The organism is Bacillus sp. ME78 (genome assembly GCF_903970865.1).
GTDB classification, from domain to species: Bacteria; Bacillota; Bacilli; order Bacillales; family Bacillaceae_G; genus Bacillus_A; species Bacillus_A cereus.
In genome coordinates this window covers 1-115,343 of record NZ_CAJCKK010000009.1, presented here as the reverse complement: position 1 = coordinate 115,343, position 115,343 = coordinate 1, and the positions used below count along the sequence as shown (strand labels likewise).

Genomic DNA, 115,343 nt, shown 5'->3' with positions numbered 1-115,343 from the left:
TTAATTCCCTGCTTTTTTATTTGGTTTATTGCCTGATGGTAAGAAGAACGATAACACCCAAGCAATCCCTGCGAGTATCGTTGCAATTAAGAAGGCATCGTTAATACCGTTAATTGCAGATAGCTTTGAAATTTGTCCATATAATAGTTGTGTGCTCATCGCGTCTCCTGCTTGAGCTGATCCAGCTAAGGCCGCTAAACTTTGCCCCATGCCGTGTATTTTATCAACTAAAATTGGGTTTGATGTTGTTAACATGTTGCCGTAATCTGCTACGTGAGCAGTCGTTTGTTGCGTCATAAGTGTGATTAAAATCGCTGTTCCGATTGAACCAGCTACTTGTCTTGACGTATTTTGCGTTGCTGTACCGTGAGAAATTAATTTCATCGGTAGCGCGTTCATACCAGCTGTCATAATTGGCATCATAATGAATGACATACCAATTGAACGTATAATATAATCCGTCATAATAACGCTATACGGTGTATCCATCGATAATTTTGTAAATTCATATGTCGCATACGTCGTAATTGCCAATCCAATTATCGCTAATGGACGAATGCCATATTTATCGAATAATTTACCCGCTACTGGTCCCATGATCCCCATAATTAATGATCCTGGAAGAAGTAGTAAACCAGATTCAATTGGCGTAAAGCCACGAATGTTTTGCAGATATACTGGAAGCAATAACATACCTCCGAATAATGCCATCGTAACGATTGCGTTAATTACTAAAGTAAAAGTAAATACTGGATATTTAAATACTTGTAAATCAAGCATTTTATTGTCCGTTGTTAACTCTCTCCAAATAAATAACGCTAAACCAATTACACCGATAACAAGTGAAATAATGACTTCTGCACTAGTCCAACTATTATTTCCAGCTTCACTAAATCCGTACAATAAGCTTCCTAGTCCAATACTTGAACTAACCACACCGAATATATCTAATTTCGTTTTAGACACTGGCTGAGCTAGTGTAAAGAATTTTAAAGATAGGAACGTAATAATTAAACCAATAATAAACATCGCATAGAACATTAAGTTCCAGCTATAGTTTTCAATCACCCAACCTGTTACAGTTGGTCCGATAGCTGGCGCTAAAATCATCGCTACACCTAGTAATCCCATCGCCGCTCCGCGTTTATGAGGCGGGAATAACGTCATAAAGATATTCATACCAACCGGCATTAAAATACCCGCACCAACTGCTTGAATTACGCGACCTGTCATCATCATTGTAAAGTTTCCTGAAGTAGCACAAATGATAGATCCTACCGTGAAGAATAACATTGCTGCTACGAATAATTTACGATACGTAAATCGTGAAACTAAAAAGGCACTAATCGGTACTAAAATACCATTTACAAGCATGAAGCCTGTAATTAACCATTGTGCTGTTGAAGTTGATACATTAAATTCATTCATTAACGGAGGTAATGCAACGTTAATGATTGTTTGGTTTAAAATAGAAACGAACATGCCGAGAATTAATACAGCTACAACTGCTTTTACGTTCACATTCTCTACAGGCATAGACATTTGTTTTTTCGGCACTTCTTTTTCTTGTTTTACTTCTTCTTGCTTTCCTGTTTCTAACTCAACTACATTAGAAATTTCCGATTCTTGCTTTCGTTCAATTTCTTTCTCTTCTGTTTCAACTTTACTTACTTCTATTTTACTTACGGCTGGGACTTGTTCTTCTCCCATTTTCGTTTTTTTCTTTCGTAAAAGACGATTTACAAGGAAGAAGACGATTATACAAAATAGTGCATATCCTGCAATTACAATTGAGGACATCTCATCTCCCCCTTACTTATGAATACGAACTGTCACATTCATGCCAGGAACAATATTTACTGATTTGCTATGATCTAAAGAAATTTTAACTGGTACTACTTGTGTTACTTTCGTATAGTTCGCTGTTGCGTTGCTTGATGGCAACATAGAGAATGTATTCGCTGTTGTTAAGCCAACTTGTTCTACTTTTCCTGTTAACGTTGTATCTGGGTATGCATCTACATACACATCTACATCTTGACCTTTTTGAACATCATCAACATCTGTTTCTTCAATGTTTGCTGTTACCCATAAATTGTTCATATCAAATGCATAAGCAATCGGGCTACCTGCTCCAACGAAAGCATTTGTTGTTGCGTTTGATTGTACAACTGTTGCATTTTGTGGAATTGTTACATCTACTGTTTGTTCTCCATTAGCTGCCGCTACAGTAACAGTACCTAATTTATCGTTCTCATTATAATTTTTTCCTACTTCAGCTTTCCAGTCAGTTAGTTTACCTGCTACTGGTGAAGCAACCGGAATTACCTTTCCATCAATCTTTGCATTGTCTGTTTTTAAGTAATTTTCCGTTTGATTGTAATAGTAATAACCGCCAATACCGCCGCCAACTAGTACAATTAATGTGATAATGTTGATAATTACCATTCTTCGAAACTGATTCATTGCATTCCTCTCCTTATATCGCATATAATTTTTTTCTAAACTATTTATGTCCTTATTGTTTAGATTGTTTAATTGTTAATTATATTAACCTTTTAACAAAAAAATCACACCATCTGCAGCGTAAATCGAAATTTATCTACCTGCGAGCGGTGCTGATTTCTGAAGGACTATCGTTTATAATTATAAATAATTATTTTGAATCTACAACCGACAATTTACGTATGAAATGTCGTTTAAACAACAATATAATACCAATATGTTGTTTAAGTACAGAAAATTAAACGAGGGGAAATAAAAATGTCTATTAAAAATACAAATGATCCACGTGTAAAACGGACGAGACAACTCATACAGGATGCTTTTGTCGCTTTAGTAGGCGAAAAAGGTTTTGAAAATGTTACTGTTCAACATATTGCAGAACGCGCTCCTGTAAACCGCGCTACATTTTATAGCCATTACCACGATAAATATGACTTACTAGACAAAAGCATTGAAGAAATGTTAGAAAAGCTAACTGAAGTAATTAAACCGAGAAATAGAAATAAAGAAGATTTCCAACTAACATTTGATTCGCCACATCCAAGTTTTTTGGCCTTGTTCGAACATATTGCAGAAAACACTAACTTCTATAACGTCATGCTTGGTGATAAAGCTGCCGGAAACTATACGTATAAGATGATGAAAGCAATTCAAACGCATTTAACATTAAGCCTCTCTATTTCACAACCTAACGATGAAAAACTAATGGTTCCACGCGATATTCTCATTAGTTATGTTACTGGTGCCCATCTAGGGATGATTATGTCATGGCTTAAAAGAGGAATGATATATACCCCGCATTTTATGGCGATGCAATTAACTCGTTTAATTATTTTAGGCGCTCATACTGCAGCGGGATTAGAACGGCCTTTTTAAAACATAAAAAAGCGAAGGAGAATCTCCTTCGCTTTTTCTATTAATTAAATGTAATGTTATGTACAGCCTCTTTATCAAGACGTTTAATAACTTCTACAATTAACTTCACTGCATTTTCATAATCATCACGATGTAACATTGCCGCATGAGAATGGATATAGCGCGTTGCAATTGTAATTGCCATAGAAGGAATACCATTTACAGCAATGTGAATCGCACCCGCATCCGTTCCTCCGCCCGCTACTGAATCATATTGATACGGGATTTGTAATTCATCAGCAACATCAACTACGAAATCACGTAAACCTGTATGTCCAATAACAGAAGCATCATATAAAATGATTTGTGGTCCATCGCCCATTTTACTTTGCGCTTCTTTTGACGTTACACCCGGTGTATCTCCAGCGATACCAACATCTACTGCGAACGCGATATCTGGTTTAATATAATTCGCAGATGTTTTTGCACCACGAAGACCAACTTCTTCTTGTACAGTTCCAACGCCGTATACAACGTTTGGATGCTTTTCATCTTTTAGTTGTTTTAATACGTCAATTGCAATTGCACAACCGATTCGGTTATCCCACGCTTTTGCAAGTAACATTTTTTCATTCTTCATCACTTGGAATTCAAAGTACGGTACAACTTGATCTCCTGGTCGTACGCCCCACTCCATCGCTTCTTCTTGGCTAGAAGCACCGATATCGATGAACATGTCTTTAATTTCAACTGGCTTTTTACGAGCTTCTGGAGGTAAAATGTGCGGTGGTTTTGAACCAATTACACCTGTTACATCTCCTTTACGCGTTACAATCGTCACGCGCTGTGCAAGCATAACTTGTGACCACCAGCCACCAACCGTTTGGAAGCGAAGGAAACCTTTGTCATCGATTTGTGTAATCATAAATCCAACTTCATCTAAATGACCTGCAACCATAATTTTCGGACCGTTTTCTTCCCCTACTTTTTTCGCAACTAAACTCCCTAAATTATCAGTAGAAAGTTCGTCCGCAAACGGCTCGATATATTTCTTCATTACTTCACGTGGTTCACGTTCGTTACCAGCAATACCACGTGCATCCGTTAATTCTTTTAGCATTGTCAATGTCGCGTCTAATTTTGTCATTGCCAACACCCTCCTTTTTCTTCAGTCAATTCATTATACAATAATTAAATTGAAATATTCAAAAATTAAATTAGTATCCTTGTGTTTGACGCTGATGATTTACCTCATTTTTATCTAAATATGCTTTTTCAATCTCTTCTTGCTCAAATTCAAGTGCTTGTCCAAGTCGAAGATAGCTCGTAAATAATTCAATATAGTTTGTAATAGATGGTTGATCTGTAAAACGAATTACTTTCGCATATGTGTCTAAGAAAATTTCCACTTGTGTTTTATTCGTTTGTGCACATTTATAGAATAAGAAGTTTTTATCAATACCTAAATCAATTCCGATTGATAAAATAAAATGCAAACCATCTACGTATTCTTCTAATATTACTTCACGTTCCGAAGCTGGTTTGTTGCTCCAATATTTAAAACAACGTGTTTCATTTGCAAGTTCACCAATTTCTACAAGAAGAGCTAACATTTTTTCTTTTAACAATTTTTTCGGTTGTAAGTCATGTTCTTTTGCAATACGGTCATCTAATTCTTTTTGTAATTTAAATAGTTGTAGTAAGTCCATTCTATTGTCCTCCTCCAACATCGCATTTTACGCAACAATGTTGTTTCATCTCAAAGTTCATTATTATGTTTCAGTTCTTATGAATAAGTCAGCTATCTACCTCTTTATAAAATAGCTTGTCCTTAATTTGCAAATACGTTTCAGTCATCACTCTTAAATTGTTCATCTGATGAAAGTTCCATATCATCTTTCCATTATAGCAGTGTCGTTTCGGCTAGGAAAGATACTCTTCTTTCCAAACGTGCATAATTAAAAAAAGCCAGGAGGATTCTCCTGACTTCATATGTATATTCTTCTATATCACTATAGTTTTTATGTTGATTTTGTCATATCGATAACAACACATCCGTTAATCTTTAGAACTTCAAACTTCTCTCTGAACACAAACAAAAAAACCTTAGAAGAAAATTCTTCTAAGGTTTCAACTAATTAATTAGTTAATGTTGTTTTTTGCAACTGTTGCTAATTCAGCGAAAGCTTTTTCGTCATGAACAGCTAAGTCAGCAAGCATCTTGCGGTTAACTTCGATGCCAGCATTTTTAAGACCGTGCATTAAGCGGCTGTAAGAAAGACCATTCATACGAGCTGCTGCGTTGATACGTGTAATCCATAATTTACGGAAGTCACGTTTCTTTTGACGGCGGTCACGGAATGCATACATTAGAGATTTCATAACCTGTTGGTTAGCAACCTTGAATAATGTATTTTTTGAACCGTAGTAACCTTTTGCTAATTTAATTACTTTTTTACGACGTTGACGAGTAACTGTACCACCTTTTACTCTTGGCATAATATTACCTCCTAATTGTTCTATATATCAGCCGAACTTATTTTAAGTTGTCAAGCATTTGACGAATGCGTTTGAAGTCACCAGCGCTTACTACACCAGCTTTACGTAGTTTACGTTTAGCTTTTGTAGATTTGTTAGCGAATAAATGGCTTGTGTAAGCGTGAGAACGTTTCAGTTTACCTGATCCAGTCTTTTTGAAACGCTTTGCAGCGCCGCGATGAGTTTTTTGTTTAGGCATAGGTATTTCCTCCTCTATCTATTACTTATCGTTTTTCGGTGCTAAAACTAAGAACATACTGCGTCCTTCCATTTTAGGCTTAGATTCAACTGTACTAACTTCAGCACAAGCTTCTGAGAAGCGATCTAAAACACGTTGACCGATTTCTTTATGAGTAATGGCACGTCCTTTAAAGCGAATTGACGCTTTAACCTTGTCGCCTTTCTCTAAAAACTTGATAGCATTACGAAGTTTTGTGTTAAAGTCGTGTTCATCAATTGTTGGACTTAAACGAACTTCTTTCATGCTAATTACTTTTTGATTTTTGCGCTGCTCTTTTTCTTTCTTCTGTTGCTCAAAGCGGAATTTACCGTAGTCCATAATGCGGCATACTGGCGGTTTCGCATTTGGAGCAACTAATACTAAATCAAGATTAAGATTTGCAGCTAAGTCTAAAGCGTCATTACGAGACTTGATTCCAAGTTGATCGCCATTTGCGCCAACTAAACGTACTTCACGTGCACGAATTTGCTCGTTAATCATCATATCCTTGCTAATAGTAAGCCACCTCCAAGGTTTTCTCAGAACATATTTTGTAGTCATAGAACCCGACAAAAAAAGTGCGGGCATACGACACCCACACTTGTAAAATCTTAAGTAAGAAATACATTTACCTGCTAACTGCGAATGCGTCCATCAGGTGAGAAGCGGGTGCTTCTACTTGTTCCACAAAACAATATTCTATTATCCTTGATGAGTTTATCATAGGACATGACGTCTGTCAAGAAGACGCGATGTGTTTTACTAACAACAAGAAATATTGTAACAAACAACTAACATACTTGCAATACTTTTTTATGATAAGTGTTACATGGTTATTTTTTCTAGTTTTTCTCTTTTATATTACAAAGAAAAGCCGCGGTATACCGCGGCTTTTTCTTATCGTTTTCCTTCTACTTTAATCATGTCAACAAAAGCATCTAATGCGATTGTTTCTGATTTTTGTTCACCATATTTACGTACGTTTACGCCGTTTTCAGTTACTTCATTGTCACCTACTACAAGCATGTACGGAATTTTTTGCATTTGTGCTTCACGGATTTTGTAACCGATCTTCTCTTCACGAGTGTCTAATTCAACACGAATACCAGCACGACGCAATTCGTCTTGTACTTTCTTCGCATAGTCTAAATGTACTTGCGGAGAAACTGGAATTACTTGTACTTGAACTGGAGCTAACCAAGTTGGGAATGCACCTTTGTATTCTTCAATTAAGAAGGCTACGAAGCGTTCCATAGTTGATACAACACCACGGTGAATTACAACTGGACGATGTTGCTTACCGTCTTCGCCAACATAAGTTAATTCAAAGCGTTCTGGAAGTAAGAAGTCTAATTGTACAGTTGAAAGTGTTTCGTCTTTTCCAAGAGCAGTACGAACTTGAACATCAAGTTTTGGACCGTAGAATGCTGCTTCACCTTCAGCTTCATAGTAATCAAGACCCATTTCATCCATAGCTTCTTTTAACATACCTTGTGCTTTTTCCCACATCTCATCATCCGCATAATACTTTTTAGTATCTGCTGGATCACGATAAGATAGACGGAATGAGTAGTTCTCTAAACCGAAATCTTTGTACACTTCTAGAGTTAAGTTTACAACACGTTTTAACTCTTCTTTAATTTGATCTGGACGAACGAAAATGTGCGCATCGTTTAAAGTCATTCCGCGTACACGTTGTAACCCAGATAACGCACCTGACATTTCATAACGGTGCATTGTTCCAAGTTCCGCAATACGGATTGGTAATTCACGGTAGCTGTGAATATCATTTTTATAAACCATCATATGGTGAGGACAGTTCATTGGACGAAGAACTAATTCTTCATTATCCATTTCCATTGATGGGAACATGCCATCACGGTAGTGATTCCAGTGACCAGAAGTTTCATATAACTCTCTACTTCCTAATACTGGAGTGTATACGTGATCATAGCCTAAGCTTGCTTCTTTATCAACGATGTAACGCTCGATAATACGACGAATTGTTGCACCCTTTGGTAACCAAAGTGGTAAACCTTGTCCTACTTTTTGGCTATTAGTAAATAGTTTTAATTCTTTACCTAATTTACGGTGATCGCGCTCTTTCGCTTCTTCAAGCATACGTAAGTGCTCATCTAATTCTGCTTTCTTAACGAATGCAGTACCGTAAATACGTTGTAACATTTTATTATTGCTATCGCCGCGCCAGTAAGCACCTGCAACGCTTAATAATTTAAACACTTTAATTTTCCCTGTAGATGGAAGGTGAACACCACGGCAAAGGTCGAAGAATTCGCCTTGCTCATAGATTGAAATAACTGCATCCTCTGGAAGATCGTTAATTAAATCTAATTTTAACTCATCACCAATTTCTTCAAAGCGACGAAGTGCTTCTGCACGTGGCACTTCATGACGAACGATTTCTAAGTTTTCGTTCACGATTTTTTGCATTTCTTTTTCGATTTTCTTGAAGTCTTCAACTGTAATTGCTTCTTCCATATCGATATCGTAATAGAAGCCATTTTCAATTACTGGACCAATGCCAAGCTCAAGCTTAACATCTTTATATAAACGTTTTAACGCTTGTGCTAAAAGGTGGGCTGTTGAATGGCGTAAAATATATAAGCCATCTTCAGAATCTAATGTAATAATAGAAACTGCACCATCTTCTTCGATTGGTGTAACAAGATCGATCATCTCATCGTTTAATTTTCCAGCTACAGCTTTTTTCTTTAAGCCTGGGCTAATAGAAGCTGCGATTTCTTCAGTTGTTACGCCTTTTGGAAACTCCTTCACAGCTCCATCAGGGAAAGTAATTTTAACTACATCTGCCATCACTGGTCACTCCTCTTTTTCTCAAAATAAAAAACACTCATCCCGTAAAAAGGGACGAGTGTTGAATTCGTGGTTCCACCCTTGTTCCAATTAACATAATTGTTAATTGCTCAAGTTCAACATAACGGTGTTGTCCGTTAGCAATTACTAGAAAAACCGTTCACTGCTAAAGTTTAGAGGTGGTAAGTAATAATCCCGTACTAGGAAGCTCACACCCTAAGGCTTCCCTCTCTGAAAATCGTAGAAAACTACTCATGTCCTCATCATGACATTTCGATATATTTCATTTATGTAGGTAATTATATGCTCAAAAACTTAGAAAATCAAGGGCGTTACCTTTATTTTTTAAATTTTTCACATTGCGCTCAAAATCATGTAATCCATGTAATTGGACCCGTTCTTGAAACACATTTCGCAAAGTAATAATCATATTATGGTCTTGTTCTTTCGTATATAAATAAATCTTTTTGGGCGAAATAGAAAGAAGCGGCGCAATTACTTTCGTATCAATATATACATCATTTTGCTTTAATAATTCCTCATCTATATATTGGACCAACTTCTCCTGTTTTAAACGTCTTCCTTTATCATCATAAAAGATAAAGCTTTCATCAAAAATAAGATGCACGCAGGACAAGCGTGATTTACGGCTACTTACTTGTTGCCGAAGCGTCTCAATGAACATTTGGTATTCTTGCTCCATCTTATATTCATCAATTGCCACTTCCGCAAGTTTAGCCACCATTTCCCTATATGTACGAAGACGAAAACGGATATATGATGAAAACGAGAATGAGAGCGGATCACAAAGCCAATTATTTAAAGAAGACTTAATATATGACTCAAATGCGTTACGCGTTAAATCCTGAGCTACCCCTTTTCTTCTTCCCTTTAAAATCTCATGTGCCATGTGCAATATTTGATGACACTCTTCTTGTTCTTCATAAAAAAACTTTTCTTTTAAGATCGTATAAATCCACTCATTTTGTTTCACATTCACAATAAAATACACCATTACCGGCAATAAGATCTTTTCAATATAATTTGATTCACGTACTGGTATGTGAATCACCACTTTTTGTTCCTGTAAATACACACTCGTTTCCTTATATAATACTTCCGCTCTTTTCAGCAATTGTCTATATACGTGCATAGCATCATTTTTTTCTTCGAAGCAAATTTCAATCACTTTTGTCCCCCCTTTTATCCCTGCTCTAAAGGACTGTATCTATACGTTACAAATCCTATAAGAGTCCGTCCCGCGTGAAGTTCACTCTTAGTAGAATTACATTTCCTATCGTTAGAAAATCCACTCAATATGGCTTGCTAATTTTATATATATTAAGGGAGGGAGAAAAAAATGATACAAGCTACTATGAATTTTTTTATTGTATACTTTACTTATTACTAAAGGGAAGTATCTGAATGTTTGAATATAAATTCGTAAAAGTCGAATTTCATTGGGGGCTCACTCGCTCAAAACTAGCTGAAGACTACCAAGAAATTATTCAAGAACATGCTAGAGATGACTGGAGGTTCGTACAGATTGTTGCCCCTACGATTGGCAGTTCTGGACAACCTGAATATTTCGATCTCATATTTGAAAAGAAAATATCACTATAATACAAAAGAGCAAGCTTCTCAGCTTGCTCTTTTACTTATGACGACGGTTTTTCCCACCAATTGGAATTGGTTTCGCTAAATATTTAATTCGTTCCATAATACGTGCTGCCTTCATTTCTTCAGCCTCACCACGTTGTGTATACGTTAAATGATGTTCCAATTGTTTAAAATCAAAATTAGACGTAAAGAACGTCGGTAAGTTTTCTAACATACGGAATTGCAAGATTGCACCAAGCACATCGTCACGCACAAAGCTCGACATCGCTTCTGCCCCGATATCATCTAACATTAAAACTTGTACGCGTTTAACCGCATCAATCTTTTCGCCAATCGAATTATCTTGAATCGAACTTTTAATTTCACGTAAAAATTCCGGGAAGTATACGAGCATCGAACTTATTTTCTTTCGAGCAAGCTCGTTCGCAATTGCTCCTAAAAGGTACGTTTTTCCTACACCAAATTTACCGTACAAATATAAACCTTGTGCTTTTTTACCTGGTTCATATGTACTTAAAAATTCATTCGCTGCGCCAATTGCATCGATACGTGCATTTAAGTCAGAAGGGTCTAAGTTTTCCATAGTTGCCTGTAAAATATCCGTTGGCATATATACACTTTGAACGAGTTTTTCATATTTCTTTCTCTCGTCATATGCTACTTTTCTAACGCAACGATCGTATTGAATATCAATCATCTTCCCTTGAATAACAAGCTTTGGCTCGTATCCTTGCAGCATATTTTTACATGCACCTAAATCCGGACAATCCACGCAACCTACACTTTGTCCAATATATTCATATAACTTCACAAGACTGCGCTCAATCATAGAAGTCGTTACTTCACCTTTATGTTCGTCTATAAATTCTTTTACACGCGGGTGCGCCATTACTTCTGCCTTTAATACTTCATATCTATTTTTAAAATTTTCATTTTCCATTAATTTTGTAAATGAATTTTGAATATGCTCCATTTTCTCACCTCAAAGAGCGTTCATTCTCTTCTATTAATCACGCTTATATTTTTTTAACACTTCTTCTAATCGTTTTCGTTCATCTTCTAGCGTACTTGCATCTTTTTCTACACTTACATCTTTCTTCGCCGTTTCTTTCTCTTGTTCTTTCGGCTCTTCTTCCTTAAGCCAATCTGGCACCATTTCTTTTCGTACCGTTTTCTTCGCCGTACGGCCTTTTTTCTTCGTCTCAGCCCACTCTTGATATTGACGGTTCTCTTCTTTCGCTAACGCCATCGCGTCCGCTACTGTACCGACCTTTTTACGTGCCCAATGCCCAGCAATCTTCTCGACATACGTTTTCGCAAGTTTCATATCTGAGCGTAGCATAACGTAATAAATAAGTACATTCACAACTCCTGGTGTCAATTTTTGATTAATCATGACATCTTCAACGATTTGCAAGTCCGCTTTCGTTGCCTCTGCACCACCAGAAATCTCTTTCAATAGTTGTTTTGGCGAGATTTCCTCTAGCTGCTTTATTAACATCTCCTCTTGTGATGAAGGCTCTTTCTCTTTCATCGTACGTGCAGCATGAGGCTGTACTCTTTCACTTAGTACCGGTAATGCTTGACCATTTTCAAATTGATACCAATCTCGCGCTCCTTTTCTAAGCCTTTCCATATCAATTGTTTGCATCTCTGTCACCGCACCAAGAACGATATTTTGCATCGATAACACATCTACACCATACACGTAAGCAAGTGTTATAACGCAGTCTCTTACTTGATCTGTAATCGCCTTTTTAGGAACAAGAGCGGACAATCCATCTACAAATAAAGAGAAATCAAAGAAATCATTCCAAACTTTCGGAGCGTCTCCCTTCTCGTTACTTGGCATAGTTGTCGTTTTTGGAATACGAAGGTCTTCTTGCGCATGCTCAAGCTGTCCTGGATTAAACGAACCAAACACATCATTGAAAGAGCGCGTAACATTTTCATAAGAAGCAAAATCAAATTCTTCTTCTAAGAAATATTGCTTTACTTGATTATATTTTGTCCGACTCAATCGATTGTATAAAAAGATACTTAAAACAATATCATCAAAAAACTGCTTCGGAGATAAAGGTGGTTGCAACTCATATATGAACATTCGAATATCTTTTTCTTTCTTAATATATACCTTCAAAAGCCCAATTGCCTCTAACTTTACTCGTTCCTCATATATTTCAGGAAGTTGCATTTGCATAGTCACCATAAGGGAATGATGTGTATTCTCTTTTCCAAATACACGATCTTGCTCTAGCTCCCCCCATAGTGTCATGTATAAGCTAAAAGCTCTACTACCTATTAACGGCTGATACAACATCGTCAATACTTTTCGGTCGTAATTATGCAGTAGCCCTTTCGCACTTACTTTATAACGATCAATCGGCAATAGCTCCATCCATGACTGTTTTTCCATTCTTGCTTTTCCTTTCTCTCATCCAATCTATCCTCTACTTCATTCCTTCTATCTTCATTATATAAATTCTTAGTGAAAAAGAGCTATTAGCTTTCGCTTCTAGCTCTCTTATCCTATTACTTACGGTATGTAAAGAGAATAAAATACAACTTCTACTCTCTTTCTTTTTGCAGTATATCTTTTAATTCTTCAATAAATACATTTAAATCTTTAAATTGACGATATACAGAAGCAAAACGTACATAAGCAACATCATCAATATCGCGAAGTTCTTCCATAACAATTTCACCAATCATATCACTTTTCACTTCTGATATACCTAAATTACGCAGTTCACGTTCCACGCTTTGTGTTACTTCTTCTAATTGTCTTAAAGATACTGGTCTTTTTTCACACGCTTTAATTAAACCGCGTAAAATCTTTTCTTTATTAAACTCTTCTCGTGTGCCTTCTTTTTTAACAACGATAAGAGGTGACTCTTCTACCCTTTCAAAGGTCGTAAAGCGACTTAAACAACTTTCACACTCTCTTCTTCTTCGAATAGAGCGCCCCTCGTCTACCGGACGCGAATCTAACACTCTTGTACCATTATGAGAACAGGATGGACAACGCAATTCATTCACTCCTTTACACTATACTCTTTATTTTTCTCTACTCAATTCACCTAAAATATATATACAATATTATATAACTCATTCTAACTCTCTTACCACTTTAAGTTTCAGCGCATCACTTTATCATCTCATACTTAAAAATAAGATGGTATATAGGGCACTACCTCATTTGCAAGAGTCCAATGTATTCAACTAACGAGTACGTTATATTTTTCCTTTTTTATAAACTAAAAAAGAGGTGCATTATACACCTCTTTACATTTTAAATCAATTATGTTCTTTTTTAAAGAGCTTTTGTTTCTCTCTGCTTAATTTCGAAGCTACCAGTGCCTCGAGGAAGCTCGATGCTCTCACGCGTTTTCGCGTTTAAACCTTCTGCAATATATTCTGCAGCAACATTTGGATCAATACGATCCCCACAAGTATAAACATCAATACTTGCGTAACCGTGCTCCGGAAAGCTATGAATTGTTAAATGTGATTCTGAGATAATTACTACTCCACTTACACCTTGTGGTGCAAATTTATGGAAAGCAACCTCACGCACTTCAGCACCAGCTCTTAGTGCTGCATCCACAAATAATTGTTCAATATACGGCATGTCATTAAGCTTGTCGAAATCGCAATCCCAAAGTTCAGCGATCACGTGACGACCCATCGTATCCATAGTATCCATTCTACAGTTCCCCCTTGTAAATTTATTCTAACTGTTCGAATTGAAAACTAATTTGCAATTTGGCTTGCTCCACTACCACGGGGGAAAGTTAGTCCAGAGAGGTCCTAACCCTTTAAGTAGTGACTACGTACCTCAGCTCTTAAGTTTACGAGTGTTAGTATACTTTGTTTATTTTCATTTTGCAACAACAGTTTTTTCGATTTTCTGTCATATTTTCCTCTTTACTTTTCCCTAAAAAAAATAAACGATTCACAAATGCAGTAATCACAACGTTTCGTGGTATGTCCACTTTTTAAAATATACTTATATAATTTTTTTCCTTTTCAGAAAAAAATAAAAAAAGAGGGCAAATATTGCCTTGCCCTCTCCTCCCTTATTCACTTAAATGTGTTGTACATTTTCTTGTTTCGCTAACTCTTCAACAACTAACGTTACAAGATCTACAACACGACGAGAGTAGCCCCACTCGTTATCATACCAAGCAAGTACTTTCACTTTACGATCACCCATTACCATTGTAGATAAACCATCGATAATAGCTGAATGTGTATTTGTATTAAAGTCGATAGATACTAAAGGCTCTTCGCTGAATTCTACAATACCTTTTAACGCACCGTTTGCAACAGTTTTGAATGCATCATTAATAGCTTCAACTGTCACATCGCGTTTTACATCTACTACTAAGTCAACAAGAGACACGTTTGGTGTTGGTACACGAAGTGCCATACCATGAAGTTTTCCGTTTAAGTGCGGAAGAACTTTTGCTAGCGCTTTCGCAGCACCTGTCGTTGTCGGAATGATTGATTGTCCGCAAGCACGTGCTCTTCTTAAATCTTTATGTGGGTTATCAATATTTTTTTGGTCATTTGTATAAGCGTGAACTGTCGTCATTAAACCGTTTTCAATTCCAAACTGCTCATCTAACACCTTCACAACAGGCGCTAAACAGTTTGTTGTACAAGATGCATTTGAAATAACAGTATGTTTTGTAATATCTAATTGGTCTTCGTTCACACCAACTACAATTGTTACATCTTCATTTTTACCAGGCGCTGTTAAAATAACTTTTTTCGCTCCAGCTTCAACGTGAAGAATTGCTTTTTCTTTTGAATTAAATTTACCAGTTGCTTCAATTACAACCTCAACACCTAAATCTGTCCAAGGCAATTCCTTTGGATCGCGGTTGTTTAAAAGGCGAATCATTTTTCCATCAACTAATAAGTGATCTTCAAATGCTTCTACTGTTCCGTCAAACTTGCCATGAACTGTATCATATTTAATTAAGTGTGCTAACGTTTCAGATGGATAGCTTGCATTGATTGCTACAATTTCGAATGCGCTTTCTTTTATTGCTTGACGAAATACCATTCTCCCAATACGTCCAAATCCATTAATTGCCACACGAGTCATAATATGTTATCCCCCTTGAATGCGTTATACTATTTATCTCCAATCCCAATAATAGTATAACACAAAAAGGAGATATGTCACTAAGCATTTTCATTAATTTCACAATTTTTTAGTCAATAATGTTCCACTTCTTTAAAATTACCTGCAATTGTGTTTTCGTTCCCATAATTGTGCCATCATTATTTATCACTTCATCTGCATTTTTCACTTTTTCTTCTAACGGCATTTGAGATTGAATACGAGCTGTTGCTTCTTCTTCTGAAAAGTTATTTCGTTTCATTAAACGTTCTAATTGCGTATGCGGCTTAACCGCTACAACTAAAATGCGGTCAACGAGACTTGTTAATTTGCTTTCAAATAAGAGAGGAATATCTAACACAACCGCTTGCATACCTTCTTTTATGTACATTTCCTTTTTCCTATTCATTTCCTCACGCACTGCAGGATGAACAATTTTATTTAACTGCAATCGTTTTTCTTCATTATAGAAAACGACACTTCCCAGTTTTGGACGATCTAGTTCTCCATCTTCTTGTAACACTTCCGTTCCAAATACTTCTACTATTTTGTTATATGCTGGTTTTCCTTGCTCTACAACTTCTCGTGCAATAATATCTGCATCAATAACCGGTATGCTTAGTTCACGAAACATTTGAGATACTGTACTTTTTCCACTTGCAATGCCTCCTGTTAATCCAATTACTACTGTCATAATAAGCCTCCTCATAATAAAAGGCGCGAAACTAATGTTCCACGCCCATACTTACATTTTCCAAATTCCAATAATGATGAGTAATACTCCAGGCAGGAATGTAAATTTTTGTAACCACTTCATATTCGATAAAACCGTTCCAAGTTTCATTCCAATAAATAAAAACAAAGAACTCATAATTGCAACTAATATCGCCATCATAGCGGGTGCATACCCTAATAAAGATGCACCAATTCCGGCACCAAATGAGTCTACAGAAAGAGCGATACCAAGAAGCAATGCCTCTCCTGCAGAAATGGTGCCTGATTTATCAAAATCTGCTACAGTCGGTTTCCGTAAAATTTGAATCACTAGCCCTAGCGAGGCAATCTCTAATTTCCAGACCTTCTCCTCTTGCTTCGGTTCTTCTTTTTTCTCACTTCGAAAAAATTGATACAATACCCAAATCCCTATTCCAATAAGAACAAGCCCACCGATACGCGTTGCGATAACAGGTGAAAATACTTTCGCGATCATATGTCCAATTCCCATTGAAACAAGCATAACAGCCGCTGAACACATTCCGATAATTATAATTGATCTTAGTGGAATTCTTACGCTTCTTAAACCATATGTTAGCCCTACACTACAGCTATCTAAGCTTAATGTAAAAGCTAATAAAATAAGAGATAAATAAAGGTACATCGGTAAGCTCCTCCCTTATACATAGCTCTGCTGTATGTATATGACAAATGCCTATCCGATGTTATCTCTTTTCTATATTCTTGGCTGACAAATTGGGCAGTAATGCGTTCCTCTTCCGCCAACAACTGTTTTTTCTAATATCGTACCGCAAGTTACACACGGTTCTCCTTTTTTTCCGTATACATTTAGGAGTTCTTGGAACGAACCAATTTGCCCTTGTGAGTTGATATACGTTCGAATTGTACTTCCGCCACGCTTCACTGCTTCTCCTAGCGTTGTAACGGTAGCCTCATAAATTCGCTCAATTTCTTCTTTTGTCAAAGACGACGCTTCTCGTTCCGGATGAATTTGAGAACGGAATAAAACTTCATCCACATATATATTTCCAAGCCCTACTAAAAGACGCTGGTCCAATAGCACAACTTTTATTTTACGATTTGTCTTTTGCAATCTTTCTTGTAAATACTGTGGTGTCAATTCAGCATCAAACGGCTCCGGACCTAAGTCAGCAAGAGGCATTTGGTTCATCTCTTCACCTTTCTTAAAGAGATGCATCGTACCAAACTTTCTCACATCTTTATAATGTAATTCAGTTCCATCTGTAAATAAGAAACGGACGTGCGTATGTTTATCAATCGGCTCATCCTCTTGATGTAGTAAAAACTTACCTTCCATACGCAAATGTGAAACAATAACATAATTTGTTACATATAGAAGCAAAAATTTTCCTCTTCGCTTTATATTTTCAATCTTCTCGCCTTTTAGCATTTCTTTAAAGATTTCTGCATCATCCGGTCGTTTCACTATTTTTGGATAAGTAACAATAACATCTTCAATCGTTTTTCCTGTTACAAGATTTTCAAGTGTCCGTCTGACGTTTTCAACCTCTGGTAATTCAGGCATTTCATCACTTCCTTATTTTGCGTCGTACCAAGTTGGACCGTAAGAATAATCAACTTTCAGCGGAACTGCGAGTTCAATTGCATGCTCCATTACTTCAGGTACAAGCTGCTCTAATTTTTCAATTTCTTCTTTTGGTGCTTCAAATATTAATTCATCGTGTACTTGCAGAAGAAGACGCGCTTGTAATCCTTCTTCTTCTAAACGATCTGCCATAATAATCATCGCTTTTTTAATAATATCTGCTGCAGTACCTTGGATTGGTGTATTCATCGCTGTACGCTCAGCGAAGCTACGTAAATTGAAATTACGACTCGTAATTTCTGGAATATAACGGCGACGATTTAATAATGTAGCCACATATCCTTTTTGTTTCGCATCTTTTACGATGTCCTCCATATATTCTTGTACACCAGGGAAACTTTCTAAATACTTTTCAATAAATTCCGCTGCTGCTTTTCTTGTAATCCCTAAGTTTTGTGAAAGACCATAATCACTAATACCATACACAATTCCGAAGTTAACAGCTTTCGCTTGTCGTCTCATATTTGAAGTGACTTCATCTTTTTCAACGCCAAATACATCCATAGCTGTTTTCGTGTGAATATCCATGTCATGCTGGAATGCTTCAACTAGCCCTTTATCATTTGCAATATGAGCTAATACACGCAGTTCGATTTGTGAATAGTCAGCCGCATACATAATCCAACCTTCTTCTGATGGAACAAATGCCTGACGAATCTTTCTTCCTTCTTCTAATCGAATCGGGATATTTTGCAAGTTCGGATCCGTTGAACTTAATCGACCTGTTTGCGTTAACACTTGATTAAAGCGAGTATGAATTTTAGATGAATCTTCATGCACAACTTTCAGTAAACCTTCAATATAAGTTGAATTTAGCTTCCCTAATTGACGATAATGTAAAATGTTTGGAATAATTTCATGGCGATCCATAAGCTTGTCTAATACATCAGCTGACGTAGAATAACCTGTTTTCGTCTTTTTAATAACCGGTAAGTTTAAGTTCTCAAACAGAATTACACCAAGCTGCTTCGGTGAATTAATATTAAATTCTGTTCCCGCAAGCTTATAAATTTCCTGTTCCATTTCCTTTAATCTACCTGCGAGTTCTTCTCCCATATTACGAAGACGCTCCGTATCAACTTTTACACCTTTTACTTCCATATCAGCTAATACACGCGCAAGTGGCAATTCTAACTCTGTAAACAGTTCATATTGCTCATTCTTCTTTAACTCTTCAACGAATGTTTGCTTTACATCATATAATACATGCACTTTACGAGCCACATGCTCCGCTACTACTTCTAACTCTGGAACAGCACGCTTCGCACCTTTTCCGTAAACTTCTTCATCTGATTTCACAGCATGCGTTTCTTTCATTTTCGCTACAGTACGGAAATCTTTATCTGTATCAGCCGGGTCAAGTAAATAAGCAGCGATTAATAGATCAAAGTCAATCCCTTGCATATCTATCCCATTCCATTTCAGTGCAACGATTGCTCGCTTCGCATCAAATGTATGCTTTCTCATTTCTCCATTTGCAAGCCATGCTTTAAATGCATCCGATGCAAGAGCAATATCCTTCTGAATAAAGTAGCAACCATTTTCATTTTGAATACCAAAGCCTTGAATGTCCGCCTTATGATAATTATCTTCTTGCACTTCTACGATAAGCGCACTATCTTGCTGAAGCATTTCTTCTGTAACTTCTTCCACAATATCAAATGTAATATCATCTAATTCAGCTGGAGCTGTTTCTTCTGGCGTAACGCCTAATTTATTTAAAAGAGATGTAAATCCTAAACTCTCGAACATTGGAATCACATCACTTGCTTCATATCCTTTATACGCCATATCATCCACATGAACTGTAATCGGTGCATCTGTAATAATAGTCGCAAGATCTTTACTCATAAGAGCTTGTTCTTTATTTTCTTCTAGTTTTTCTTTTAATTTCTTCCCGCTTACTTGATCTAGATTTTCATACACTTCTTCAACCGTTCCAAACTGTGTTAACAATTTAATCGCCGTTTTTTCACCAACTCCTGGTACACCCGGAATATTATCTGATTGGTCTCCCATTAAACCTTTCATATCGATAATTTGCTTTGGTGATAAGCTATATTTTTCAAATAAAGCTTCTTTCGTATATTCATCTACTTCCGTAATCCCTTTTCGCGGAATACATACAAGCGTGTTATCAGAAACAAGTTGAAGTAAATCTTTATCTCCTGAAATAACTTTTACACTTGCTCCTTGTTCACTCGCTTCTTTTGCTAGCGTTCCCATAATATCATCCGCTTCATAATTTTCTAATTCATAACGCGGTACGTTGAATGCATCCAGCATCTCACGAATAAACGGGAACTGCTCTGATAATTCAGGTGGAGTCTTTTGACGTCCTCCTTTATACTCACTATACGTTTTATGACGGAAGGTTGTTTTGCCTGCATCAAACGCCACTAACATATGAGTTGGCTTTTCTTCCTCTAATATTCTGATTAACATCATTGTAAAACCGTAAATTGCGTTCGTATGTATACCTTTGTCGTTATTTAAAAGCGGTAGTGCAAAGAAAGCACGATACGCGATATTATTACCATCTACTAATACGACCTTTTTTTCCAAAATTGAAACCTCCCCATACAAATTTGAAATGATTTTTTTCCCAGAAAAAAACCGTTCCTTTCCTCTCTCTATATTAACATGACTAATAGAGAGAAGAAAAATAACGGTTATTTTCTTTCATATATAAAACAGACTTATATTGGCATAAAGGGAAGTGACGAGAACAGCTTAACTATTCTCGTCCAAAATTACTCCTTGGATGAAGGGGTTTTCATGTATTATATTAACAGAGCTTTATTAATATTTAATTAAGCCATTGTTAATATATTGTAAACATCCTTCATCCTATTTTTCAGTTGCTGATTTTGGTAAAACAACTGTAAATGTTGTCCCTTCCCCAACTTCACTATCCACTGTAATTGTACCGTGATGCGCCTCTACTAAATGCTTTACAATTGATAATCCGAGGCCTGTACCACCAGTATTTCTACTTCTCGCTTTATCCACTCGGTAAAAGCGTTCAAAAATACGCGGAATTTCCTCTTTACTAATACCAATTCCAGTATCCGATACTTTTATATAAGCATTATACTTATCTTCCGCTAACTCTACTGAAACAACGCCTCCAGCCGGTGTATATACGATCGCGTTATTTATTAAATTAATAAAGATTTGTTTCAAACGACTTGGATCTCCAATAACAGAAGCACGTTTTAATACATTCACTTGTAAAGAGATTTCTTTTTCTCCTGCTTTATTATCAAGCACCATATGAATATCTTCAAGCAGCCCCTTCATGTCAACGGTTCCCATATTTAATTTAAATCCTTGTTGTTCGATCTTTGACAAATCTAATAAATCTTCAATTAATCCTTGCATGCGCTCACTTTCTTTTAAAATAATGTGCAAGAAATGTTCGCAGAATTTTTTATTATCCATCGCTCCGTCTAAGAGTGTTTCTGAAAAACCTTTAATAGAAGTAATCGGTGTCTTTAATTCATGAGAAACATTCGCTAAAAAGTCTTTTCTCATTTGTTCTAATTTCTTTAACTCTGTTATGTCATGGAATACGAGAACAATCCCTTTCCATTCATGGTTTGTCCCGATAATCGGCGCTCCATATACTTCGAAATGCTTCCGCTCAATTCCAAGTGGCAATAACATTTGTTTACGCACTTTCACTTCTGTCATAAAGATTTCTTCTACAAGCTCAATAATTTCTGTATGATGAAACGATTCATAATATAAGCGATCTAAATATTCTTCATCTGTTACGTGGAAAGTTTCCTTATAAGAGCGGTTTACAAGGTTTATATACCCGCGGCTATCAATTAAAATCATTCCGCTTCCCATATTTTCAATTAACGTATGCAGACGATCTTGCTGCATTTCTTGTTCAAGTGTCATCTCTTGTAAGTTACGAGCTAAAATATTAATCGCTTTACTCAGCATTCCTGTTTCATCCGAATGACTTTCGTATGCACGTGCTTTATAATTACCCTTTGCCAATTCAATTGCAACTTTTGTAACCGATTCAATCGGCCTAATATATTGCCCTGTAATTTTCATACCTAAAAATACAACTACGAGACAAGCAATAACAAATCCGATAATTAATAATCCCCACGTTTTTTGATGTACGTCTCTTAAAGGATCGATTGTACTTTTCACCAAAACGTATCCTTGTTTTCCTTCTACATCTTGAACGAACACCGCATGATAAAATTCATTCTTTCGATCTGTCTCTTTCGTAATCACTTTACTTCGTTGTTTTGCCACTTCCGAAGAAAGTTCTTTAATCGTTTCTGGACTAAATGCCAATTCTTGTCCTTTTCTATATTGAACTTTCTTTTTTTCATCCACAAATACGATAGAAGCTGGTATTTTTTCTTCTAACTTTTCAAATACGTATGGATTTTTTAAGACATTATCAAAACCTTGCTCTTCTGCTAACGCCGCAACATACTCTGTCTCTTTTACCATTCTCTCTTTAGCATGATCTATATAGTAGTTTTCAAACACAGTTTCTAGCAATAAACCTAGTCCAACTAAAATAAATACAATAAGAGAAACAAATGTAAAAAGAAGCCTGGAACGAAATTTATTCATTCCCTTTTGGCTCCTCTAATTTATATCCTAAACCACGTATCGTTTTAATGTACGTCGGTTTTTTCGTATTTTGTTCAATTTTATCGCGCAAATGGCTAATATGAACATCAACAATTCGCGTATCACCAGCAAAATCATAATTCCATACAGCACTTAATAATTGATCACGCGTCAACACGCGACTTTTATTTTTCGCAAGATACACAAGTAGTTCAAATTCTTTTGGTGTTAATTCAAGCTTTCTTCCTTGGAAATAAGCCTCATAAAACTCCGGTAAAATTTTAAGTTCTGCAATTGTGATGCTATCTTCATCTGGCGCTTCTGCAACTTGTTCTTCTTGTTGTAATTTCGTGCGGCGCAAAATCGCCTTCACACGAGCAACAACTTCCCTTGGACTAAATGGCTTCGTCATATAATCATCTGCCCCAAGTTCAAGGCCTAGCACCTTATCAAACTCATCATCTTTTGCCGTTAACATTAAAATCGGCGTCATAACGCGCTGCAATCGTAATTCTTTACACACTTCCATACCATCCATTTTCGGAAGCATTAAATCTAATATAATTAAATCTGGGCGTTCTGTTGTCGCTTTTTGAAGCGCTATTTCTCCATCCATCGCTGTTATAACTTCAAACCCAGCTTGTTGTAAATTAAATTCGATTAAAGTTAAGATAAATTCCTCATCATCAACTACTAAAATACGATTGTTCATTCTTTTCCTCCAAGTTATAGACTTGAAACCTTCTTCATCCTAGTATTTTCCCCGTTATTCTCATCATACTAGAAAACAAGGTCCCTCTCAATATAATTGTCTATTCATGGAGATCGTTTGTGTAGAATTGAGAAAATAGAAGTAATTACGATTCACCTGCAACTACACAGGATTTTGCCAAACTTTATAGATTACTCTCTCTTCTTTAAAGCTCACTTCCGTATGAACTATAAAATCTTGATTTTGTGCTAGGAAAAACGAAAGAGCATACGCAATTTTATAATCCGGTGTTTCATATCCATCAAATACTCTCCCGTGCATTTCATTCGCAACCCCGTCTGCCCACACTTCAGCTTCTCTTACCGTTTCAAAGATAACGGCTTCTCCTTTCCACCTCATCTTAAAGAATCACTCCTTCCATTGACTTAAATTATCAAATTATAATATAGTAAATATTATTAATCCGATAATCCGAATATAAAAATGGGTCTATTATGCGACTATTACTACCTATTTTAACTTTAGTAGTAACATGTTTCCTTACTTTTAACGTACCGAGCTGGGATACGATTAAAACGGGGTGCTCAGAATTTGCTGAAGGGTTCAAAGAAGGATTTTTCAACTAAAAATAGCGCTAGCATCCTTATTCAAGGTATGCTAGCGCTATTCATATTTTCATCTTTTAAAAATTATCTAATGCTTTTTCCATAATGGAAACAGATTTAAAAGGCGGCGTGACTGTTAATGAACCTTTTACAACAGTTTCTCCTTTTTCATCATGAGCAGATACAAGCATATCAATTGTATGTTCCTCCTCAGAAACAGCCACAACTTCAAAGTGGATTTGTAACGTTTCATAATGGTGAACATGCTTCACGAACGTAAGGTCCTTTCTAGTAATATGACTTCCTGGACCCGGTAAATATTTCGTAACTGCCGTTGTAATCATTCCCGTTAGCATAATGCTTGGTACAATCGGCTTTTCATACGGAGTTTGGGATGCGTAATCATGCTGAATATATAATGGATTGGCATCATTCGTTAACCCTAAGTACAATAACAAATCTTTATCCTCAATTTTTTCAGTGATAGATAATTTCTCTCCTACTGTAATTTCATCCATTTTACGACCAATTTGAACTTTTTTCTTTAACATGTTACAACCCCCTCCGATTTTTTCACCTTATTATCCTACTAAAAGCGATACCTTATCCGAAATTTACTATGATGAGGGCAATGTATAGTATAAATCTATAGTTTCATTATAGGATACTACAAATGATAGCGTTTTCATATTATTTCAAAAAAACAATTCGGTAAATAGTAGAAAAAGATTCGGAATCCCGAATCTTTTTTACTACTATTCAATTATTAAACAAGAACTTTCATTACGTTACGTACAGATTCTACAGAGCGATCTAACGCTTCTTTTTCATCTGCAAGAAGTTCTAATTCAATAATTTTTTCAATTCCGTTACCACCTAGAATTACTGGTACCCCTAAGTAAAGGTCACTATAACCATACTCACCTTCAAGGTACGCAATAGCTGGTAATACACGGCGTTGATCTTTTAAGATTGCTTCTGTCATTTCAACTAAAGAAGCTGCTGGTGCGTAATATGCACTACCGTTTCCTAATAAGCCTACAATCTCACCGCCACCTTTACGTGTACGTTCTACGATTGCTTCTAAACGCTCTTTCGGAATTAACGTTTCTAACGGAATACCGCCTGCATAAGAATAACGCACAAGAGGTACCATGTCGTCACCGTGTCCACCAAGAACAAATCCTGTAATGTCTTTCACAGAAAGATTTAATTCTTGTGCGATGAATGTACGGAAACGAGCTGTATCTAATACGCCCGATTGGCCAATTACACGCTCTTTCGGGAATCCTGCTTCTTTAAATACAGAATATGTCATTGCATCAACTGGATTTGTTAACACAACAATAATTGCATTTGGTGAATGTTTTGCAATGTCGCGCGTAATACTTTTCATAATTTTAGAGTTCGTTGCTACTAAGTCATCACGGCTCATACCAGGCTTACGTGCAATACCTGCTGTAATAACGACAACGTCAGAATCAGCAGTATCTGCGTAATCAGATGTTCCAATAATGTTAGCATCAAAACCTTGTACTGGGCTCGCTTCTAACATATCTAACGCTTTCCCTTTTGTTGGATTTTCCAGTTGTGGAATGTCCACTAATACAACATCTGCAAGTTCTTTTTGTGCTAATAAGAATGCCGTTGTTGCTCCTGTAAATCCTGCACCGATGACTGAAACTTTCTTGCGTTTGATTGTCATAATTTACCCCCCGCTTTAATTATGCGTTTTTGATTATCGCTACATCCATGTTTTTAATAAGCTCATTAGCAAACTCAGAACACTTCACTTCTGTTGCGCCTTCCATTAGGCGAGCGAAGTCATATGTTACTACTTTTGATGCAATTGTTTTCTCAACTGAATCTGTTACTAATTTCGCTGCTTCATTCCATCCTAAGTGTTCTAATAATAATACACCTGAAAGAAGAACTGAAGATGGGTTTACTTTATCTAAACCTGCATATTTTGGAGCTGTACCGTGTGTAGCTTCAAAGATAGCATGTCCAGTCACATAGTTAATGTTTGCACCAGGTGCAATACCAATTCCACCTACTTGTGCAGCAAGTGCATCAGAGATATAGTCACCATTTAAGTTCATTGTTGCAACAACATCGAACTCACGTGGACGAGTTAAAATTTGTTGTAAGAAGATGTCTGCAATAGAATCCTTTACGATGATTTTTCCAGCCACTTCAGCGTCTGCCATCGCTTTATTTGCTGCATCTTTACCATCTTTTTCAACAATGCGATCATATTCAGCCCAAGTAAATACTTTGTCGCCGAATTCTTGTTCCGCTACTTCGTAACCCCAGTTTTTGAAAGCACCTTCTGTAAATTTCATAATGTTTCCTTTATGAACTAATGTAACAGAAGAGCGTTTTTCATTAATTGCATATTGAATTGCAGCACGAACAAGACGCTTTGTCCCTTCTTCTGAGATTGGTTTAATACCAATACCAGATGTTTCTGGGAAGCGGATTTTATTAACACCCATTGCTTCTTTTAAGAAAGCAAGAACTTTTTCTGCTTCTGGAGATCCTTGTGCATATTCAATTCCAGCATAAATGTCTTCTGTATTTTCACGGAAAATAACCATATCAGTATCTTCCGGACGTTTTACAGGTGAAGGAACACCTTCAAAATAACGAACTGGACGTAGACATACATATAGATCTAATTCTTGACGAAGTGCTACGTTTAGAGAACGAATACCACCGCCAACTGGAGTTGTAAGTGGACCTTTAATTGCGATTAAATATTCGCGAATTAAATTTAAAGTTTCTTCTGGTAACCACTCGCCTGTTTGGTTGAATGCTTTTTCCCCTGCAAGCACTTCTTTCCAAACGATTTTCTTCTCACCATCATAAGCTTTTTCAACTGCTGCTTCTATTACGCGAGATGCAGCTGCCCAAATATCAGGACCAATTCCATCTCCTTCAATAAATGGAATAATCGGATTGTTTGGTACATTCATAACACCATTAGTTACAGTAATTTTTTCACCTGTCGTCAATGTGATAACCCCCATGTTTGAAATTTCATATGTATGAAACTGAGGGAATAACCCCTCAGTTCAAACCGTTAGTCAAATTAAAATATTCTAATCATTACATCTTTCCGAAAAAATCAGACTTTTGAAAGCGTATTTTCACTATCGAAATAGTGTTTTTCGCTTATCTTTGTGCGATTGGAACATACACTTGATGCGTTGGTCCATTATAATCAGCACGCGGACGGATTAAACGGTTGTTTTCATATTGTTCTAGAATATGAGCTAACCAGCCTGACATACGGCTAATTGCAAAAATAGGTGTAAATAAGTCATGGTCAATTCCTAAACAATGGTATACAGAAGCTGAATAGAAATCGACATTTGGTGGAAGACCTTTTTCTTTTGTTACAATGTCTTCAATTTTGATAGACATATTATACCATTTGTCTTCTCCTAAAAGCACGCATAATCTCTTAGACATTTCACGTAAGTGTTTTGCACGCGGATCACCTTGCTCATACACACGGTGGCCAAAGCCCATGATTTTTACTTTATTTTGAAGAGCATTATGAATATATGACTCTACATTTTCTTCTTCGCCAATTTCAGTTAACATCTTCATTACATTTTCATTTGCCCCACCGTGAAGAGGACCTTTTAATGCACCGATTGCTGCTGTAATACCAGAATATACATCTGACAGTGTAGCTACGCAAACACGTGCAGTAAATGTAGAAGCGTTTAACTCATGATCTGCATGAAGTACAAGTGCCTTATCAAAAGCTTCAATTTCAACTTCATTTGGCTCGCGATCATTTAACATGTACAAGAAGTTTGCAGCTAATGATAAATCTTTTCTTGGCTCAACAATATCTAAACCTTTACGGATTCTCGCGTAAGCAGCAACTAAAGTTCCCACTTGAGCCTGTAATTTAACCGCTTTCAAATAATTGGACTTTTCATCCATAATTTCAGCGCTCTCATCGTATAATGATAGCATGGAAATTGCAGTTCGTAAAACAGACATCGGATGTGCAATTTTTAAATCTACTTGTTTCAAATATGTTAAAATCTCACCTGGAACTTTATAGTATTCAGATACAATTTCATTAAATTCCGCTAGTTCTTTTTCATTAGGAAGCTTGCGGTGCCATAATAAGTACACTACTTCTTCAAACGTAGCATTCTCAGCTAAATCATCAATATTATACCCAACATAAGTTAATGTATCATCAATAATAGAGCTCACAGATGATGTTGTTGCTACTACCCCTTCTAAACCTCGAATAACAGTCATGACATTCTCTCCTTTTCCTGAAAATTCTCCCAACCTTGCTCCTTATATCTATTTGCTCCCCTTATGAATTATGAACGCCCGTTCACTCTTTAGGCAAGCAAAATGCACGATCATGCAAATTTGTTGCGATGTTCCCCTCTTATTGTCCATTGTTTACATGGAAAGCATGAGCGTGAATGTCTCCCCGAATCCTCACGCTCAAAACAACAAGTTAGTGAGGAAAATACATTCCGAAGAGTTTTATGATAAAAACAACATAAAACAATATCATTATAAAATTGTTTTATGTTGTTTTTATTTTATCTGGTGTAAAGTCTCTGCTGTTATGTAACTTTTCAAAGTTTCTAATCCTATTATAAACAATTATCTGACTTTTGTGAACAGAAAGAATTCAAAAATTTTATATTACTATAAAATTCCTTATTTAAACATCTGTATAATACTCATAACCGCATAGGCAATTCCAGCCCCAATTAACGGACCAACAGCAACCCCATTAAATAACGCAACCGCTATAATTGTCCCAAAAACAAGCGCAGTTGTAATATGAGGATCCGTTGTCAACAATTGTACGCCGCCTTTCGCTAACAAAGCGACCGCTACACCTGAAGCTAAAGCAATCCACGCATAATACGATTTCGCCGCTTCTCCAAGTTGTTTAAAACCTATTTCCCCCGTCGCAATCGGTACGAGCACCGCTATTGTAATGACCGTTACACCTAGGTTAATTCCTTTCGTTTGTAAATAAGGAAAGACCTTATCTCCTAAAAACGTAAACTTCAATAGAAATAACACACCAATAGCTACAGTAAGCGATTGGTTTTTAGCAATAAGTCCTATAATAAGTAGTATGAATAAAAATAACGTTGACTGACTAATCATGTTTGCACTTCCTTTCTGAAAATAATGAACTCATTTCCAAACAAAAATACCTTTAAACCTATCGTTATACATGCTATATCGATGCCTATTCAACATGAATCACTTCATTTTTTATGTATTTTAAAATGATAAATTGAGACTTTCACCATAAAAATTTAAGCATGTATACATTTTAAAAAACAGGCGTCTCTTCTTTCTTTTCTAATTAGAAACAGGTAAAATAAAAAGAAGAGAAAATGAAGTTTTTACCATATAGTAGAAGCATCAACACCAAGCTTTCACAGTCACTCACATACTGAAAAAGCAGGAAAAATCCATCATTCCACTATAACATAAAGTGAAACTTTAATCAGTGGGGCACACTCGTTATAAGTTGAACGAATTAGGATAATCCAAATTGGAATGGGAGGTATACATCTTTGAACCGAAACTTACTATATATGATATTGCGACTCATATTTGTCATTGTAGCAACGGTAGCTGGGTTCTATGTATTACTATACATGTCAGGGCTTATCTATCCTTTTATTATCGCTTTTGCATTTGCTTATTTGATTAATCCTGTCGTCAATTTCCTTAATCAAAAACTACAATTTCCTCGCGCACTAGCAGTACTCGTTAGCTTAATTCTCGTATTTGGAGCTATCGTTGGACTTGTTACATATCTTGTGACTGAAGCAATATCTGCCACAACATACTTACTACAACTTGTTACAGTAAAGTTTCCAGATATCGTTACATTCGCCCAGCAATTTGCACTTAATCATATTATGCCTCTCTACGATGATTTAATCTCTAAATTTAATCATCTTGGAGAACCACAGCGCTATACAATTACACAAAACATTCAAAACTTAGGAACAGAGGCAACAACACAAATGAAAGAACTTTTAACCGCCATTATAAGCGGGTTAACGAATTTCATTAGTGCACTGCCAACAACTTTAACTGTCCTTGTATTCATTTTATTAGCCACTTTCTTCATTAGTTACGATTGGCACCGTCTTGCTCAAAAAGCAAGAAAATTACTACCAAATCGTGTACATGGCTACGGAAAAACTATTTTTGTCGACTTAAAAAAAGCTTTATTCGGTTTTGTGAAAGCACAACTTACACTCGTATCTATGACAACCGTTATTGTACTGATCGGACTTTTAATATTACGCGTACCATACGCCATTACTATTGCGATTATTACAGGAGTTGTAGATTTACTACCATATTTAGGAACAGGCGCAGTCTTCGTTCCATGGGTTATATACGTATTTTTCACTGGCGATACCGCATTCGCCATTGGTCTTCTCATTTTATACATCGTCGTGATTGTCCAAAGACAAATTATGGAACCGAAAGTACTTTCATCTAACATCGGTCTCGATCCATTAGCAACACTCGTCGCTCTATTTGTCGGCTTTAAACTTTTTGGCTTTTTAGGATTAATCATCGGTCCAGTCACCTTAGTACTACTTAATACATTACACAAAGCTAATGTCTTCCATGACTTGTGGAAATATATTAAAGGTTCACCTTCAAAATAACAGTTTCTAATTCATACAAAAAATTAAGCTATAATCAGTGGGAAATTCCCACTGATTATTCCTTTTACCTATTTTTCACACTACTCACACGCAACAAGAGCATTACCCAGAAACAGGATAATCCTCTTGTTTTTTTGCATAAAAAAACACATATTCTAGTTAAAAATACATTTTTATTCTATTTTATCTATAATTATTACTTACATTTATTACTTTTTATGTAAATGAATAAATATACAAAACGGCATAAAATAAGGCTTCAACTAACAATCACCACCTTTTATATGAATTCTTTACACCAATCGCTCCTTTATATACAAAAGCAAAACTTTAATTTGACTGCATTTCACACCATCTTATTCATCCAAATTAATAGCACTAAAAAATCACACGTTTAATCGAAGCACAACAAGAGTTCAAACGAAAATTATATAGCAAATATAATAAGCGGACGTTTTGTTCATCCCCCCCACATCAAACACTTACGAGCATCCCAGCTTTGAGATAGAAATTCCACACCCCCAAATAACGCGGTAAAGCAAAGCTTCAATCAGAAAGTTCCTCCCCTCTTACAAGACAAAAAAATAGCACTTAGATCGTTATAATCTAAGCGCTACTTCTGAATGATAATAGTAGAGTTCTTTCTAAACTTCCATTCCATCCACTTCATAACAAGCGGCTTCAATAAAGCTCTCGTAATAGGGATTACGCAGATAAACCCTAGCACATCTGTCACATAACCAGGAAGCACTAAGAGAATACCTCCTACAAATACAAAAATACCATCTAATACTGCCTCACCTGGCATTTCCCCTCTATTCAACTTAGATTGAATCTCTCCAAGCACTTTAAATCCTTGTCTTTTCGCCAAATACACACCTACTACACCTGTAAATACAATCATAGCGAACGTAGACCATAAACCTATTACATGACTTGATCCGATTAAGACCGTAATCTCAATCGCCGGTATTAAAATAAACAAGAATAGTAACCACTTCATAGTTCTACACCTCTCTCACAACTCACTTTTAACACCCTCACAACGCCTATATGCATCATACGAAATATAATACCCTTTCATATTAAAACCCATAACAAACAGCTTTTAAAAGCAATTCTAGGCGTTTTAAGCTAATTCTATCTCGTTTTTGTGTAAAAAAAAAGAGAAGGACTCCGATCCTTCTCTCCGTATTACTTATAGCACTTCCGCATGTCCATTATAAACAATTCCGCGTGCTGCATCAACTGTTACTTCTTGGCCATTTTTTAAAGTTGCTGTTACGCCGTTTACACCAACGATAACAGGAATACCGATTGATACGCCCACAACAGCAGCATGGCTTGTTAAGCCACCTTCTTCTACAACTAAAGCAGCAGCTTTTTCGATTGCAGGAATCATATCTTTATCAGTGCTTGTTGTAACAAGAATATCACCTTCGTTTACGTTCGCTACAGCTTCAGCAGCTGTTTTTGCTACAACTACTTTACCTTTTGCAGCTTTACGACCGATTCCTTGTCCTTTAGCAACTTCTTCACCAACAACGTGGATTTTCATTAAGTTTGTTGTACCAGTTTCAGCAACTGGAACACCAGCAGTAATTACTACAGTATCTCCAAGGCCGATTAGACTTGCATCCATACCTGTTTGAATTGCTGTATCTAACATTTCGTCAGTTGAAGCTGCGCGCTTCTCAGCCATAAATGCTTGTACACCCCAAACAAGTGCAAGACGACGTCCTACTTGCTCGTCAGATGTTACAGCTACGATTGGAGATTTTGGACGGTATTTAGAGATCATTTTTGCAGTATGTCCACTTTCTGTTGGAGCTACGATTGCAGCTACATCAAGAGCAAGTGCTGTATGCGCAACAGATTGGCTAATTGCATCTGTAATTGTTGGAGTGAACTCTTTAATACGTTTTTTGAACATATCTTCGTATTGTAATGATTTTTCAACACGTACTGCAATGTTAGCCATCATTGTTACTGCTTCTACCGGATATTGACCAGCAGCTGTTTCACCTGAAAGCATGATTGCATCTGTACCATCGAAGATTGCGTTAGCTACGTCACTTGCTTCCGCACGAGTTGGACGTGGGTTACGTTGCATAGAGTCTAACATTTGTGTCGCAGTAATAACTGGTTTACCTAACACGTTACATTTTTTGATTAGACGTTTTTGTACTAATGGTACTTCTTCTGGTGGAATTTCTACACCCATATCACCACGAGCTACCATTAAACCGTCAGAAACTTCTAAGATTGAATCGATGTTGTCGATACCTTCTTGGTTTTCGATTTTCGGTACGATTTGGATGTATTGAGCGCCATGCTCTTCTAATAATTCACGGATTTCTAATACGTCAGACGCTTTACGTACGAATGAAGCTGCGATGAAATCAACTTTTTGCTCGATACCGAAGATGATATCTTTTACGTCTTTTTCAGTGATACCAGGAAGCTTAATGCTTACGTTTGGTACGTTAACACCTTTTTTATTTTTTACAGTTCCGCTGTTAAGAACTTTTGTACGGATGTTTCCATCAGCTTTTTCGATTACTTCTAGTTCGATAAGACCGTCATCGATTAGAATGCGAGAACCTGGGTCTACATCGTCATAAAGACCAGCATAAGATACAGAGAACTTCTCTGCAGTACCTAATACTTGCTCAGTAGAAAGAACTACTTCTGCACCTGTTACAAGCTCAGCTTGTCCGTCTACGAAGTCGTGAGTACGGATTTCTGGACCTTTTGTATCAAGTAAGATACCAACTGTTTTACCAGTTTTCTTTGAAGCTTCACGAATGTTTTTAATACGAGCTCCGTGCTCTTCATGGCTACCATGAGAGAAGTTTAAACGAGCAACGTTCATACCTGCTTCAATTAATTGCTCTAATTTTTCAATACTTTCACTAGCAGGACCTATTGTACATACAATTTTAGTTTTACGCATATTGCACCTCCGAAAATTATGAAACCGTTCCCAAATATCCGACATTACGCCGATTAGATGGATAATTCTTTAGATAATTGATACATATCTTTATCGATTGTATGCTTTTGAGCTAACGCTTCGATAATATCATGATCAACAAGTTTGTTATCTTGAATACCTACACAACGTCCACCTCTACCAGCAATTAATAATTCAACTGCTCTTGCGCCAAGACGACTTGCTAATACACGGTCTTGTGCACTTGGTGATCCGCCACGTTGTACGTGACCTAATACAGTTACACGAGTATCAAAGTTTGTTGCTTCTTCAATGTGCTTACCGATGTCAATTGCACTTCCAACACCTTCAGCTACAACGATAATACTGTGTTTTTTACCACGTTCACTACCGCGCTTCAGACGAGCGATAACATCATCCATGTCATACTCTTCTTCTGGAATTAAGATTGTTTCTGCACCATCAGCTAAACCAGCCCATAATGCGATATCACCAGCGTGACGTCCCATTACTTCGATAACATATGTACGTTCATGAGATGTAGCTGTGTCACGGATTTTATCAATTGCATCAATAACAGTGTTTAAAGCTGTATCGAAACCAATTGTGAAGTCTGTTCCAGGGATATCATTGTCGATTGTACCTGGTACACCAACACATGGGAATCCTTGTTCAGTTAATTTTTTAGCGCCTTGGTAAGAACCATCTCCACCAATAACAACAAGTCCTTCGATACCATGTTTCTTTAATTGCTCGATACCTTTTAGTCGTACTTCTGGGTCTTTAAACTCAGGACATCTTGCTGTATATAATTTCGTACCACCGCGGTGGATAATATCGCCAACAGAACCAAGTTCTAATTTTTCAATGTGACCAGAAATTAATCCAGCGTATCCATGGTAAATACCATATACTTCAATATCATGGAAAATCGCTTTACGAACAACTGCACGAATGGCAGCATTCATACCAGGTGAATCTCCACCACTTGTTAATACACCAATACGTTTCATTTGTACTCACCTCATAAAGATTATTTGCCTTATAATAAAATAACACGAAAAAATATAAAAACACAATGGAGAAGATGTGTCTTTTCATAATAAAAACGTGCATTCGCGAAGAGGAACGCACGCTTTTCTTATTTTATCCCAATGGAAGCGTTTGAAAACGAAACTTGCCCAATTTTCATATATTTTTCATAACGTTTTTCGATTAATTCATCTTTCGAAATTCCGTTTAATTGTTCAAAAGTTTTTCTAATCATTAAGTCTATATTTTCTGACTGTTTTAAAAGATTACGGTGAGCTCCACCTTTTGCCTCTGGAATAATTTCATCAATTACACCTAATTCTTTCAAATCTGCTGCTGTAATTTTCATTGCTTCTGCAGCTTCCTTTGCTTTTCCTGCATCTTTCCAAAGAATTGCCGCTGCACCCTCTGGTGTAATAACAGAATAAGTGGAATTTTCTAGCATATGAATGTAATCTCCTACTCCAAGACCTAGCGCACCACCACTACCGCCTTCACCGATAACGATACAAATAACTGGTACCGTTAAACCTGCCATCTCAAATAGGTTGCGGGCAATAGCTTCACTTTGTCCACGTTCTTCAGCTGCTTTACCAGGATAAGCTCCCTTCGTATCGATGAAACAAATAATAGGACGATTAAACTTTTCCGCTTGTTTCATGAGACGCAGTGCTTTTCGATATCCTTCTGGATGAGGCATTCCAAAGTTACGGCGAATATTTTCTTTCGTATCTTTTCCGCGCTGATGCCCAATTACAGTTACAGGCATCCCTTTATATTTCGCAATGCCGCCGACAATCGCTGCATCATCGCCAAATAGACGATCTCCATGACATTCGAAAAAATCAGTAAATAAGTGCTCAATATAATCGAGCGTTGTCGGTCGTTCTGCATGACGAGCAATTTGAACACGGTCCCATACTTTTAGATTGCCGTATATATCTTCCTCTAAATTTTCTAGCTTTTCTTCCAAAATACGAATCTCCTCACTGAAGTCCATCTGGCTGTTTTTCGTATAGTCTTTCAGTTCACGAATCTTATTTCTTAGCTCAACAACTGGTTTTTCAAATTCTAGCTCTGCCATACAGCCAATTCCCCTCCTTGATGAACTTCTAAAATCTTGCGAAGCGATTCTCTCATATCATCACGATGCACCACCGCATCTAATTGACCATGATCTAGTAAGAATTCTGCCGTTTGGAAATCTTCCGGTAGTTTCTCACGCACCGTTTGTTCAATTACACGTCTACCAGCAAATCCGATAAGTGCACCTGGTTCTGCAAGATTATAATCACCAAGTGAAGCGAAACTCGCTGAAACCCCGCCCGTCGTTGGGTGAGTCATAACAGAAATAAATAACCCTCCTGCATTACTATGCTTTTTCAAAGCTACGCTTGTTTTTGCCATTTGCATTAAACTTAATATCCCTTCTTGCATACGGGCACCACCCGAAGCAGTAAAGATAATAAATGGAACTTGTAAGTCGTACGCCTTTTCAACCGCACGGGCGATTTTTTCTCCTACTACAGAGCCCATGCTCCCCATTCGAAAACGAGAATCCATTACTGCAACAACAACAAGCATGTCATCAATTGTTCCTTCACCAGTTACAACCGCTTCGTTCAATTCAGTCTTCTTACGATCGCTCTCTAGTTTCTCTTCATAACCTGGAAACTCGAGTGGATTTAATGAAACCATTTCTTTGTCATACTCACGGAATGACCCTTCGTCCAATATACTATCAAGACGTTCCCATGCATTCATAGGATGATGATATCCACAATTCACACATACTTTTAAATTTTTTAGAAGTTCTTTCGTATACATGATTTTTTTACATTCCGGACATTTTGTCATAACGCCATCTGGCACATCTTTTCGTACTTGTTCTGAAGGTATTGCAGCGTACTTTTTCTTTTTCACGAATAAATCTCTTAGCACAATTTGACCCCCTTCGTTGAGAGCTAAGGTTAGCGTAAGAAGAAAATGGGGCTAACACCAAAGTTTGATGTTAGCCTTATCTTCTCAATCTGTCTAATAACCTCACTCTTTACGTTTAACTTTAACCGCTACGCGGTAGAATGTTTGTCATAACGTGTCATGGTCATTTCGACAAATTTTATACATTACGAGTGAAACTGTATATTCTCTACTAATTCATCGTAAATTTTTAGTGCATCATTTTCTTGTTTTTCTTCCAAAGTAGCATAAAGCTTTCTATACATATCGATAGAATCTCTTGAAACTTTACAAGAAAGAGTTGCTACGTAATCATTTACGATCATCCAAATGCGATATAGTAAATAATTATCGACTTGTTCAATAAGTGTTTTAAAGAACGTTTGATGAAGCGTTGGGATTGAGCTTTCATTTTCTTCAAGTACTTGGTGTAATCTACTTAGTACTTTAGAAAACGTTTCTTTCGGTAAATTACATACAATTCGAATCATATCTTTCTCAAGCAATCGTTTTGTTTGTAATAAATCACGAATTGTTTTCTCATCTTGCAGTAAGAACGGAGCAATTAATTGTACAAGACCGTTATCATAAAAGTTTCGAATAAACGTCCCTTCACCACGTCTCGTTTCAATCAATCCTACCAGTTCTAAAGCACGCAATGCTTCTCTTACAGAGGAACGTCCTACGTTTAAGCGTGAACTTAACTCGCGCTCAGACGGCAAACGATCCCCCGCTACCAATCCATCCTCTTCCATAATGGAACGGATTTTTTTTACAATTTCGAGATATACTTTTGTATTTGATGATGTCAATGGAAATTCCTCGCTTATTCTTTACCAATCAGCGCTAATTGTTTTGTTTTTTCAGCGATCTCATTTGGATCTACTTGACGGCGAGCTACTCCTGTCTCCATTGCTGCTTTTGCAACGTAAGCCGCTACCTGAGGCGCTACACGCGCGTCAAATGGCGCTGGAATGATATAGTCTGCATTCAACTCATCTTCTGCTACAAGCTCAGCAATAGCCTGTACAGCTGCCATCTTCATTTCTTCGTTAATTTGTGTCGCATGTACGTCAAGTGCACCGCGGAAAATACCAGGGAACGCCAGTACATTATTTACTTGGTTCGGGAAGTCAGAACGACCTGTTCCAACAACAGCTGCGCCCGCTGCTTTTGCCAATTCTGGCATAATTTCTGGAACTGGATTTGCCATTGCAAAAATAATCGCATTGTCATTCATTGTACGAACCATCTCTTCTGTTAATGCACCTTCTGCAGATACACCAATAAATACGTCCGCACCTTGTACAACATCAGCTAAAGAACCTTCTATACGATTCTTATTTGTATATTTTGCAACTTCATCCTTCACCGGATTCATACCTGTAGGACGACCATCATAGATTGCCCCTTTACGGTCACACATAATAATGTCGCGTACACCATAGCGATATAAAAGTTTAATAATTGCAATACCTGCTGCACCTGCGCCATTTGCGACAACTTTAATGTCAGACATTTTCTTTCCAACTAATTTCAGTGCATTTACAAGACCTGCTACTGTTACGATAGCTGTTCCGTGTTGATCATCATGGAAGATAGGAATATTTGTTTCTTTTTTCAAACGCTCTTCAATAATGAAGCAGTTTGGTGCTGCGATATCTTCTAAGTTAACGCCGCCAAAAGTTGGCTCCATTAATTTTACAGTTTCAACAATTTTATCTACATCGTTTGTATTTAAGGCAATCGGGAATGCATCTACACCAGCAAAGCTCTTGAATAATACAGCTTTACCTTCCATTACTGGAAGAGATGCTTCAGGTCCAATGTTACCAAGACCAAGTACAGCCGTTCCGTCTGTCACAACTGCTACCATATTTCCCTTCATCGTATATTCATATACCTTACTTTTATCGTCATAAATTTCTTTACAAGGTTCTGCAACCCCTGGAGAATATGCAAGACTTAAATCTTTTGCATTTTCTACTTTTACTTTTGATACAGTTTCTAATTTTCCTTGATGCACTTTATGCATGTGAAGTGCTTCTTCACGAAGTGTTGACAAACTATCCACTCTCCTCAAATTATTCTTGCTGATATCAATTTCTCCAAGTGGTCTGACCACGAACACTACTACTATAATAATCGAAGTGTAGGGAAATTGTCCATTATATTTTCACAACTACATTTTCTTCCCCGACAATTTCACGAAGTGCTCCTAAACATTCTTCACTTGGATGAATCGATAAACTCCGAGATAATTGTACCATTTTATGTTCCTTTTCATAATAAATTAGTACTTTCGCAAAACCTGAATAGTCGAACAATATTTTCGTAACCTGATTTAAAAGCTTTTTCTCATACTGAGACGGCAATTTCACGTAAACAGATGCGTCTTTCTTTTCTTCATAAACATCCATTTCCTCTAGCGGATATAGCCCATTTACAATCCATTGCAGCTTATGATTTCTTAGCTCAATCGTACCGTCAACTAAAACAATTGCTCCTTCTTGTAACTTGTCCGAGAAATGTATATACGTTTCCGGGAAGAGGACTGCTTCCATTTCATCATTTTGATCACAGAATGTAATAAATGCCATCTTTTGAAACTTTTTCGTACGAATCACTCTCACACTTGTTATATACACAATAGCTCTTTGTACTTTTTTCTTGTGTCGCATCGCCTGAGCGAGAGATGGAATTTCTAATTCTTTTGCTAACTTTACATACTGCGCTGTCGGATAACTTGATAAATAAAAGCCAAGTGCTTCTTTCTCTTTATTTAGTTGTTCAATAAAAGATAGCTCTTCTCCTTGTACGTATTTTGATTTTGGAACAGCATCTCCTAAATCACGTGCGAGATTCGCGTACTCTAATGCCCCTTTAATACTTTTCCATAAATTCGTTCTCGAAACACCAAAATCATCAAAACATCCCGACCAGACGAAAGCTTCTAAATTGCGCTCCGTTACAAACTTTGACGGCAAACGGAGACAAAATTCAAACAAATCTTCGAACATTTTTTTCTCTCGTTCTTCTAATAATGCCGTCACTGTAGCCATTCCAATATTTCGAATCGAAAGTAAACTGTAACGTATCGCATTCCCCTCTATTTGGAAGTTGTAACCACTTTTTTGAAGAGACGGCGGCAAAACGTGAAAACCTTTCCGCTTCGTTTCTCGTATATACTGTACAATTTTATCTTCATTTCCAATTGCACTTGATAATAGTGCCGTCATAAATTCCAGCGTATAGTTCGCTTTTAAGTAGGCAAGTTGATATCCGATCATACTGTAAGCTACAGCGTGACTTCGGTTAAAACCGTAATTCGCAAATCTTACAATTAAATCGTAAATTTTCTCAGCAGACGTCTCATCGTAACCATTTTGCAAACAACCTTGGACAAAATGCTTACGTTCCTGATCTAAAATATCACGATTCTTTTTACTCACTGCACGGCGCAGTAAATCTGCTTCACCAAGCGAAAACCCTGCTAACTTCGATGCAATTTGCATAATTTGTTCTTGGTATACAATGACGCCGTATGTTCTTTCTAAAATTGGCTTTAAATCCGGATGTAAATATTCAATTTTTCTTTTTCCATGTTTCGATTCAATAAAAGTCGGTATCTGTTCCATCGGTCCCGGTCTGTATAATGAGTTAACAGCTACGATATCTTCAAACTCATTCGGTTTTAACCCGCGAAGTACATTTCGCATACCACCTGACTCAAGCTGGAATACACCTGTTGTATCCCCTCTCCCTAATAATTGGAACGTCTTTTCATCTTGAAGAGGTAAGTTTCTTATATCGATTTCTTTCCCTGTTTTGTTCGCGATAAATTTTACAATATTTTCAAGTAACGTTAAATTACGTAATCCTAAAAAGTCCATCTTAAGCAACCCAAGTTCTTCTAGCGCATCGGCTGGATATTGCGTAACATAAACATCGTTATGTCCTTCTTGAATTGCTACACTGCCTGTTAGCGGTTCTTGACTCATAATAACGCCAGCCGCATGAATAGACGTATGACGTGGTAAACCTTCTACACGTTTTGCGATTTCAAACACACGCTCATGCAGAAGATTCCCTTGTATAAACTCACGAAGTGATTGTGATTCTTCATATGCATCTTTTAACGTTATACCAAGCTTTGATGGGATAAGTTTTGAAAATATATCAATATCTCGCGGCGGAAGCCCCATTACGCGGGCAATGTCTCTAATTGCCGCTTTTGCTGCAAGCGTACCAAACGTTACAATTTGCGCAACACGGAGCTGACCGTATTTATCTTTCACATAGCGAATCATCTCATCACGTCTTACGTCTGGAAAATCAATATCAATATCGGGAAGCGTCACACGTTCAGGATTTAAAAACCTTTCAAATAATAGATCGTATTCAATCGGATCAATATCTGTAATTTCTAATACGTATGAGACGAGTGAACCAGCTGCCGATCCACGACCTGGTCCTGTTAAAATATGATTTTCATGTGCATACTTCATAAAATCCCATACGATGAGGAAATAATCACTAAATCCCATACGAGAAATAACATTTAATTCATGATTTAAACGCTTTATATGCACTTCTTTCGGCGCACCATATCGTTTCCGCAAACCTTCTTCACAAACACGACGCAAGTATATATCACTCGTTTCATTAGACGAAACAGGAAACTTCGGAAGTTGATTTACATGGAACGGTATTTCTACTTGGCAACGCTCTGCAATTTTCATTGTATTTTGGATTGCTTCCGGCGCATGGGAAAATAGTGCTTCCATTTCATCCGATGACTTTAAATAATATTGATCTGTTTTCAGCCTCGGCCTATCTGGATCAGTCATTTTCGTTCCACTTTCAACAGATAGTAAACATTCGTGAACAAGTGCGTCACTTTGATTGATATAGCGCACATCGTTTGTTGCAACGACTGGAATATTAACCCTACTAATAAATTCAGGTAGTTTCTCTTGTAAAAGCAACTCATCTTGAATCGCATGATGCTGCAAACTCATATAAAAATGGCCGAACATATTTTGATATGTGCGAGCTACTTCTTCAGCCTGACTCACATTGTCTTCTAGTAATAATTGCTCAATTTCGCCATCTTTACCTGGTGAAATAGCAATTAATCCTTTCGCATAATGCGCAAGCCACTTCTTAGGAATACCTTCTTTGGATTTTGTCATAATACTGCTAGAAATCTTTAATAAATTTTGGTAGCCTATTTCATTCTCAGCAAGTAATACAAGTGGATAAGACCTTTCTTCTTCTTCACTAAAAATAGAAGCGGTTAATCCAATAACAGGCTGTATACCATGTTTCTTACATGCTTTATAAAACGGAATAACGCCATACATAACATTTTCATCCGTAATAGCCAGCGATGAAAAACCAAGTTCTTTCGCCCTGACTACAAGCTCATCAATTTTACAAGCACTTTTTAATAAACTAAAAACGGTTTGACATTGTAAATGCACAAACTTCACTGTTGTACCCTCTCTTTACCTATTTGACTACTTTTATTATAGGTGATGAGGAAAGCGGAAATCAAAACATACTTCTTATACTTTGTCCATATATATGAAGAAGAAAGGGGAATGACGATGGATGTAAGAGAACATACTTTTTTCTCTCTGCTTATTATTAGTTATTTTATTGCCTTTGGGGTTATACTTGGCGGTTCATTAATTGGTGGATTTGGTGCGTTTCTTATCGGAAAACCAGCTCTAACTTACATTAATCAATTCGCCCAAAATTTAAGAATTTGGGCACTCGTTGCAGCAATTGGTGGAACATTCGATACCTTTTATAGCTTTGAAAGAAGTTTCTTTGGCGGAGATATGAAAGATATCGTAAAACAAATTCTCCTTATTTTTTTCGCAACTGGTGGTATGCAAACAGGTCTCATTATTATTAAATGGCTAACGCAGGAACATGTATGAGAGTACCAAGTGCCAATACAGCAAAAAGATGGTACTTAGTATTAGCTGGTGCTGCTGTTGGAGGCGTGTTGAGCTGGTTTATTTTTTTGTACATATACGGTGTTTTTCAAGAAGAACAAGCTAGTAAAATAGCAGAACAAAGAGAAATTATAGAAAAACAAGAAGCAAAGCTCCACGTCCTTCTCGAAGATCAAGAAAAATTGAACACTGAAAATAAACGGCTCTTAACCATTCAAGAGATTAAAATAAAACTTATCAATCGAGAAAAATACGATTTAGACAATCTTACACTCGAAAATATGACTACATCTATCCATAATGATCTCCAGCATCTTTTAACGAAAAACATTCAAAGTATCGCAAAAAATAAAGACCTACTCAAAAAGGTAATCGAAAACAAAACGTACAAACATTACGATCGACTATACCGTTTTAAAGTCGATACAATATCTTTTGATACAGTGCTTGAAATTAGCATTACTATAGAAAAGGAAAAATAAAGAAGGAGGGCTTTAGCGCCGCTCCTTCTTTTCGTTCTAACATATAGTCCCTTATTTACAAATCTCACGTAAATCAGCAAAAAGACAATCCGCTTCTTCCCAAGAAGATGCCTTGGCACCAGAAGCCATCGGATGTCCTCCGCCGTTATATTGCATTGCCAATTTGTTTATAACTGGTCCTTTTGAACGAAGACGAACACGAATTACGTCGTCTTCCTCTAAAAATAGAACCCACGCCTTTAATCCATCAATATTGCCAAGCGCTCCAACAACACCAGATGCTTCAGAAGGAAGTACATCAAATTCTTCTAATACTTCTTTCGTTAATTTAATGTAAGCTGCTCCTTCTTCTACCACCGTAAAGTTTTGTAAAATATAACCGTTTAAACGAGCAATTTTTTCTTTTGTCTTATACATTTCATTGTATAAATCTGTGAATTTCACACCCATGTCAACAAGCTCACTTACGTAACGAAGTGTTTTTGCTGTCGTATTTGGGAATAAGAAACGACCTGTATCTCCAACAATTCCTGCTAAAATAAGGCGGGCTGCTTCTTTTGTTATTTTTAATCCTTTATCTTTTCCATAGTTATAAAACTCATAAATCATTTCACTTGTCGAACTCGCTGTCGTATCTACCCACGTAATATCTCCATATGGATCTTCATTTGGGTGATGATCAATTTTAATTAACATCTTCCCTTTTGTATAGCGTTGATCGTCAACACGTTCTTGATTCGCAGTATCACAAACAATAACAAGCGCATTTTCGTATATACTATCTTCAATATCATCCATTACTCGTAAGTATGCTAACGACGGTTCATTGTACCCAACCGTATAAATATTTTTCTCTGGAAACGATTCTTTTAGAATTGTACCAAGGCCACCCTGTGAACCTAATGCATCTGGATCCGGACGCACGTGGCGATGAATAATAATTGTATCAAACTCTTTAATTGCTCCTAAAATTTGCTCATGCATATGTATAATCTCCTTTTTAATCAACTTCTTCACTTTATCTCTCATTATAACGGAAAGTATTTCATACATGCGAACAATTGCTTTATAATAAAAGTTAGAAAGTTTAGATATTTCTTTTTTCTCCACTATTTTTTTCATAAAACGATGGGAGTGTTCATTATGCCAGTATTAGTCTTCTGTATTATCGTCTCATTTATGTTGTATCTCTTCTACAAAACAAAATACTTTCGTACAAACCGCCCAATGGAGAAAGGTTGGCTCTCTGGAAAATCCGCAATGGCACTCGGTTCATTCGTCTTATTCTTCGGGATAAACCAATTCTTTTTAGAACTTTCCACCGCTCGTATTATCGTTGGTATCTTATTCGTTCTATTTGGTAGTGCAAGTGTATTTAATGGATTTCGCCAATACAAACATTTCTTACCATTAGCAGTTAAAGAAGCAGAAGTCTATGAAACAACGTAAAAAAGCATCAAAATTGTGATGCTTTTTTACGTCCTCTAACTTTTAAAATCATATATGCGACAAACGCAGATGGTATATTAAATGGGTTACCTTGTACGTGAAAATGTAATTGTTCTTCTCCAAAAGACATTTTTTCATATAGCTCTCGCTGAGATAATCCTGTCTTTTCCTTTTTTTCATGTAAACCTTGTAAATATAAATATTGGATCGGTATCATTACAAGAAAGTAAAATAGTGCGATACTACCAAAAAAGAGTACGGCTGACGACATAATGTATACCACCTTCCATAAATCCATTTTCTTACAATATAATCATAACACAATATACAACCGAATTGAATTACTATTCTGTCTTTTCTTGCTTTACTTTTCCACTCCACCCCATACATATTTCACTAAAACTCTCATCTAAAATCATGCCTTTCAAATTTAAAACAACAAAACAATGGAACAAATCAAAACGATTTGTTCCATCTTTTTATTTATCAATTAACTGAACCATAAGTAATGCTTTTCCAACGACATTACCTTCATGATGCACCTCTACATCAACCTTACCAAATTTACGCCCAATTTCTAATACTTTCGGATGAACGGATACAACATTATCAATTTGAACCGGCTTTACGAAATAAATTGTTAAGTTTTCAACAATTAAATCGCTTTTCTTTTGCGCACGAATAACGCGATTTGTCGCTTCTGTCACAATTGTTGCAAATACACCGTACGATAACGTTCCGATTGAGTTCGTCATTTGCGGCGTCACCGAAAATTGATATAGATGCTCATTCTTCGCTTCTTTTGGCGTCATAAATTGATTCGTTACAATATCATCAATTGTTTCTCCAACTTGTGGCTGACGTTGAATCATTTGCAGTGCCTGAAGTACATCTTGACGGCTAATAATACCTTGCAGTTTATTTCCTTCCTCAACGACAGGAAGTAATTCAATTCCTTCCCACACCATCATACGTGCCGCAGCTGCGACAGACATTTTACCGTTCACTGTAATTGGGTGTTTTGTCATTACTTTATCAATTGATGTTTCTTTCGCTACACCGATCATATCTTTTGAAGTTACGATTCCTAGCACCTTTTTATTTTCATCAACAATTGGATATCTTCCGTGCATTGTCTCTTCGTTATATGCATGCCATTGCTGTACAGTATCATTTGGCTTCAAATATAACGTTTCTTCAATTGGCGTTAAAATATCTTCAACGAGTACAATTTCTTTCTTAATAAGTTGGTCATAAATTGCACGGTTAATTAACGTTGCAACCGTAAATGTATCGTAGCTACTTGAAATAATCGGCAGCTTTAATTCGTCTGCTAATTTCTTCACATGATCTTCCGTATCAAATCCGCCCGTAATTAATACAGCGGCTCCAGTTTCTAGCGCTAATTGATGTGCATTCGTACGGTTACCAATAATGAGTAAATTCCCAGCTTCTGTATAGCGCATCATCGCTTCTAATTTCATAGCTCCGATTACGAATTTATTTAATGTTTTATGTAGTCCTTCTCTGCCCCCAAGTACTTGACCGTCGACAATGTTAACGACTTCTGCATATGTCAGTTTTTCGATATTTTCTTTCTTCTTTTGTTCAATTCGAATTGTTCCGACACGTTCAATTGTACTAACATACCCTTTATTTTCTGCATCTTTAATTGCACGGTAAGCTGTCCCTTCACTTACACTCAAATCTTTCGCAATTTGTCTTACAGAAATTTTATGGCCTACTGGCAGGCTATTAATATGTTCTAAAATTTGGTTATGCTTGGTAGCCAAATGGTTTCACCATACTTTCTTTTCCCTAAATTCTTCATGTGTTGTACTTTCAGTATACTATATTTTCAAAACTGTTACACTCTCTCTTTGCATACCTGTACTATTTTTTTTATAACAAAATGACTCTTACATTCCACCAGTCATTCTATTACAACAATGTAATGCTATTGTCATCTCATTCGATAGTTCGCCCACTTGATTCCCTATACAATGAAGACAAGAAATAAAACAAAGGAGCGAACACATGATGAAAAAACTTTTAGAGGTTGTAGGTGCTGTATTTTTAGCTTTCGTAGATGGGAAAAAAGTTGCAATGGAATTGAATGAAACACCTGAACAACCACGTACCAAAAGAAAAGAATCACCAAAACAAATACAAACATTAAAAGCTGTTCTACACACGTAAAAACCCTTCACTTTTCTTTTCAAATGAAGGGTTTCTTTTCTATAGTGTAATACTTTCTCCAGCTTCTAATACTTTCCCTGTACAATTTTGTAGCTTTTCTACAAATTGATATGGATCTTGTTCAATAACTGGGAACGTATTGTAATGCATCGGTACAACAGTTTTCGCATTAATCCATTTTGCCGCTAGTACAGCATCTTCTGGTCCCATTGTGAAATTATCACCAATTGGTAAAAATGCTAGATCAACTTTATTTAATTCCCCAATTAACTTCATATCAGAGAATAGTGCAGTATCTCCTGCGTGGTACACTGTTTTCTCTTCTGCTGTAAATAAAATACCTGCTGGCATACCTGTATATGTAATCGCCTTATTTGCTTCATCAATATAACTAGAGCCGTGGAATGCTTGTGTAAACTTCACTTTTCCGAAGTCAAATTCATGTGAACCACCAATATGCATCGGATGTGTATTTACACCTTGCCAACTTAAAAATGTTGCTAGTTCAAATGGCGCTACAACAACTGCATTATTTTTCTTCGCAAGTTCTACTGTATCTCCAACATGATCACCGTGTCCATGCGATAAAAGGATTGCATCCACTTTTACATCTTCAGCTTTTAAATCTGTTTTCGGATTACCTGTTAAAAACGGGTCAATTAAAATAACTTTTCCATTCGCCTCAATTTTCACAACTGAATGCCCATGATAAGATACTTTCATTATTACATTCCTCCCCTATTCACATTCTCACTTTTTATTCTACATGATTTTTCAATTCCCTGTCTTTTCTAACATCTATTTACTTGTCATAACGCTTTCTTCCGAGTTAAAGTTATATTTGTAATTAAATATCTCGGGGGTGCCAATCGATGAATGCTAGATTAGAAAATTTAATGCAATGGCTAAAAGAAAAAAACGTAGAAGCTGCGTTCTTAACTTCTACACCGAACGTCTTCTACATGACGAACTTCCACTGTGAACCGCATGAAAGATTACTTGGTATGTTTGTATTCCAAGAAAAAGAACCTATTTTAATTTGTCCTAAAATGGAAGAAGGTCAAGCACGTAACGCTGGCTGGGCACATGAAATTATCGGATTTACTGATACTGACAGACCATGGGATATGATTGCAAAAGCAATTAAAGACCGCGGCATCAATGCAAATGCAGTTGCAATTGAAAAAGAACATTTAAACGTAGAGCGCTACGAAGAATTAACGAAATTATTCCCAAATGCAGCTTTCAAATCAGCTGAGGAGAAAGTTCGCGAACTTCGTTTAATTAAAGATGAAAAAGAACTTTCTATTTTACGCGAAGCAGCTAAAATGGCGGACTACGCTGTTGAAGTTGGTGTAAATGCAATTAAAGAAAACCGTAGCGAGCTAGAAGTATTAGCAATTATTGAACACGAATTAAAAACAAAAGGCATACATAAGATGTCATTTGATACGATGGTATTAGCGGGTGCAAACTCTGCTCTTCCACACGGTATTCCTGGCGCAAACAAAATGAAGCGCGGTGATTTCGTACTATTTGATTTAGGTGTAATCATTGAAGGTTATTGCTCTGATATTACACGTACAGTAGCATTCGGTGAGATTTCTGAAGAGCAAACTCGCATTTACAATACTGTACTTGCTGGACAACTACAAGCAGTTGAAGCATGTAAACCAGGTGTTACACTTGGCGCAATCGATAACGCTGCTCGTTCTGTTATCGCAGATGCAGGTTACGGAGACTTCTTCCCGCACCGACTTGGTCATGGACTTGGAATTAGCGTACACGAATATCCAGATGTAAAAGCTGGTAACGAGTCTCCATTAAAAGAAGGTATGGTCTTCACAATCGAACCTGGTATTTACGTACCAAACGTAGGTGGCGTTCGTATTGAAGATGATATTTACATTACAAAAGACGGATCAGAAATTTTAACGAAATTCCCGAAAGAATTACAATTTGTAAAATAATAAAAAGGCAGCGTGAATGCTGCCTTTTTTTATTCCTCTACTATTTCAAATTTCTCTACAATCATTCTTGCTGGATAGCTTTCAAGTATTTGAGAAAACCATACTTTTATTTTATCCCCTGTTTTTAACTGTTTATATGCGTCTTTGTCCTTAAAGCTCAAGACTATATGTGATGGATGCTCTTTATTCATTTGTTGTTCTATATAATTTTGCAACTCTACTTTTGTGTTAAACGTTTTATCATCGACAAAAAATACCGTGTCATTTCTTAATATGATATACCCTTCTTTAGGGACTTCTTTTACCGTTACCTGCTCTACTTGTTTTGTAGTACAAGCTGATAATATGACTAGAAATACACTTAAAAACATAACAATTTTCACATGCCTATTCATTTTTAACTCCTTACTTTAGGCTATTTCAAATTTAACACCATCTTCTCCTCATACTTATCATCCCATTTAATTACAACTTCTATCGGTTCATCTTTAGATAGAGGTGCACAACTTACACAAGAAGATTTTATTTCAACCCTTGCTCCTTTATGAACTTCTGACGTTTGTGTCATTGTACTAAAGGCTCCATTAATAGCAATCTCTAAGTTTTTAAATTCTATCTTTCCATCCCCACCCTTATATTGAAACGTAAACATTCCATCTTCACTGTCATCCTTAATATGCCCTTTATATTGTCCAGTCCAACTTTTGCTCTCGCTAGAAAAATTAACATACGAAATGGAACAGCTTCCTAAAAAGAAAATACTAATAAAAAAGAATAATGCTCTCTTCATAATGCCCTCTCCATTCAAATGCACTTATTTATTGTCTATTTCTTCCTCTTATTATATTATAAAAATACAGAATTTTCTAAAACAGGAGGTTTATATGTTACAACAACAGTTAGAAAAAATTCGTAATAATAATTACATCATAGATAACACACTTCATATTGATTCTTTAAGTTCCAGTATGCTTGAACATATCGGTGTTACTGATAGCTACTTAAGGGACAAACTCATCTACTCTACTTTTTATCATCTCATCAAAAATCGCTACCTTTCACACACACAATTACAGAAACTATTATTAGAAAGCATCGGTGAAAAATATTTATTGTATAAGATTCATTCAGATGATGAAGATGCTGTATTTACTCGTGCATTTACGACCTTATTAATTGCGCTCATTATAGATGCAGATACAACTCATAATTTCTTATCACAGAATGATATTTTAACTGTAAAAGATCAATTAATTCTATATATGAACAATGAACATGATTTCCGCGGATATGTGCAAGACCACGGCTGGGCACATAGTATCGCACATGCTTCCGATACATTTGAGGCGCTTGTTCATAGTCCTAAACTAGAAACTTTACATTACGAAGAGATATTAAAAACTTTGTTAAACAAAGTTTGTGTCCATTCTATTTACTACAAATATGAAGAAGACGAGCGTCTCGTTTATCCGATTGTCGCAATGCTGCAAAATGGCCTAAAAGAAGAAATACTCATATTAGCCCTTCGTGACTTAGTAGCTCAATTACTGGTCCAAAAACAAGCACTACCTATTGAATCGTACGAGTTTTTATATGGAAATACAAAATCTTTCTTACGTAGCTTATTTTTCAGACTACGCACACTTTCTATATGTGAAGAAACCGAATTCGAAATTGAAAAATTGCTACAAGAGCTTCCAAAATATTATTAAAAAAGAAGGCCACTCAAAAAGTGCCTTCTTCTATTTCACTAATATTTAATTGAAATTTCACGATCCAAACTGAGAAAAGGTGGACAAGAAGCGCAAACGCCATACATGCTCCACTTAAAAAAGTTAGTATAGGATGCGAATACACGTGCCCCAATCCATAGGATATCGCCACGAAAAACATTGTTATGTAAATATAAATTGCTCCATGTATTTGCCTCATATAAACCTCCTTTTCCCATATTATAACATAAATTTTCTGATTATTCACATTAATTACTTGTAATCAATATTTCTCAACTGTTACACCTCTTACAGCAGCCTTAATATACGGTGACCCTTGTAAACTTTGTAAATCCTCTGTTTTTCCTGTTACGACTATACCGTATATTGGTAAGTCTTTTGGTTTGGTGTTTTTTATTTCTTTATCCCGCATTAACGGGCAGTAAGACCTCACATCAAAATTCAGCGGAAGCAAGAAGTTAGATGGGGGATGAACCCCACACTGATTAAAGTTTCACTTTATAGTTTACCCTAAAATATTCTCAGTATCCCTCTTTATTTTCACTTAAAGACATCAAAATGCAGCTTTTATAAATTGTTTCATAATAAAAAGCACATCCATTTTGATGCGCTTTTCACATATATTTTAGTAAAATATGAATCATTTTTTTGAAGCAAAAACTCCCACTCCTCTCTCCCCATACTATCGTTATGACTTAGTTGCCATAATAATTGAACGAGGATAGAACCCCAACTTTTCATAAAACGATACAGCTTCATTTCCATACACTACTGTTAATTCAATTTCATCTATCTTCTTCGCTTTAAACCATTCCACTGCACTATTCATTAATTTTAAGCCAAATCCGTTTCTTCGGTATTTTTCATCAACGAATAAAACTTCAATCTTTCCGCTTACACTTTTACTATACGCTATACAAAACCCTAATATATCATCTGTTTCCGCCTCAACTAATAATTCAATTCTATATTCTCCGTAATTTGAATTCTGTTTATAATTTTCAATACGTTCCTCAAATGTCATTCTTGGATAATCACCAGAAAAATGTTTTGATTTATTATTATGATATTCATGCAATTTATTTAAAGGTTCTCTTATTATTTCTATTTCACCGAGAGTGATATATTTATTACTAATTTTCATCCTACAGCATCTCCAATAATATATATTCCAACAAAAAAGAAGATCATTTTACGGTTATAAAATAACAATCTATTATTTCATCGCTTCCTTCACAACATCTTGAATCATAACAACTTCTGTTTTCATATCAATAGACGGTGCTTCTTCATCGATACATTCATACCAAAATGCTAAGTGCTTTTTATCAATTTCATGATGCGAATTTTCGACAAAAATACCACCTTCTCCTTGCACAGAATACCAATATAAGTACTCTTCTCCATCTCTTATTTCCCGAAAAATTGTCTCAACGTACATTTTTTCGTCGTTTAATGTCAAAAGCACTTCTTTCAAATTGTCATTAAGAAGCTGCATCCATTCATCTACTCGATGACTCTTACCAGGCTTAACTTTAAATCTTGTTAATTCTACATTCATTTTTATTCCCCCGTTTTCTTACGTACAAACAAACTATATTCTATTGGATGATAAAAACTTAATTTACTAGCTAATTTTCGCGAAGGAATATTGTCTACATAACAATCCCAGCTCGGTATAATGTCATTTTGCATGCAATGTTCAATGAACCTTGTTGCAACAGCTTGAGCTAATCCTTTCCCTTGATGTGCTTCATGTGTTGCAATATCTATTTCAGCAAAACCATTCCCGCTAAATATTGAGACACATTCAGCTACAATTATCCCATCTTGTTCTATACAAAATCCAAAACCACTGTTCAAAAACGTTTCTTTTGATCCCCAATACTCTTTGTAGTACTCCTCTTTAAATTCACTGCTGCGCTCTATATCTCTTCTATCAATACGCTTCACTTCATATGTATTTTTGTTAAAATCTCGTTGACTCTCTTCAAAGGTTACGCTTTGAAATTTCATTCGCGGGATGTTCCGAAGTACATTACTAAAACGCTCTTCTATCATCATTTCCCACTCTTCACTCGAAGTGAACAGTGTAAATCTCTTCTCTGTTTTTTCAATAGCCGTTTTTAAATATGAAAATAACTCTTCGTTATAATTTTGATCATCCGTATCACCAAATAAATAATAGATACCATTAGCTGTAATAATTAATCCTGCTGTTAATTGCCCGTTTATAAAAACCTCACCATCTATCATTTGATCACATACCGCATAAGCAAACGTCGTCGTTCTTGTATTACCTTCTAAAACCGGAAGAACTTTTCTATAATCGGCTACAGATAATTTTTTCATAATTGCTCCACTTTAATCGTATCAGCCTCTATATGTTCAAAACAAAGATTTACCGTTCTCTTTAATGCTCTCGTTCTATGAATCGTACATGCTGGAATTAAAATAGAATCATTTGGCTTTAAAACCGCTGTTTCTCCATCTTCAAAATCAATAAGTAATTCTCCCTCTAGCACAATAAATAATTCATCCGAATTAGAATGATAGTGCCAATCATATTCACCAGTAAATACAGCGATTCGTAAACAATGACTGTTTATATTTGAAACGACGAAGTTTTTATGTTGATCTTGAATGTCTTTTGTTAATTCTATTAAGTTCACAGTTTCCATATTTCATCCCATCCTTTCGTTAGTCGTTCTTCTGAAAAATTAACTTAATCTCCACCACCTCCGCAATCTCCTCCACCATCACTTGAGCTACTACAATCACTGCTACTGTAGTGACCGAATCCACTTGATGAGCTTGAAGCGTATGAAGATTTTTTGCTTCTTTTTCTATCTTTTTTACTTTCATGACTAGGCCATACTGTAGCAAAGAGTATAACGAATAAGGCTAATTCTATTACAACAAGTATAAATTCTAGAATGCTCTCAATAATATTGGGAGTTATCCCAAAACTGTAAAACACTCCAAATGAATACATACACAAAATTACATACAGAGCCATACAAATATACCGGAATGTTTTTTCTATCATAATGACTACTTTTTGTGAAAAAGGTATGTTCTGTTTCTGTTTTTTCTTTATGTACTTTTGTCTTTTAGCTTGCTTTTGCTTCCTTTTTTTACTCCCCATTGAATCCCCTCTTTTATTATATAATTCTAAATTATCATAATAAAAATCGATTTACACCAATAAATAACAATTATTCACATGTTATTTCCCCATATAAAAAAGACCCTCCTTATGAAAAGGAAGGTCTCAAATGTATTTCTATTATGATAAAGCAGGAGCTTTTTCAAGTAGCTCTTTCGCATCAGCGTATTGTAAGCCGTGAGCTTCTGCAACTGCTTCGAATGTTACATATCCATCTAATGTGTTAATACCTTTTAATAATGCAGAGTTGCCTAGGCAAGCATCTTTATAGCCTTTGTTCGCAATTTGTACTGCATATGGTACTGTTACGTTTGTTAATGCAAGAGTTGACGTACGTGGAACCGCACCTGGCATATTAGCAACTGCATAATGAACAACGCCATGTTTTTCGTAAGTTGGGTTGTCATGAGTTGTAATACGATCAGTTGTTTCGAAAATACCACCTTGGTCAATCGCAATATCTACAACGACAGAACCTGGTTCCATTGATTGAATCATTTCTTCAGTTACAAGTTTTGGCGCTTTTGCACCCGGAATTAATACTGCTCCAATAACAAGGTCAGATTCTTTAACAGCTTCTGCAATGTTGTATGGATTAGACATTAATGTTTTTACTTGGTTACCGAAAATATCATCTAATTGACGAAGACGTTCTGCACTTAAGTCAATGATTGTTACATCTGCACCTAAACCTACTGCAATCTTAGCTGCGTTTGTACCAGCTTGACCACCGCCGATGATTGTTACTTTGCCGCGTTTTACCCCTGGAACGCCTGCAAGTAAAATACCTTTACCGCCTTTGTTTTTCTCAAGGAATTGTGCACCGATTTGTGCAGACATACGACCAGCTACTTCACTCATAGGTGCAAGTAATGGTAAAGAACGATTGTCTAATTGTACTGTTTCGTATGCGATTGATGCAACTTTGTTATCGATTAATGCTTTCGTTAATTCTGGTTCTGGAGCTAAGTGTAAGTATGTGAATAAAATTAAACCTTCACGGAAATAGCCGTATTCACTTGCTACTGGCTCTTTCACCTTCATAACCATATCTTGATTCCATGCTTCTTCAGCAGTTTCTACAAGTTTCGCACCAGCTTGTACGTATTCTTCATCCGTAAAGCCAGATCCTAAACCTGCTCCTTTTTGAACAAAAACTTCATGACCATTTTGTACTAAATGTACTGCTCCCGCTGGCGTCATTGCCACACGGTTTTCATTGTTTTTAATTTCTGTTGGAATACCGATACGCATGATTAGTTCCCCCTTGAGTTATGAAATGACCCCTGAATCATTTTTTAAAGCGCTTTCTACGCTCTTATATTTTAACATAATATCTCAATATTTGACAAAAAAATAACACGAGTTTTCCGATAGATTTAATTTTATATTAAAAGACAGTATTATCCGCACCTCTCAGCACAATGGATAAACTGTCCAATTATTCGAAACTTCATCTTATTTTATTCTATCGATGTCTATGAATAACATCCACTGCACCAGTCACTTCAATAATTGTACCGGTAATCATATCGGAATCGTCCTCACATAAAAACGAAATGGTTCTTGCAATATCTTCACCTGTTCCAGATCTACCAATCGGTGTGTTATGCTCTTTTAGCTGACGTGCTTCTTGAATAGTTGCCTCTTTCATATCGCCAATAATATCACCAGGACATACCATGTTCGCAGTAATACCATACTCCGCTTCTTCATAAGCAACTGTTTTCGTTAATGAAACAAGTCCTACTTTCGCTGCCGCAAAAGCTGAGCGATAAATCCATCCCGGTGCACTATCCGCCCCTTGAAATCCGTAATTAATAATACGGCCAAAGTTCTGTTTTCTCATGACCGGAACGACAAGTTTTAATAAATGAAATACCGCTGTTAAATTTCCCTGAATCATTTCATTCCATTCATCTTCTTCATAATCAACTAACTTTTTTCGTTCAAATACATATGGACCAGCATTATTAATTAAGAAATCAATTTTGCCAAAACGGCTTATCGCTTCTTCTACTATTTTATGTAAATCTTCCTTTTTCGTGACATCCGCTTGCACGAATTGTAGACGCTCTTCCATATTTTTATATGTTTCTTTCAACTTTTCCATAGCCGTGATATCGCTATGATACGTTACTGTTACTGAATATCCTTTAGCCAATAACTTTTCTGTTACTTGCTTTCCTAAACCTTTCGTACCGGCTGTAATGAGCGCGTGTCTCACAAAACTGCCTCCTTTTAAATTGCTATACTTCATATGTAACAAGTTCTCGCTCCAATTACAACTAAAATGAATTGAAACAGAGTTTTCAAAATTCTGTAACGTTTCTGGCAAGCACGTTACCAAAATTTGTTTTATAATTAAGTTGTAAACAGTTACAAAACAGATTGGGAGGAATTTACTATGAATAATACATATACAAATATTTTAATTGCGGTGGATGGTTCTAAAGAAGCAGAAAAAGCCTTTAAAAAAGCAATTCAAGTCGCAAAGCGCAACAATGCAATATTAACAATCGCTCATATCGTTGATGTAAAAGCGTACTCAGCAGTAGAGGCTTATAGCCGTGCAATTGCTGAACGTGCAAATCTATTTGCAGAAGACTTATTAGAAGACTACAAAAAAACTGCGCTTGAAGCTGGTCTTGAAAAAATTGAAACTGTATTAGAATTTGGTAATCCTAAATCTAAAATTTCAAAAGAAATCGCTCCAAACCATAAAGTAGATTTAATTATGTGTGGTGCGACTGGTTTAAATGCTGTTGAACGCTTCCTAATCGGTAGCGTCTCTGAACATATTATTCGCTATGCGAAATGCGATGTCCTTGTTGTTCGTGGTGATGAGGAGCAAGGTGATCTTTAATTTATAGATAAAACACCAAGTCCACATAGGCTTGGTGTTTTTCATTTTATCAACTTCACTATAAACACAAAACATGCTACGACAACAACGGTAATTGCCAATACATAAGGCGGCAGAAACTTCAAAGACCATAATGCCATCATGATTGTCGCAACTGTTAAATACGTTTGCTTTGTATCTTCTGTCATTTTTTTACGAAGTAAGAAGACGGACAAATAGCCAATTGGCGGCGTAATGAAGCAAAGAACATATATGATTTTTGATTTTAAATACCATTTTTGTTCTCCAAGTTTCTTTATATCCCCTTCTATTCTCTTATGCTCTTGTTCTTTCGCTTCTTCTACAAGCGGATTTTCCTCTTCTCCTCGCTTTTCTTTCATATAAGGAAGAAAGTGCATAAAAAAATAGTATGCGAATACGAACGCTCCAAATCCAATATTTAATCTTTCTAATGGAATATGCTCACTAAAAAAAGCAGCAGTAAGCACTAAAGACAAACAGTACGTCATCATCCAAAATGAACGTTTTCTCTTTTTCCGTTCCATTTCTTTTTTGCCTTGTATATCTTTTCTTTTCGAAAGCCATATAGAAATAAAGCAATCTACTACAAATAGAGCAAAAATAAATATCGCAACGTATACTGTTTCTAAATCCTCAAATGAAAAGATATTTGGGAATGCAACATGCAATACAATTAGCGTGTACAAAATTAGTCCTATAAAATAAATACGTCTCATTTTTCATCCCTTTCTTATTTCCTAACATTACGTTAACATACATTTTTTAGAAATAGACGGACAAAATATATATGTGTAAAAAAGGAGGATGCTATATGGATGATTCTGAACGCATTATTTTAGACGTGAACGGAAAAGAAATTGAAATGCTAGATACAATTCGCACTCATTTTAAAGAGAAACATGGCGTTGAACTAAGTAATGGTGCATTGCTTCGTGATTTGATGGATATTGAGTATATTCGAATTACAGAAGATCGACATAAGTATGATTAAAAGAAAAACGACTGCAGGCGAATGCCATCAGTCGTTTTCTTTCTTTATTTAAGCTCTTGATGTTTCCCGCCCATACCACCAGGCTCATTGCTATCTTGGTGTACAGTTAGTTTATTTGTTTTCGTATCTTTTAAAACTCTATATGTATATGATTCATTTGGTTCATCTTTAAACTGTACATTCATACCATATGAATCCATTTTGCTATAAAAGGCCGGTTTTATATATAAAATATCACTTTCTTTATATCCTTTATCTTGCAAATGCCACATCGTTGCGATAATCGCTTCCTCTCGCTTTTCTTTTTCACCAACATACATATATTTGTCCAAAAGAAACACTTTAGCATTTGCAATTAAACTAATTAACAGTACAATGATAAACACTATTTTTTTCATAGACTTCCCCTAAATTGTTATTTTTTACTATATTGTAATTTAAATATTAGTAAAAAACAAAGTACGCCAGACTTTACTAGACTGGCGTACTTTCCAACTCAATTCTTAATAACTTCTTTCGTTAACCCCTTCGCCTTCTCCAAAGCGTTTTTGATTTGTTCAAACCCTGTCCCACCAGCACTATTACGACGCTTTACAGCCGCATATGGTGAAAGAACTTCATACAAATCTTCTTCAAATAAAGAGCACATTTCTTGATATGTTTCAAGCGGGACATCTAATAAATAAATTCCTTTTTGTGTGCAATGTAGCACTAACTTCCCAACAATTTCATGAGCTTGACGGAATGGTAGTCCTTTGTTTGCTAAGTAGTCGGCAATTTCTGTTGCGTTGGAGAAATCTTGCGTCACAGCTTGCCCCATTTTTTCTTTGTTTACAGTCATCGTTTCAAGCATGCCCGCCATAATATGAAGGCATCCTTCTACTGTTTTGACTGTATCAAACATTCCTTCTTTATCTTCTTGTAAGTCTTTATTGTAAGCGAGTGGTAATCCTTTCATTACTGTAAGTAAACTGAATAAATTACCGTATACTCTGCCTGTTTTACCACGGATTAGTTCCGCCATATCCGGATTTTTCTTTTGCGGCATAATGCTGCTTCCTGTCGCGTATTGATCGCTCATTTCAATAAATTGAAACTCTTGGCTACTCCATAAAATAAGTTCTTCACAAAAGCGTGATAAGTGCATCATAAGCATAGATGAGTTACTTAAAAACTCCAGTATGAAATCACGATCACTTACTGCATCTAAACTATTTTCATAGATTCCATTAAACCCAAGAAGTTCCGCACTATATTCTCGGTCGATCGGGAATGTCGTCCCAGCTAGCGCTCCTGCTCCTAATGGGGAGATATTAATACGCTTTAATGAATCTTCATAACGATTCACATCACGCTCTAACATCCAAAAGTAAGCAAGAATATGATGAGCAAATGAAATCGGCTGGGCACGCTGTAAATGCGTATAGCCAGGCATAATTGTCTCAATGTTATTTTCTGCTTGATGAACAAGAACAGTTTGCAATTGTTTTGTAGCTTTTATAATATGTTCTACCTTTTCTTTTAAATACAAATGCATATCTGTCGCCACTTGATCGTTACGACTTCGGCCTGTATGAAGTTTCCCTCCTACTTCACCGATTTTTTCAATTAACATCTTTTCAATATTTAAATGAATATCTTCAGCTTCAACCGAAAAATGTAATTTATTTTGTTTCGCTTCTTCTAATAAATATTGAAGACCTATCTTTATTTTCTCTGCCTCTTCTTTCGTAACGATGCCTTGCTTTGCTAGCATCGTTACGTGTGCAATACTCCCGTTTATATCTTGATTTACTAATTGTTGATCGAAGGAGATGGATGCTCCAAACTCTTCAACCCACGCTTCCGCTTCTTCCGTAAATCGTCCGCCCCAAAGTTTGCTCACGCTTCCACCTTCTTTTGATTCACTTGGCTGTATACTTTCGTCGGTAAACCGAATAATGAAATGAATCCAACTGCTGCATCATGATTAAATTCATCTTGAGCAGTATATGTTGCTAATTTTTCATCGTATAAAGAGTATTCAGATTTACGTCCTTCTACAATCGCATGACCTTTAAATAATTTCACACGCACTGTACCTGTTACATTCTTTTGCGTTTCTTGTAAAAATGCATGAAGCGCTTGTTTTAAAGGTGAGAACCATAAACCGTTATAAATAAGTTCTGTTATTTTCTGTTCAATCACTGGTTTAAAATGCGCTACTTCTTTTACGTGTGTTAAATCTTCCAACTCTTTATGCGCGGTGATTAACGTCATTGCTGCTGGGCATTCGTATACTTCACGAGATTTAATACCGACAAGACGATTTTCTACGTGATCAATACGTCCAACGCCGTGTTTTCCAGCAAGCGCATTTAACGTTTTAATTAATTCTGAAAGTGAATATGCAGTACCATTTAAAGTAGTCGGTACGCCTGCTTCAAATCCGATTTCTACAAACTCTGGTTTATTCGGTGTATCTTCTAATGCCAATGTCATCTCATATGCATCTTCTGGCGGCGCTGCCCATGGATCTTCTAAAATTCCACATTCGTTGCTGCGTCCCCATAAGTTTTGATCGATTGAAAACGGGCTATCTAAATTAATCGGAATTGGTACATCATTTTCTTTTGCATATGCAATTTCTTCTTCACGTGACCATTTCCATTCACGTACAGGCGCAATCACTTCTAAGTAAGGATTTAATGCTTGGATAGAAACTTCAAAACGAACTTGGTCATTTCCTTTCCCTGTACATCCGTGTGCAACTGCAGTTGCGCCTTCTTGTTCTGCGATTTCCACTAATTTCTTCGCAATAAGCGGACGAGATAATGCAGAGACAAGAGGGTATTTCCCTTCGTATAATGTGTGTGCTTGCATCGCCATCAATGCATATTCATTCGCAAATTCTTCTTGGACATCCACCATATATGATTTAATTGCACCAACTGAAAGCGCCTTTTCTTTCACAAACCCTAAGTCTTTCCCTTCCCCTAAGTCTAAACAAAGCGCGATAATATCATAATTCTTCTCTTGTAACCATTTAATTGCAACGGAAGTATCAAGACCTCCGGAATATGCTAATACAACTTTTTTCTTCTCCATTTTGCATCCCCCTAAAGAATAAATATTCATTTTCTTTTATAATAATTCACACTTTACCACCTTTCACAAAATGTATCAAGAGTCATTTTCAAATTTTTTCAAACAATTTCGTCGAACTTCTTTCTGTTTTTCTGTACAATATAAGCAGGAAAACGGGGGTGAACTTATGGAAAAGTATTTCTTATACGATGAACATCTAGGAATTGAAATTCCGCATTTACAAGAAGACTGGGAAGAAATCCCCGAAAAAATGCAACATGCTATTTTACTAAGATGGGAACAAGTTCGCGGGAAAATTCCTGATCGTATAAAAGAACTTGAGCACTATATTAATACAAAACAACATTATTTAAATAACGAAGAAGACTTCGAAGTTTCTTGTAAACTAAATTCAGAAATTGCCGATCTTGCTTCCATCATTAATGACCTTTGGCTTTGGTATCGACTCACTCAAAATGTATCTGAGGGGAAAGCACACCAATGAAAAAAGCATGCCCCTCAATTACTTTGGGTCATGCTTTTTTGTCGTAACATGATTTACAATATATTTCTTGTGCTGTTTTCGCCAAACATACATCGAATGGACCAACTAATATACTTCTTTCTTTCGGCAACTTTACAAAAGCAACAAGCTCTTCTTCATATTGAATTTTTTTCTGACATGAAATGCATATTAATTCTTTTCTTTTGAACATATCTTTTAACATGTCTTCACTCTCCCCTTCATCTATCTATATTAATATACTCTCATAATAGTTAAGACTTGTAAAAAAATGACACATTCCGAATCGAATGATTCATATACTATGTACAAAAGGAGGTCTAAAGCTTATGCGTGCTTTCGTTATTATCGCTTTAACTTTTTTAAGTGTGATTAGTTGGGATGCGTTTTTTAAAGATAAAAGTGATGAAAAAAATACAACTGAATAAAACCCTTTTTTTCTTACTTATTGGACAAACCGTTACAAACTGTCCAATCCTCCGAAATAACTTAGGCTTTTCTACAAAAATATTTAAACATAACATTTTTTGTAGATTCCCTCCGTTTATTGTCGGTTTCCATCCGCATACATTTTTTAAAAGTATGATATAATAGTATAAATCTTGAAGGAAGGGATTTTGATATCATGATCGCTCGAAGGAGCATGTGGCATCGTATTGACGAATCATACACATAGCGTATTTTTTAGCTCAGATACTTTAGTCTAGCGAAAAAAATACGAGAGTGGGGAAATTATGATTGCCCGAAGGATAATTTGGCAAAAAAAAGACTCTTCTTACACATAGCGTTTTGTTTAGGACTTAATTGTTACTAACTAAACAAAACAAAGAAGAGCAGGATTGCTAAATGACGAATCCTACTCCACGTTTTGTTTAGTCGTTTTAAGACTTAAACTAAAACGAAGGTAGGGAGAATTGATGGACGAGAGGATTATTCGTTATTTCTTCAGCGACATATAGCGTAGTTAGTTTTTTCGTAAACTAACTGAAAGCTACATGTGAGCTCGTAGTTAGTTTACAACACAAAAAGGACTACTAACTACGGAAAGAAGGAATAACGATGAGGAACATCCAAAGTCGGCAAATTATTAAAGAAATTTTTATGGTTTTAATCGGTTCATTTATTTTAGCAGCAGCGCTATATCACATTCACTTCCAAAACCACTTAACAGAAGGTGGCTTTGTAGGAATTGCACTATTCATTCAAAACTTTTATGATATTTCACCATCTATTTCAACTGTATTAATGGATATCCCAATTATTTTACTGTGTGCTTCATTTTTAGGTAGAAAAATGGTTGGCTACTCATTCTTAGGTTCAATTTCATTCGGAGTATTTTATTCCTTTATGGAAAATTATTCTCCATTTACGGTAGATTTATCAAATAACTTATTTATAGCTGCAGTAGTTGGCGGTGCGTTAGCTGGTATTGGACTCGGTTTTATATTGCGATTTGGCGGTGCAACCGGTGGAGACGATATTTTAACAATTGTATTAAGTAAACGAACTCGTTTTACAATTGGGCAAATTTTCTTCGTCTTTGACGCGATTGTTCTTGCGCTTTCATTATATTATTTAAATTGGACAGAAATTGCTTTTACTATTCTTTCGATTGCCGTACAGGCAAAAACATTGGATTTAATTTATTATCCAAAAACAGAAAAAACAGCAGAAAAGCAGCCGGTATCTGTTCCAATGTCCAAAAAACATGCAACAAATTAAAAAAGCGAAAGGCTTCGGCCTCTCGCTTTTTTTTATGCTCTTTTTTCTTTCTCGACTATATGGCGCACTTGATAAAATCTATTTGCAAATTCAGTAACGTTTCTTGTTAAACGATAATTCACTGTAGATCCAATTGCCATTCCAATTACCGGAATACCTTGGAATAATTTACGACGAAGAGCATAAATCGAAAATGTCTTCAAAATTTGTTTTAACACAACTTCAGTAGAAGCTGTTTGTAACACTGCTTCGTCTCCTTCATAAAAGAACGAATCTTCTTGTTCCAGCTCTTGCAATAAATTGTACCATGCGTATTGCTGAAGTCTTCCTGGTAGTAATGACGCGTGAAACACCTTTAACGCAAGCATCATTTCATATGGCTTGTTCACATCATGTCCAAATGATGTTGCAATAAGTTGGACCGCCTTCACATTTAACGCGATCATAACCGGAAAATCCGCCGTTAATAATAATAAACCTCCAGCACCTGTCGCCCCGCCTTGCACAAATGAATATAGACGATGACGTGCTGTTTGCTGCTCTGCTATGTATGTTAACTGATCAATAGATAATGCTTTCAAATCTTCAAGCTGTTCAATCGATTCATCAAATAATCTCGATGTTCCTAAAATCCGATTACGTGCGTCTAACTGTGCTTGTGAACTTTGAATAAATGCATGCAAATGAAAGAGCCATCCATCTGCTTTCATGAAGAATTCTTTTCGCTTTTTCTCAGGTAATTTCGCAACTGTAGTATGTAACCATTTATCAAACAATTTCTGAAAATCGGTCGCTTCTTGCTCAACTAATTGCGCTTCCCATTCTTTTATATTGTCTAAAATGGCTTGTTCTCGCTTCGATCGCATCGTAACAACCACCTCGTTCAATTTTTTTCTATTGTAACATATTTCTGCTTATTCTTTACAAATATGCTTGTATATCTCTTTTCACATACCCTTTATGAGTGACATAAAATAATAGCAAAAAGGATGAGATACTTCACATGAATCTATCCAATCTAAAACAAAACTATAACGCAGTATTCAGCTTAGGACAAAACTGTTGGCCTGCTTGGGCATTATATCAATTAGAATTATCACCATTTTTTGGCGTTATTGATTTTATGCTAAGTCCTTCATTAACGAAAGTAAATTTATTATTACAAAATCGATTTGACCGTTTTTTAAATTTCGAAAATCTATCCTTCATCTCATTTTGGGATGATGATGCCAAATTAAGATTAAGGGACAACCTTTATGAAATTGACTCCTGTCATGACTTTAAAACAGATGTAAACACACCAACTTATTGGCCTTCTTATACAGAAATTAAGTTAAACTATGAACATCGAATTAATCGTTTTCTAACTACAATTGAAACGGCAGAATCCATATTGTTTATTCGAACTGGAGGAACATATGAAGAAGCATGTTCCCTAGAACAAATTTTATCTCAAATCGTTACACATACATTCTCTGTCCTATTACTAATTCCTGCCGATATACCAACTATCACCCAAGAAGATTGGGGATTACAACGTACTTGCGTTATGAAATGTCCTATTATGGATGTATACCAATACAATGAAGCATTTTGGAAAGACTTATTTGATGGAATTACAGTTAGACCACACACTTAAATACACGATACTTTTATCACACCATACATTATAATCGTCTTTATACAAAACAAATAAGGAGTGATTCTATATGTATCCACGTGCAAAAGCTTTCGATCTTGCTGTACATCAAGATCGCCTTCTCGTACAAGAATATCATACAGAAGGCGAAACATATTATCGTCCTCTTGGCGGTTCCATTGAACTTGGTGAAAAATCAGCACATACTGTTATTCGGGAGTTTACAGAAGAGCTTCATACGGAGATAGAAATCATCAATTATTTAGGTTGTTTAGAAAATGTCTTTCATCTCGATGGAGACATTGGTCATGAAATCATTCAACTATATTCTTTGCGTTTATTAGACACGTCACTATATGAAATGAAAATATTAAATATACAAGATGAGGAAACAGTAGCGTATGCGAAATGGATTCCTATTACGGCATTCATTCAGAAAGAAAAAATATTATATCCAGATGGAGTTTTAAAATACATCCAAAAGAAAAAAGACGAAATCCTATAGGATCTCGTCTTTCTTTTCATATATTAACCAATATCTCCAAGACGTAGTACGTCACGAGCAATCATAACTTCTTCGTCAGTTGGAATTACGATAATTTTTACTGGAGAGTGTGGGAAGCTGATGAATGCTTCTTCACCGAATACGTTATTACGTTTTGCATCGAAGTATACGCCCATGTACTCAAGGCCTTCTAATACGCGCTCACGAATAATCGCACTGTTTTCACCTACACCAGCTGTGAAGATGATTGCGTCTACACCTTTCATACGAGCAGTGTAAGAACCGATGTATTTGTGGATACGGCTTACGAATACATCAAGTGCTACTTTCGCACGGTGGTCGCCTTCTTCTTCTTTCGCAATGATGTCACGTAGGTCACTAGAGTAACCAGTAAGACCTAACATACCACTCTTCTTGTTTAATACGTTAACTACTTCTTCTACTGTTTGGCCTGTTTTTTCCATGATGTATGGAATTAACGCAGGGTCAAGGTTACCAGAACGTGTACCCATTGTTACACCAGCAAGTGGAGTGAAGCCCATAGAAGTATCGATAGATTTACCGCCTTCTACTGCTGCGATACTTGCACCGTTACCTAAGTGACAAGAAAGTAAGCTTAAGCTTTCAATTGGACGACCTAATAATTCAGCCGCACGCTCAGTTACATATTTATGAGAAGTTCCGTGGAAACCGTATTTACGGATGCCGAATTTTTCATAGTACTCATATGGTAAGCTGTATAGGAATGCAGATTCCGGCATTGTTTGGTGGAATGCTGTATCGAATACTGCTACTGCTGGTACGTTTGGTAATACTTCTTGGAATGCTTTAATACCAACAACGTTTGCTGGGTTATGAAGTGGTGCTAAATCGCTTAATTCTTCGATATCAGCTAATACTTCATCAGTAATTAAAACAGAGTCAGCAAATTTTTCGCCGCCGTGAACGACACGGTGACCGATACCGCCAATCTCATCTAGAGATTTAACGATTCCGTTTTCAGTTAACTTTTTAAGAAGCATATTAACTGCTACTGCGTGATCTGGAATGTTTGTAATTTCTTTTTGTTTTTCGCCATCTACAGTAATAGTGAAGATACTATCTTCTAAACCGATACGTTCTACTAAACCTTTTGTTAATACTGTTTCACTTGGCATTTCAAATAATTGGAATTTTAAGGAAGAGCTTCCTGCGTTAATCGCGATGATTTTTGACATCTAGTCTTTCGCCCCTTTTTCTCTTGGTAGTTGTGTGGATGTTTCCACAAACCGCTCGATTTTATCTGATCAAATTCACCAAATATGAAAACGTTTCATCATTAGCAAATTTTATACTCACGATTTTAATTTAAACATCGTCCGACATATATTTCAAGTGAAAAAATTGTAACACCAAGAAAAAATATATATTACAGATTTCAAAAAAATTCAGTTAAATCTAGTATATATTTAAAAATATGACATATTATATAAAACTGTACTACATGAATCACTAATGCTGTTACATACACCCAGCTTTATTTATGTGTTGCAAACCAAGTATTTAATTGATCCATAATGTTCTCCATCGCCTTCATGTTAGAGAATTTAGGCAACTCCACTAATAACGCCTGTTTTGGCATTGTTACATTAGAGCCTTTCTTTTGGAGAACAAATATACTTTTTGCATTTTTCTCGTTTTTAAACATGGAAACAGGTAGCTGTAATAACCCTTGAATAAAGCATGTTTCTTTAATAAATGCATGTAATTTTGGTGCCTGGTCACTTTCAAAAATGAAGTTTGGTACTAAGAAGAATAAGTACCCGCCCTCTTTCGTATGTTTCACACTTTGTTCAATAAATAAGTGATGAGCATACGACATTCCTTCATCTGCTTTTAATTTATATTCACTGGCACCGATTTCGTTTGGATAGTAACCAATCGGTAAGTCTGAAACGACTGCATCAACTGGATCGATATAAAGTGGTGCTAGTCCATCTTGATGGAAGAATTCGATTGCATGCTTCTGTAAATTTGCATTTACTAAAGCAAGTTTAATTAGCACTTCATCCACTTCTACACCAAATCCACTCATTGTTAGTCCTTCTTTGGCGCTATTAAACACTGTAGTCATTAAATTTCCTGTTCCAATTGCAGGATCTAAAACTGTAATTTCGTTTTGACCTTGCATAAATTTATGGAATAAGTAACTCATGAACATCCCAACTGCATCAGGCGTCATTTCATGATTCGCTTGTACGCCTTCTTTCATTCCTTTTAAGATGGCTAACTGAAATGCTTTACGAATTTCTTCACCTTTATATGTTTCTTCATTAAACGTACTATATTCACGATTCAGCCTTTCAATTGCTGATTCGGATAATTCCTCTTGTAAAATCGCTCCCTCAAACAAGTTATCACCTGTTTCTACAAGCGCCTCTAAATATGTCACATCTAATTCTTTACGTAAAACTACCGCAGAAGAATCAAAAATAGAAAATAATGTTTCCACTGTCTGACTCACGTACATTCCTCCTTCTCTCTTTTACACATAACTTATATCATACCACAAAGTGATTTTTTCCAAAAAGAAAAAGCGACCTCCTGTAAAGAGCTCCCTCTCAAGTTATATATGATATAACGTTTTTTCTCATATATCGGCACCGTTACGCAGCGATATATGAGAAAAAACGACCTCTTTATAAGAGGTCATTTCCTTCACATTACTTTGCAGATTTAGCTGCTTCTAATGCTGCTTCATAGTTTGGATGGCTTGTACCTTCGCCTACGTATTCTACGTAAACTACTTTGTCGTTGCTATCTACTACGAATACTGCACGAGCAAGTAAACGAAGTTCTTTCATTACTAAGCCGTAAGCTTCACCGAATGAAAGGTCACGGTGGTCAGAAAGTGTTACAACATTTTCTAAACCGTTTGCTGCACACCAGCGTTTTTGAGCGAATGGTAAATCAGCGCTAATTGTTAATACTTTTGCGTTTTCAATACCTGCTGCATCTTGGTTAAAACGACGTGTTTGTGCATCACACACACCTGTGTCGATTGAAGGTACAACACTAATTAATTTTACTTCGCCTTTGTATGTTTCTAAACTTACTGGAGATAAGTCGTTTGCTAATACTTGGAAGTTTGGCGCTTGATCGCCAACTTTAACTTCTGTTCCAACTAAAGTCATTGGATTACCTTTAAAAGTTACGTTTGCCACTTGAAAATCCTCCCTTATTTAAACAAAATATGTACAATGTAAATGATAGTTTGTCCCTATCGATAATGCAAATAAAATCGCTTTATTTACAAAAAAATAAAAGAAGCTAACCTATTGATTAGCTTCTTTATTCGTTAAATTTGAAATTCAGGATCATCTTCTTTTCGTTTATCCATCATTTCTTTCACTTTATCAACAGCTTGTGGCGCTAATTCAATTATTTTATCGATGACATGCGTTTGCTTATCTAAATGTAATACTTTCACACCATCTCCATTTATAACAAGAAAGGCAACAGGATTAATAGAAACTCCTCCTCCACTTCCTCCGCCAAATGGATGACGGCCTGAATGTTCTACCCTACCAAATTCACTTCCACCAGCAGCAAATCCGAAACTTACTTTCGAAACAGTAAGAATTACACTTCCATCTGCCGCTTTAATTGGGTCACCAACAATTGTATTTACATCAGTCATTTGTTTTAAATGCTGCATTGCGGTTGTCATTAAACCTTGAATTGGATGGTCCATTCTATATCCCCCCTATGCTTGAACAGATTTTTCTGTCATACCAGATTTTTGCTGCCTCATAAATATGAGCAATTTCACCGCTGTTTTTATAGTACGAAATATACGAAAAGATGCTGTTAACTCGCATCTCGATGCAAATCCTTTCCCTTGAAAAACAGGAGTAATTTCAAATTCTGGTACATCGACAATATGCATATATTGTCCGACAACTCCAGCAGCCATTCCTTTTGTCCCCCATGCATATCCAGTGACAATTCCAGTACTAGCTGCGTCGCCTGCTCCAATTTGCGTATGCCATTTCCAACCATTGATTTTCACTCGTTTGAGAAAATCTTTAACGATAGTATGAACTTTTTGAAGCCTTTTTATCAGTTCCCCAATACTGTCAAGTTGCGCCATAATTTTATTATCTAGTCCGCCGTCCTCTTCAGCTTTTTCGATTTTCTGTCCTGTTTTTTTCTGCTGTTTTTCAATTCTTTCCAATACATCAAATGTATATCGAATCATCCATATTTTCACTTGAAATAAACATTGCTTTTCCATTTCTGAATATAAAAATGTCACTTTAAGCGATATTTTCGACAATAGTATAAGCAAAATAAATAGGAGAAGAATTATTATTCCAATTACGAGCCACTTCATACGTATCATCCTTTCACTCCGTACCCATTATCGACAACTTTATTCATCATTAAACAGAGTTCCATAAGATTGAATATAAAAATTTTTCTAAAAATAAAAAGGTATTTTGACAATTTGTATCGAAATATATTATTTGAACATATCATCAGGGAACGGACTCTAATGATATGTAGCACGAAAAACAGAAAATTTAACTGCAGTGGAGGGATACATAATGGCAGATCGTCGCAATTTATTTTTCTTTTATGGTGATGACAAAGCAACGCTCGTTGAAAAAATGAAACCAATCTATCGTATTTTAGAAGAGAATGGATTTACCATATTAGATCATCCAAAAAATGCAAACGCTATCGTCAGTGTTGGAGATGATGCAACCTTCTTACAAGCCGTTCGTAAAACTGGTTTTAGGGAAGATTGCTTATACGCAGGGATTTCTACGAAAGATGAAACTTCGTTCTACTGCGATTTCCACATTGATCACGTTGATACAGCCCTTCAAGAAATTACAAAAAATGAAATTGAAGTGCGAAAATATCCAACAATTCAGGTAGATGTAGATCACAGTACATCTTTCCATTGTTTAAATGAGTTCTCATTACGTTCTAGCATTATTAAAACATTCGTTGTAGATGTTCACGTTGATGATTTATATTTCGAAACATTTAGAGGAGACGGTTTAGTAGTTTCTACCCCAACAGGAAGTACTGCTTACAATAAATCATTGCATGGTGCAGTTGTTGACCCACTTATTCCATGTTTCCAAGTAAGCGAACTAGCATCTTTAAACAACAACACTTACCGTACGCTCGGTTCACCGTTCATTTTAAATCACGAACGTACATTAACTTTAAAACTAAGACCAGACGGTAACGATTATCCTGTTATCGGCATGGATAACGAAGCGCTTAGCATTAAACAAGTGGAAAAAGCTGTTGTACGCTTAAGCGATAAACAAATTAAAACAGTTAAATTAAAAAATAATTCGTTCTGGGAAAAAGTACAGAGAACGTTTTTATAGGATTAAAATAACCGCAGAATTATGGAATTCCATAATTCTGCGGTTATTTATTTACCCCGATTGACGCGAACAATAATCTCTTACTATCCGGCCGTTATTCTTGTCAGTTTTTGTCGGTAATTCGATATATTTTAATAATCGCTGATATATTTTTACACATCTTTTCTATAGACAACTCGGCCATCTATTACGGTCATTTCTGCTTGTACTTCTTTTATTTCTTCTGCCTCAATTTCAAAAATATTGTGGTCTAATATTGTAAAGTCTGCTTCATATCCTTTTGTAATTTGCCCTCGTTTCGCTTCTTTTCCGATTGCATAGGCACTCCCTGTTGTAAATAAAGAAACAGCCTCATATACCGTTAATCTTTCCTCAGGCATATAGCATACACCGTCAATAAAACTTCTACGTGTAACAGCGCTATATATGCCTAGAAACGGATTTACTTGTTCAATAGGAGCATCTGAACCACCATTACAATGTAGTCCTGCTTCCAGTAATGTCTTCCAAGCATACGCATAACGAAGACGGTGTTCTCCCAGTTTTTCAATGACTGATGGAAAATCTGATGAAAGAAAGACTGGCTGTATATCGATAATGGCTTGCAAGTTTTTCATTCTTTCTATCAACTCTTCACGAGCAAGCTGACAATGAATAATACGGTCACGTAACCCTTCTGCTGGTGGATATAATTCGAGTGCATCAATAACATATTCAAGCGACAAGTCACCGATAGTATGAATCGCAACTGGCATATGTAAGTCTCGTGCTTTCTTCACTAATTCTGCAAGTTCTTCACGCGAGAAAATTGCAACCCCATCCGTTTCCTTTGCATCTTCATACGGTTCACTTAATAATGCTGTTCTTCCTCCAAAAGAACCGTCAGAAAAAATTTTCATTGCCCCAAATTCAATATAATGTTCATTTTCATATTCTTTTCGTTCATGTGCTACTTCATGGTGAACGAGCAAATGGGCTTTAAATGGCATTTCTTTTATAACGTGAGAAAACGCATTATATGTTTTTCTAAAACCACCGTAGTAATTTAAATCTTCCGTATGCCCGCCAACAAGTCCGTATTTCCAGCAATCTTTAATCGCTGTTTGCAAAGCTCTTTGTAAATACGCTTCATCAATTTCAGGCTGAACATGTTTAATTAATTCTTGTCCTTGTTCATATAAAAGTCCTGTTAACTTATTTGATGAATCCCTACCGATTTTCCCGCCTTTTGGATTTTGCGTCGCTTCTGTTATGTTCGCTTCTTGCAATATGTATGAATTCACCCATGTAACGTGACGACAAACTCGCTTTAATAAAATGGGGTGTTCTTTCGAAATTTCATCTAAATCACGCGCGTGAACATCTTTCGTATCTGTAAAGTTATTTTCATTCCATCCTTCTCCAATAATCCAAGAGCCCTTTGGAGCTTCTTTCACTCGCTTCTGAACAAGAGTAAGCACTTCACCATAAGATGTACAATTTGATAAATCTAGACGGAGTAATCTCTCTCCATGCCCAATAAGATGCATATGGCTATCAACGAGGCCTGGGATCATTGTTTTGCCTTTTAAATCGTGCAATGTAACCGCGGCATATTGGTTTTCTAACTCTTCTTTACTTCCAAAATCAACGATCGTACCGTTTTCAACGTAAACAGCGTCCACTTTTTCATTTTCTTCTCTCATTGTGTAAATGGTACCGCCATACCAAATTTCTCCCATATATCCCATCTCCTTTATTTTTTATTGTATAAAAAAAAGCACCATTTCAAAACATGGTGCTTTTCTAAAAATTACTTTTGTTCAGTAGTAGACGTTGTAACTTGCCATTCAATATTAAATTTATCTTTTACTTGTCCGTATGCTGGGCTCCAGAATGTTTCTTGAAGTGGCATGATAACTTCTCCACCTTCTTGTAACTTATCGAATACTTCTTTTGCTTTTTCTGCATTACTAATTTGAATTGCGATTGTTACTTGAGATCCGATTGCATGCCCTTGACCTGGGAATGTATCAGAAATCATAAGATCCGTATTACCAACTTTTAAAGTAGCGTGTAAAACGCGCTCTTTCGCTTCAGCTGGAATCGGGTATTCTGGATTTTCAGGCATGTCACCAAAAGTTTGCATGACTTCTACTTTTGCATCTAAAGCCTCTTTATAAAACTGTACAGCTTCTTGCCCACTACCATCTAAAACTAAGTACGGATTAATACCTAAAATCATACGGACACCTCTTTTTTAAATTTATAAAATCGAACTTGTGTTCGTTTTTATATTATCATTGTTTTGCATTTCATTCAACTATTTACTTCACTGTTTTCAAAATTATTTTGACGGAATCTCCATCTCTTTTTTTCTAAGTTCAATACGGCGAATTTTTCCAGAAATCGTTTTTGGTAGTTCATCTACAAATTCAATTTTGCGAGGGTATTTATATGGTGCAGTGAGTTCTTTGACGTGTTGTTGGAGTGTTGGAATTAATATTTCTTCGTTCTTTTCTATATTCTCTCTTAATACGATAAATGCCTTCACGACACTTCCGCGAATTTCATCAGGACTTGCGACAACCGCACATTCTCTTACGTAAGGATGTTTTACAAGCGCATCCTCTACTTCAAACGGCCCGATTGTATAACCAGAGCTAATAATGATATCATCACCGCGCCCTTCAAACCAGAAGTAGCCGTCTTCATCTTTCTTCGCTTTATCACCTGTAATATAATAATCACCGCGGAATTGCATCGCTGTACGCTCATCGTCTTTATAATATTGTTTAAAGAGTGCCGGCGTTTCAATGTGAACTGCAATATCACCAACTTCGCCTACTTTAACTGGAATACCTTCCTCATTTACGATATCGACGTGGTTACCTGGCGTTGGTTTCCCCATTGATCCTGGTCTAATATCCATCCCTTTCATTACACCAACAAGTAGTGTATTTTCCGTTTGCCCATAGCCGTCTCTTACTGTAATATCAAAGTGCTTTTGGAATGTTCCAATGACTTCTCTATTTAACGGCTCACCTGCGGATACAGCGCTATGTAACGCCTCTAAATTGTACTCGCTTAAATCTTCTACCTTTGCCATTAATCTATACTCAGTCGGTGTACAACAAAGCACATTCACCTTATTATCGCCTAATAAATTTAAATACGTTTTCGGTTCAAACTTGCCGTTGTACACAAATCCTGTTGCCCCTGAACCGAGAGTTGCTAAAAACGGGCTCCAAATCCACTTTTGCCACCCTGGACTAGCCGTTGCCCATACAACATCATTCTCTTCAATTCCGAGCCAATTTGGGGCGCTTGTACGTAAATGAGCGTATGCCCACGCGTGCGTATGAACGACACCTTTCGGGTTTCCTGTCGTCCCTGACGTGTAAGATAAAAAGACCATATCTTCTTTATCTGTTTTCGCCATTTCTAACATGTCACTTTCTGTTTCTAATGCTGTTTTTAAATTGATCCATCCGTCTACTGACTGCTCGCTCAGGACGAATTTTTGAAGAGATTCCATTGCTTCTATATCATCAAACTGTCCAATGTACGGCTCATAGCTTACTATCGCTTTTACTTCGCCATGTCCAATTCGATATTCGATATCTTTTTTACGCAACATTTCCGAACTCGGAATTACAACAAATCCTGCTTTAATCGCAGCGATATACGTCATGTATGCTTCAATTAAGCGCGGCATCATAATAAGGAGCTTGTCCCCTTTTTGTAAGCCACTTTTTATAAAAGCGTTTCCAATTTTATTTGCACCTTGCATTAATTCAAAATATGTAACTTCTCGTCTATTCCCTTTATCATCTTGCCAAATTAAAGCAAGCTTCTCTTTATCGTCTGTATATTTCTCTATTTCTGAAACTAAATTATAAGATGGTGGTGCCAACAATTCCTCTCTCTTCATAAACATCCTCCTTTTTCTTTATGCCTCCCTTATATAATAAAGAATTTTCAGTAAATTTTGAACCCTCTTCTTTTGACAATTTTTTTATGCTTTTGTCGAAATGAATTTATACTAATTTGAACAACAAAAAGAAAGAGCGGGAAAACCCGCCCTTTCTAAGCCATCGTATATGGGATTATTTTTGGAAACCGCCTAATTGTTGCTCAGCTAGTGAAACTAGACGTTTTGTAATTTCGCCACCAACAGAACCGTTAGCGCGAGATGTTGCATCCGCTCCAAGTTGAACACCAAACTCTTGAGCGATTTCGTATTTCATTTGGTCTAATGCTGATTCAGCACCAGGAACCGCTAATTTATTTGTGCTACGTGCCATGTTATATCACCTCCTTGTGAGTATAGAGTGTGATAAATAACATGACTTCATACACATTTTAGATATGGTAATTTATGGTTTTAGAAAAGTTCTTCGAATTTTTCTTCTTCCTCCACTACTTCAACTGTTTGTAATACCATTGTTTCTTTGTTCGCTACAGCTTGTTCGATTAACGGTGTGAAATCGTATTTCGCTTCAAATCGATTTGCTTTTTCACGCTTCGGCTTCGTCGCCGGGCTAGCTGGTGTGAATACTGTACAGCAATCTTCGTATGGACGAATTGAAATATCATACGTGCCGATTTCTTCAGCAATTTTAATAATTTCTAATTTATCCATCGTAATAAGCGGACGAATAACTGGGTAGTTTGTTACTTCGTTAATCGTATGCATGCTATCTAATGTTTGGCTTGCTACTTGTCCAAGACTTTCACCAGTTGTGATTGCAAGTGCGTTACGCTCCTCAGCAATCTGCTCTGTAATACGCATCATCATACGGCGCATAACCGTCATTGAATAGCTAGATGGAATTTCTTTATTAATCGTTTTTTGCACTTCTGTAAACGGAATAAGGTGAAGCGTTACACGTTTACAGTATTTCGTTAACTCTTGTGCTAAATCGATTACTTTTTGTTTTGCACGCTCACTTGTGAAAGGTGGGCTATGGAAGTGAACTGCTTCCACAGATACGCCGCGTTTCATCGTTAAGTACGCTGCTACTGGGCTATCAATACCACCAGAAAGAAGTACCATTACTTTTCCGCCAACGCCAACTGGTAAACCGCCAGCTCCCATATGCTCACCACACATAATATAGCTGTAACCACTGCGAATTTCTACACGTACATTCACATCTGGATTATGGACGTCTACTGTGATATCCTCTGTATTTTCTAAAATGTGCCCACCGATTTCTGGAAGTAACTCCATCGTCTTCATTGGGAAGCGCTTATCAGAACGGTGCACTGTAATTTTAAATGTTTTCACATCATCTTTTACTTGTAAGAAAGCTGCTAATGCACCTTTTTTAATATCTTCTAATTCTGATGGTACTTTCATCGCTAAGTTAAACTTATGAATACCAAATACGTCTTTCAATCTTTCAGAGATTGCTTCATGATCTTCACCATTTAACTGGATGTACATACGGTCATGCGTTGCATCAATTTTAATATTTGGGAACTTTTTCAGTTTGAACTTCACGTTATCTTTTAATGTGCTTACAAATTTAGAACGGTTTTTACCTTTTGTCGTCATTTCTCCGTAACGCACTAAAATATATTCATATGTCATCATATTTCTTTACCTCATCACTTCATATAATTTTGGCATCGTCTCTTTTACAATACCTTCAAATTGTTTTACTTCTTCCATCGTGTTGTCTGGTGCCAAACTAATACGAATAGCACTTGCAGCTGCTGCATGCGGCACTCCCATTGACACTAACACTCTGCTCACTTCATTTGCTTTTGAAGAACAAGCAGACTTCGTCGATACATATACACCGTGCTCTTCTAAAGCATGAACGACTACTTCTGGTTTTAAACCAACAAATGATACATTTAAAATGTGCGGTGCTGCATATGCAAGCGATGTATTAATTGTCACATCTTCCATCTCTTTAAAGAAGCTGACAAGCTCTGCTTGTAAACTTTGCAAATGAGCTACCTTTTCTTTCACTTGTTCCATTGTCATGCGAAGAGCTTTCACCATCGCTACAATGCCAGGTAAATTCTCTGTACCAGAGCGATACTTAAGCTCTTGTTGACCACCTGATAAAATCGGATTTAATCTTACACCATCACGTATATAAAGAAGACCCGTTCCTTTTACACTGTGGAATTTATGTCCAGATATTGAGCAAAGATCAATATGAGAAGCATATAAATCAAGCGGTACTTTTCCTATCCCTTGTACATGATCTACATGGAATCTTATTTTCGGATGATTCGATAATAACGTTCCAATTTCAGCAACGGGCTGAATTGCTCCAGTTTCGTTGTTCACATGAATAATTGATACAAGAATCGTATCTTCACGAAGTGCTCGTTTTACATCCTCTACCGATACAACACCATGCTCGTTAACCGGTAAATATGTTACATCAAATCCGAGTTCTTCTAATTGCTTATATGCCTCAAACACAGACGCGTGTTCAATATTTGTTGTAATGATATGTTTGCCGCGCGAACGATTCCTCATCGCTATCCCTTTAATCGCAAGGTTGTTCCCTTCCGTTCCACCTGATGTGAAAATAATTTCAGAAGGTTTAACGTGAAGAAGCTGCGCTGCAATCGTTCTTGATTGTGTTAATAGACGCTCTGCCTCTCCTCCAAGCGAATGAATAGAAGAAGGATTACCAAAATATTTCCCAGCAACCGTCACGTACGATTGAAGAGCTTCTGGATATGGCTTCGTCGTCGCACTATTATCAAAATAGATCATCGTTCTTCCCCTTTCAGCGCTATCACATCATATAATCATATCATAAATACGTGTCATTACGCTAAGACTACGCAAAGGTTCCGTTTTATCCCGATTAGTGAATAATAATTAGTGAGATACCCCCACTGATTACAGTTTCACTTTATTTTGAAACGAATAACCTTACTGTATTCCGCTATTCATTATAGCAACATCGCCTGCAAAATTACACAAAAAAACAAACCCTTTTATGAAAGGGTTTGTTCATTGTCTACATATTCAGCTATTTTTTGAACAACACCAGGTTCAAGTTGCTCTAGTACAGAAGCGGCTTGTTCTAAAGCTGCATCGTATTGATATTCACGGAATAATTTCTCCGCATAATTTAAGCTTTCTGCAAGGCTTTCATCATGACTGCGGTAACGGTTACCGTATTGAATTAATTTTTCAACTAAATACGCTTGTCCAATTAACTCTTCTGTCATTTCAGCTACACCGTTCACAGTTGTGTATGCTTCTTCTAAACTGCTATTTACAGCGTTCATATTTAACGGCTTCACTTCTAATTGTTCATATACAGCTTGCATTGCCATTTGCCCTCTTTTTAAATCTTCCATAATACTCTCTGGAAGACCTGGCAAATTCGACTTTTGCATAAAGCGTTTCGTTTCGAAAATAGTATTTCGCATTTCTTGTAACTTCTCACGCGCTTCAAATTCTTCTTTACGCATCGTTTGCAGCATTTCTTTATATTCTGCATGAAGTACTTTTAACGTTTCACATTGCTCATAAACCTCTTCTAGTTCCTCACGAATAATAGAGAAGGCAATATCTTGTTCAGCAACGCGTAATTGTAGCATTTCAAAACGTTTCGTTAAAATGTGCATTTGCTTTTCAATTACTTTTTGAGATTCAATATCCTTATCTTGCAATTGATAGCTTTGTTTCACAAGTTGTGTTTCTGTTTTCGTTTCAATCGTTTCGATACGTATTTCTTCTAAGTCTTCATAAACAGAAAGTGTTTTTTGCTCCACATAATGTCTCGCATGCACCTCTTGCTCAAGTTGATCATAGAAACCATCTAAACGAGTTTTTAAGTCTTCCACTTTTTCAGCCGCTTCTGTTATATGAAGCTCCTGTATATCCATTAAACATGTGTTTAGTTGTGTCGTCATATCACGAACTTCTTTAGGGATTTCCAAATACTCTAATACATAACCTTGTCTTACCATATCATTATGACCCTGTAATAAATCTTCCAGTTGAACTGGTAACGTCGCTTGACACTCTACTAATAAATCTGGAATTTGGTGAATAATGATTTCTAAACTTGCTAAACCTTCTTCTAAACTAATAACAATTTCTCTCGCTTTTAAGTAGTCACCATTATCTGTTGCTTCTTCAAAGCTTTTAAATTTATTAGATTCAGCGTCTAGCATCTCTTCGATTTTCTGCTCTGCTGCTCCATACATATGTCTATGAGCAAGAACACTCTTTTTCATACTACGATATGTATCACGTAACCCTTCAATTTCCGAGCTATTTTTCTCATGGCTTTCTAACAATTGCTGTAATTCATTTAAAACACCTGTAATACGATTATCAGCGTCATCTAAACCACTTATGGATTCGTTCATCGCATGCTTTGCTTTTCGGAAGGAGAATTGCGAGGCGAATTTTCGCGCTTGCGCTAAATCTTTGTCAGCTTTCGGAAGGGTTGTTGATACAATTTCATCCCATTCTTCACGCCATTTACCAAACAGTTCTTCTGTTTGACCCGTCATGTTTAAATCTTTTACCCGTTTTAGTTCATCTGCCACAGGTTTATCTTTTATCTCTTGTTTCCACTGCTCCAGTGCTTCAATATCTTTATATGAACGATTTCTTATCACAAGCTCTATCATGAGCAGCACTAGAATAGAGCTTACTACAATGATAACGATCGTCAGGATAGAATCCATGCAAAAAAGCCTCCTAGTTATATCTCTTTTTTTGTCCGTTCCGTTTATGAAATGGAAGGCATTATGTATAAAAAGGGAATTCCCCTATATTTAACAACTAACAATGTACTAATCATACCATGTAATGGCTTGTTTTTGACCTAGTTTTTTTTAAAATTTCATGTTTCTTTCAATGCGATTGTAATCTTTCTCAATATTCCGCCTACCTCACTACCTATCCTCAAATGATTGTAATAACAAACAATCTTTCGTATGAGATACGAAATAAATTTTCCGCATAAGTGGTGGTTCAACAGAAATTCCATGTACATTTCCCTGCCTTACAGACTGCTCTACTGCCCTTTCTGGAAGTAAAGTGATGCCAAGGCCAGCTTTTACCATTGCAAGCATCGGTTCTGCGTAAGATGTTTCCACAGCTATAGTTGGTTTTACACCTATCTCATGAAACATGTTCATAATCATTTTCCTTACATCGCATATTTCTGGATATACAATTAATTTTTCATTTTGCAGCTCTTCTATTTGAATGACTTTCTTCTCTTTATACGGATGATTATTTGAAATGGCACAAACAATTTTCTCTTGTTGCACTTCTTTTATATACGTAGCACCTTCTACTACTGAATCGATGAACATCGCGTCAATCTCCCGCGCTTTAAATAAATCTCTTAATACTTCCGTATGTCCGATTTGCCACTCTACTTCGAACTCATCACCTAATACATCTTTACACTCTAATATGTAATGCTCTGCTAAACTCGGTAGTATACCAATTGAAAACTTTCGGTTCTCTTGATACCTCCTCATTTCTGTTTTCACTTCATTTATTTGTTCCAAAATCGGTAGCATTCTTTTTATAAATAACTCTCCTGCCTCCGTTAACTCCACTCCTTGCGCAGAACGCTTAAGTAAAGTAACCCCTAAATCCGCTTCTAACTTTTGAATTTGCTTACTAAGCGCTGGTTGAGATATATGTAAAATCTTACTTGCCTTTGATAAACTTCGCGTATGCTTCACTTCGATAAACGATCGTACTGCCTCCAAATCCATCGTACACACCTCTAACAAAAAGTTATAACCGTTATAAGAAATCGATATTTCCTCCTATAAACAATTACTCTTTATACTTATTTCATCAACTTACTATAACGAAATGTAAAGGGGAAAGATACTCTTGAACAAAAAACAAATGCTACTCGGATCCTTTCTATGCTTACTCGCCGTAACTGCCTGGGGATTTATGTTTCCTGTAATGGCAAATGCCCTGCAATTTATCGATCCGTTCTTCTTCACAACGATTCGCTATGGATCAGCAGCTATTATTTTTCTTATTTTGCTATTAATTACTGAAGGGAAGACTTCACTCCGCTTAGAAAAAAGAACACTTTCTCTGTTCTTTTACGGGACAGTCGGTTTCGCAGGATATGGTTTTCTCGTTTTCTACGGACAACAACTTGCCGGGCCTTCTGGAGCAATTCATGCAGCTATGATTCAGTCCCTTATGCCTCTAATCGCCTTATCACTGCAATGGATAACGAAAAATCGTCGCCCTCAAAACTACACATTTCTTTGTATGTTCGTTGCATTACTCGGTGTTATGCTTGTCATTTCAAAAGGAAATATTCACTTATTATTTGGAGCTGCAAGTCACTTATCGACAAATATATTAATGCTATGCGGTGTTACTTGCTGGGTCATTTATACAAACGGGGGTGCTCGTTTTCAATCTTGGTCACCACTTCGATATACGACATTAACTTGTTTATTTGGCTCAATTTCACTCATCGTTATTGTTACTTTCTTAACGTACACAAATATAGTTACTATGCCGTCACTGCGTACAGTTGTGAGCGTTCGTTTTGAGCTCCTTTATATGTCGATTATCGCAGGAGTTATCGCTGTATTTTGCTGGAATATGGGCAATCGCTATATTTCATCTATTAACGGCATATTATTTATGAATTTAGTTCCTATCCTTGCCCTGATCGGTTCTATGTTTCGAGGTTATACAGTCGATAAAATTGAAATCGCTGGAGCTGCATTAACAATTATCGCGCTATTATGTAACAATTTATGGCAAAGAAAAGTAAACATAAAAATCCCCACCTCAGTTCGTTAGGTGGGGATTCTTCACATATGAACAGCTCTTGGCCATTCATGGTACATATTCGCTTTACATAATGCTTGTTCCATCCATTGCTCAATCTCTTTCGTGTACATTTCTATGAAAAATGTCTCAGACGGGAAAGAATGCAGTACTTCTGATATATATTGTGGATATAAAAACGGCATATTTATCATACCTTTTAATTGCGTCATAAACATTGTAAATGATATTTTCTGAAATTCTTGTTTCATTTGTCCTTGTCTAATAATTTGCTCTATATAATATCTTTCTTTAGAAAAATAAACGGTCATCACTTCACGAATTAATGTCGTATCAAGTGAAAGCTCTCGGTAGAAGAAACGTGTTAGTTCTCTATTTTCAAATTGATATCGTAACATCCCACGCACCATTTGCACCATCACATCTTTAGCCGACAAATATTCTCTCTGTTCAAACGAAATTTCAATCACATGAATATACCCTTCTAAAAAATCAGTAATAAGCTGTTCTAATAAACCTTGCTTCCCAGCAAAATAATATGAAATATTCGCTACATTCACATCCGCTCGCTTTGCAATGTCTCGCACCGACGTTCCATCATAACCTTTCGTATTAAACAACGATATTGCCGCATCAATTACTTTTTGTTTCGTCTGCTTCATGCGCTCACTTCCTCTCAATGAACAGCTATAGTTTAAATTTCTTGACTTTTAAGACAAATTCCTTTAATTTTCTATCGACAAAGTCATGTGAAATACATCGTATTTTGCTAATATTTTACACATCTCGATAAAAAAGGAGCTGTTTCCATGTTTACTAAAGAAAGTTATGCAGGATCTCGCGTGCAGCAATATGAGACAGTAATTAAACAACTGGATGCGTTATTAACTGGCGAATCAAACGTAGTCGCAAACTTATCAAATGCGTCCGCATTATTAAACCAATTTTTAGATCGCGTTAATTGGGTTGGCTTTTACGTAACAGAAGGAAATCAGCTTGTCCTTGGACCGTTCCAAGGAATGCCTGCTTGCGTACGCATTCCATTTGGACGAGGCGTTTGCGGCGTAGCAGCTGAAACAAAAACAACGCAGCTTGTAGCGGACGTTCACCAATTCCCAGGTCACATCGCTTGCGATAGTGCTTCTAATTCAGAAATCGTTGTACCGATTGTGAAAGAAGGAGCTGTCATTGGTGTACTTGACATTGATAGTCCTGAAAAAAATCGTTTTGATGAAGTAGATCAGCGCTATTTAGAAAAGTTTGTGGAAACACTCCTAAAACATATGTAAAAAGAAAAGAGCGAGTTATCGATTTAGTACGTCCTGTACAAAACCGATAGCTCACTCTTTTTTTATTGATTAACAGTAGATATTTTCTTTAATGCTTGCTCTAAATCAGAAACGATATCCTCCCAAGATTCTAAACCAACCGATAAGCGTATTAAATTATCGAAAATGCCCATTTCTTTTCTTAGTTCAGCTGGAATCGCAGCGTGCGTCATCGTTGCTGGATGCTGAATTAACGTTTCTGTATCTCCTAAACTCACCGCAATTGTAATAAAGTGGAGGTCATTAATAAATGCTTGCGTCTCTTCTTTTCCGCCTTTTACTGAAAAAGAAATAACACCGCCCCCGCGCTTCATTTGACGAGATGCTAATTCCCCTTCTGGATACCAAACACCTTCTACCGCATCATGTTTTCTTAAGAACGATACAATTTTTTCTGCATTATCACAATGACGATCCATTCTTACCGCTAACGTCTTTAACCCGCGTAATAATAACCACGCATCAAACGGCGCCATAATGCCGCCGATATCTTTTCGCATCGGGCGAATCTTTTCAACTAACGCTTTCGTTTTACAAATTGTTACACCCGCTACAACGTCACCATGGCCACCAATATATTTTGTCGCACTATGCACAACAGCGTCACAGCCAAGCTCAAGCGGTCTTTGTAAATAAGGTGAACAAAACGTATTATCAACAATGACAAGTAAACCATTTTGCTTCGCAACCTGAATAACTTGTTTTAAATCGATTAATTTCATTGTTGGATTAATCGGTGTTTCAACGAAAATAAGCTTTGTATTTGGACGAATTTTATTTTCAATATCAACCTCTGTCTCCATCTCACAAAACGAATGCGTAATCATAAATTTTTCTTCTAACACTTCTAAAAAACCGTACGTACACCCATATAATCCATTTGAACAAATAATATGATCTCCAGCCTTTAAAAAACCGATTAAAGTTGCTGAAATAGCTGCCATACCAGATCCGAAGGCAAGTGCTTCTTCTCCTCCTTCTAACACCGCCATACGTTCTTCAAATAATTTCACAGTCGGATTTCCAAGCCTTGAGTAAATATAAGATGGATCCACTCCCGCAAAACTCGCCTCTCCTTGCTGCGCAGTCTCAAATGTAAACGTAGAGGTTTGAAATAAAGGTGGTGTTAAACTTCCTTTATGTTCCTCAGGTGTATAACCGTGATGAATTAACGCTGTCTCCATATGCTTCTTTTTCATAAAAACATCCCCTTTATGTTTTTATTACCGCATATTCACCAGTAAAAAACTGATGAACGTTTTTACTACATTTTATGTAAGCGTTTTATTTGTGTTTCTATCTCTTCTTTTATATTGTTTTAAATTCCTTCTTATATTAATTTCCAAAATTTATATGCATAAAACAAAAACGTACTCGCTTGACGAAACTCTGGGTAAAAGATATAATAGCGTTTGTGTAAAATAAAAAGGCAGCCTTGTAATGTGAGTTTATCGTTTGTATTTTGTTCCTCTACGGAGGTGTATCTCGTAACTCCCTGCTGCTGGAGCGAAGGTACATGAAAACAAAATGCCCGTAAATATCGATTACGTCTGTTTTTATTTTACGTAAATAAAAACATTTTTAAAGGAGGAGTCAACTATGGCTCGTTATACAGGTCCAGCTTGGAAACTGTCTCGTCGTCTTGGAATCTCTCTAAGCGGCACAGGAAAAGAATTAGAAAAACGCCCTTACGCACCAGGTCCTCACGGTCCTAACCAACGTAAGAAACTTTCAGAATACGGTTTACAATTACAAGAGAAACAAAAACTTCGTCACATGTACGGCATGACTGAGCGTCAATTCCGTCGCACATTTGACCAAGCAGGTAAAATGCCTGGTAAGCACGGCGAAAACTTCATGATCCTTCTTGAAGCTCGTCTTGACAACTTAGTTTACCGTATGGGCTTAGCTCGCACTCGTCGTGCAGCTCGCCAATTAGTAAACCACGGTCACATCATGGTTGATGGCGCTCGCGTAGATATCCCATCTTACCGTGTAAAACCTGGTCAAACTATCAGCGTTCGCGAAAAATCTAACAGCCTTGTTGTTGTTAAAGAAGCGATCGAAGTTAACAACTTCGTACCAGAATACTTAACTTTCGATGCTGACAAATTAGAAGCTACTTACACTCGTCACGCTGAGCGTGCTGAGTTACCAGCTGAAATCAACGAAGCATTAATCGTAGAGTTCTACTCTCGTTAATGACAAAAAGCCAATCCTGTGGATTGGCTTTTTTCGTTTATATATAAAATAAAATTATTTATTTTCCTCTTTCTGAACATATACATAAGCATCTTTCTGCTCTTTATGTACATCCACCTTCGAATTCTCTGCAAGCTGACCCGCATTTAGCAAAGAAAAAATAATGAGCGCTTCTAGTGACATTTCGTTTTACCACTCCTTTCTAGTTGTTATACATTTATCATACCGCTTACATGTGATTTCCGTATGAACTCGAAAAGGAGATTACAACAAAAAGGTTACAGGCCTATGAATGCACGCTATAATAACCATTAAATAGGAGGTGGATTCTTTTTGACAATAAACCAAATGGTTCAACTCGGAAGTTCATTTATGCTATTTATTACTTCAGCACTGATGAGTTGGTATCAAGGGAGTAATTTAATAGATAATCCTGATGAATGGAAATATAGCGCTAAGTTTACGAATTACTTCAAAGGCACCGTTTCAAATTACCAAGATATTTATCAAATCGATTTCTTTATATATGCAGCAAAATTTTATCCAACAGCATTTATCGTTATGCTAGTTAGTTTACTTTATATGCTCATATTAATTCTTTATATTCTATTTTCAAAAAAAGATCCGGCGATTTAAATCCATACATAAAAAACCCCCAATCATAAACTTTTCAGCCTATAATTCGGGGTATTATTTGTTTATATTCGTTTCTAATTAGTAACGAATTAAGAAATATTTCTTTTTACCGCGGCGAATGATTGTGAATTTACCCTCGATGCGGTCGTTTTCTGTTACAACGTAGTCTAACGCTTGTGTACGCTCACCGTTTACGTAGATTGCGCCGTTCGTTACATCTTCACGTGCTTGACGTTTTGATGGAGAGATTTTGCTTTCTACAAGTAAGTCGATTAATACTGTATCTTCTGCAGTACGTTCTACAGATGGTACGTCTTTGAATCCTTGCTCGATTTCGCTTGCAGTTAGTTCTGCTACAGAACCGCTGAATAATGCAGCTGAGATTTTAATCGCTTGCTCTAATGCTTCTCCGCCGTGAACAAGTTTTGTCATTTCAGAACCTAATGCTTTTTGTGCTGCACGTTTTTCTGGCGCTTCAGCTACTTGCTTTTCAAGCTCAAGAATTTCTTCATGAGATAAGAATGTGAAGTATTTTAAGTATTTAACAACATCGCGGTCATCTGTGTTAATCCAGAATTGGTAGAACTCGTAAGGAGTTGTTTTCTCTGGGTCTAACCAAATTGCGCCACCTTCTGTTTTACCAAACTTCGTACCGTCAGATTTTGTAACAAGTGGAATTGTTAAACCGAATGCTTTCGCATCTTCCTCTGATTTACGGATTAATTCAAGACCAGCTGTAATGTTACCCCATTGGTCACTACCACCGATTTGCAGACGGCAATTATGGTGTTGGTATAAGTTTAAGAAGTCGTATGATTGTAAAATCATGTAACTGAACTCAGTGAATGAAATACCAGTTTCTAAACGAGATGCTACTGTATCTTTTGCTAACATATAGTTTAAACCGAAGTTTTTACCGATATCGCGTAAGAATGAAATTACATCTAAGTTACCAAGCCAGTCATAGTTGTTAGCCATTGTTGCTGGGTTGTCCACGTTTTCGAACTCTAAGAAGTTTGAAAGTTGGTTTTTAATGCTTTCTGTGTAGTAAGCAACTGTATCTTTCGTATTTAATGTACGCTCTGCTTTTTTACCACTTGGGTCACCGATCATACCAGTACCACCACCAACAAGTGCGATTGGTTGGTGACCAGCTAATTGGAACCGACGTAGCATTAATACTGGTAACATATGACCGATGTGTAAGCTATCTGCTGTCGGATCGAAACCACAGTATAATTTAACGCTTTCTTTTTCTAATAATTGCTCAAGGCCCTCAGCATCTGTTTGCTGATTAATTAGACCGCGAAATTCAAGATCTTGTAAAATACCCATATCCTACATACTCTCCTTTAAGTTCATTACTGGCGTGAAGGTTGAAAACATAAAAAAATCGCCCCTTCAAATAAGGGACGATTTTGATTATCGCGTTACCACCCTAGTTGCAGGCAAAAAAGCCTACCACCTTATTTACATAACGGCTTAGCACCGTCTTTTCCCTTTTGAATACAATTCAATCGAAAAAAGATGCTCTAGGGGCGTAATTCGCGATCATCTATGTGCTGATTTTCACCGACCATCAGCTCTCTAAAACAGGGAAATGATCACTACTTCTCCCTTTCCACGCTCAATTATTCATATACTTTTCTTTATACCATCATTTATATAGGCGTGTCAAATAGAGGTGGAATTTCTCTTCTTTCCAATCCTTTACAACGCCATAAAGAGTATCGTAATAAGAGAAAGAATTGGAACCCCAACTAACAACGATACATGAAACACAACCGATAAATCATTTCCAATGGTCGCCTCCACAGGATCTTTCGCCGGGGAACCAAGAAACCCGATTAATCGATCGAATCGACTTACCGTTTTTGGAAAGTCTGGTATTTCTACATGATCACTATCTAAATGTTGCTTTAACTTATATTCACTCTTAAAGGGATTTTCGCTCAATTTCATCCACCTCCAGCAATTGTTTCAATTTCTTTATTCCATTATGAAGTCTCGATTTCACTGTTCCAATCGGAATGTTTAATATTTCTGCAATTTCTTTTTGCTGCATATCATGATAATAAGAAAGGATTAGGACCGCTCTTTGCTCTTCTGGAACTTTCAAAATTGCTTCTCTTACTGTGAGCCGATCTTCGTGAGAAAATTCTTTTTCCGGAATCGGCACTAAAAATGGCAAAAGCGTACGCCACTTTTTTCTCCTATTCAATTTATTAATCATAAGACGATAACCAATTTGAAATAAATACGTTTTTATTTTACCTTTTTCAATTTCATACATATGTTTCTTACGCTCTAGCGTCAAAAACGTATCTTGCACAAGATCGATACTTAATTGTTCATCTCGGTTAAATCGATATAAAAATGTGTATAGCGCTGGTTTGATTAAAATATATAGTCTTTCTCCCGCTTGTTTATCTCCACTTTGATAAGCAAGCATGAGCTCCTCCTCAATCCCAATCTGCGCCATGATTTTTGATCTCCTTTATTCCTTTTAACGTTAATGAAATACGGGAAATTAAATATGCAATCGCAATAAAAATCCACAATTGTGATTGATTTGTAAAAAATTGCACATATGGGTTTTGAATCGTAAATCCCATTGCAACTAAAATATTTAACGCTTGCACACATATGCATGCATACAACGCAAGGCAGACAGAAATAGTATCAAATACATTCCAGCGAAAATACACTTTTGTTTTTGTAAAATCAATTTTATATCCATTTTTCCGTACTATATGTTTTCTATCAAATGGAATAATTATTGAAAACAGAACACCCATTATAGCTCCAGCTGTAAGCATTGATACTCTATATCCAATTGGTATCGGTAAGAAAAGACCACAAGAAAATACAACTATAATTCCAATTAAAGCAAAAGCAAGAAGTAATTTATTAGACATAAAAAAGCCTCCCTCATCTATTCTTTCACAAATGTATACAGACGAGGAAGACACTTCGTTCAAATATTATTTTAATTTTTTTATAATCTTTGCGGGATTCCCGCCAACTACTACATTATTAGGTACATCTCTCGTTACGACAGCACCAGATGCGATCACCGCATTGTCTCCAATTGTTACACCTGGATTAATAATTGCTCTTCCGCCAATCCATACGTTATCGCCAATTGTAACTGGTTTTCCGTATTCTGATCCGCTTATGCGCTCTACTGGATCAAGCGGGTGTGTTGCTGTATAAATGTGAACACCTGGAGCTAACATACAGTTCACTCCGATTGTTACCGGGCATACGTCTAAAATCGTACAGTCAAAGTTCGCGTAAAAATTTTCGCCAACGTGAATGTTATAACCGTAATCACATCTAAAAGAAGATTCAAGATGAATATTATCTCCTGTCGTTCCAAATAATTCTTTTACGATTTCGCTACGCTCTTTCAATTGCTCTTCTGGCGTATCATTTAATTTTCTCGTTAATATACGTGCTTGCTCTCTTTCTTGTACTAAAACTGGATCAGCCGGTATGTACATTTCTCCTAGTATCATCTTTTCTTTTTCTGTTTTCATCATACTCCCCCCTTTAACTTATATATAAGTTAATAATAACATAAAAAAAGGCCTGAACATTTTTCGTTCAGACCTTCCTCTCTTAATCTTCCATCGTTGATAAGTCACCTGTTGGTAAATTTAACTCCCACGCTTTTAATACGCGGCGCATAATTTTACCACTTCTCGTTTTCGGTAATTTATCTCTAAATTCAATTTGCCTTGGCGCTGCATGAGCTGCTAGGCCTTTCTTTACAAATTGACGAATTTCTTCTTTTAATTCATCAGATGGTTCGTATCCTACTCGAAGTGCGATAAATGCTTTAATAATTTCGCCGCGCACTGGATCAGGAATACCAATTACACCTGCTTCTGCAACAGCAGCATGCTCGATTAATTTACTTTCTACTTCAAACGGACCAACGCGCTCACCTGACGTCATAATTACATCGTCAATACGTCCTTGGAACCAGAAGTATCCATCTTCATCCATATAGGCAGAGTCACCTGATACGTACCAATCTCCCGGCATGAAATAAGATTCATACTTTTGCTGGTTATTCCAGATCCCGCGCATCATAGATGGCCAACCTTTCGCAATTGCTAAGTTACCCATTGTGTATGGAGGAACTTCATTTCCTTCATTATCAACAATCGCTGCTTTCACACCTGGAATTGGTTTACCCATTGAGCCTGGGCGAATTTCCATACAAGGGTAGTTACAAATAACTTGTCCACCTGTTTCTGTCATCCACCACGTATCATGAATACGAAGTCCAAATGCATTCATACCCCAGCGAATTACTTCTGGATTTAACGGCTCACCAACGCTTAATACGTGACGAACTTGTGATAAGTCGTATTTTTTAATTGCGTCTTGTCCAGCTCCCATTAACATACGGAACGCTGTTGGTGCGCTGTACCAAACCGTCACACCGTAATCTTGCAGTGCTTCATACCAAGCTTCTGGACTAAAGCGTCCACCTAAAATAACATTTGACGCTCCAACTAACCACGGTGCGAAAATACCGTAAGCAGTTCCCGTTACCCAGCCCGGGTCAGCTGTGCACCAATATACGTCATCTTCTTTTAAATCTAATACCCATTTCGCCGTTTGATAGTGCTGAACCATTGCATTTTGCGCATGAAGCACACCCTTTGGCTTACCAGTAGAACCAGACGTATAGTGAAGAATTAAACCATCTTCACGGCCTAACCATTCAATATGTAATTCTTTTGAAGCTTGTTCAAATAAAGGATTGAACGCTACCGTTTTACCGCCTTCTTCTACATTATCTCCAACAAGGAAAACTGTTTTTAAAGCAGGTAAATCATTTAATGGTACACGCTCTAATAACTCAGGCGTTGTAATTAACACCTTCGCTTCACTATCTTCTAAACGATCGCGAACCGCACCTTCCATAAATGCTTCAAATAACGGTCCAACAATTGCTCCTAATTTCACTGCACCTAAAAGTGCGAAATATAACTCTGGAGAACGTGGCATAAAAATAAAAACGCGATCGCCTTTTTCTACATCGCCATAATTTTTCAGGACATTCCCTGCTTTATTAGAAAAATCCTTCATTTCCTTAAATGTATATTTCTCTTTTCGCGATCCATCTTGATAATAAAGAGCTACTTTATTCTTTCGATCGGATTTCGCATGCTTATCAATTGCCTCATACGCCATATTTACTCGGCCTGTTTCATTCCAAGTAAAGTTTTTATTAACCTCTTCCCAGTTAAAATTCGCGTATGCCTCATCATAATTCGGCAAATTATTTTCTCCTTTAATGACAGGAAGCGTTTCTACTTTCATACTTTACATCCCCCTCCTATGTATTCTATTATCTATTATAATGATATTATTTAAAATTTTCAGTATATTTGTTGATTTTTAGACAAATTTTTAATGACAAAATTCGATTCACATCGCATATATTATAAAGTACGATATTAATAGATTCACAAACCCTCAAGGTGGTGAGCAATACATTGATTCATAAAAAAATATACAATGCTAGAAACTTAAAAACAGCGAAAGGCACTTTAATTATTGAAGGTCCTGTCTCTACACATAATCTTGAAATGTATGAATTTCATCCAGATTTAGTTGCATTTCGTCCTGCTGAACAGCAATATAAAGCAATTGTCGAAATTTCTAAATTACCAGAAGCTCGACTCATTATTGCTAGACATGACCAAATGATTGTTGGATATGTTACATATTTATATCCTGATCCACTTGAACGATGGTCAGAAGGAAAAATGGAAAACTTAATTGAGCTTGGGGCAATTGAAGTAGTCCCAGCCTTCCGCGGGAGTTCTGTCGGAAAGAACTTACTAGAGGTTTCTATGATGGACGATTATATGGAAGATTACATTATATTGACGACTGAATATTATTGGCACTGGGATTTGAAACAAACAGGATTGAATGTGTGGGAATACCGAAAAGTAATGGAAAAGATGATGAATGCCGGCGGGTTACAATGGATGGCTACAGACGATCCTGAAATTTGTTCACATCCCGCCAACTGTTTAATGGTCCGCATCGGTAAACGCGTTGATACGGATTCTATTCAAGCTTTTGATCGTCTACGTTTTCACAATCGTTTTATGTATTAATAAAGGGGGCAACTGGAATGATTGTAGAAGAAATTATGAATCAAAATGTAGTTACACTACATCCAAACGATACAATCGAAACAGCAATCCGAACGATTCGCACGAAAGGAATTCGGCACATTCCAATTGTCGATCAAAATAATCACGTCGTAGGCATTATTTCTGATCGGGATGTAAGAGATGCAAGTCCGTCTATTCTAGACGAACAAGTTTCACTCGATATGCTACAGCAACCGCTTGAACTTATTATGAAACATCCTGTAATGACTTGCCATCCTCTCGATTTCGTTGAGGAAATTGCTACTTTATTTTTTGAAAATAAAATTGGCTGCCTTCCTGTTACAAAGGCTGGTAAGTTAGTTGGAATCATTTCTGAATCTACAGTATTACACACGTTAGTAAAATTAACAGGAGCACATCAACCAAGTTCGCAAATTGAAATTCAAGTGAAAAACGAACCTGGTATTCTTGGAAAAGTCGTTGCTATTTTTAGTGATTTACAAATAAATATCGTGAGCGTTCTCGTCTACCCAGCAAAAGATGAGAATGATAAAGTACTTGTTTTCCGCATTCAAACGATGAATCCTCTCAAAGTGATTGATGCACTTGAAGCAGAAGGCTATCGCGTATTATGGCCGAACATCATGGGGATGCAAGCATGAGTAGCGCGTTTATTTATTCGGATGACTTTCGGGGCTATTCATTTAGCCCTGATCATCCTTTTAACCAACTGCGCGTCACACTTACGTATGATTTATTACAAAAGGGCGGTTTCATCTCTCCCTCTCAAATCATCTCACCACGGATGGCTACAGATGAAGAGATTGCCTACGTTCATACAGAGGAGTACATAAATGCGGTAAAACGTGCTGGAGAAGGAAATTTAGAAAAATCAATTGCGATGACATATGGACTTGGAACAGAAGATACACCGATGTTTCCAAATATGCACGAAGCAAGCGCATTGCTCGTTGGTGGTACATTAACAGCTGTCGATGCTGTTCTTTCCGGAAAAGTAAAACACGCGCTTAACTTAGGAGGCGGCTTACATCATGGCTTCCGTGGTAAAGCATCTGGCTTTTGTATTTATAACGACAGTTCTATCGCAATGAAGTATATTCAGAAGAAATACGGTTTACGCGTCCTATATATTGATACAGACGCTCATCACGGTGATGGTGTACAGTGGTCATTTTATGATGACCCTAACGTATGCACCATTTCATTACATGAAACTGGTCGCTATTTATTCCCTGGAACTGGTGCTGTAAACGAACGTGGACAAGGTAATGGTTATAGTTATTCTTTTAACGTTCCACTCGATGCTTTTACAGAAGATGAATCGTTCTTAGAATCATATCGAACTGTTGTAAAAGAAGTTGCAGCATACTTTAAACCGGATATTATTTTAACGCAAAATGGTGCTGACGCACATTATTATGACCCACTTACACATCTTTGTGCAACAATGAATATTTACCGCGAAATACCGAAACTCGCTCGTGAAATTGCTAATGAATATTGCGACGGTCGCTGGATCGCTGTCGGCGGTGGTGGCTATGACCATTGGCGCGTCGTTCCAAGAGCTTGGGCACTCATTTGGCTCGAAATGAACAACATCCAAAACATCTCAGGTTATCTCCCTCCAGAATGGATTGAAGCTTGGAAAGGACAAGCAGAAACAGAACTTCCCCTCACATGGGAAGATCCAGACAACATGTATAAACCTATCCCCCGTAAACCAGAAATTGAAGAAAAAAACGCATTAACTGTAGCGAAATCCCTTGAAATCATTCGGAATAATATGACAAAATCTTTGTACTAAACGAAAAGGAGGCTCGTTTTTGAATAGCCTCCTTTTATTTATTGTCGGTTTCTGTCGGTAAGTCGAGATATTTTAATAATCGCTGATATATTTCGAAATGCGCCGATATATTTTCATTTCATAACAGCCTGGCCCAACTTTTATGAGAAAAGGTAGTGATATTATGTGGAAACGACAAATGATCCACACGAAACGTGGTACATTTGAACTCTTTACAAAAGGAGATGGCGAATCGCTTTGTATTACACATCACTATTCACAATTTAATGAAACTGGTGATTACTTTGCGGATGTTTTTACTGCTACGCATCGTGTATTTCTCATTAATTTACGAGATACTGGTCGCTCTGTAACCGCCCAGTCAGAAAACGAATTAAGCATGATTGAAACAATCCACGACTTAGAAGCAATACGAGAAGCATTACAACTTCCAACATGGCATTTCGCTGGTCATTCAACAGGTGGTATGCTTGGACTTTTATATGCGATTACATATCCAAATTCCTTACAATCATTAGTCGTAGCAGGAGCTGCAGCAAGTAACTATACCGAAACACCATTTTGCATTTATCACCCAGCACATCCACAGTTTCAATATATGCAAGAGCTCATCGAAAACTTAAAAAGCCCTCACCTTACAAGCGAAGAATGGAAAGAACTATCTACTAAGAGAACAAAATTATCATTGTATAAACCAGAAAACTACAACTCTTATTTTTGTAAACCAATCAAAAAAACAATGTCCGCTAACCGGATGAACGCTTTCGCCAATGAATATCCGTTATTTGATTTAAGGGAGTATTTACCTTCTATAAAAACAAAAACACTAATTATGTGCGGAAGACACGATGTGCAGTGTCCTATTCAATATTCTATCGAGTTACATGAGGGTATATGCGATTCTACTTTTGTGACATTTGAGGAGAGCAACCATTATCCTTTTTTAGAAGAGGCTACTCAGTTTACTTCTACTACTCAAACATTTTATAAATCGTTAGTACCGTTATTATTAAGAAAACCTAAACACTGACAAAAAGCTCACAGCCTCTATAAGGCTATGAGCTTTTTCAAAAGAAATATTTCACACTAGTAACAACCAAAAGAAGAACAGAAAAAATCACTCAACCTAAATCAATAAATACTGACTTTTTATCTCCTTTTTTAAACTTATCATAAAACTAGAAATTATTTTAATTGCAAAAAAGACCATCATAAATAACCAACCGAAATGATCATTCGTAGAATCTTCATCATAAAACATTTGTATTGCACCAATAATCAATAAGATAAGTACGATATTAGTTCCAATCTTTAAAGCCTTGTTTGATTTATTATCTTTTAATATATCCCCCAACATATAGCACGCTCCTCATGCTCTCCTCTGTTTTGTTTCTCTTTACATTTTAACATAAATTACCTATTCCTTCCTTTTCATTCGAATAACATACAAAAAACCTGCCAATTACTCGGCAGGTTCCCTACACATTAAAACGATAACCAGCTCCCCATACTGTTTCAATATATTGCGGGTGGGCAGGATCTCTTTCAATTTTTTCACGTAGCTTTCTAATGTGGACGACAACAGTGGCTAAATCACCAGCGGAATCTAATCCCCAAATGCGTTCAAATAACTGTTCTTTATTTAATACTTGGTTTGGATGTGTTACAAAGAATGTTAATAAATCAAATTCCTTCGTTGTAAATGCCACTTCTTCATTGTTTATAAAAACTTTCCTCGCTCGTTGATCGATAGAAATTCCGTGAATATATAACGTATCACGTTGCTTACTTACATTTCCTGATAATCTTTCATAACGGGCAATATGTGCTTTTACTCTTGCAACTAATTCGCTTGGACTAAACGGTTTCGTTATATAATCATCCGCTCCTAATCCGAGTCCGCGAATTTTATCTATATCTTCTTTTTTTGCTGAAACAAGTAGAATCGGAATATCTTTTACAGCACGTATTTGTTTACAAATTTCGAATCCGTTCATTTTCGGGAGCATAATATCTAAAATAATTAAATCATAGTCTTCTTGCAGGGCTATTTGTAAACCTATTTCTCCTGAATGCTCTACATCAACTTGGAAATCATTAATTTCTAAATAATCTCGCTGTAATTCTGCAATACTTACTTCATCTTCTATTAATAAAATTCTTTTCAATTTACTCACCACATTCCTCTACTTTTTCCAATGAGAAGAAAATGCTTGTGCCTTTACCAAGCTCGCTTTCCGCCCAAATTTCCCCGCCATGTTCTTCAACAATTTGCTTCGCTATTGCTAAACCAAGTCCACTTCCACCTGTGCTAGAATTTCGCGATTGTTCTGCACGATAAAAACGTTCAAAGATATACGGTAGCGTATCAGATTCTATACCTGATCCATTGTCCATCACTTTCACAATAACTTTATTGTTATCACTCGATACTGTTACAGTAATTTTCTTCTCTTCTTTATCCATGTACTTCACACTATTATGAATTAAATTTGATATAACTCTATTTATCTTTTCGCAATCAGCCGTTACATATAATGGCGATGAATGTAATTGTAAGTTAACTTCTATACCTTCTTCACTTAAATCCATCTGCATCTCTTCTATTAATTCTTGCATAAACGTATTTAATTCAACTGTCTCAAATTGGAATGGAACTCGATTCAAATCGAGCTTTGAAAACAAAAAGAGTTCATCAATGAGTGTGTCCATATGTTTTGCCTTCGTGTGAATTGTCGTTAAATACTTATCCATTTTTTCTGGCGTATTTGCTACCCCGTCCTTTATTCCCTCTACATATCCGATAATAGATGTAATCGGTGTTTTTAAATCATGCGATATGTTTGAAATAAGTTCTTTTCGATTTTCTTCATACTGCGTTTGTACTTCAATCGATTCTTTTAACTTCTTCCTCATTTCCTCAAATCCTTGATTTAATTGACCTATTTCATCGTGCGATGTAACTGGCATTTGAAAATCTAAATTTCCTTCTTTAATTTTCTCTGTTGCGCCTTTCAATACAAAAATTGGTTTTATTACACTTCTTGAAACGAGATAACTTAATAACCCAATAAGTAAAATAGCTAATAGTAAAAGCGATACGAATAAGATTGGAAATAATTTTTGTGTAAGATCTACAAATGAACTTTGCTTTTTTAGTACAAATATACTCCCTTCTTCTTTCTCTGCAAAATAAAAATCAAATTTTACATATCGATAAAATGTATCACCTAGTTCCGTTGTACCACGACTATTAATATTTGCTGCTTCAAATTTCGGAAGGGCTTCTGTTAAAGTCGAACTTTCAAAACCCTTTGTAGCATAAGAAATGTTTTCTCCCTTTCTTACAATTATTTTCACGCCTTCTTTTTCAATTGATGAAACGAACGATTCATCTAATAATTGAGATTGATGTTGCTTTGCCGCTAATTTTAATTCAAGATAGGCATTCTCTTCTTCTGGTGTAAGCGGCTTTTGAATGTAAGAACTTTTATAGAAATTTTTCACTGCTTCCAAGTCACCTGTTATCGAAAAAACAATTAAAAATCCCGCGACTAATATGAGCGTAATAGAAACGAGAATTACAGCAATATAAGAAAATAAAAACCTTGTTTTAATAGACATCATTTACATCCTCACTTTACCCATCCTTCATATTCATAAGCATAAAAATATATGTTCAAATACTCAAGCGATTTTATAGTAATTTTAGCGTCAGTTTATAAAAATTTAATGTTCCTATTTTACAGTTGAAATTAGGAGGTTGAAATTCCATGTTCAAAAAAACATTCAGTATGATATGTTGCGTAATTTTTTTACAAGGATGCTCGCAAGAACAAGAAGTAAAAAAGGAGATGACAAACATGGAGACTGCACTACTAGCAGCTACTGAAAAAAATGAAACGAATACTGTTATATCTTTACTAAAACAAGGCGCAAATATAAATGCGACGGATAATCAAGGACGCACTCCGCTTATGATTGCTACATACAAAAATGATGTAAAAACCGCAAAAGCGCTTATCGAATCTGGTGCTGATGTAAATATCCAAGATGACATGAAAAACAATCCCTTTCTATACGCCGGTGCGGAAGGTTACTTAGACATTTTAAAGCTAACAATTGATGCTGGTGCAGATCCTACGATTACAAATCGTTACGGTGGAACAGCTCTTATCCCAGCCTCAGAACATGGCTATATTGAAGTTATAAAAGAACTCCTCACTCGAACAAATATTGATGTAAATCATGTAAATAACCTCGGATGGACAGCTTTAATGGAAGCCATCGTACTAAATAACGGAAACGAAACACAGCAACAAGTCATTCGCCTTCTTATTGAGCACGGTGCAGATGTAAATATTCCAGACCATGATGGTGTTACCCCGTTAGAGCATGCTCGCGCTCATCACTTTGAAGAGATAGAGAAGATTTTGTTAGAAGGACGTAAGTAAAAAGCTAATTTTTGCCTTCCTCCCCCACCCTATGCTACATTTAAGCCGTTACATTAATATTAATAGGGTGGGAATAAAAATGAACAAACCTAAAATTGGGATGATTGGACTTGGAAGTATTGCGCAAAAGGCCTATCTTCCAACACTTACAAAAGAAACTGATTGGAATTTTGTAGGGGCGTTTACACCTAACGCAGAAAAAAGAAAACAAGTTTGCCAGCAATACCGGATTCAAGACTTTCATTCTATTGAAATGTTAGCTTCGGAATGCGATGCAATCTTCGTGCATAGTTCAACTGCATCACATTATGAAATCGTTTCTGAACTTCTGAAAAAAGGGATCGACGTTTATGTTGATAAGCCGCTAGCAGCTACAGTGGAACAAGCTGAGCAACTAGTCGAGTTGAGCGAGAAATATAACCGAAAATTAATGGTCGGATTTAATCGCAGATTCGTTCCTATGTATGTCGCTGCCAAAGAACAGGCTAATGATATTTCATGGATTCGAATTGAAAAGCATCGCACAAATAAAGTCGGGCCATATACGTACGATTTCACTATGTTAGATGATTATTTACACATTGTAGATACAGCTCGCTGGTTAGCTAATAATGACCTTAACGTCGTTCACAATATGATGCAAATCAATGAAAAGAATGAACTTCTTTACGGACATCATACATATACAACTCCAAGTGGACTGTTACTTTCTACTGCAATGCATCGCCATGCCGGTACAAATTTAGAACAAATTGAACTTGTAACGCCAGGGAAAATCATTCGCGTAAAAAATATGAACACATTTGAAATTGAACAGGAAAACTCAGTTTCACAAAGCGGTTCCCCATCATGGGATACAACGTTAAAACAACGTGGTTTTGAAGATGCTGTTCATCATTTTATTGAATGTGTACAAGGAGATACAAAGCCTGTTGTAGATGGATTAGAAGGATTAAAAACGCAGCAAATGCTACAATCTTTACTAGATGATGTAAACAAAAATTAAAACGGATACATTTTTCAGAATTTACTTTCATTCCCATTTCCTCTTTATTTCTCTCGTAAATTTCTATAGAATATGTTGATAGGAATTATAAATTTCATAATGAATCGTGGAAAGGATGGGATTAACACATGTGGAACGAGTTTAAAAAATTCGCATTCAAAGGTAATGTAATCGATTTAGCTGTCGGGGTTGTAATCGGTGCTGCATTCGGTAAAATCGTTAGTTCTTTAGTAAAAGATATCATCACACCATTACTTGGTATGGTATTAGGTGGCGTTGACTTTACAGATTTAAAAATTACATTCGGTAAATCATCTATTATGTATGGTAACTTCATCCAAACTATTTTTGATTTCTTAATTATTGCAGCTGCTATCTTTATGTTTGTTAAAGTTTTCAACAAACTAACATCTAAAAGAGAAGAAGAAAAAGAGGAAGGACTTCCAGAACCAACAAAAGAAGAAGAACTTCTTGGCGAAATTCGCGACTTACTAAAACAGCAAAACTCTTCTAAAGATAGAGCATAATTGAACGGATAAAAAGGCATGTCCCTCGGGACATGCCTTTTCTATATGTTATAACGTTTCCGAATTCATATGAATAAATAAAATAATACCAGCAACCATAAGTACCATAATGCTACCTGCAAATAGTGTAATACCAATAAACATTAAACTTGTGCTCATATCTACTGATACACTTTCAATAAAAATAGAAATTACATACGTGATAAGGGCAATTCCTGCAAGAATACTTCCTGGAACAAATCGCTTTAAGCCATTTTGTTTTAACGTCATATATGCAAAAATAGCAGTCATACAAAGCGTAATTATCCAAAGAACGATCATCTCTTCTCCCCCCTCACAAGCCTTTTCTTTCTATTATACATGACATTGCCCTATAATAGGTAAATTTGCACTTATGTGACATATAACAAGGAATCATACAATTTATAGAGAAATCTTCTAAATAAGCTATAAACTATGGAGAATTTCAATTGGAAGATGATATTGTAGGATATTTTAAACAAGTAGAGCGATTCGATTAAATTACAATTGACTTAGACAAAGATGAAACCATTATTACTGGCCATGTGAAACAATATGATCCTTCTAGATTAGAACAGTTAATACAAAGTTTTAAAACGCACTGCCCAAACATGCCTTGAACATAATTTACGAAGCGCTGAAGAACTTTTTGCATTTTGGAAAAGAAATTGACCACTAGGAAAATATGGATATTTTTCATATAAATCGATATAATTACCATATACAAATATTCTTTGTAAGGGAGTGTTCATAATGATTTGGATTTCACTAATCGTATTAGCTTATTTCATCATTCTCGTCCCAATACAGTACAACTACATTAAAATGCTCAAAGAAAAACAGAAAAAAATGAATGTCTCACAAAACGAACTATATGACAACATGTCTTATGAAGAATCCCAAGTGCATTACCATTATCAAAGTAACTTATTTACAATACCTGCTTCGCTTGTCGCAAGTATTATTTATAAAGTGAAACATGCAGCATAATGTGTACGCTGTAAAATTATTGTTTGAGTCTGTTCATGCTGGTGAGCCTGATCCTACGAAAATTGATGAGCATTATGAAGAGAATCACGATACACTTTTTGAAGAAAGTATTATTCTTGTTAAAGCAAACAGTTTAGAAGAAGCTCATGAACTAGGTGAAAATATAGCTATACAATCGGAGCACACATACGATAATATGTATGATGAGCAAATCACATGGACGTTCCGAAAAGTGTTACATGTGTTTGAATTAGACGATACGCCATTTGAAACTGGAAAAGAATTGTACGCAAGATTTTTACACGTTAAGAAAAATGAAACTGTAGATACAGTAATTGAAAAATATTATCCTGAATATGAATAAAAGCTCACAGCAATCGCTGTGAGCTTTTTTATACTTACTTCGTTGAATCTCTAAATTGGATACGGTGAGGTAAGATAACAGTGTGATCTTCCACTTTTTCTTTGTTCATATACTTTGTTAATAGACGCATTGCTACTGCACCGATATCATACATCGGTTGTACAACTGTTGAAAGTTGCGGACGAACCATTAATGCAAGGCGTGTATTATCAAAACCAAGTACTTCTACGTCAGTTGGTACGTTTAATCCAGCGTCTTGTGCTGCGTGGATTACACCTAGTGCCATTTCATCAGACGATACGAAGATTGCTGTTGGCTTTTCATCATTGCTCCAAAGCTTTTCGAATGCTTCGATACCTGAGTCATATGTGTAATCTCCATCGATTACAAGATTTTCATCATATGAAATACCTTCTTCTTCTAAAGCTTTTTTATAACCTTGTAACTTCTTCGCGCTTCCCGCTTTATCAATGAATGGACCAGAGACGAAACCGATACGCTTATGTCCTTGCTCAATAAAGTGCTTCATTGCATCATAAGCTGCTTGTGTATAATCAATATTTACTGATGGCGTTTCATTTTGCTCATCGAATGACGCTGCTAATACAATTGGTACTGGAGATTTTTTAAATTCTTCAATGTGAATGTCTGTAATATCTTCACCCATGAAAACAATTCCGTCCACTTGCTTTCCAAGCATCGTATTTAATAAATGGAACTCTTTCTCTTTGTTTTGGTCAGAGTTACTTAAAATGATGTTATATTTGTACATTGTTGCGATATCTTCAATTCCACGTGCAAGTTCTGCATAAAACGTATTTGAGATATCAGGAATAATAACACCTACTGTAGTTGTCTTCTTACTTGCTAGTCCACGTGCTACCGCATTTGGGCGGTACCCTAAACGATCAATTGCTTCTAATACTTTCTTTCTTGTTGTAGGCTTTACATTTGGGTTACCGTTCACAACGCGTGATACGGTAGCCATTGAAACGTTCGCTTCGCGCGCTACATCATAGATTGTTACGTTCATCTCATCGCACACTCCTTCTATTTTTGTTATCTATTTTTATGTATCGGTTACTTGAATGAAAAAAAGACATCAACTCTATTTGCAGATGCCACCAATCGTCCCGAGTTCTTCCTTTTACTAATGATACGATAAAAACGCAGGCTCATACAATATTTTCCCGCAAAAGTTTCGAAAAAATTCGCTTCTTTTCTCGTATTTTCGTATTTTTTATGAAAAAAGAGCATTTTTTGTAAAAAAATAGATGTTTCCTAAGTAGAAATCTTATTTTAAGCAGTACGATAGTAAATGAAATTTATATCGACGATTTTTCGAATATATGAACCGTAACTCGAAATATATCAGCGATTTTCCAAATATATCTACCACAACTCTAATTATATCAGCGATTTTTTAAATATATCAACTTACCAACAAAAATCGACAATGACAGTCTCTATACAGATGCCCCAAAACGCCTTATTGGAACAGCTCATTAAAAGTTTTTATAATTTACTTCCAAATGATTTTAATTCATTCATAAAATCATTGAACTGCGGAATATTCATTTGCTGCGCTTCATCTGATAAAGCTACAGCGGGATTTGGATGTACTTCAGCCATAATTGCGTCTGCACCAATTGCCATCGCTGCTTTTGCAGTTGATAAGAGAAGGTCACGTCGCCCTGTAGAATGCGTTACATCGACAACAACAGGTAAATGTGTTTCTTTCTTTAAAATCGGTACAGCGGAAATATCAAGCGTCTTACGCGTCACTCTTTCATACGTGCGAATACCTCGTTCACATAAAATAATGTTCCCATTTCCCTTTGCCATAATATATTCTGCCGCATTAATGAATTCTTCAATCGTTGCTGATAGACCACGTTTTAATAATACTGGTTTATTTACAGCACGAGCTGCCCTTAGCAAATCAAAGTTTTGCATATTGTGAGTGCCAATTTGAATAACATCAACGTAATCTAATGACATCTCAATATCATTTGGATTTAAAATTTCACTAATAACAGCCAAATCATATTTATCTGCTACTTGGCGTAAAATTTGTAATCCTGCTAATCCAAGACCTTGAAAATCATACGGTGAAGTATGTGGCTTGAAAGCACCACCACGCATTAATTTCAACAATCGTATCTTCTATTTTTTCTTACAAGACACAAGTAGTGCTTTACGATGATCCTCTTCTTGTAACTCTAAACCAACTTGAAAAATTTGTTTGAAAATATGTTGTAAAGTCGAAGTTTCAAATGGACCATTATTATTCTCTACAATTAAATCCAGCATATTTCTTTCACGTACAGGATCAAAACGTTTCACACCTTATACTTCTTTTAAAGTACCAACTTCTCGTACGAGACGACCTCTTTCGTTTAATAACTCTAATATTTGTAAATTAAGTTGATCAATTTCAGAACTTAAACGACCTAATTGTTGTGATGCCATAAAAAAGCCACATCTTTCAAATTCCTATATATTACTTTTTTAAGATAACTTATTATAGTTGATACATATACGATTGTCACACGATATACAGCAATGAATTATCATCAAAAAACATTGTATATTTTCATTTAAAATAAAAAAAAGACAGTTTACATACTGTCTTTTTTACAAGAAGGAAACAAACGGTTTATCACTGTTTTTCTCTTTTATAATAACGGCCTCAATTTTACTCTCGGACTTGATCTGTAATTGTACTTTCGCATCTTTAGGCAATTTGTCCAACATACCTTGCGCAGCCAATTGGGTAAGAGCCATTAATTCTGTTTTACCGTTATATTTAATAACAATATTCATATTTAATGTATCCATTTGATCTTTCTTATAAGAAACTTTTGCGTTGACTGGAATAAAATCTCCAGTAGAAAAACCTTTTATTTCCTTAGCAAAGTTAGTTATTTTTGTATTATCTTCTCCATGTGCTTGTGTAAATTCATCAGAAGGATATGAATACGACTTTTCATCAATTGTACTCCAATTTCCAAGGTTCGTATCATTCTTTTGAACAGTAGCACTAGCAATATACGTACCATTTTTTAAAGAACTTGTACTTTCTTGCTTAAAGATAGCAAACGTAATTGGAGATTTGTTATATTTATCATTTTTGTTAATAGCTTCAATAAGTTGTTTAGCAACTTCAGACCCTTTAGACATAGCTTCTTCATTCGATACACTTGAAGACATAGCTAAGCCAATCATAACACCAGATAAACTTAATTCATTTGAATTCTGTTTTCCGAAATAGTCTTGTTCTATAATATTCGTCAAAACTGGCGCTTCTACTTTCGCAACTAGTTCATCAACTAGTTTCTCTGGAATATACTGATTTAATTGCAGTACGTGGCTCTCTGTATCAAATTGCTGCGTTGCAATATTTATTAAACCATTTTCATACTCTGCTAAATCTAATTTAGAATTTGTTTTTATATTAGCTGTATTAATAACCTTTTGTTCTTTTAAAGGAATAACAGTTCTATAATAATCTTTAGAAACAGCAGTTCTCGGAATCATACTTTTTTCTTTTGTATCTTTTTGTATAACTTCATCCTTCTTACTAATCGTATTACTATTGTTACTACAAGCTCCCAGTAATAAACTTACGACTGCGAAGGATAATGCCATTTTCTTCATTACTTAAAACCTACTTTCAACAATCTAGTTATTTAGTTTGAACTATTAATAGTGTACCATTAAATATATTTCAACAAAAACAAAAAAAAGAAGCAAGCACCTTTAGCTTGCTTCTTTTTACTTTATATTCTCTTCTAAAGCATCTTTTTTAATATTCCAATGAGATGTATTCCATACTACCATCCCATCTTTTATGTATAGCACTTGCGGTGATTCATGTCTAATACTGTATTGTTCTGCAACACGATTTGACACATCTCTTGCATCTTGTACGTATAAGTAATACGCTGGCACTTCTCTTTCTTCACTGCAATACGCTTGAAATTCTGTGTATGCACCGTGACTAATCGGGCATGTCGTACTATGTTTAAAAAGAACATACGGCTCATTCTTTTCTACTAAGACTTCAAGCTCTTCAATTGTTTCAAGCTTTGTCATATTCATCACGATTCACCTCTCATACGAAATCTAGAGCGCTTCTCTTTCTTTTCAGCGTTTTTCTCAATTCTTTCTAATTTACGCTCTTCTTTTTCAACCTTCTTCTCTTGTCTCGACGCACGGTAATGATTGTATACTTCAATCGCCGCACTGCTCCACTGTACAACTTGCGCTACTTTATCAGCGTTATTTTCAATTTCGTCCGTTACAGAGTCTGATACATTACGAAGCTTCGTATTTAAAGATTGGATTGTCGTTCCAATCCCATCTACACCCGCTACCACTTTATTTAATGACTGTGACTTCTGTTGAATATCATCAGCTAACGCATTCGTTTTATGTAATAATTGCTCTGTCTCTACGCTAATTCCTTGCATTTGTTTTTCTAAACCTTCTAACGTGCTTGCAACGTTTTCTAACGTCTTCTGAACCGATAACAACGTTCTGCATACATACACTACTAATACTGCGAAAGCAACCGCGATAATAGCCGCACTTACATATAAAAGAACTTGCATTTCATCACTTCCTTTATCTTTTTCATACTTTCCCCTATTATACAATCATTTTCCGTTTCATTCTAATCCCTATCTCATCATTAGAATTTTCATACTTATTCGTTAACTGTAACATAAATCATTCAACAAATTCCACTAAGTAGGTTACAATAGGAGAGGATACATAATTAGTAGGGAGGCTTTACATATGAAAGATCCACGTATTGAAAAGTTAGCATACAATTTAATTAACTACTCTATCCGCTTACAAAAAGGTGAAAAAGTATTAATTGAAAACTTTGGCTTACAAAAAGAACTTGTAACTGCACTTGTAAAAGAAGCATATGCAGCTGGTGGTTTCCCATTCGTCTCTTTAAAAGATCATCAAGTAGATCGCTCTTTATTAATGGGTGCTACTGAAGAACATTTCGAACAAATCGCTGCATATGAAGCAAGCGTAATGAAAGACATGGACGCTTATATCGGTCTTCGCTCTGGCGATAATATTAATGAACAAGCTGACGTTCCAAGTGAGCGTATGAAAGTTCATGGCCAAACAGTTGGCAAAAAAGTTCATAGAGACATTCGCGTTCCAAAAACACGCTGGGTTGTTCTTCGCTACCCAAATGCTTCTATGGCACAGCTTGCTAAAATGAGTACAGAAGCTTTCGAAGACTTCTACTTTGAAGTATGTAACTTAGACTACGGTAAAATGGATAAGGCGATGGATAGCCTTGTTACATTAATGAATAAAACAGATAAAGTTCGTTTAACTGGTCCTGGAACTGACTTAACATTCTCTATTAAAGGCATTCCAGCAATTAAATGCTCAGGTCATTTAAACATTCCAGATGGTGAAGTATACTCTGCACCAGTTCGTGACTCTGTTAACGGTACAGTTTCTTACAACACACCATCTCCTTACAACGGTTATACATTTGAAAATGTACAACTTAAGTTCGAGAACGGCCAAATCGTTGAAGCAACTGCAAACGATTCAGAACGCATTAATAAAATCTTCGATACAGACGAAGGCGCACGCTACGTTGGTGAATTCGCAATCGGCGTAAACCCATACATCTTACATCCAATGGGAGACATCCTATTCGATGAAAAAATCGATGGCAGCTTCCACTTCACTCCTGGACAAGCTTACGACGATGCATGGAATGGTAACAACTCAAACATCCATTGGGACTTAGTATGCATCCAACGCCCTGAATACGGCGGCGGTGAAATTTACTTCGACGACGTACTAATCCGTAAAGACGGACGTTTCGTTGTACCTGAATTAGAAGCTTTAAACCCAGAGAACTTAAAATAATAAAAAACGCTCGGAATTATATCCGAGCGTTTTTTATTATCCTCACCCTATATTGATCTACTGTTCTTACTTTTTGTTTGCTGAAAATGAAAATAATATAAAAGCGCCACTGCGATAGTACCTATTAATATTGGTACATATAAAGGCAGACTCCATTTCATATTTACCCTAGTGCAAATAGCAAACACAAGCAAAATTTCCAAACAAAACAAAGGTTTTACATATTTCATTTCTTACCTACCATTTCTATTTTCACATGTGGATTTTCTTTCTCGATAAGCGCCAAAAATTCATTCATATTTTGCGGCATCGCAATTATATGTACTTTATATGCATTCGTCGTAATTTCAAGAGACTTTCCGACCTGACGTATAATTCTCACATCTTTTAATACAATATCATCATTTAAAATACCGTACTTTAATACGCCATTTTCTACTTTATGTTTTTTAATAAATACCTCCCAAACGAGTGGTACATTTACAATGAAGCATAAACCCATCCCAATCAACGCTGACATCCAATGCGCTTTATTAGTGAAAAGCATGACAATTGGATATATAAACATAAAAACTAACGTAAGACAAACAAAAATGACTACTGACTTACTTCTTTGAATTGGAAAGTTCATACCTACACCCCCTAATCCAAATTATACCACTTTTTCCATTTTGGTTCATAGAAAAAGGCCATTTCTAAATGACCTTTTACACAATGTACCTATAAAATTTCTTATCTACCTGTAACACTGGAAAATTTTTCGGCAACTGATCTATACTCACACTTTGAAAACCATTCTTTTCATAAAAACGATGTGCCGCTAAAAATTTTACTGTTGTTCCTAAGTAAATATCTTTCAATTTTTTATCCTTAGCCCATGAAATTGCTGTTTGAAGCAACATATGTGATGCGCCCCATTCTTTTCCGCGAAACTCTTTTTGTACGAACATTTTTCTTAGCGCTACTTGATGATTCTCAATATCTAATAAAGCTACTGTTCCAACTACTTTACCATCATAAATTGCTACCCAAAAGTTTCCGTGATCCTTTTGATAGAATGTTTCTATTTCAAGTAAATCAGGTTGCTCTTCTTTCGTAATGGGAACATTATACTCTTTTTGCTGAATATGAACGATAAGATCTACTACTTCCTCTTGAAACGTACTTTCATACGGAACAATACGAATTTTCTCGTTCATCGAATTTCTTTCCACTCTGAAGCTAATAAACTATATACAGCGACATCATGGAAATGATCATATAACCATTCTTCATCTCGTAAAATACCATCTAACTTAAACCCTAAACGCTCTGGAATAGCGCGACTTTTCACATTTTCAACACCGCATCGGATTTCCATTTTATTTAATTTTAAATTCTCAAATGCATATTGAAGCACAGCCTTCACGCTACGCGTCATAACGCCTTTTCCTCCAGCATCTTCTGCAAGGTAATACCCAAGACTCGCGGCTTTCTTCCCCCAGCTCACTGGATGAATACCTACCATCCCAACGAGCTTTCCTTTGTAACGTATACCACTTTCAAAACCGTCTCCCTCTGCAAACTTCTTTAACCACATCGGAAAAATCTCATCATAAGCATCAGCAGATTTTGTCCCCTCTACCCAAGGGAGCCATTTTCGTAAATGATTACGGTTTTGATCTAATAATTGATATAATTCCTCTTTATGATGTTTTTCTAGTAATTGTAGTTCGATTTCGTCATCTACTCGGAGTGTGAACATGTTTTTTAGTCCCCTTTTCAGTTTTCTTATTATTCTAACATTTTTAGGTGTAAAAAGTTAAATATTAACACTTTCTTTTGATTTTCTTTGTATAAAACCAGAAGAATACGATACTCCCGTAATAACTAATATCATTCCTACAGATTGTGCAGATGTTATATTGACTCCTTCAATAAAAGAAATAAGTATTGTAACAACAGGCACTAGATTAAAAAATAAAGATGTCCTTGCTGCACCAATTTGAGCAATTCCATTATTCCACCATAAGTAACCAAGCACACTCATTCCAATTGCCATAAAGAGAATTGCTCCCCATGCCAACAAAGGAATTTCTAAAACTGGTACTATACTTTTTTGTGTAGAAGATATGATAATAAAGGCAAGTGCACCAATAGTCATCGTATATGTCGTCGTTTGTATTGGATTACCAGTTTTAATAAACCGTCTGCCTAGCACGCCGTATAACGCCCAGCAAATATTCCCTAATAAAATATAAAAATCCCCTTTTGAAAATGATAAATGTTGTAGTATTGTAAACGAACCTTGTGTAAGTACAAAAACAACGCCAATTAGTGCAAGTAACATTCCAATAGCTTGGTGCTTCACAATTTTCTCTCGTAAAATGACACTTGCTAACAGCGTCGTAACGAGAGGATTTGTCGCCATAATAAGTGCACCATTAACAGCTTCTGTATATTTCATTCCTAAAAAGAAAAAGAAGTTAAAGCCGAATACACCAACAATACCTAGCAAAAGATAATAGGTCCTATTCTGCATCCATACTTCCAAATCAAAATCTTTTCGTATTTTTAACAAACATAACATCACAAATGCAGCAATCCCAAAACGCCATGCTGCTATATGAATTACGTCGAAATACTGCACCGCATATTTCGACGCATTAAATGTCCCACCAGTAAATATCGCAAAACCTAATAACTGCGTATATACTTTATTTTTCATTGCCGGCCTCCAAGTCCTTTTCTTCTAGAAAACCGTAATAAATTTCTAACTTCTCCTCCGTTAGCTGAACAACTTTTTGCAATTGTTCCTGCTGTTCTTTTAATCGCTCCAAGTGCGTTATTAAAATGGAAATTCTCTTTTTTACTTTCGCTGGTACTTCCTCTTTCTTCTGCCTAATTTCCTCTATAATGCACCCATCACTTGCAAACTCAGCCATCTCTTCTAATGACATCCCAGTTTGTTTTAATGAATATAAAAATTTTAATAAACGTACATCGCCTTCTGTATATTGACGAATACCACTATATCGCGTTGGTGGTGGTAATAAACCTAATTTCTCATAGTAGCGCAAAGTGTGAATGCCCATCCCTGTTAATTCTGCTACTTCACCGATTTTATACATGTTCTCTCCCCCTTGTTTTTACATTTTCATCTTACAACCTAGAGTTAGCTCTAGGTCAATACATAAATAAAAGTTGAACACAACAAAAAAGACGCACAGCCACCGCTATGCGTCTTTTCTATTATTTCTCTGCAACCTGAACTTCTTTTACGTAAGCTGCTTCGAATTTTTGGATGTCACCTGCGCCCATGAAAATTAGAACGCCGTTTTTATGTTTCTTTAATACATCCGTTGTTGTATCTGTAATTAATTCTGCACCGTCAATACGCTTTTGCAGATCTTCGATTGTTAATTCACCTTTGTTTTCACGTGCTGATCCGAAAATATCACATAAGTATACTTGGTCAGCTTTGCTTAAGCTTTCTGCGAACTCATCTAAGAACTTTTCTGTACGTGAGAATGTATGTGGCTGGAATACAGCGACAACTTCACGCTCTGGATGTTTTTGACGAGCAGCTTCAATCGTTGCATTAATTTCTGTCGGATGGTGTGCGTAGTCATCGATGATTACTTGCTCTCCCATCGGCTTTTCATTAAAGCGACGTTTTACGCCTTCAAAAGTTGTTAATTGATGTTTTACTGCTTCTACATCAACGTTTTCATAATGACAAAGCGCGATTACTGCTAATGCATTTAATACGCTATGGTTGCCGTATCCTGTAATTTTGAACGTGTCATAGTACGTATTACGAACGAATACATCGAATATCGTGCCATCTGTTCTCTTTTGAATGTTACGTGCTTGGAAATCATTATCTTCTCCAAATCCATAGAAAATAACAGGTACTTTCGCTTGAATTTTTTGAAGTTCTTCATCATCTCCACATGCAATAATGCCTTTTTTCACTTGCAATGCCATCTCTTGGAATGCACTGAATACATCATTGATGTCTGCAAAATAATCTGGATGATCAAAATCAATATTCGTCATAATTGCATAGTCTGGATTGTAAGACAAGAAATGACGACGATACTCACAAGCTTCAAATACAAAATACTTACTATTTTCTACCCCATGCCCTGTTCCATCTCCAATAAGGTAAGATGTCGGGTGTGCACCTTGCATTACATGGGCTAACAAACCTGTTGTTGATGTTTTTCCGTGTGCACCAGTTACAGCAACACTTGTGTATTGGCTCATCAGGTCACCTAAGAAATGATGGTAACGATGGACTGGGATGTTTAATTCTTTTGCTGCTACGATTTCTTCATGCGTATCAGGAAATGCATTTCCTGCAATAATCACTTGTCCTTCTTCTACATTATTCTTATCAAAAGGAAGGATCGAGATACTACGCTTTTCCAACGCTGTTTGTGTAAAGAAACGCTTTTCATAATCAGACCCTTGAACAGTATGCTTCATATCATGAAGAATTTGCGCTAATGAACTCATTCCTGTTCCTTTAATTCCTACAAAATGGTAAACTGTCATCTTAAAGAACCTCCAACATTTCGAACTAATACAACGGCCTATCTATAAGACAGTATATGAATCTTTTCTTATTTTGGTAATCATCATACATTTTTGATGTAGTGAAGTTATTCTTTCCCTTCACTTATCAGGATAAACTCGTACGTACTTCTTTATATGTCCATAACAAGTCCATTATAGCAAAAAAGAAGCCGCTATACTATGATAACAGAAAAACTGATAGGGTCAATCACCTATCAGTTTTTCTCTCTTTTACATATCTTCTCTTTTTTCTAATTGAACACGCTCTAAACGTGGGTTTGGACGATATTTACGACCAGCTTTTGCTTCTGGTTTCCCATTTAATTCTACATTATCACCAGTAAAGCCAATATTCATTTTTAACAAGCTACTTCCTACCCCGTATATGTCAACAGGTACCTTTTGAGCTTCAAATTCACGAATACGTTTTTCATCAAATCCACCAGTTACAACGATGTCTACATGCTGGAATCCTTCTTCATCAAGCGCCTTGCGAAGTGCAAATACGAGCGATGGGTTTACACCACGTGGATCGAATGTTCCAAGTACTTCTGGGTGGCGAATAAAGTATTGATCAATCATTGTGCGAGACGTATCTACACGCACACCTTTTAATGTTGATCCAAACTCACGCGCTACACGAAGTGCATCTGTAATAACATCATTATTGTAATCAATTAGTACAACTAATTCATCTTCTGGGAATTTCTTATGATATGCTTTTGCCGCTTCTACAACATCACCATTAAACATTTGAATTAATGCGTGAGGCATTGTTCCCATACCACTTCTGCCCCACCATTCATTCATCGCATGCGTCGCTTGTGCGCTCATACCTCCGATGTATGCTGCATAACCGTCACCAGCTTGTTGTGTATAATGATCGTCACGATCTCCCATGAAAATAACTGGTTTTTCTTTATCTACACTACGTGCAGCTTGGACAACATTATATACGTTTGTTGCAACCGATGTACGACGAGCTAAAATCCCATCAATAACACCTTCTAAAAATCCGAAATTCTCATAAGGACCATGAATTGTTAACACTGTTTCAAATGGACTAATTTTATCGCCATCTTTTAAAGAGTTAATTTCAAGTTCCTCAGGATTTTTAGCGAATGTTTGCAGCAATGCAATTACTTCATCCGTTCCGCAAAGAACTGCATTTTCCTTTTGGAAAAATTGCATCGTTACAACACTTTTCGGGCGAAATTCTTCGATGATTTCTCTAGTCTTTAAAAAGTAAACGGCAGAGAACCAACCTTCTCCAACACGTTCGTCAAATTTAAATGTTTTATTTGTTAGTCTATTTATTTCACCTTTTAATTTTAATTCAATTTCTTTCATGTCGCTTTACTCCCTACTTTACTATCCAACATTTTCTCTTAGTATACAGCAAAACCGTTTACTATACATTTGTTTCCTGCATAGCGGCAAATTCATCCTCAGAAATAAGGACATCTCTCGGTTTCGTTCCTCTACCTTCAGAAATAATTCCTTGCGATTCCATCTCTTCAATGAGACGTGCCGCGCGATTATAACCGATGCGGAATTTTCGCTGTACAGAAGATGTGGACGCTCCCCCTTGTTCTACAACAAATTGACATGCATCAAAGAACAATTCATCTTCCGACTCAGCTTGTTCTGTTTTCGCTAATAAATCCTCTTGCTTAAATAAGTAATTCGGCTTCATTTGCTTTCTCACATGATCAACTGTTTTTTCAATCTCATCATCCGATACATAGACACCTTGTATACGAACTGGCTTAGATGTACCGTTCCCTAAAAATAACATATCACCACGGCCAAGTAATTTCTCCGCGCCCCCAATATCGATAATCGTACGTGAATCAACTTGAGATGATACAGTAAACGCAATACGCGTTGGAATATTTGACTTAATTAAACCTGTAATAACATCTACAGATGGACGCTGCGTCGCTACTAATAAATGAATACCACAAGCACGTGCTTTTTGCGCAATACGACAAATCGCTTCCTCAACATCACCTGGTGCTACCATCATTAAATCAGCTAACTCGTCAATGACAATAACGATATAAGGTAATGTCTCTCCTGGAATTTCTCGCTCACTTACAATCGTATTGTAGCGAGTTAAATCACGAGCACCTGCGTGTGCAAACAATTCATAACGGCGTTCCATTTCCTCAACTGCCCATTTTAATGCAGCTGTTGCTGCTTTTACATCCGTAATAACAGGTGCTACAAGATGCGGAACAGAATTGTATGGTGCAAGCTCAACCATCTTCGGATCAATTAACATTAACTTCACTTCATGTGGTTTCGCTTTATATAAAATACTCGTTAAAATTGCGTTAATACACACACTTTTACCTGAACCCGTTGCACCCGCAATAAGTCCGTGCGGCATTTTTCGAATATCCGTTACAATTGGATCCCCTGAAATATCAAGTCCAAGCGCAACAGTAAGCGGTGATTCACTCTTTGTGAATACAGGACTTCTTAAAATTTCACGAAGAAATACTGGCTTACTTTCTTTATTTGGAACTTCAATCCCAATCGCACTCTTCCCTGGAATCGGCGCTTCAATACGAATATCTTTCGCAGCTAAACTTAACTTAATATCATCACTTAAATTTGTAATTTTATTTACTTTCACGCCTGGGTCTGGTTGCACTTCAAAACGAGTTACTGCTGGTCCTTGCGATACATTAATAACATGTGCTCCAACATGGAAATTATTAAACGTTGTATCTAATAATTCTTTCTGCTCTTCTAACCATTCTGTATTATCTAGCGCTGTTTGCTGTGGAATTGACAACAACGCTAATGGTGGAACAGTATATGTCGGTGGTGTGTGCAATACATTTCGCATATCGTTCTCTCTTTGATTTACAACATATGCCTTCTCTTTTACTTCCGTACTTGAAATTGGCTTTTGTACTTGCTCTACCACTACTTGCTGTATTGGTTGTTCTACTTGGGATTCTACTACTACTCGTTGTACTGGTTGCTCTTCCACTTGTGGCTCTACTACCACCTGTTGCATTGGTTGCTCTTCCACTTGTGACTCTACTACCACCTGTTGCATTGGTTGCTCTTCCACTTGTGGCTCTACTACCACCTGTTGCATTGGTTGCTCTTCCACTTGTGGCTCTACTACCTCTTGTTGCACTGGTTGTTCTTCCACTTGTGGCTCTACTACCTCTTGTTGCACTGGTTGTTCTTCCACTTGTGGCTCTACTACCTCTTGTTGCACTGGTTGTTCTTCCACTTGTGGCTCTACTACCTCTTGTTGCATTGGTTGTTCTTCCACTTGTGGTTCTGCTACCTCTTGTTGTACTGGCTTATTCTCTACTCGTACATTAGCAGAAGGCTGCATTGCATTTGCTCTAGCTGCATGTCTTTCCATTAATCGTGTTCTATCTTGTTTCAACATAACAACATTAAATGGTACATGACGCTTTTTCTCACGTTTTGGTTCTTCTTTTTTTACAACGGGTTGTTCTTCTGCGACCGGCACTTCTTCTTCAACTGATTGCTCTTCTACGACCGGTGCTTCTTCTACAACTCGTTTATTTTCTTCTGTTTCTGCAATTAAAACATTCGCAAAGCTTTGAACATCGTTCTTTGTCTGTTCATCAGCCTCAGCTACATGTATGAATTCACTGTTTTGTTCAATTACTTCATCTTCTTGCTGAATTTCCTCAAGTGCTACAAATGTCTCTACTACAGGCGCTTTTGTTTCTGCGATCACTTCTACTTCTTCTTGCTCTTCTGTTTCTGCAATTACTTCTACTTCTTCTTGCTCTTCTGTTTCTGCAATCACTTCTACTTCTTCTGACTCTTCCGTTTCTGCAATCACTTCTACTTCTTCTAGCTCTTCTGTTTCCGCAATTACTTCCACTTCTTCTGACTCTTCTGCTTCTGCGATTACTTCTACTTCTTCTAGCTCTTCTGTTTCTGCAATTACTTCCACTTCTTCTGATTCTTCTGTTTCCGCAATTACTTCCACTTCTTCTAGCTCTTCCGTTTCCACAATTACTTCTACTTCTTCTGACTCTTCCGTTTCTGCAATCACTTCTACTTCTTCTGACTCTTCCGTTTCTGCAATTACTTCCACTTCTTCTGATTCTTCTGTTTCTGCAATCACTTCTACTTCTTCTGTTTCTGCGATTACTTCCACTTCTTCTGATTCTTCTGTTTCTGCAATTACTTCTACTTCTTCTAGCTCTTC

At 36.4% G+C, this 115,343-nt stretch carries 123 protein-coding genes, 3 pseudogenes and 3 other annotated features; of the genes and pseudogenes, 31 read left to right on the top strand and 95 right to left on the bottom strand.

Annotated features, from left to right (window positions below; all coding sequences use genetic code 11):
• Together H6481_RS12950 and H6481_RS12945 are read right to left on the bottom strand one after the other, a co-directional pair.
• The gene (locus tag H6481_RS12950; RefSeq protein ID WP_071731431.1) at window positions 1-1,800 is read right to left on the bottom strand and encodes a DHA2 family efflux MFS transporter permease subunit; all 1,800 of its coding nucleotides are present in this window, start codon (window positions 1,798-1,800) and stop codon (window positions 1-3) included.
• 12 nt (window positions 1,801-1,812) lie between these two features.
• Complete coding sequence (locus tag H6481_RS12945) at window positions 1,813-2,466, bottom strand: HlyD family efflux transporter periplasmic adaptor subunit (RefSeq protein WP_001071419.1); 654 nt, start codon at window positions 2,464-2,466, stop codon at window positions 1,813-1,815.
• A 297-nt stretch (window positions 2,467-2,763) separates the two neighbouring features.
• Here H6481_RS12945 and H6481_RS12940 point away from each other — a divergent pair, with 297 nt between their 5' ends.
• Entirely contained in the window at window positions 2,764-3,381 is a 618-nt protein-coding gene (locus tag H6481_RS12940; RefSeq protein ID WP_000023672.1) for a TetR/AcrR family transcriptional regulator C-terminal domain-containing protein, read from the top strand.
• 40 nt (window positions 3,382-3,421) lie between these two features.
• Here H6481_RS12940 and H6481_RS12935 read toward each other — a convergent pair whose 3' ends face one another.
• The 7 genes from H6481_RS12935 to ytxC form a co-directional block, all read right to left on the bottom strand.
• Window positions 3,422-4,507 (bottom strand): M42 family metallopeptidase, encoded by a 1,086-nt coding sequence (locus H6481_RS12935; RefSeq protein ID WP_000163555.1) that lies wholly within the window; start codon window positions 4,505-4,507, stop codon window positions 3,422-3,424.
• A 70-nt stretch (window positions 4,508-4,577) separates the two neighbouring features.
• Window positions 4,578-5,069 carry a dUTP diphosphatase gene (locus H6481_RS12930; protein WP_000365050.1) on the bottom strand — a complete coding sequence of 164 codons (492 nt, stop codon included), beginning with the start codon at window positions 5,067-5,069 and terminating at the stop codon, window positions 4,578-4,580.
• Between the two features lie 433 nt (window positions 5,070-5,502).
• Window positions 5,503-5,859: a 50S ribosomal protein L20 gene (gene rplT / locus H6481_RS12925; protein ID WP_001138362.1), complete on the bottom strand. Its 357-nt coding sequence runs from the start codon at window positions 5,857-5,859 to the stop codon at window positions 5,503-5,505.
• Between the two features lie 37 nt (window positions 5,860-5,896).
• Window positions 5,897-6,097, bottom strand: a complete 201-nt coding sequence (gene rpmI, locus H6481_RS12920) for a 50S ribosomal protein L35 (RefSeq protein ID WP_001125945.1) — start codon at window positions 6,095-6,097, stop codon at window positions 5,897-5,899.
• 21 nt (window positions 6,098-6,118) lie between these two features.
• Window positions 6,119-6,622: a translation initiation factor IF-3 gene (gene infC, locus H6481_RS12915; protein ID WP_000973215.1), complete on the bottom strand. Its 504-nt coding sequence runs from the start codon at window positions 6,620-6,622 to the stop codon at window positions 6,119-6,121.
• A gap of 62 nt (window positions 6,623-6,684) precedes the next feature.
• Window positions 6,685-6,805, bottom strand: a sequence feature (ribosomal protein L20 leader region).
• A gap of 210 nt (window positions 6,806-7,015) precedes the next feature.
• On the bottom strand, window positions 7,016-8,953 hold the full coding sequence (thrS, locus tag H6481_RS12910) for a threonine--tRNA ligase (RefSeq protein WP_000786077.1): 1,938 nt from the start codon (window positions 8,951-8,953) through the stop codon (window positions 7,016-7,018).
• A gap of 47 nt (window positions 8,954-9,000) precedes the next feature.
• Window positions 9,001-9,229: a binding site (T-box leader), on the bottom strand.
• A gap of 31 nt (window positions 9,230-9,260) precedes the next feature.
• The gene (ytxC, locus tag H6481_RS12905; protein ID WP_000569629.1) at window positions 9,261-10,142 is read right to left on the bottom strand and encodes a putative sporulation protein YtxC; all 882 of its coding nucleotides are present in this window, start codon (window positions 10,140-10,142) and stop codon (window positions 9,261-9,263) included.
• A 236-nt stretch (window positions 10,143-10,378) separates the two neighbouring features.
• Here ytxC and H6481_RS12900 point away from each other — a divergent pair, with 236 nt between their 5' ends.
• Window positions 10,379-10,576, top strand: coding sequence for a DUF4177 domain-containing protein (locus H6481_RS12900; RefSeq protein WP_000464454.1), 198 nt, complete (start codon window positions 10,379-10,381; stop codon window positions 10,574-10,576).
• Between the two features lie 31 nt (window positions 10,577-10,607).
• On the opposite strand, the gene dnaI is transcribed toward H6481_RS12900, so the two are convergent.
• The 12 genes from dnaI to H6481_RS12840 form a co-directional block, all read right to left on the bottom strand.
• Window positions 10,608-11,546, bottom strand: a complete 939-nt coding sequence (gene dnaI / locus H6481_RS12895; RefSeq protein ID WP_000400120.1) for a primosomal protein DnaI — start codon at window positions 11,544-11,546, stop codon at window positions 10,608-10,610.
• Window positions 11,547-11,579: 33 nt separating this feature from the next.
• The gene (locus tag H6481_RS12890) at window positions 11,580-12,989 is read right to left on the bottom strand and encodes a DnaD domain protein (protein WP_000415025.1); all 1,410 of its coding nucleotides are present in this window, start codon (window positions 12,987-12,989) and stop codon (window positions 11,580-11,582) included.
• Between the two features lie 152 nt (window positions 12,990-13,141).
• Window positions 13,142-13,603: a transcriptional regulator NrdR gene (nrdR, locus tag H6481_RS12885; protein WP_001203687.1), complete on the bottom strand. Its 462-nt coding sequence runs from the start codon at window positions 13,601-13,603 to the stop codon at window positions 13,142-13,144.
• 283 nt (window positions 13,604-13,886) lie between these two features.
• Window positions 13,887-14,270, bottom strand: coding sequence for an adenosylmethionine decarboxylase (gene speD, locus H6481_RS12880; RefSeq protein WP_002003660.1), 384 nt, complete (start codon window positions 14,268-14,270; stop codon window positions 13,887-13,889).
• Between the two features lie 390 nt (window positions 14,271-14,660).
• Window positions 14,661-15,689 (bottom strand): glyceraldehyde-3-phosphate dehydrogenase, encoded by a 1,029-nt coding sequence (locus tag H6481_RS12875; RefSeq protein WP_000198974.1) that lies wholly within the window; start codon window positions 15,687-15,689, stop codon window positions 14,661-14,663.
• A 109-nt stretch (window positions 15,690-15,798) separates the two neighbouring features.
• A complete protein-coding gene (gene coaE, locus H6481_RS12870; protein WP_182811958.1) occupies window positions 15,799-16,401 on the bottom strand; it encodes a dephospho-CoA kinase in 603 nt (200 codons plus the stop codon).
• A 51-nt stretch (window positions 16,402-16,452) separates the two neighbouring features.
• Window positions 16,453-17,085 carry a sporulation membrane protein YtaF gene (ytaF, locus tag H6481_RS12865; protein WP_000281743.1) on the bottom strand — a complete coding sequence of 211 codons (633 nt, stop codon included), beginning with the start codon at window positions 17,083-17,085 and terminating at the stop codon, window positions 16,453-16,455.
• 72 nt (window positions 17,086-17,157) lie between these two features.
• Window positions 17,158-17,988 carry a DNA-formamidopyrimidine glycosylase gene (gene mutM / locus H6481_RS12860; protein WP_071731428.1) on the bottom strand — a complete coding sequence of 277 codons (831 nt, stop codon included), beginning with the start codon at window positions 17,986-17,988 and terminating at the stop codon, window positions 17,158-17,160.
• 12 nt (window positions 17,989-18,000) lie between these two features.
• Entirely contained in the window at window positions 18,001-20,634 is a 2,634-nt protein-coding gene (gene polA / locus H6481_RS12855) for a DNA polymerase I (RefSeq protein ID WP_182811955.1), read from the bottom strand.
• A gap of 285 nt (window positions 20,635-20,919) precedes the next feature.
• A complete protein-coding gene (gene phoR, locus H6481_RS12850) occupies window positions 20,920-22,683 on the bottom strand; it encodes a sensory box histidine kinase PhoR (RefSeq protein ID WP_088021596.1) in 1,764 nt (587 codons plus the stop codon).
• Window positions 22,676-23,395: a two-component system response regulator PhoP gene (gene phoP / locus H6481_RS12845; RefSeq protein ID WP_182811952.1), complete on the bottom strand. Its 720-nt coding sequence runs from the start codon at window positions 23,393-23,395 to the stop codon at window positions 22,676-22,678. Before phoP ends, phoR begins: the two co-directional genes overlap by 8 nt.
• A gap of 162 nt (window positions 23,396-23,557) precedes the next feature.
• Window positions 23,558-23,794, bottom strand: coding sequence for a hypothetical protein (locus H6481_RS12840; RefSeq protein ID WP_001267348.1), 237 nt, complete (start codon window positions 23,792-23,794; stop codon window positions 23,558-23,560).
• A gap of 95 nt (window positions 23,795-23,889) precedes the next feature.
• Between H6481_RS12840 and H6481_RS28815 the strand changes: the two genes are divergently transcribed.
• Complete coding sequence (locus H6481_RS28815) at window positions 23,890-24,021, top strand: hypothetical protein (RefSeq protein ID WP_001238014.1); 132 nt, start codon at window positions 23,890-23,892, stop codon at window positions 24,019-24,021.
• Window positions 24,022-24,077: 56 nt separating this feature from the next.
• Here the strand turns inward: H6481_RS28815 and H6481_RS12835 are convergent, their stop codons facing one another.
• The 5 genes from H6481_RS12835 to H6481_RS12815 all read right to left on the bottom strand — a co-directional run bounded on the left by H6481_RS12835 (window position 24,078) and on the right by H6481_RS12815 (window position 29,175).
• Window positions 24,078-24,551, bottom strand: a complete 474-nt coding sequence (locus H6481_RS12835) for a MaoC/PaaZ C-terminal domain-containing protein (protein WP_000914180.1) — start codon at window positions 24,549-24,551, stop codon at window positions 24,078-24,080.
• 215 nt (window positions 24,552-24,766) lie between these two features.
• Window positions 24,767-25,705, bottom strand: coding sequence for a malate dehydrogenase (gene mdh / locus H6481_RS12830; protein WP_000153232.1), 939 nt, complete (start codon window positions 25,703-25,705; stop codon window positions 24,767-24,769).
• A gap of 19 nt (window positions 25,706-25,724) precedes the next feature.
• Window positions 25,725-27,017: an NADP-dependent isocitrate dehydrogenase gene (gene icd / locus H6481_RS12825; protein WP_000206893.1), complete on the bottom strand. Its 1,293-nt coding sequence runs from the start codon at window positions 27,015-27,017 to the stop codon at window positions 25,725-25,727.
• Window positions 27,018-27,177: 160 nt separating this feature from the next.
• A complete protein-coding gene (gene citZ, locus H6481_RS12820) occupies window positions 27,178-28,326 on the bottom strand; it encodes a citrate synthase (protein ID WP_000503651.1) in 1,149 nt (382 codons plus the stop codon).
• Between the two features lie 387 nt (window positions 28,327-28,713).
• Window positions 28,714-29,175 carry a DUF441 domain-containing protein gene (locus H6481_RS12815; protein ID WP_000625507.1) on the bottom strand — a complete coding sequence of 154 codons (462 nt, stop codon included), beginning with the start codon at window positions 29,173-29,175 and terminating at the stop codon, window positions 28,714-28,716.
• Between the two features lie 419 nt (window positions 29,176-29,594).
• Here H6481_RS12815 and ytvI point away from each other — a divergent pair, with 419 nt between their 5' ends.
• Window positions 29,595-30,713, top strand: a complete 1,119-nt coding sequence (gene ytvI, locus H6481_RS12810) for a sporulation integral membrane protein YtvI (protein ID WP_006926492.1) — start codon at window positions 29,595-29,597, stop codon at window positions 30,711-30,713.
• 613 nt (window positions 30,714-31,326) lie between these two features.
• On the opposite strand, the gene H6481_RS12805 is transcribed toward ytvI, so the two are convergent.
• From H6481_RS12805 to dnaE, 8 genes are all read right to left on the bottom strand, one after another.
• Window positions 31,327-31,716, bottom strand: coding sequence for an FxsA family protein (locus tag H6481_RS12805; RefSeq protein WP_000871631.1), 390 nt, complete (start codon window positions 31,714-31,716; stop codon window positions 31,327-31,329).
• A gap of 195 nt (window positions 31,717-31,911) precedes the next feature.
• On the bottom strand, window positions 31,912-33,669 hold the full coding sequence (gene pyk / locus H6481_RS12800; RefSeq protein ID WP_182811949.1) for a pyruvate kinase: 1,758 nt from the start codon (window positions 33,667-33,669) through the stop codon (window positions 31,912-31,914).
• Between the two features lie 53 nt (window positions 33,670-33,722).
• Window positions 33,723-34,682 carry a 6-phosphofructokinase gene (pfkA, locus tag H6481_RS12795; RefSeq protein ID WP_000821158.1) on the bottom strand — a complete coding sequence of 320 codons (960 nt, stop codon included), beginning with the start codon at window positions 34,680-34,682 and terminating at the stop codon, window positions 33,723-33,725.
• Window positions 34,683-34,810: 128 nt separating this feature from the next.
• Window positions 34,811-35,785: an acetyl-CoA carboxylase carboxyl transferase subunit alpha gene (gene accA / locus H6481_RS12790; protein WP_000818801.1), complete on the bottom strand. Its 975-nt coding sequence runs from the start codon at window positions 35,783-35,785 to the stop codon at window positions 34,811-34,813.
• Window positions 35,773-36,642, bottom strand: coding sequence for an acetyl-CoA carboxylase, carboxyltransferase subunit beta (accD, locus tag H6481_RS12785; protein ID WP_000942855.1), 870 nt, complete (start codon window positions 36,640-36,642; stop codon window positions 35,773-35,775). The genes accA and accD overlap by 13 nt, the downstream gene beginning before the upstream one ends.
• A 185-nt stretch (window positions 36,643-36,827) precedes the next feature.
• The gene (locus tag H6481_RS12780; protein ID WP_000204444.1) at window positions 36,828-37,472 is read right to left on the bottom strand and encodes a GntR family transcriptional regulator; all 645 of its coding nucleotides are present in this window, start codon (window positions 37,470-37,472) and stop codon (window positions 36,828-36,830) included.
• A gap of 14 nt (window positions 37,473-37,486) precedes the next feature.
• Window positions 37,487-38,695 carry a malic enzyme-like NAD(P)-binding protein gene (locus H6481_RS12775; RefSeq protein WP_161114790.1) on the bottom strand — a complete coding sequence of 403 codons (1,209 nt, stop codon included), beginning with the start codon at window positions 38,693-38,695 and terminating at the stop codon, window positions 37,487-37,489.
• A 133-nt stretch (window positions 38,696-38,828) separates the two neighbouring features.
• The gene (gene dnaE / locus H6481_RS12770) at window positions 38,829-42,155 is read right to left on the bottom strand and encodes a DNA polymerase III subunit alpha (RefSeq protein ID WP_071731426.1); all 3,327 of its coding nucleotides are present in this window, start codon (window positions 42,153-42,155) and stop codon (window positions 38,829-38,831) included.
• Between the two features lie 42 nt (window positions 42,156-42,197).
• Here dnaE and H6481_RS12765 point away from each other — a divergent pair, with 42 nt between their 5' ends.
• Together H6481_RS12765 and ytrI are read left to right on the top strand one after the other, a co-directional pair.
• Window positions 42,198-42,611: a YtrH family sporulation protein gene (locus H6481_RS12765; protein WP_002005839.1), complete on the top strand. Its 414-nt coding sequence runs from the start codon at window positions 42,198-42,200 to the stop codon at window positions 42,609-42,611.
• On the top strand, window positions 42,608-43,111 hold the full coding sequence (gene ytrI / locus H6481_RS12760; RefSeq protein ID WP_001265736.1) for a sporulation membrane protein YtrI: 504 nt from the start codon (window positions 42,608-42,610) through the stop codon (window positions 43,109-43,111). Before H6481_RS12765 ends, ytrI begins: the two co-directional genes overlap by 4 nt.
• Before the next feature lie 51 nt (window positions 43,112-43,162).
• On the opposite strand, the gene H6481_RS12755 is transcribed toward ytrI, so the two are convergent.
• Window positions 43,163-44,095, bottom strand: coding sequence for a bifunctional oligoribonuclease/PAP phosphatase NrnA (locus H6481_RS12755; protein WP_182811946.1), 933 nt, complete (start codon window positions 44,093-44,095; stop codon window positions 43,163-43,165).
• A gap of 159 nt (window positions 44,096-44,254) precedes the next feature.
• Here H6481_RS12755 and H6481_RS12750 point away from each other — a divergent pair, with 159 nt between their 5' ends.
• Window positions 44,255-44,560, top strand: a complete 306-nt coding sequence (locus H6481_RS12750; RefSeq protein ID WP_001144766.1) for a YtpI family protein — start codon at window positions 44,255-44,257, stop codon at window positions 44,558-44,560.
• 7 nt (window positions 44,561-44,567) lie between these two features.
• Here the strand turns inward: H6481_RS12750 and H6481_RS12745 are convergent, their stop codons facing one another.
• Window positions 44,568-44,831 (bottom strand): DUF3949 domain-containing protein, encoded by a 264-nt coding sequence (locus tag H6481_RS12745; RefSeq protein ID WP_000093046.1) that lies wholly within the window; start codon window positions 44,829-44,831, stop codon window positions 44,568-44,570.
• 208 nt (window positions 44,832-45,039) lie between these two features.
• The gene (locus H6481_RS12740) at window positions 45,040-46,353 is read right to left on the bottom strand and encodes a DRTGG domain-containing protein (RefSeq protein WP_069356286.1); all 1,314 of its coding nucleotides are present in this window, start codon (window positions 46,351-46,353) and stop codon (window positions 45,040-45,042) included.
• A 244-nt stretch (window positions 46,354-46,597) separates the two neighbouring features.
• Between H6481_RS12740 and H6481_RS12735 the strand changes: the two genes are divergently transcribed.
• A complete protein-coding gene (locus tag H6481_RS12735; RefSeq protein WP_182811943.1) occupies window positions 46,598-46,759 on the top strand; it encodes a hypothetical protein in 162 nt (53 codons plus the stop codon).
• Between the two features lie 39 nt (window positions 46,760-46,798).
• On the opposite strand, the gene H6481_RS12730 is transcribed toward H6481_RS12735, so the two are convergent.
• Window positions 46,799-47,482: a metal-dependent hydrolase gene (locus H6481_RS12730; protein WP_182811940.1), complete on the bottom strand. Its 684-nt coding sequence runs from the start codon at window positions 47,480-47,482 to the stop codon at window positions 46,799-46,801.
• Window positions 47,483-47,631: 149 nt separating this feature from the next.
• Here H6481_RS12730 and pepQ point away from each other — a divergent pair, with 149 nt between their 5' ends.
• Window positions 47,632-48,729 (top strand): Xaa-Pro dipeptidase, encoded by a 1,098-nt coding sequence (gene pepQ, locus H6481_RS12725; protein WP_000994037.1) that lies wholly within the window; start codon window positions 47,632-47,634, stop codon window positions 48,727-48,729.
• A gap of 29 nt (window positions 48,730-48,758) precedes the next feature.
• Here the strand turns inward: pepQ and H6481_RS12720 are convergent, their stop codons facing one another.
• On the bottom strand, window positions 48,759-49,124 hold the full coding sequence (locus H6481_RS12720; RefSeq protein WP_071731423.1) for a DUF3221 domain-containing protein: 366 nt from the start codon (window positions 49,122-49,124) through the stop codon (window positions 48,759-48,761).
• 20 nt (window positions 49,125-49,144) lie between these two features.
• Window positions 49,145-49,519: a hypothetical protein gene (locus H6481_RS12715; RefSeq protein WP_142238898.1), complete on the bottom strand. Its 375-nt coding sequence runs from the start codon at window positions 49,517-49,519 to the stop codon at window positions 49,145-49,147.
• Between the two features lie 94 nt (window positions 49,520-49,613).
• Between H6481_RS12715 and H6481_RS12710 the strand changes: the two genes are divergently transcribed.
• Window positions 49,614-50,441 (top strand): DUF2785 domain-containing protein, encoded by an 828-nt coding sequence (locus tag H6481_RS12710; protein WP_016080089.1) that lies wholly within the window; start codon window positions 49,614-49,616, stop codon window positions 50,439-50,441.
• Between the two features lie 13 nt (window positions 50,442-50,454).
• Here H6481_RS12710 and H6481_RS12705 read toward each other — a convergent pair whose 3' ends face one another.
• From H6481_RS12705 to H6481_RS12665, 9 genes and pseudogenes are all read right to left on the bottom strand, one after another.
• The gene (locus tag H6481_RS12705) at window positions 50,455-50,661 is read right to left on the bottom strand and encodes a hypothetical protein (RefSeq protein WP_001248905.1); all 207 of its coding nucleotides are present in this window, start codon (window positions 50,659-50,661) and stop codon (window positions 50,455-50,457) included.
• A gap of 63 nt (window positions 50,662-50,724) precedes the next feature.
• A pseudogene (locus H6481_RS12700) lies at window positions 50,725-50,871 on the bottom strand (anti sigma factor C-terminal domain-containing protein); the annotation flags it as partial.
• 279 nt (window positions 50,872-51,150) lie between these two features.
• Window positions 51,151-51,606, bottom strand: a complete 456-nt coding sequence (locus tag H6481_RS12695; RefSeq protein ID WP_000703678.1) for a GNAT family N-acetyltransferase — start codon at window positions 51,604-51,606, stop codon at window positions 51,151-51,153.
• Between the two features lie 72 nt (window positions 51,607-51,678).
• Window positions 51,679-52,023: a DUF6176 family protein gene (locus H6481_RS12690; protein WP_001100204.1), complete on the bottom strand. Its 345-nt coding sequence runs from the start codon at window positions 52,021-52,023 to the stop codon at window positions 51,679-51,681.
• Between the two features lie 2 nt (window positions 52,024-52,025).
• Window positions 52,026-52,814 (bottom strand): GNAT family N-acetyltransferase, encoded by a 789-nt coding sequence (locus H6481_RS12685; protein ID WP_000736718.1) that lies wholly within the window; start codon window positions 52,812-52,814, stop codon window positions 52,026-52,028.
• A complete protein-coding gene (locus tag H6481_RS12680) occupies window positions 52,811-53,143 on the bottom strand; it encodes a cupin domain-containing protein (protein ID WP_000450933.1) in 333 nt (110 codons plus the stop codon). Before H6481_RS12680 ends, H6481_RS12685 begins: the two co-directional genes overlap by 4 nt.
• A gap of 44 nt (window positions 53,144-53,187) precedes the next feature.
• On the bottom strand, window positions 53,188-53,610 hold the full coding sequence (locus tag H6481_RS12675; RefSeq protein WP_000534958.1) for a hypothetical protein: 423 nt from the start codon (window positions 53,608-53,610) through the stop codon (window positions 53,188-53,190).
• Between the two features lie 141 nt (window positions 53,611-53,751).
• Entirely contained in the window at window positions 53,752-54,885 is a 1,134-nt protein-coding gene (gene ald / locus H6481_RS12670) for an alanine dehydrogenase (RefSeq protein WP_001219401.1), read from the bottom strand.
• 214 nt (window positions 54,886-55,099) lie between these two features.
• Window positions 55,100-55,891 carry an SDR family oxidoreductase gene (locus tag H6481_RS12665; RefSeq protein WP_042969124.1) on the bottom strand — a complete coding sequence of 264 codons (792 nt, stop codon included), beginning with the start codon at window positions 55,889-55,891 and terminating at the stop codon, window positions 55,100-55,102.
• 147 nt (window positions 55,892-56,038) lie between these two features.
• Here H6481_RS12665 and H6481_RS12660 point away from each other — a divergent pair, with 147 nt between their 5' ends.
• Window positions 56,039-56,497, top strand: coding sequence for a universal stress protein (locus tag H6481_RS12660; protein WP_182811937.1), 459 nt, complete (start codon window positions 56,039-56,041; stop codon window positions 56,495-56,497).
• A gap of 41 nt (window positions 56,498-56,538) precedes the next feature.
• On the opposite strand, the gene H6481_RS12655 is transcribed toward H6481_RS12660, so the two are convergent.
• Window positions 56,539-57,234, bottom strand: a complete 696-nt coding sequence (locus tag H6481_RS12655) for a hypothetical protein (RefSeq protein WP_182811934.1) — start codon at window positions 57,232-57,234, stop codon at window positions 56,539-56,541.
• Between the two features lie 95 nt (window positions 57,235-57,329).
• Here H6481_RS12655 and H6481_RS12650 point away from each other — a divergent pair, with 95 nt between their 5' ends.
• The gene (locus tag H6481_RS12650; RefSeq protein WP_000342760.1) at window positions 57,330-57,509 is read left to right on the top strand and encodes a hypothetical protein; all 180 of its coding nucleotides are present in this window, start codon (window positions 57,330-57,332) and stop codon (window positions 57,507-57,509) included.
• A gap of 44 nt (window positions 57,510-57,553) precedes the next feature.
• On the opposite strand, the gene H6481_RS12645 is transcribed toward H6481_RS12650, so the two are convergent.
• The 3 genes from H6481_RS12645 to H6481_RS12635 all read right to left on the bottom strand — a co-directional run bounded on the left by H6481_RS12645 (window position 57,554) and on the right by H6481_RS12635 (window position 60,596).
• Window positions 57,554-57,907, bottom strand: coding sequence for a DUF3139 domain-containing protein (locus H6481_RS12645; RefSeq protein WP_016080084.1), 354 nt, complete (start codon window positions 57,905-57,907; stop codon window positions 57,554-57,556).
• A 98-nt stretch (window positions 57,908-58,005) separates the two neighbouring features.
• Window positions 58,006-59,394, bottom strand: a complete 1,389-nt coding sequence (gene argH, locus H6481_RS12640) for an argininosuccinate lyase (RefSeq protein WP_182811932.1) — start codon at window positions 59,392-59,394, stop codon at window positions 58,006-58,008.
• Window positions 59,391-60,596, bottom strand: a complete 1,206-nt coding sequence (locus H6481_RS12635; RefSeq protein ID WP_000412336.1) for an argininosuccinate synthase — start codon at window positions 60,594-60,596, stop codon at window positions 59,391-59,393. The genes argH and H6481_RS12635 overlap by 4 nt, the downstream gene beginning before the upstream one ends.
• 166 nt (window positions 60,597-60,762) lie before the next feature.
• Here H6481_RS12635 and H6481_RS12630 point away from each other — a divergent pair, with 166 nt between their 5' ends.
• The gene (locus tag H6481_RS12630; RefSeq protein ID WP_000417221.1) at window positions 60,763-61,080 is read left to right on the top strand and encodes a hypothetical protein; all 318 of its coding nucleotides are present in this window, start codon (window positions 60,763-60,765) and stop codon (window positions 61,078-61,080) included.
• Window positions 61,081-61,108: 28 nt separating this feature from the next.
• Here H6481_RS12630 and H6481_RS12625 read toward each other — a convergent pair whose 3' ends face one another.
• Complete coding sequence (locus H6481_RS12625) at window positions 61,109-61,303, bottom strand: hypothetical protein (RefSeq protein WP_000910273.1); 195 nt, start codon at window positions 61,301-61,303, stop codon at window positions 61,109-61,111.
• Window positions 61,304-62,157: 854 nt separating this feature from the next.
• Here H6481_RS12625 and H6481_RS12620 point away from each other — a divergent pair.
• Window positions 62,158-62,820, top strand: a complete 663-nt coding sequence (locus H6481_RS12620) for a YitT family protein (protein WP_001244515.1) — start codon at window positions 62,158-62,160, stop codon at window positions 62,818-62,820.
• 32 nt (window positions 62,821-62,852) lie between these two features.
• Here H6481_RS12620 and H6481_RS12615 read toward each other — a convergent pair whose 3' ends face one another.
• On the bottom strand, window positions 62,853-63,686 hold the full coding sequence (locus tag H6481_RS12615) for an EcsC family protein (protein ID WP_182811929.1): 834 nt from the start codon (window positions 63,684-63,686) through the stop codon (window positions 62,853-62,855).
• Between the two features lie 137 nt (window positions 63,687-63,823).
• On the opposite strand from H6481_RS12615, the gene H6481_RS12610 reads away from it, so the two are divergent.
• Together H6481_RS12610 and H6481_RS12605 are read left to right on the top strand one after the other, a co-directional pair.
• On the top strand, window positions 63,824-64,459 hold the full coding sequence (locus H6481_RS12610) for a DUF1796 family putative cysteine peptidase (RefSeq protein ID WP_063548760.1): 636 nt from the start codon (window positions 63,824-63,826) through the stop codon (window positions 64,457-64,459).
• Window positions 64,460-64,529: 70 nt separating this feature from the next.
• Complete coding sequence (locus H6481_RS12605; RefSeq protein WP_182811926.1) at window positions 64,530-64,964, top strand: NUDIX hydrolase; 435 nt, start codon at window positions 64,530-64,532, stop codon at window positions 64,962-64,964.
• Between the two features lie 23 nt (window positions 64,965-64,987).
• On the opposite strand, the gene ackA is transcribed toward H6481_RS12605, so the two are convergent.
• From ackA to H6481_RS12580, 5 genes are all read right to left on the bottom strand, one after another.
• A complete protein-coding gene (ackA, locus tag H6481_RS12600; protein ID WP_000034575.1) occupies window positions 64,988-66,181 on the bottom strand; it encodes an acetate kinase in 1,194 nt (397 codons plus the stop codon).
• A 299-nt stretch (window positions 66,182-66,480) separates the two neighbouring features.
• Window positions 66,481-67,467: a class I SAM-dependent methyltransferase gene (locus H6481_RS12595; protein ID WP_000084365.1), complete on the bottom strand. Its 987-nt coding sequence runs from the start codon at window positions 67,465-67,467 to the stop codon at window positions 66,481-66,483.
• 199 nt (window positions 67,468-67,666) lie between these two features.
• Window positions 67,667-68,167, bottom strand: coding sequence for a thiol peroxidase (tpx, locus tag H6481_RS12590; RefSeq protein ID WP_000024527.1), 501 nt, complete (start codon window positions 68,165-68,167; stop codon window positions 67,667-67,669).
• A gap of 134 nt (window positions 68,168-68,301) precedes the next feature.
• Entirely contained in the window at window positions 68,302-68,697 is a 396-nt protein-coding gene (gene ytfJ / locus H6481_RS12585; RefSeq protein WP_000350007.1) for a GerW family sporulation protein, read from the bottom strand.
• Between the two features lie 12 nt (window positions 68,698-68,709).
• Window positions 68,710-69,348 (bottom strand): DUF2953 domain-containing protein, encoded by a 639-nt coding sequence (locus tag H6481_RS12580; RefSeq protein ID WP_002094156.1) that lies wholly within the window; start codon window positions 69,346-69,348, stop codon window positions 68,710-68,712.
• A gap of 205 nt (window positions 69,349-69,553) precedes the next feature.
• Here H6481_RS12580 and H6481_RS12575 point away from each other — a divergent pair, with 205 nt between their 5' ends.
• Complete coding sequence (locus H6481_RS12575) at window positions 69,554-70,357, top strand: NAD kinase (protein WP_000785186.1); 804 nt, start codon at window positions 69,554-69,556, stop codon at window positions 70,355-70,357.
• 152 nt (window positions 70,358-70,509) lie between these two features.
• Here the strand turns inward: H6481_RS12575 and H6481_RS12570 are convergent, their stop codons facing one another.
• The 8 genes from H6481_RS12570 to H6481_RS12535 all read right to left on the bottom strand — a co-directional run bounded on the left by H6481_RS12570 (window position 70,510) and on the right by H6481_RS12535 (window position 80,077).
• Complete coding sequence (locus H6481_RS12570; protein WP_182811924.1) at window positions 70,510-72,078, bottom strand: amidohydrolase; 1,569 nt, start codon at window positions 72,076-72,078, stop codon at window positions 70,510-70,512.
• A 71-nt stretch (window positions 72,079-72,149) separates the two neighbouring features.
• A complete protein-coding gene (locus H6481_RS12565; protein WP_000600350.1) occupies window positions 72,150-72,581 on the bottom strand; it encodes a VOC family protein in 432 nt (143 codons plus the stop codon).
• Window positions 72,582-72,683: 102 nt separating this feature from the next.
• Window positions 72,684-74,270, bottom strand: a complete 1,587-nt coding sequence (locus H6481_RS12560; RefSeq protein WP_182811921.1) for an acyl--CoA ligase — start codon at window positions 74,268-74,270, stop codon at window positions 72,684-72,686.
• A 175-nt stretch (window positions 74,271-74,445) separates the two neighbouring features.
• Window positions 74,446-74,643 carry an alpha/beta-type small acid-soluble spore protein gene (locus tag H6481_RS12555; RefSeq protein WP_000124490.1) on the bottom strand — a complete coding sequence of 66 codons (198 nt, stop codon included), beginning with the start codon at window positions 74,641-74,643 and terminating at the stop codon, window positions 74,446-74,448.
• Between the two features lie 80 nt (window positions 74,644-74,723).
• Window positions 74,724-75,938 (bottom strand): tRNA uracil 4-sulfurtransferase ThiI, encoded by a 1,215-nt coding sequence (gene thiI / locus H6481_RS12550; RefSeq protein ID WP_182811919.1) that lies wholly within the window; start codon window positions 75,936-75,938, stop codon window positions 74,724-74,726.
• A gap of 6 nt (window positions 75,939-75,944) precedes the next feature.
• Window positions 75,945-77,087, bottom strand: coding sequence for a cysteine desulfurase family protein (locus H6481_RS12545; protein WP_182811916.1), 1,143 nt, complete (start codon window positions 77,085-77,087; stop codon window positions 75,945-75,947).
• A 227-nt stretch (window positions 77,088-77,314) separates the two neighbouring features.
• Window positions 77,315-79,027, bottom strand: coding sequence for a septation ring formation regulator EzrA (gene ezrA / locus H6481_RS12540; RefSeq protein WP_000377317.1), 1,713 nt, complete (start codon window positions 79,025-79,027; stop codon window positions 77,315-77,317).
• 210 nt (window positions 79,028-79,237) lie between these two features.
• Window positions 79,238-80,077: a LysR family transcriptional regulator gene (locus H6481_RS12535; RefSeq protein WP_023523182.1), complete on the bottom strand. Its 840-nt coding sequence runs from the start codon at window positions 80,075-80,077 to the stop codon at window positions 79,238-79,240.
• Window positions 80,078-80,201: 124 nt separating this feature from the next.
• On the opposite strand from H6481_RS12535, the gene H6481_RS12530 reads away from it, so the two are divergent.
• On the top strand, window positions 80,202-81,146 hold the full coding sequence (locus H6481_RS12530; protein WP_063548774.1) for a DMT family transporter: 945 nt from the start codon (window positions 80,202-80,204) through the stop codon (window positions 81,144-81,146).
• Between the two features lie 11 nt (window positions 81,147-81,157).
• Here the strand turns inward: H6481_RS12530 and refZ are convergent, their stop codons facing one another.
• Window positions 81,158-81,796 (bottom strand): forespore capture DNA-binding protein RefZ, encoded by a 639-nt coding sequence (refZ, locus tag H6481_RS12525; RefSeq protein ID WP_182811913.1) that lies wholly within the window; start codon window positions 81,794-81,796, stop codon window positions 81,158-81,160.
• 147 nt (window positions 81,797-81,943) lie between these two features.
• On the opposite strand from refZ, the gene H6481_RS12520 reads away from it, so the two are divergent.
• Window positions 81,944-82,423, top strand: a complete 480-nt coding sequence (locus H6481_RS12520) for a GAF domain-containing protein (protein WP_000494340.1) — start codon at window positions 81,944-81,946, stop codon at window positions 82,421-82,423.
• Between the two features lie 62 nt (window positions 82,424-82,485).
• On the opposite strand, the gene megL is transcribed toward H6481_RS12520, so the two are convergent.
• Window positions 82,486-83,661, bottom strand: coding sequence for a methionine gamma-lyase (gene megL / locus H6481_RS12515; protein ID WP_182811911.1), 1,176 nt, complete (start codon window positions 83,659-83,661; stop codon window positions 82,486-82,488).
• 400 nt (window positions 83,662-84,061) lie between these two features.
• On the opposite strand from megL, the gene rpsD reads away from it, so the two are divergent.
• Complete coding sequence (gene rpsD / locus H6481_RS12510; protein WP_000135315.1) at window positions 84,062-84,664, top strand: 30S ribosomal protein S4; 603 nt, start codon at window positions 84,062-84,064, stop codon at window positions 84,662-84,664.
• 54 nt (window positions 84,665-84,718) lie between these two features.
• On the opposite strand, the gene H6481_RS12505 is transcribed toward rpsD, so the two are convergent.
• Window positions 84,719-84,847: a hypothetical protein gene (locus H6481_RS12505; RefSeq protein ID WP_000050944.1), complete on the bottom strand. Its 129-nt coding sequence runs from the start codon at window positions 84,845-84,847 to the stop codon at window positions 84,719-84,721.
• 165 nt (window positions 84,848-85,012) lie between these two features.
• On the opposite strand from H6481_RS12505, the gene H6481_RS12500 reads away from it, so the two are divergent.
• Complete coding sequence (locus tag H6481_RS12500) at window positions 85,013-85,300, top strand: YjdJ family protein (RefSeq protein ID WP_002198228.1); 288 nt, start codon at window positions 85,013-85,015, stop codon at window positions 85,298-85,300.
• Between the two features lie 78 nt (window positions 85,301-85,378).
• Here H6481_RS12500 and tyrS read toward each other — a convergent pair whose 3' ends face one another.
• The 6 genes from tyrS to acsA form a co-directional block, all read right to left on the bottom strand.
• Window positions 85,379-86,635, bottom strand: a complete 1,257-nt coding sequence (tyrS, locus tag H6481_RS12495) for a tyrosine--tRNA ligase (RefSeq protein WP_182811908.1) — start codon at window positions 86,633-86,635, stop codon at window positions 85,379-85,381.
• A 70-nt stretch (window positions 86,636-86,705) separates the two neighbouring features.
• Window positions 86,706-86,933 (bottom strand) — a binding site (T-box leader).
• Window positions 86,934-87,010: 77 nt separating this feature from the next.
• Window positions 87,011-87,256 carry a hypothetical protein gene (locus H6481_RS12490; protein WP_001293782.1) on the bottom strand — a complete coding sequence of 82 codons (246 nt, stop codon included), beginning with the start codon at window positions 87,254-87,256 and terminating at the stop codon, window positions 87,011-87,013.
• Window positions 87,237-87,782, bottom strand: a complete 546-nt coding sequence (locus H6481_RS12485) for a sigma-70 family RNA polymerase sigma factor (protein WP_000057198.1) — start codon at window positions 87,780-87,782, stop codon at window positions 87,237-87,239. Before H6481_RS12485 ends, H6481_RS12490 begins: the two co-directional genes overlap by 20 nt.
• Window positions 87,763-88,218: a hypothetical protein gene (locus H6481_RS12480; protein ID WP_000066427.1), complete on the bottom strand. Its 456-nt coding sequence runs from the start codon at window positions 88,216-88,218 to the stop codon at window positions 87,763-87,765. The genes H6481_RS12485 and H6481_RS12480 overlap by 20 nt, the downstream gene beginning before the upstream one ends.
• A gap of 66 nt (window positions 88,219-88,284) precedes the next feature.
• Complete coding sequence (locus H6481_RS12475) at window positions 88,285-88,845, bottom strand: maltose acetyltransferase domain-containing protein (RefSeq protein WP_043924715.1); 561 nt, start codon at window positions 88,843-88,845, stop codon at window positions 88,285-88,287.
• 79 nt (window positions 88,846-88,924) lie between these two features.
• On the bottom strand, window positions 88,925-90,643 hold the full coding sequence (gene acsA, locus H6481_RS12470) for an acetate--CoA ligase (RefSeq protein WP_182811906.1): 1,719 nt from the start codon (window positions 90,641-90,643) through the stop codon (window positions 88,925-88,927).
• Between the two features lie 176 nt (window positions 90,644-90,819).
• Here acsA and acuA point away from each other — a divergent pair, with 176 nt between their 5' ends.
• The 4 genes from acuA (at window position 90,820) to H6481_RS12450 (ending at window position 94,307) form a co-directional block, all read left to right on the top strand.
• Window positions 90,820-91,452: an acetoin utilization protein acetyltransferase AcuA gene (acuA, locus tag H6481_RS12465; protein ID WP_000581393.1), complete on the top strand. Its 633-nt coding sequence runs from the start codon at window positions 90,820-90,822 to the stop codon at window positions 91,450-91,452.
• A gap of 17 nt (window positions 91,453-91,469) precedes the next feature.
• A complete protein-coding gene (locus H6481_RS12460; protein WP_000634583.1) occupies window positions 91,470-92,114 on the top strand; it encodes an acetoin utilization AcuB family protein in 645 nt (214 codons plus the stop codon).
• Entirely contained in the window at window positions 92,111-93,277 is a 1,167-nt protein-coding gene (gene acuC / locus H6481_RS12455) for an acetoin utilization protein AcuC (protein WP_000092829.1), read from the top strand. The genes H6481_RS12460 and acuC overlap by 4 nt, the downstream gene beginning before the upstream one ends.
• Window positions 93,278-93,440: 163 nt before the next feature.
• Window positions 93,441-94,307: an alpha/beta hydrolase gene (locus H6481_RS12450; RefSeq protein WP_182811903.1), complete on the top strand. Its 867-nt coding sequence runs from the start codon at window positions 93,441-93,443 to the stop codon at window positions 94,305-94,307.
• A gap of 91 nt (window positions 94,308-94,398) precedes the next feature.
• Here the strand turns inward: H6481_RS12450 and H6481_RS12445 are convergent.
• The 3 genes and pseudogenes from H6481_RS12445 to H6481_RS12435 all read right to left on the bottom strand — a co-directional run bounded on the left by H6481_RS12445 (window position 94,399) and on the right by H6481_RS12435 (window position 96,901).
• Window positions 94,399-94,631, bottom strand: a pseudogene (locus tag H6481_RS12445) (hypothetical protein).
• A 124-nt stretch (window positions 94,632-94,755) separates the two neighbouring features.
• Window positions 94,756-95,445: a response regulator transcription factor gene (locus H6481_RS12440; RefSeq protein ID WP_078400720.1), complete on the bottom strand. Its 690-nt coding sequence runs from the start codon at window positions 95,443-95,445 to the stop codon at window positions 94,756-94,758.
• A 1-nt stretch (window position 95,446) separates the two neighbouring features.
• On the bottom strand, window positions 95,447-96,901 hold the full coding sequence (locus tag H6481_RS12435) for a HAMP domain-containing sensor histidine kinase (RefSeq protein ID WP_000023857.1): 1,455 nt from the start codon (window positions 96,899-96,901) through the stop codon (window positions 95,447-95,449).
• Between the two features lie 149 nt (window positions 96,902-97,050).
• Here H6481_RS12435 and H6481_RS12430 point away from each other — a divergent pair, with 149 nt between their 5' ends.
• The 3 genes from H6481_RS12430 (at window position 97,051) to mscL (ending at window position 99,264) form a co-directional block, all read left to right on the top strand.
• The gene (locus tag H6481_RS12430; protein WP_053563542.1) at window positions 97,051-97,731 is read left to right on the top strand and encodes an ankyrin repeat domain-containing protein; all 681 of its coding nucleotides are present in this window, start codon (window positions 97,051-97,053) and stop codon (window positions 97,729-97,731) included.
• A gap of 79 nt (window positions 97,732-97,810) precedes the next feature.
• On the top strand, window positions 97,811-98,737 hold the full coding sequence (locus tag H6481_RS12425) for a Gfo/Idh/MocA family oxidoreductase (protein WP_078400679.1): 927 nt from the start codon (window positions 97,811-97,813) through the stop codon (window positions 98,735-98,737).
• Window positions 98,738-98,865: 128 nt separating this feature from the next.
• Complete coding sequence (gene mscL / locus H6481_RS12420) at window positions 98,866-99,264, top strand: large-conductance mechanosensitive channel protein MscL (protein ID WP_182811900.1); 399 nt, start codon at window positions 98,866-98,868, stop codon at window positions 99,262-99,264.
• Window positions 99,265-99,312: 48 nt separating this feature from the next.
• Here the strand turns inward: mscL and H6481_RS12415 are convergent, their stop codons facing one another.
• The gene (locus tag H6481_RS12415; RefSeq protein WP_000636589.1) at window positions 99,313-99,585 is read right to left on the bottom strand and encodes a DUF3917 domain-containing protein; all 273 of its coding nucleotides are present in this window, start codon (window positions 99,583-99,585) and stop codon (window positions 99,313-99,315) included.
• Between the two features lie 453 nt (window positions 99,586-100,038).
• Between H6481_RS12415 and H6481_RS12410 the strand changes: the two genes are divergently transcribed.
• Window positions 100,039-100,275 carry a DUF3949 domain-containing protein gene (locus H6481_RS12410; RefSeq protein ID WP_000637898.1) on the top strand — a complete coding sequence of 79 codons (237 nt, stop codon included), beginning with the start codon at window positions 100,039-100,041 and terminating at the stop codon, window positions 100,273-100,275.
• 1 nt (window position 100,276) lies between these two features.
• Window positions 100,277-100,639, top strand: coding sequence for a DUF4288 domain-containing protein (locus H6481_RS12405; protein WP_003271799.1), 363 nt, complete (start codon window positions 100,277-100,279; stop codon window positions 100,637-100,639).
• A gap of 34 nt (window positions 100,640-100,673) precedes the next feature.
• On the opposite strand, the gene ccpA is transcribed toward H6481_RS12405, so the two are convergent.
• The 5 genes and pseudogenes from ccpA to H6481_RS12370 form a co-directional block, all read right to left on the bottom strand.
• Window positions 100,674-101,672 carry a catabolite control protein A gene (ccpA, locus tag H6481_RS12400; RefSeq protein ID WP_001103303.1) on the bottom strand — a complete coding sequence of 333 codons (999 nt, stop codon included), beginning with the start codon at window positions 101,670-101,672 and terminating at the stop codon, window positions 100,674-100,676.
• A gap of 482 nt (window positions 101,673-102,154) precedes the next feature.
• A pseudogene (locus H6481_RS12395) lies at window positions 102,155-103,111 on the bottom strand (bifunctional 3-deoxy-7-phosphoheptulonate synthase/chorismate mutase).
• 165 nt (window positions 103,112-103,276) lie between these two features.
• Complete coding sequence (locus tag H6481_RS12380) at window positions 103,277-104,299, bottom strand: CamS family sex pheromone protein (protein ID WP_000738029.1); 1,023 nt, start codon at window positions 104,297-104,299, stop codon at window positions 103,277-103,279.
• A 117-nt stretch (window positions 104,300-104,416) separates the two neighbouring features.
• On the bottom strand, window positions 104,417-104,743 hold the full coding sequence (ytxJ, locus tag H6481_RS12375; protein WP_001057469.1) for a bacillithiol system redox-active protein YtxJ: 327 nt from the start codon (window positions 104,741-104,743) through the stop codon (window positions 104,417-104,419).
• Window positions 104,743-105,255: a DUF948 domain-containing protein gene (locus H6481_RS12370; protein WP_001197721.1), complete on the bottom strand. Its 513-nt coding sequence runs from the start codon at window positions 105,253-105,255 to the stop codon at window positions 104,743-104,745. The genes ytxJ and H6481_RS12370 overlap by 1 nt, the downstream gene beginning before the upstream one ends.
• 187 nt (window positions 105,256-105,442) lie before the next feature.
• Here H6481_RS12370 and H6481_RS12365 point away from each other — a divergent pair, with 187 nt between their 5' ends.
• Entirely contained in the window at window positions 105,443-106,558 is a 1,116-nt protein-coding gene (locus H6481_RS12365) for an aminopeptidase (protein WP_182811895.1), read from the top strand.
• 47 nt (window positions 106,559-106,605) lie between these two features.
• Here H6481_RS12365 and H6481_RS28805 read toward each other — a convergent pair whose 3' ends face one another.
• From H6481_RS28805 to H6481_RS12325, 9 genes are all read right to left on the bottom strand, one after another.
• A complete protein-coding gene (locus H6481_RS28805; RefSeq protein ID WP_259347367.1) occupies window positions 106,606-106,788 on the bottom strand; it encodes a hypothetical protein in 183 nt (60 codons plus the stop codon).
• Entirely contained in the window at window positions 106,785-107,189 is a 405-nt protein-coding gene (locus tag H6481_RS12360) for a PH domain-containing protein (RefSeq protein WP_182811892.1), read from the bottom strand. The genes H6481_RS28805 and H6481_RS12360 overlap by 4 nt, the downstream gene beginning before the upstream one ends.
• Before the next feature lie 76 nt (window positions 107,190-107,265).
• Window positions 107,266-107,757 carry a GNAT family N-acetyltransferase gene (locus tag H6481_RS12355; protein ID WP_182811889.1) on the bottom strand — a complete coding sequence of 164 codons (492 nt, stop codon included), beginning with the start codon at window positions 107,755-107,757 and terminating at the stop codon, window positions 107,266-107,268.
• Window positions 107,754-108,302 (bottom strand): GNAT family protein, encoded by a 549-nt coding sequence (locus tag H6481_RS12350; RefSeq protein WP_182811887.1) that lies wholly within the window; start codon window positions 108,300-108,302, stop codon window positions 107,754-107,756. Before H6481_RS12350 ends, H6481_RS12355 begins: the two co-directional genes overlap by 4 nt.
• Window positions 108,303-108,359: 57 nt before the next feature.
• Entirely contained in the window at window positions 108,360-109,265 is a 906-nt protein-coding gene (locus H6481_RS12345) for a DMT family transporter (protein ID WP_182811884.1), read from the bottom strand.
• Window positions 109,255-109,668 carry a MerR family transcriptional regulator gene (locus tag H6481_RS12340; protein ID WP_182811881.1) on the bottom strand — a complete coding sequence of 138 codons (414 nt, stop codon included), beginning with the start codon at window positions 109,666-109,668 and terminating at the stop codon, window positions 109,255-109,257. The genes H6481_RS12345 and H6481_RS12340 overlap by 11 nt, the downstream gene beginning before the upstream one ends.
• A gap of 121 nt (window positions 109,669-109,789) precedes the next feature.
• Window positions 109,790-111,100, bottom strand: coding sequence for a UDP-N-acetylmuramate--L-alanine ligase (murC, locus tag H6481_RS12335; protein ID WP_000219469.1), 1,311 nt, complete (start codon window positions 111,098-111,100; stop codon window positions 109,790-109,792).
• Window positions 111,101-111,352: 252 nt separating this feature from the next.
• Window positions 111,353-112,471, bottom strand: coding sequence for a nicotinate phosphoribosyltransferase (locus H6481_RS12330; protein WP_000658372.1), 1,119 nt, complete (start codon window positions 112,469-112,471; stop codon window positions 111,353-111,355).
• A gap of 61 nt (window positions 112,472-112,532) precedes the next feature.
• A partial coding sequence (locus H6481_RS12325; protein ID WP_182811879.1) for a DNA translocase FtsK occupies window positions 112,533-115,343 on the bottom strand: 2,811 nt, incomplete at its 5' end.

Excerpts from the sequence above, each read along its gene's own strand:
- H6481_RS12950 (WP_071731431.1), bottom strand. The coding sequence starts at position 1,800 with ATGTCCTCAATTGTAATTGCAGGATATGCACTATTTTGTATAATCGTC.
- H6481_RS12945 (WP_001071419.1), bottom strand. The coding sequence starts at position 2,466 with ATGAATCAGTTTCGAAGAATGGTAATTATCAACATTATCACATTAATT.
- H6481_RS12940 (WP_000023672.1), top strand. The coding sequence starts at position 2,764 with ATGTCTATTAAAAATACAAATGATCCACGTGTAAAACGGACGAGACAA.
- H6481_RS12935 (WP_000163555.1), bottom strand. The coding sequence starts at position 4,507 with ATGACAAAATTAGACGCGACATTGACAATGCTAAAAGAATTAACGGAT.
- H6481_RS12930 (WP_000365050.1), bottom strand. The coding sequence starts at position 5,069 with ATGGACTTACTACAACTATTTAAATTACAAAAAGAATTAGATGACCGT.
- rplT (WP_001138362.1), bottom strand. The coding sequence starts at position 5,859 with ATGCCAAGAGTAAAAGGTGGTACAGTTACTCGTCAACGTCGTAAAAAA.
- rpmI (WP_001125945.1), bottom strand. The coding sequence starts at position 6,097 with ATGCCTAAACAAAAAACTCATCGCGGCGCTGCAAAGCGTTTCAAAAAG.
- infC (WP_000973215.1), bottom strand. The coding sequence starts at position 6,622 with ATGATGATTAACGAGCAAATTCGTGCACGTGAAGTACGTTTAGTTGGC.
- thrS (WP_000786077.1), bottom strand. The coding sequence starts at position 8,953 with ATGGCAGATGTAGTTAAAATTACTTTCCCTGATGGAGCTGTGAAGGAG.
- H6481_RS12900 (WP_000464454.1), top strand. The coding sequence starts at position 10,379 with ATGTTTGAATATAAATTCGTAAAAGTCGAATTTCATTGGGGGCTCACT.
- dnaI (WP_000400120.1), bottom strand. The coding sequence starts at position 11,546 with ATGGAGCATATTCAAAATTCATTTACAAAATTAATGGAAAATGAAAAT.
- H6481_RS12890 (WP_000415025.1), bottom strand. The coding sequence starts at position 12,989 with ATGGAAAAACAGTCATGGATGGAGCTATTGCCGATTGATCGTTATAAA.
- speD (WP_002003660.1), bottom strand. The coding sequence starts at position 14,270 with ATGGATACGATGGGTCGTCACGTGATCGCTGAACTTTGGGATTGCGAT.
- H6481_RS12875 (WP_000198974.1), bottom strand. The coding sequence starts at position 15,689 with ATGACTCGTGTGGCAATTAATGGATTTGGACGTATTGGGAGAATGGTA.
- coaE (WP_182811958.1), bottom strand. The coding sequence starts at position 16,401 with ATGACAGTAGTAATTGGATTAACAGGAGGCATTGCAAGTGGAAAAAGT.
- ytaF (WP_000281743.1), bottom strand. The coding sequence starts at position 17,085 with ATGTACCTTTATTTATCTCTTATTTTATTAGCTTTTACATTAAGCTTA.
- mutM (WP_071731428.1), bottom strand. The coding sequence starts at position 17,988 with ATGCCTGAATTACCAGAGGTTGAAAACGTCAGACGGACACTTGAAAAT.
- phoR (WP_088021596.1), bottom strand. The coding sequence starts at position 22,683 with ATGAATAAATTTCGTTCCAGGCTTCTTTTTACATTTGTTTCTCTTATT.
- phoP (WP_182811952.1), bottom strand. The coding sequence starts at position 23,395 with ATGAACAATCGTATTTTAGTAGTTGATGATGAGGAATTTATCTTAACT.
- H6481_RS12840 (WP_001267348.1), bottom strand. The coding sequence starts at position 23,794 with ATGAGGTGGAAAGGAGAAGCCGTTATCTTTGAAACGGTAAGAGAAGCT.
- H6481_RS28815 (WP_001238014.1), top strand. The coding sequence starts at position 23,890 with ATGCGACTATTACTACCTATTTTAACTTTAGTAGTAACATGTTTCCTT.
- H6481_RS12835 (WP_000914180.1), bottom strand. The coding sequence starts at position 24,551 with ATGTTAAAGAAAAAAGTTCAAATTGGTCGTAAAATGGATGAAATTACA.
- mdh (WP_000153232.1), bottom strand. The coding sequence starts at position 25,705 with ATGACAATCAAACGCAAGAAAGTTTCAGTCATCGGTGCAGGATTTACA.
- H6481_RS12815 (WP_000625507.1), bottom strand. The coding sequence starts at position 29,175 with ATGATTAGTCAGTCAACGTTATTTTTATTCATACTACTTATTATAGGA.
- H6481_RS12805 (WP_000871631.1), bottom strand. The coding sequence starts at position 31,716 with ATGAAGTGGTTACTATTCTTGTTTATTTTAATACCGGCGATTGAGATT.
- pyk (WP_182811949.1), bottom strand. The coding sequence starts at position 33,669 with ATGCGTAAAACTAAAATTGTATGTACAATAGGTCCTGCTAGTGAAAGT.
- pfkA (WP_000821158.1), bottom strand. The coding sequence starts at position 34,682 with ATGAAACGTATTGGTGTATTAACAAGTGGTGGAGATTCACCTGGTATG.
- accA (WP_000818801.1), bottom strand. The coding sequence starts at position 35,785 with ATGGCAGAGCTAGAATTTGAAAAACCAGTTGTTGAGCTAAGAAATAAG.
- H6481_RS12775 (WP_161114790.1), bottom strand. The coding sequence starts at position 38,695 with ATGCATAAAGTGCATCAAGGAAAATTAGAAACTGTATCAAAAGTAAAA.
- ytrI (WP_001265736.1), top strand. The coding sequence starts at position 42,608 with ATGAGAGTACCAAGTGCCAATACAGCAAAAAGATGGTACTTAGTATTA.
- H6481_RS12755 (WP_182811946.1), bottom strand. The coding sequence starts at position 44,095 with ATGCATGAGCAAATTTTAGGAGCAATTAAAGAGTTTGATACAATTATT.
- H6481_RS12750 (WP_001144766.1), top strand. The coding sequence starts at position 44,255 with ATGCCAGTATTAGTCTTCTGTATTATCGTCTCATTTATGTTGTATCTC.
- H6481_RS12745 (WP_000093046.1), bottom strand. The coding sequence starts at position 44,831 with ATGTCGTCAGCCGTACTCTTTTTTGGTAGTATCGCACTATTTTACTTT.
- H6481_RS12735 (WP_182811943.1), top strand. The coding sequence starts at position 46,598 with ATGATGAAAAAACTTTTAGAGGTTGTAGGTGCTGTATTTTTAGCTTTC.
- H6481_RS12730 (WP_182811940.1), bottom strand. The coding sequence starts at position 47,482 with ATGAAAGTATCTTATCATGGGCATTCAGTTGTGAAAATTGAGGCGAAT.
- pepQ (WP_000994037.1), top strand. The coding sequence starts at position 47,632 with ATGAATGCTAGATTAGAAAATTTAATGCAATGGCTAAAAGAAAAAAAC.
- H6481_RS12720 (WP_071731423.1), bottom strand. The coding sequence starts at position 49,124 with ATGAATAGGCATGTGAAAATTGTTATGTTTTTAAGTGTATTTCTAGTC.
- H6481_RS12715 (WP_142238898.1), bottom strand. The coding sequence starts at position 49,519 with ATGAAGAGAGCATTATTCTTTTTTATTAGTATTTTCTTTTTAGGAAGC.
- H6481_RS12710 (WP_016080089.1), top strand. The coding sequence starts at position 49,614 with ATGTTACAACAACAGTTAGAAAAAATTCGTAATAATAATTACATCATA.
- H6481_RS12705 (WP_001248905.1), bottom strand. The coding sequence starts at position 50,661 with ATGAGGCAAATACATGGAGCAATTTATATTTACATAACAATGTTTTTC.
- H6481_RS12695 (WP_000703678.1), bottom strand. The coding sequence starts at position 51,606 with ATGAAAATTAGTAATAAATATATCACTCTCGGTGAAATAGAAATAATA.
- H6481_RS12690 (WP_001100204.1), bottom strand. The coding sequence starts at position 52,023 with ATGAATGTAGAATTAACAAGATTTAAAGTTAAGCCTGGTAAGAGTCAT.
- H6481_RS12685 (WP_000736718.1), bottom strand. The coding sequence starts at position 52,814 with ATGAAAAAATTATCTGTAGCCGATTATAGAAAAGTTCTTCCGGTTTTA.
- H6481_RS12680 (WP_000450933.1), bottom strand. The coding sequence starts at position 53,143 with ATGGAAACTGTGAACTTAATAGAATTAACAAAAGACATTCAAGATCAA.
- H6481_RS12675 (WP_000534958.1), bottom strand. The coding sequence starts at position 53,610 with ATGGGGAGTAAAAAAAGGAAGCAAAAGCAAGCTAAAAGACAAAAGTAC.
- ald (WP_001219401.1), bottom strand. The coding sequence starts at position 54,885 with ATGCGTATCGGTATTCCAACAGAAATTAAAAACAATGAAAACCGTGTG.
- H6481_RS12665 (WP_042969124.1), bottom strand. The coding sequence starts at position 55,891 with ATGAAGTATAGCAATTTAAAAGGAGGCAGTTTTGTGAGACACGCGCTC.
- H6481_RS12660 (WP_182811937.1), top strand. The coding sequence starts at position 56,039 with ATGAATAATACATATACAAATATTTTAATTGCGGTGGATGGTTCTAAA.
- H6481_RS12655 (WP_182811934.1), bottom strand. The coding sequence starts at position 57,234 with ATGAGACGTATTTATTTTATAGGACTAATTTTGTACACGCTAATTGTA.
- H6481_RS12650 (WP_000342760.1), top strand. The coding sequence starts at position 57,330 with ATGGATGATTCTGAACGCATTATTTTAGACGTGAACGGAAAAGAAATT.
- H6481_RS12645 (WP_016080084.1), bottom strand. The coding sequence starts at position 57,907 with ATGAAAAAAATAGTGTTTATCATTGTACTGTTAATTAGTTTAATTGCA.
- H6481_RS12635 (WP_000412336.1), bottom strand. The coding sequence starts at position 60,596 with ATGGAGAAGAAAAAAGTTGTATTAGCATATTCCGGAGGTCTTGATACT.
- H6481_RS12630 (WP_000417221.1), top strand. The coding sequence starts at position 60,763 with ATGGAAAAGTATTTCTTATACGATGAACATCTAGGAATTGAAATTCCG.
- H6481_RS12625 (WP_000910273.1), bottom strand. The coding sequence starts at position 61,303 with ATGTTAAAAGATATGTTCAAAAGAAAAGAATTAATATGCATTTCATGT.
- H6481_RS12620 (WP_001244515.1), top strand. The coding sequence starts at position 62,158 with ATGAGGAACATCCAAAGTCGGCAAATTATTAAAGAAATTTTTATGGTT.
- H6481_RS12615 (WP_182811929.1), bottom strand. The coding sequence starts at position 63,686 with ATGCGATCGAAGCGAGAACAAGCCATTTTAGACAATATAAAAGAATGG.
- H6481_RS12610 (WP_063548760.1), top strand. The coding sequence starts at position 63,824 with ATGAATCTATCCAATCTAAAACAAAACTATAACGCAGTATTCAGCTTA.
- H6481_RS12605 (WP_182811926.1), top strand. The coding sequence starts at position 64,530 with ATGTATCCACGTGCAAAAGCTTTCGATCTTGCTGTACATCAAGATCGC.
- ackA (WP_000034575.1), bottom strand. The coding sequence starts at position 66,181 with ATGTCAAAAATCATCGCGATTAACGCAGGAAGCTCTTCCTTAAAATTC.
- ytfJ (WP_000350007.1), bottom strand. The coding sequence starts at position 68,697 with ATGGACCATCCAATTCAAGGTTTAATGACAACCGCAATGCAGCATTTA.
- H6481_RS12580 (WP_002094156.1), bottom strand. The coding sequence starts at position 69,348 with ATGATACGTATGAAGTGGCTCGTAATTGGAATAATAATTCTTCTCCTA.
- H6481_RS12575 (WP_000785186.1), top strand. The coding sequence starts at position 69,554 with ATGGCAGATCGTCGCAATTTATTTTTCTTTTATGGTGATGACAAAGCA.
- H6481_RS12570 (WP_182811924.1), bottom strand. The coding sequence starts at position 72,078 with ATGGGAGAAATTTGGTATGGCGGTACCATTTACACAATGAGAGAAGAA.
- H6481_RS12565 (WP_000600350.1), bottom strand. The coding sequence starts at position 72,581 with ATGATTTTAGGTATTAATCCGTACTTAGTTTTAGATGGTAGTGGGCAA.
- H6481_RS12560 (WP_182811921.1), bottom strand. The coding sequence starts at position 74,270 with ATGAAGAGAGAGGAATTGTTGGCACCACCATCTTATAATTTAGTTTCA.
- H6481_RS12555 (WP_000124490.1), bottom strand. The coding sequence starts at position 74,643 with ATGGCACGTAGCACAAATAAATTAGCGGTTCCTGGTGCTGAATCAGCA.
- thiI (WP_182811919.1), bottom strand. The coding sequence starts at position 75,938 with ATGATGACATATGAATATATTTTAGTGCGTTACGGAGAAATGACGACA.
- H6481_RS12545 (WP_182811916.1), bottom strand. The coding sequence starts at position 77,087 with ATGATCTATTTTGATAATAGTGCGACGACGAAGCCATATCCAGAAGCT.
- ezrA (WP_000377317.1), bottom strand. The coding sequence starts at position 79,027 with ATGGATTCTATCCTGACGATCGTTATCATTGTAGTAAGCTCTATTCTA.
- H6481_RS12535 (WP_023523182.1), bottom strand. The coding sequence starts at position 80,077 with ATGGATTTGGAGGCAGTACGATCGTTTATCGAAGTGAAGCATACGCGA.
- refZ (WP_182811913.1), bottom strand. The coding sequence starts at position 81,796 with ATGAAGCAGACGAAACAAAAAGTAATTGATGCGGCAATATCGTTGTTT.
- H6481_RS12520 (WP_000494340.1), top strand. The coding sequence starts at position 81,944 with ATGTTTACTAAAGAAAGTTATGCAGGATCTCGCGTGCAGCAATATGAG.
- megL (WP_182811911.1), bottom strand. The coding sequence starts at position 83,661 with ATGAAAAAGAAGCATATGGAGACAGCGTTAATTCATCACGGTTATACA.
- rpsD (WP_000135315.1), top strand. The coding sequence starts at position 84,062 with ATGGCTCGTTATACAGGTCCAGCTTGGAAACTGTCTCGTCGTCTTGGA.
- H6481_RS12505 (WP_000050944.1), bottom strand. The coding sequence starts at position 84,847 with ATGTCACTAGAAGCGCTCATTATTTTTTCTTTGCTAAATGCGGGTCAG.
- H6481_RS12500 (WP_002198228.1), top strand. The coding sequence starts at position 85,013 with ATGGTTCAACTCGGAAGTTCATTTATGCTATTTATTACTTCAGCACTG.
- tyrS (WP_182811908.1), bottom strand. The coding sequence starts at position 86,635 with ATGGGTATTTTACAAGATCTTGAATTTCGCGGTCTAATTAATCAGCAA.
- H6481_RS12485 (WP_000057198.1), bottom strand. The coding sequence starts at position 87,782 with ATGGCGCAGATTGGGATTGAGGAGGAGCTCATGCTTGCTTATCAAAGT.
- H6481_RS12480 (WP_000066427.1), bottom strand. The coding sequence starts at position 88,218 with ATGTCTAATAAATTACTTCTTGCTTTTGCTTTAATTGGAATTATAGTT.
- H6481_RS12475 (WP_043924715.1), bottom strand. The coding sequence starts at position 88,845 with ATGATGAAAACAGAAAAAGAAAAGATGATACTAGGAGAAATGTACATA.
- acsA (WP_182811906.1), bottom strand. The coding sequence starts at position 90,643 with ATGAAAGTAGAAACGCTTCCTGTCATTAAAGGAGAAAATAATTTGCCG.
- H6481_RS12460 (WP_000634583.1), top strand. The coding sequence starts at position 91,470 with ATGATTGTAGAAGAAATTATGAATCAAAATGTAGTTACACTACATCCA.
- acuC (WP_000092829.1), top strand. The coding sequence starts at position 92,111 with ATGAGTAGCGCGTTTATTTATTCGGATGACTTTCGGGGCTATTCATTT.
- H6481_RS12450 (WP_182811903.1), top strand. The coding sequence starts at position 93,441 with ATGTGGAAACGACAAATGATCCACACGAAACGTGGTACATTTGAACTC.
- H6481_RS12435 (WP_000023857.1), bottom strand. The coding sequence starts at position 96,901 with ATGTCTATTAAAACAAGGTTTTTATTTTCTTATATTGCTGTAATTCTC.
- H6481_RS12430 (WP_053563542.1), top strand. The coding sequence starts at position 97,051 with ATGTTCAAAAAAACATTCAGTATGATATGTTGCGTAATTTTTTTACAA.
- H6481_RS12425 (WP_078400679.1), top strand. The coding sequence starts at position 97,811 with ATGAACAAACCTAAAATTGGGATGATTGGACTTGGAAGTATTGCGCAA.
- mscL (WP_182811900.1), top strand. The coding sequence starts at position 98,866 with ATGTGGAACGAGTTTAAAAAATTCGCATTCAAAGGTAATGTAATCGAT.
- H6481_RS12415 (WP_000636589.1), bottom strand. The coding sequence starts at position 99,585 with ATGATCGTTCTTTGGATAATTACGCTTTGTATGACTGCTATTTTTGCA.
- H6481_RS12410 (WP_000637898.1), top strand. The coding sequence starts at position 100,039 with ATGATTTGGATTTCACTAATCGTATTAGCTTATTTCATCATTCTCGTC.
- ccpA (WP_001103303.1), bottom strand. The coding sequence starts at position 101,672 with ATGAACGTAACAATCTATGATGTAGCGCGCGAAGCGAACGTTTCAATG.
- H6481_RS12380 (WP_000738029.1), bottom strand. The coding sequence starts at position 104,299 with ATGAAGAAAATGGCATTATCCTTCGCAGTCGTAAGTTTATTACTGGGA.
- ytxJ (WP_001057469.1), bottom strand. The coding sequence starts at position 104,743 with ATGAATATGACAAAGCTTGAAACAATTGAAGAGCTTGAAGTCTTAGTA.
- H6481_RS12370 (WP_001197721.1), bottom strand. The coding sequence starts at position 105,255 with ATGCAAGTTCTTTTATATGTAAGTGCGGCTATTATCGCGGTTGCTTTC.
- H6481_RS12365 (WP_182811895.1), top strand. The coding sequence starts at position 105,443 with ATGAAAGATCCACGTATTGAAAAGTTAGCATACAATTTAATTAACTAC.
- H6481_RS28805 (WP_259347367.1), bottom strand. The coding sequence starts at position 106,788 with ATGAAATATGTAAAACCTTTGTTTTGTTTGGAAATTTTGCTTGTGTTT.
- H6481_RS12360 (WP_182811892.1), bottom strand. The coding sequence starts at position 107,189 with ATGAACTTTCCAATTCAAAGAAGTAAGTCAGTAGTCATTTTTGTTTGT.
- H6481_RS12355 (WP_182811889.1), bottom strand. The coding sequence starts at position 107,757 with ATGAACGAGAAAATTCGTATTGTTCCGTATGAAAGTACGTTTCAAGAG.
- H6481_RS12350 (WP_182811887.1), bottom strand. The coding sequence starts at position 108,302 with ATGTTCACACTCCGAGTAGATGACGAAATCGAACTACAATTACTAGAA.
- H6481_RS12345 (WP_182811884.1), bottom strand. The coding sequence starts at position 109,265 with ATGAAAAATAAAGTATATACGCAGTTATTAGGTTTTGCGATATTTACT.
- H6481_RS12340 (WP_182811881.1), bottom strand. The coding sequence starts at position 109,668 with ATGTATAAAATCGGTGAAGTAGCAGAATTAACAGGGATGGGCATTCAC.
- murC (WP_000219469.1), bottom strand. The coding sequence starts at position 111,100 with ATGACAGTTTACCATTTTGTAGGAATTAAAGGAACAGGAATGAGTTCA.
- H6481_RS12330 (WP_000658372.1), bottom strand. The coding sequence starts at position 112,471 with ATGAAAGAAATTGAATTAAAATTAAAAGGTGAAATAAATAGACTAACA.